Here is a 102,135-nt window from a genome sequence, read left to right on the forward strand (position 1 = left end):
AGGCGTAGTCGCTGTTTGGCCTGTCCCGGGAGGTGCTTCTTGTCCGTGGCTTCATCGGTCTCGTCTCACACGGCTACCTACATGTTGGAAGACGGGGTGGAGGTCTGCTTCGAAGTCGCTCCTGACGGAGGCTTCGCTCCTGCCGGAACCCATCAGATCGCCGGGCGTGTGCGTGACGCGGTGCGTCCCGCAGTGGACGCGGCGCGCGAGGTGCTCGGGCGGGTATCCGAAGTCGGCCCACACGAGGTGCAGTTGAAGTTCGGGATCAAGGTCAACGGTGAAGCGAATTGGCTGATCGCAAAGGCTGCTACCGAGGCCAGTTTCGAGGTCACTCTAACCTGGCGCCCAGATGGGGACGCTGGGGAGAATGATGCTGCCGCTACATGAGTTCTGATGAGTCTGGACCGTTCGATCCTGCCTCCCCCGGTCCTGTGACCGGACCCTGGATGGTGTCCATACACTGCGGCAGCCCCGACAGCCCGCCAGCCGGGTCTGGCTTCGTCGTAGCGCAGGACCGCGTATTGAGCTGCGATCACGTCGTGCGCCGCGCGTGTGCGGACGGGCGCGGGGTGTGGATCGGTTTCCCGAGAGCAGCTGGCGACATGGCTGAACGACGCATCCCCGCCCGCGCACTGAGGCTCGACGCTGCGCCGCCCGAGGCCGCGTATGACGTGGTCATGTTGCGGCTGGTTGAAGAGATAGCCGCAGATCTGGTGGCCCGGCTGCGTTGCCCGGAGCCGGGGGATCTCGTCGGGCACCAGTGGTGGGCCTTCGGCTTCCCGGGTGGGGATGTGTTCGGCAACTCCGCCCACGGAACCATTGGCGAAGCCCTGGGGTATGGGTGGATCAGGCTGGACACCGGCTCCCGCTACCCCGTGCGAACCGGCTTCAGCGGTGCCGGAGTCTGGTCTCCGGAATACGGCGCCGTCGTCGGCATGATCGGGCAGGCCCACGGCGGCAACGGTGACGCCCGTGCCATCACGTTGGCCGGGGTTGACCGGCTGATGCCGGGAGAAGGCTTGCGCTCGCTGGCGGACTGGTCCGTGCGGCACACGGAGACCACCGCGCAGGCAGCGTGGGGCTGGACGCTGCGGCAGGACCCGGAGGCATCGCGGCACTGGCGGCCCCGAGCACGCGGAGTCAGCAACGACGCCGAGCGCGGCCATCGATTCCGGGGCCGTGCGGCCGCACTGAAACGGGTCAGCAGCTGGCTGGGGACCGAGGAGACTCGCGGAGTCCTCGTCGTCACCGGATCCCCCGGAGCGGGAAAGTCGGCGGTATTGGGGCGGGTGGTCACCACGGCGGACGCGCACTGCGCGGCTTCCCTGCCCGATGACGACAAGGCGGTGCGCGCATCGTCCGGCTCGGTCGCCTGCGCCGTTCACGCCAAGGGCAAGACGGCCCTGGACGTCGCGAGTGAGATTGCCCGGGCCGCGTCAGCACCCCTTCCCCAGACGGCCGAGGACCTGGCTCCGGCTTTGCGTACCGCCCTCGAGCGCCGCACGAACCGGGCGTCGCGACCGGGATTCCCTTTGATCATCGACGCTTTGGACGAGGCCGCCGACGCCGGTGAGGCTCGTGCCATCGCCTGGAAGATCGCGGTGCCGCTCGCCCAGACTTGCGCCGATCTCGGCGTACGAGTGGTCGTGGGCAGCCGACGCCGCGACGAGGCAGGAGACCTCCTCGCCTCCTTCGGCCCGACCGCGCACATCGTCGACCTCGACTCACCGGCCTATTTCCACCAGCAGGACCTCGCCGACTACGTTCTGGCCACCCTGCAGCTGACAGGCGACGAACGCCCCGCGAACCCCTATTCCGGCGACAGGGCGGCCCGCCCCGTGGCGGAACACATCGCCGAACTGGCCCATCCCAACTTCCTTATCGCCGGCCTCGTCGCTCGCACTCACGGGCTGTATGACAAGGAACCGGCCGCCCCTGATCAGCTGACGGCCTCACCCACCACGGTCAACGCGGCCCTGCGCGAGTACGTGAGCCGTATCCGTGACACCGGCACCGTACGCGCGCTCGACGCATTGACCGCTCTCGCCTACGCGGACACTCCTGGACTTCCACTGTCTCTCTGGCGGCTGGTGACGAGCGCTCTGACCGGCACTGACGTACAGGAACGCGACCTCCAGGCCTTCGCCCGCACAGCGGCCGCCAACTTCCTCATCGAGAGCGTCGACAGCGAGACCGGGGGCACGTACCAGCTGTTCCACCAGGCGCTGGACGACACACTGCTCGCATCGCGCGACGAGTTGGGGCTGCGCGTGTCGGACGAGCACGTTCTCACCGAAGCGCTGCAACGGCACGGGCAGGCCACAGGTTGGGCCAAGGCGCCGGCCTACCTCCTGCGGTCGCTCCCCGCGCATGCGGCCCGGACCGGATTGCTCGACAACCTGCTCACTGATCCGGCGTACCTGCTCCACGCCGATCTGCAGCGCTTGACCCCGCTCGCCGCACGTGCCACCACTCCGTCGGCACGCGACCGGGAACGGCTGCTACGCCTCACGCCGCAGGCCCACGACGCTTCACCGGCCGTGCGGGCGGCGATGTTCGGCGTCACAGAGATCCAGGAGGGCCTCGGCAGCACATACCGAGATCTCGCCACACCCGGCAAGCCCTACGCCGTCAACTGGTCGGATGTGTCCCCTCGCGCTCAACACGCTGTTCTGGCCGGGCACACCCGCATGATCCTGGCGCTGTGTACCGTGCCCACGCCGGTCGGGCCCCTACTGGCCAGTGGCAGCCGCGACGGCACGGTACGGATCTGGGACCCGCTCACCGGGGTGGCCCGGCATGCCCTGCAGGGTGGAAACCATGCGCTGTGCACGCTGCAGCTCTCCGGGCGGACGTTCCTGGCAGGCATGGACCAGAGCGGTGTGATCCGGATCTGGGACCCGGTTTCGGGAGCACCGCACTCCGTGCTGGAGGAGCGCACTTATCTCGGCGACGACCTGTGCTCGTTCAGCACGGCCGAAGGTGACATGCTGGCGTGTCTCAACAGCGGCACCGTGAACGTCTGGGATCCGGCCCACGGCAAGGTACGGCACAGGCTCCGCGGCCCGGCGAAGGGACGGGCCTACCATGATCTCGGTGTGCAGCGCATGTGCGTCCTGCCACAGCCCGAGGGCGCACTGCTGGCGGGCGCCGACAATCGATTCGGCGAAGCTACGATCACGATCTGGGATCCGCGCAGCGGAGAACCGGTGGCGGAACTCCGGGGCGCCTTCATGACCGCTTTCCCCGTGGGAGACCGGACGCTGCTGGCCTACAAGGACGAGTCCCGCACGGTACGGCTGTGGGATCCTGCCGGTCGGCACCTCTCACTGCCGCCCGAGGACCGCGGTGGCAACGAGGTGAGGCGCAGCGCCATGAGCCTGGCACCCGTCGAATGCACGGACCGCACGCTGCTGGCCGTGAGCAACAGCTGTTACGTGTGGAAACGCACGGGCGACGGCCGCGGCACCAGCACGGAGTTCTACGAACTCCAAGTGTGGGAACCACAGACCGCGCAGACCGCGATAGTCGTTTCCTCGACCGATATCCCCGTTCGCGCCGACACCTTCCTGGCCTTCACCTCACGGGGCCGCACCCTGCTGGCGGGTGGCAGCCGGATGAATCACACCCTCCCTCAGAACCAGACCCTGTATGTCTGGGACCCGTTGACCGGTGAGTCCGTGCTGCGCTTGAGGGGCAACGAGGGAGGGGTAGAACGAATTCATCGCATTCCGCTCGCCGACCGGACGCTCCTTGCGACAGCCGGCAGTGCGAACGTCATTCATGTATGGGATCCCTCCGCCGAGGAGGCCCATGGCAAGGGCCGCGAACAACGAGCCCATCTCGCCGGTGTCGGGGGCATGCGCTCGATCCGATGGCGCGGCAGAGAGCACTTCTCGGTGCTTCGCAGCCGCCTCCCGAACCCCGAGGCGCGGCAGCCCCCGGAAGTTCCTGTTGCCGACATACTGGACGCGGCCTCAGGGCAACGTGTCGCACAACTGCCCGCCCCCGGCCGCAAGAGCTTCCAGGCACTCAGCAGCCTCCGTCTCCCGGAAAACGACTTGGTGGTCACCCTCGCGGAGGAGACCGAACGCCAGCCCCAGACCTCGGTCGTCGAGACGGCCGTCCAGACGTGGTCTCTGGACACGGAGCATGCCCTCAAGTCTCACCGCCCCGAGCGGCTTGAGGCCAAGGTGGCGTCCTATGCCAGTATCCGAGGGCAGGGCGGGGTAGTGGAGACATTCCTGAGGCGTACCGCGCGATCGCGCGTGATCTGTGCGCTCCAGTTGCCGGGCCGTGTGCTGATCGCCTACGACAACGTCAAAGGGCTCGTATCCGTCTGGGACAGCTCCAGCGACCGCCTGACGGAATTCCGGAATTCGGAAGCATGGATCTCCGCTCTCTGCCGGGCCGAGCTCCACGGACAGACGGTGCTCGCCGTAGGAGACGAGTCCGGCCTGGTACGTCTGTGGAATCCGGCAACGGGCCATCAGGTTGCTTCACTGGGCCCTGCGCGCCCACCCCATGTCCACGAATCCAATTGGGGCCGCATCAGTGAGCTCTGTCCCCTCCGACTCGACCGTGGCACGATCCTCGCCGCCACCTCGTCGACCTACGGCACCGTGAAGTTGTGGGATCTCGAATCCGGAAGCCTGCTGGCCCAGAAGCAGTGCCATCCCGACAACCACAACACTTCGGCGATCGGTGCGATAGCCGCCTTTTCACATTCCAGTCGTGCAGTCCTGGCAACAGGTGGGGCCGACCGCATGGTCCGCCTGTGGGAAGTGCCGAGCACACGGCTTCTTCAGGAGATCCCTGTGCACCACCCCGTGACCGCCCTCGCATATAGCAGCCACGACCGAGTGCTCGTCGTCGGCTCTGACGCGGGCCTTCTGGCGCTCCGCCTCGGCCTCCAAATCTGATCCGCCAACCGTACGTGGCTGTTGTCTTTCCGAGGCCTGCGTCTTCGCCGGTGGGGCGTAGTGTCGGAGATCCTGTGGGAGTAGTCGCCTGGACCTGGGCGGACTCGACGAGCTTGCGACGCACCTGCTGCTCGGCGAAGACCGTCGCTACCCTGGCGGGGCCCCTGGCTGGTCAGGATGCCCTCGACAGCACCCCGACCTCGTCTCCGAACCCGACCGCGAAGCGCCCGCCCGGTGCCGCCGCGAGTGAGTGCACGGGGAACGGGAGCAGGTGGTCGGTACCGGCTGGGCACCCTGCGGTGAGATCGCGGAACCGCACGGTGCGGTCATCGCCGAAGGCCGCAACGAGCCGTCCGTCGGCCGTCGCTGAGACCGCCAGCGTGTTGCCGGAGCCTGACTCGGCGATCTGGGCGTCGCGGATCTGCTGCCCCGTGGACAGGTTCCACAGGCGTATCGTCCGGTCCCGGCCCTTGCTGACCGCGAGGGGAGTTCCGCCCAGGGTGGCGGTGGCCACGGCGGTCACCCAGTCGGTGTGGCCGGTCAGGGCTTCGCCGAGCTGTCGGCCGGTGGCGACGTCCCACAGTCGCACCGTCTTGTCCCAGCTGCCCGTCACTGCCACGGGCCGTCCCTCGAGAACCGCGGTGGCGACGGCGGTGATACGGCTGGAGTGGCCGGTGAGAGGTGCGACCAGGGGCTGTCCGGTGGTGAGGTCCCAGACGCCCACGACGCGATCGCTGCCTGCGGTGAGGGCGACGGGCAAGCCGTCCAGGGTCGCCGAGGCCATGGCCAGGACTCTGCCGTGGCCGCTGGGGAACGGACGGTGGACGGTTCGGCCGGTGGCGAGCTCCACAATGTGCAGGGTGGCGTCGGGCGTGGCCGCGACGACGACCGAGTCTCCGCCCACCACCGCCGTCGCCATGGCGGACACCTCTGCGCTCAGGGGGTCGCAGGTCTGCGAGCCGGTGGTCAGGTCCCAGGTACGTACGGTGTGGTCGGCGCCTGCGGTGACGACCACGGGGACACCGTCAAAGACCGCTGTGGCAACCGCCAGGACGGATCCGGTGTGTCCGGCACGCAGCCGGCCGCCGTCCCCTCGGGCAGCGGTGACGTCCCAGGTGCGCACCGTCTGGTCTTCCCCTGCGGTGACAGCGACACACCGTCCGTCCACCACAGTGGTGGCGACGCCCCACACCTGGCCGGCGTGCCCGGTGAGGGGCTCACCCTCCTGTTCGCCGGTGGCCAGATCCCAGACCCGTACGGTGCGGTCGCGGGATGTCGTGACCGCCAGGGTGCGCGTCCCGACCTGGACACTGTCGATGGCCCACACCCGATCGGTGTGACCGGTCAGCACCCTGCCCTCGGCCGGCGGGTCGAGCGTGTGCAAAGCCGTGACGGTGCCGTCCGAACCGGGGACGAGGGAGATGGGCGTGTCCCCCAGCACCAGGCTCCGGGAAGCGTCCCTCACCCGGATTTCCCAGCCGGACTCGGAGACGACCAGGCCGTTCGTCCGGGCGGAGAGCAGGCTCGCCAGGTCGACGAGGTCTCCTGGACCGCCCTTGATCAGCTCCTTGCCTGCGGCTGCTTCCAAAGGGATGCTGCGCATGCTCCGCGTACCGTCAGGGCCCGTGGAGTCCATGGGGCTCGTCGGCAGGTCCCACAAGCGCAGTATGTGGTCCACGCCCACGGCGAGCGCGACACTGCGCCCTTCGAGGGTCAGTGTCGGGGACGGGCCGTAGGGAATGAAGACGGTTACGAGGTCGCCGACGAGCTCCGGTGGGCCCTCGTAGTGGGTGTCGAGGACCACGACCCGGCCGTCGACGACCGTCAGGGTTGACACTGTGTCCATGGACGCCAGGGCTGACACTGCGTGTTCGTACTCGGCATCCGCCAGCAACTCCCGCAGGTCGGCTGCCAGAAGCACGTGGCGGTCCAGATCCCACACACGGCCTGCCCGGCCCTCTTCCTTGGTTACGGCGATGTCCCGCCCGTCGAGTGTCACCGGTCCCTCGGCCGGCAGGCACTCGCCGACCTCGCGTCCGGTGGCCAGGTCCCACACCTGCGCTTGGTGGTCCGGTGGGCACGTCACAACGACCTCGCGTCCATCCAGCACTCCGATGTCCACCATCCAGGGGAACACGCCGAGCCGACTGCCGGTTGCCTGGTCCCACACACCCAGCGTCCGGTCCGCCTGGACGGCCAGCACCACGCGCCGCCCGTCCAGCACCAACTGCGCCAGCCCCAGGGCCAGTTCGCCCGCAGAACTCCCCGTCGCCGGATCCCACAGTCTCCCGGTCCCGTCGACGTGGCAGGTGAGGACCAGGGGCTGCCCGTCAACCACCACCGTGGCCAGGGCCACCAACTCGGGCGACAACGACGACATGAGGTCGGCAGGAGCTGCCGTCAGCGTATGCAGCCGCTCCCCCGTCGCCAGGTCCCAGACACACACCGTCGCATCACGGCTCGCCGAGACGACAACCGCACGCCCGTCGACGACCACCGTCGCCACTGCCACCACGGGGGCGTCGTGACCGTTGAAGGAGCGGAGCAGCCGAGGGTCGGACGCGGAACCGCACGTCCACTCCGCCCGCCAAGAGGCCGCCTCATGCGCCGCCTCATGCGAGGAAGTCACTTCCCGGGACACGTGATCAGAACTTTCCGTCATGGCCCCAAAGCTATGGGGCCGCACTGACAACGACCCTCGGAGTGCGGGCCGCTCGGCATGGTGTCGTGAGCGCGTCCGCGTTGGCGTTCAGATCCTGCGCGGTCGCGCACTTCCGGGCCGTCGGGCCGGACATGCACGCCGGACAGCCGGCCGCGCGGGATCACCGGGAGCGGTGTCCTCCCCATTGCCGTCTTCGTAGCCCCGCAACGGGGTTACCGGCCTTCGAAGTTGGGATGACTGCCTCCCCTTGTCGAGTGCATTTCCGTCACGGTGCCGCCTTCGCCGGCGCGCACCCGTCCGCGGAACCCGCGGCCACGCTGCTGCTCCGTGCTCACCCCGGCCAGGCCGCACGCCATCGCGACGCGGCGAGGTGCTGCGGGACGACGTCCACTGCTCGATGCCGCCCACGCCGGGCCTGTACATCGGCCGACACGCGGTGGTCAACGACTGGATCGAGAGCGGCTTCGAAGACATGAAGGGCCTGCGCGCCATCCAAACCTGCGTCAACCGGCAGCCCGCCATCGCCTTCTACCACCGGCAGCAGCAGGAGAGCGCCTACCTGCGAATTGTTCAGCACTCCGGGAGGCGCCCGCCCGGGGCCGAGGTCGATGTTCACGAGACCGGACAGCACCCGTCGGCTGGCTCCCCGTCCCGGGCAGGGGTTGGCCTTCCTGGGCCTCGGTACCCGTAGTAGCCGTTGTTCGACCGGTCGGTGTTCGGCCTGGTGACCGCTGCAGTTCCCGGCGGACAGGCAAGACCGGCCGGGTCCTCGGTCCCTGGGTGTCGGTGGACCTTTCGCCTCGCCCGCGTCGCCCGTCCGTGGTGCGATGAAACAGGGGGTCGGGAAGGAGAGAGCGATGACCCCACCGGCAGGGGAACGCAAGAGTGGCACGGGCACTGTGTCGGTCCGCCCGCTGGGTGAGGCGGACCTGGATCGGGCCGACAAGATCTTCAGGGTCGCCTTCGGGACGTTCCTCGGGGATCCCGAGCCGGAGACGTTCTTCGGGACCGCCGACTACGTCCGCACCCGCTGGGCGGCCGATCCACAGGCGGCCTTCGCAGCGACGGTCGAGGGCGAAGTCGCCGGATCGAACTTCGCCGCCAGCTGGGGCAGCGTCGGGTACTTCGGCCCGCTGACCGTGCGCCCGGACCTGTGGGACCAGGGCATCGGCAGGCGCCTCATGGAGCCGGTCATGGACTGCTTCGACACCTGGCAGAACCGCCACCTGGGCCTGTTCACCTTCTCGCACAGTCCCAAGCACCTTGAGCTCTACCGCCGGTACGGTTTCTGGCCCCGATTCCTCACAGCCATCATGAAGAAGCAGGTGGCAGACAGTGCCGCAGTCCCCGGCCGAGTGCTGTACGGCCAGCTGCCCGCCGCCGAGCAGCCCGACGCCCTGAGCCTCTGTCGCGCACTGACCGGGGCCGTGTACGAGGGCCTGAGCCTGGATCGCGAGATCGTGGCCACGCACGCGCAGGGGCTCGGTGACACCATCCTGCTCCAGGGCGCCGGGTCCGAGCTCGATGGCCTGGCCGTCTGTCACTGCGGAGCCGGGTCGGAGGCCGGCGAGGACGTGTGCTTCGTCAAGTTCGGAGCCGTACGCCCTGGCCCGGAGGCCGCCGACCGGTTCGAACGACTGCTGGGCGCGTGCGAGCAGCTGGCCGCCGAGCGCGGACTGGGTCAACTGGACGCCGGGATGAACCTGGGCCGCCCTGATGCCTACCGGCGCATGATCGACCGCGGTTTCCGCACCTGGTTGCAGGGCGTGACCATGCACAGACCCAACGAACCCGGCTACAGCCACCCCGACGCCTACGTGATCGACGACTGGCGCTGAGACCCCGCCGCACTCGGCCCGCGAGGAAGGCCCGGTGCTGCCCGAACCCGTAAACATTCGGCCGTCGGCGCCGACGGCCGGACACCTCCCGGACCGGGGTCGGAGTGCTGTCCCTGCTGATGGAGAGCCACGCGTCCTACATCGACCTCGTCGACACCGCCAACGGCATCGCCGTACGGCAGCCCCCACCGCCTGGATGTTCCTCAACGTCGACCTGACCGTCCCTCTCCACCGGCAACCGGAGGGCCGCTGGACCGGCCTGGACACCACTCTCACCTTCGGCCCCACCGGCCAGGGCCTCACCAGCACCGTCCGGTGCGACGTCTACGGCCCGATCGGCCACGCCCAGCAGATCCTCGCAGTTCGGCCCTTGCCGAACCGCTGATAGCCGAAGGCCCACGACAGCAGGGCTCCCTGTGTGACATGGATCACGACGATGGGAAAACCTGTCGCCCGGGCCGGGCGTCTAGCAGGTGTGAGATCAGTCAGAGCAGCGCTGCACGAAGTGGACGAGGAGCGTCTCGTCCGGCTGGTGGCAAAAGGCGACCGTGCCGCGTTCGAGGAGCTGTACCGGCGTACGTCGCCGTGGATGGCGGTGCGGCTGCGCCGCCGGTGTGTGGACGAGCAGATCGTCGCGGAGGTCATGCAGGAGACCTACCTGGCGGTGTGGCGCGCGGCGGGTGCGTTCGCCGGGGCCGCGGTCGGGGGAACGGCCACCGGTTGGCTGTGGACGATCGCGGCGCGCCGTCTCGTCGACGCGTTCCGGCGCAGGGCTCACCACGCGGAGCTGCCGCCGGCCGCCGCTGTGCCCGACGTGGCGCCCGCCGCCGAGGAGTTGGCGCTCGCGGAGACCGTCGGCGGTGATGTCGGGGACGCGCTGCGGTGCCTCGCGCCGGAGCTGAGACAGGTATTGCAGGCGATGGTGCTCGACGGGCTGTCCGTCCGGGAGACCGCGGTCCTGCTCGGGCTGCCCGAGGGCACGGTCAAGACCCGTGCCCGCCGGGCCCGTATCGAGATGCGGAGGGCGCTGGCATGAGTGTGGAACACGCGTCGATGCGGATCATTGAGAGGTACGTGCGCGGCGACGGGAACCTCTCCGCCGACGAGGTGTGGGCCGTAGAGGCGCATCTGGAGCTGTGCCGGGTGTGCCGTGACCGGTTGTCTGCCGCTGTCGGTGCCGGGGTGCCCGCCGTCGCGTCGCTCGTCGACACCGTGTGGTCCGGCCTCGAGCCCCAACTCGCGGTCACTGCCACGATGCCGCGCCGACGGCGCTGGTCGGCGCCGCTGTCGAGGTGGATGACGCCCACGATGGTGCCGTGGCTGGCCATGGTCGTGGGGGTGACGCTGCTGGCCCTGCTGCTCGACCTGACCGACACCGTCTCCGGCGAGGTGTCGTTGGTGCTGCTGCTCTCGCCCATCCTGCCCGTGCTCGGCGTCGCGGTGTCCTGGTCCCGCGGTCTGGACCCGGCGTACGAGCTGACGGCCTCCGTGCCCAGGGCTGGGCTCTATCTGGTGTTGCGGCGCACCGCGTCCGTGCTTGCCGTGCTCGTCCCCGCGCTGCTGGTGGGCGGCTGGGCGACGGGGGTGATGGTGGCTCAGTGGCTGCTGCCCTGTCTGGCCTTCACGGCGACGACCCTGGCGCTCGGCGGTGCCGTCGGCGTGACCCGCGCCGCCATCGTCCTGGCCACCGTGTGGGCCGCCGTGGTCGTGGCGCCGACCATGGCCACCAGCCGTACGACCTTCGCCCTGCAGACGGACGGTCTGCCCGCGTGGGGGCTGATCCTCGCGCTCGGTATCGGTGTCGTGATCGCCCGCAGAGACGCGTACACCGTGCTGGGAGCTCATCGATGACCATCAGGAAGAACATGGGAAAGGAACACCACATGACGTCCGCCGTGAGCGCGGCCGACATCGCACCGACGGCCTACGCCTGGGAGATCCGGGCCACCGGGCTGAAGGTCAGGGTCGGCAGGAAACGGATGGCCGTCGACGGCCTCGATCTGTCGCTGGGCATCGGCGTCCACGGACTCCTCGGCCCGAACGGGGCGGGCAAGACCACCCTCATCCGGACGCTGGCCACCGTGCTGCGCCCCACCGAGGGCAGCCTGGAACTGCTCGGCGAGTCCGTGGGCGGCATGGGCGAGCACCGTGCGGTACGCCGCCGAATCGGCTATCTGCCGCAGGAGTTCGGCTACTACAAGCGCTTCACGGTGCGCGAGTTCGTCGAGTACATGGCGTGGCTGAAGGAGGTGCCCAAAGCAGACATCCCCGCGGCAGTGCAGCGCGCCGTGGAGCGGGTGGGTCTGGCGGACCGCGCCGACGAGAGGATGAAGGCCCTGTCGGGCGGCATGGTGCGCAGGGTCGGCATCGCCCAGGCCATCGTCAACGACCCGACGATCCTGCTCCTCGACGAGCCGACGGTCGGCCTGGACCCGGCGCAGCGGCTGCGCTTCCGCGAGCTGCTGCAGGAGCTGGGTACGGACACCTGTGTGCTCGTCTCGACCCATCTCGTGGAGGACGTCGCCGCCGCCTGCACCGACGTGGTGCTCTTCGCCGAGGGCAGGCTGGTCTTCCAGGGCCCTCCGGACGAACTGGCCTCGGCGGGCGGCCCCGAACACGTGGGTGACAGCCCGCTGGAGCGCGGCTACTCGGCCCTGCTGCTCAACCCCGAGCAGGGAAGGGGCACTTGGTGAACGGCCGCGTCCTGCGTATCGAGTTGAGGCGTTCGGTCGCCCCGTGGGCCGGCATCGTCGTCCTGGCACCGGCGCTGGCGTTCCTGTACCTGCTGAACGGCGCCTGGTGGAGTGGCACCACGGCTTGGACGGCCCAGTGGACACCACTGGCCCTGTGGACCCGCTCCCTGCTGTTCTACCTGTGGCCGCTCGCCGTCGGGCTCGGGGCGCTGCAGGGACTGCGCGACCACCGCTCGAAGATGTCCGAGCTGCTGACGAGCACCCCGCGGCCCGCCCGGCACCGCGCGGCCACCCTGGCGGGCGCGACGGCGATCACGCTGGCCTCGGCCTTCGCGTTCCTCGTCCTCGTGGGTGGGGTCCAGGTGCTCGCCCACACCGAGTACACGCACCTCGGGTGGCTGCCGATCTCGCTGGTGGGGGCACTCTTCCTCGTCGCGGGGGCCGTGCTGGGCATGGGAGCGGGGAGGGCCCTGCCGTCCCCGCTCACCCCGCCCGCGCTGGCCATGGGTGCCTTCGTGTTCACAGCCCTCATGCACATGTCGCTGGGCCGGACGGAGACGGACACGGCGGACGGGTTCACGAGCACGGAACCGAACCGGGTCTCGCTGCTGTCACCGACGGTGGAAGACGCACGCGAGGCGTTCGTCACGCTCTCCGCCTCCGTGCACGTCGGGCAGACGATCTGGCTGCTCGGCATGGCCGCGACCGGCTTCGCGCTGCTCGTCGCCGCGACCCCGCGCGCCCGGCTGACCGCCCTGACGCCCGTCCTGGCGGGTGCGGCGATCGCCCTGCTCATCCTTCCCGCCGACGCGCGCCGAATGTACGTCGTCGACGAGGCCGCCGCGGAGCTGGTGTGCGACGGCCCGGTGTGCGTGACGAGGACGCAGCAGGCACGACTCGCGGACCTCGCGGGTCCCGGCAAGGAGGCGCTGCGCCTGCTGCACGGTGCCCTGGGCGGTCAGGCGCCGGTCTCGATCCGGGAGAACACCGCCGTACTGCCGGAGGGCTCCACGCCGCAGTGGTCCCGCAAGACCGTGCTCCTCGACTTCGACGACGACATCGTCGCCGCCGCCGCCGAGAAGGGTGAGGAGCTTACCCGGGCCCTGATCGCCAAAGGCATGGTGCCAGGGTGCACTCCCGTCGGCTGGAGCAGCTTCGGGGGAGACGAATACGCGCAGACCGTCGCAGTGGGCTGGATCCTCGGGGACCTCAAGCCGCTCGGCGGCACGCCGGCAAATATGCGCCGCGAGGTCGAAGCCGAGACCCGCCCGGTGTGGAAGGAACTCAAGGCGCTGCCGCGAGCCGGGCAGCTCTCGCGGATCAACGCCATGCGCGCCGCCGCGCTCTCCTGCGAGGGCGACCCGTTCGAGGTGCTGTCCGGCGGTGCGTCCCGGTGAGATGGCTGACGCTGTACGCGCGCTCGCGTCAGATACCCGCGTCGCTCGCCGCGGTGGTGATCGGCGTGGTAGCGGTGTGGGCACTCGCCCGGGACGAGGGCGCGGGCCCCGGTGATCCACGGCTGCCCGTGCTCGTCCTCGCCACGGGGGCGATGGCCTTCTCGATCGGGCTCGGCGGGCAGGACCTCGCGCTGGACCGGACGGCCGCGATCCGCTGGGTGCCCCGCAGAACGGCGCACGTGCTGCTCGCCGGCGCGATCGTCGCCGCGGCGCTGCTGACAGTGCAGACCATGGGCGCGCCCATGGCCACCACCGCGTTCGTCGTCCGGGACAGCGCGGGCCTGATGGGACTGGTCGCCCTGGGCGCGGCGCTCTCGGGCGGCCAGTACGCATGGACGCTGCCGTTCGCCTGGCTCTTGTTCTCGTTCTTCGCCCCGCCCCCGACGAGTGCGCCGATGGAGGTGGCGATGTGGATGGTGCTGCCTCCCGGTACGGCAGCGGGCACCTGGACGGCCCTGGTCCTCACGGTCGTCGGCACCGCGGCCTACGCCGTCGCGGGACCGAGGCGGTAGCCGGACCCCGATACCTCGGATCGGGAATCACCGTCGGGCTACGTCGGCAGGTTGATCGCGGCGACGCCGCGGTCGGTGGCCACGTACCCGCGCCGGCTGTCGACCACGGGCGGTCGGACGGGTCAGCAGGATGCGGGGATCTTCGAGGTATACGCGGCCGCTGCGTCGCCACGCCGTGCTGCAACTCCCGTGTACGCGAGGATCGTGCAAGTACGAGCAAGTATCGTTCTAACGTCTGCGCAGGTCAGCTCGGTTGAATGGAATCACCTCACTTCCTCACCGAGAAGAGGCAGACATGATCGCCAACTACGGCTTCAGCGCCACCCTGACCGCCAAGGCCGCAATGGGCGACCAACTGGTCGAACTGCTACTGACCGGCCTGAACGAGGGCAGACCCGGCGCAAACGAACACTGCGTCGTCTACCTCGTCTCCCGGTCCGCGTCCAGCCCCGACATCGTCCACGTCACCGAGGGCTGGACCAGCGAGGAGGTCGCGGAGGGTCACAAGTCTCATGTCTCAAGCGATCTGGTCCCTGTCTCAGTTGATCTGGTCCCGCGGCGGGGCGGGGAAGCTGCGTCCGCTGTATCCCCCCGCTCGGAGCCAGGCAGCCTCGCTTGATGCGTTGTCACTGGTGGATGCAATGATCGCCGTTGCCGGCGTGAGCACGCTGGTTTCACGACTCGGGGATGGCTCATATGGACACGTGGCAGGAGCTTTCAGCGTTGGTGGAGGAGCGGCTGAAGGACATGTCGCCCGGGGAACTCGGCGTGTTTGCCGCTGGTGTCGCAGAACGGCTCCTGAGTCGGCACGAGGGACTGCCCACGAACTCGCAGGCGCCGTTCACCGTGGGCCTTCGTCCCCTGTTGAACTCCGTGTGGGAGGGCGTTCTTGGTGACTCAACGGCCTTCTCGGCGGTGAAGCGCCATGTCGCCGAGTACATGCTCAGCGAGTACTGCCACAACGAGGGCCAGGACGGGCCCGATGATGCAGACGAGTCCGCCGCAGCGGCGACGTTGTACGCCGCGCACGCCTATCTGTTCGGCTGCCACGACTTCGCCAGCTGGACCAGTCGCCGGGCAGTGGAGGCCGTTGACCAACACCTTGAGTTCCTGGCCGAGCAGGAAGAAGACGAGCTCGTGCCTGATTCGGACGAAGCGCTGACCTCTGAGTTGCAGCGGCAGCTGCGGGACCTCGACCTCATCGCGAACTACTCGAAAGATCTTCGCCACTCAAGTATGGGACTGCCCGTCGACACCTCGATCCGACTGCGCGTTCAGCTTCGAGCTCCTCTCTCCAGCCGGGCGTGAGTGTCCGAGAAGCAGGAGTGGCTCGTCGGCCGCCTGGACCACGGCCGCGACCTCGCCTGGCCCCGTGCTGATCCGCCGTCTCGCCCCCGGCAGGTGGATCCATCCGCTCACCCCGCAATTTGATTGTGGTGGGCTGCGCCTAAACACGCCGTCCAGCCGATCACGCACCCGCATCGCGGCCGTTCCCCGTGGATTGCCCGCCCGTGCCATCTACACCGTCTGATCAAGTCGGAGGTCATGGAAGACCTTCCGCAGCTCGCGCGATTCGTGCTGCTGCGGAGCCTGTGGCACGGTGCGATCGACGGCTGGACCGAGCCAGGCTCGCTCGGTCAACTGCCCGCCGCGCAACGCCTTCTTGCCGCAGGAACGGACCGGAAGGACCTTGTTCGCCTGGTCCGAGCCGTTGCCTATGAGGCGGTGTTCGCGACGCTCGACGAGCTGGACGCCGGCGGTGATGTAAACGTGTCGGGTGTGGATGCCGGCTGGGTGGTCATGGAGTCGGGTGAAGATGGCTCTCCGACTGGGCGGGCCCTGTCGGGCCTGCATGAAGACCTCCTGACAATGGATCCCAGCGGGTGCAACGGAACTGACCTCTGGCAATGAGGGCAGTGCTTCGACTGATTGATGCAGGTCACGACTGGGCGAGGATGCGGGTCCGGAGGTTCGAACGAGGCTCAGCACCGTGCGTGTTTGCGGCGGGGGCCACCGGTTCGTGTGTGCGGGTCATGTCGGATGGCCAAGGGGGGCATCAGAGTTCCATGCGGTGGCCGTCTACGCTCTCTCAGCATGCAGCGCAGCGATGTCACGCGGGACGACGGCACGTGGATGGGCCTGTCCTTGGACGTGCAGGACCGGCACCGGCCGGGGCTGTGTGTGTGTTCAGTGCCGGGCCGCGACTGCTGATCTCCCAGCTGTCGCGGCCTGTACTGCTTGCCGTGGTCGAAGAGCAGCTCGGGGGCGTGGATTTCTGGCGCACCGACGCGTACCGCTCCTTTGTCCCGCCGCTGCGTGTCGATGTGGCGCGTGCCCTGGCGGGCAGCGCGGAACGGTGGGCTCACCGCTTCGCGCAGTACATCGACTCGCCGGCCAGCCCGTTGCACGAGGGCCGGTGGCTGCTCTCGTGTGAGAGTCCGCTCCGGCGCTGGCGCCACCCCAACGCTTCCCATGCGGAGTACTGGAGCTCGATGCTCGTCGACGGTCATCCGGACGGATACATCGACTGGTTCGTCCATTCTGGGGCGTGGGAGGTCCTTCCGCTGCGGCCGATGCCCGATGCCGACGACGGCCGGGTCAAGGCGTACCGCAAGCAGGCCCGTGAAGGAACGCTCCCACCCGTCCTGTTGTGGTGGGTCAGTGGCCTGGACTGCCATCTAATCCTGGACGGTCACGCGCGGCTCGCCGCGGCGATCGCCGAGTGCGTCGAGCCTCCGCTGCTGCAGTTGCACCGCACGATGCCGCGCGACGACCTGGCCGCGCGCACCGATGAGGCCGTGGGCTTCTATGAGGACGAGCTGGCACGCTTCACCGAACTCCGTGCTGTCCACGGCCCCACTGTCCCGGACGGCGCCGCCACCGCCGGCCCACAGCTCGTCCGTCTCCTCCACGACCTGAACACCGCGGAACAGCCGACCTGGGCCTGGCCCCTGCCCGGCGGGGAGGACCAGTGGCGTCGCATCGCACGCGAGGTGACAGCCGGCCACGGCTGTCCCTTTATCTGAAGCCTGCCGAATCTCTCGGATCGACGAAGCCTGCGCGCTCAAATCCGAGCGCGTCAAACAGGTCGCCCGGGGTGCCGCTTCCGGCACGTCCACCCCTGTGCCCTCTCGCATCGGCCCCGCACGGCGCCGTCTCCGCCGGACGCCGCACCAGGTGACAGGCGGGGTCACCGTTATGGGTGCCGGAATCCGCGTTCGTCGGCGCGGGCCTGCTCGGGGTCGAAGGGAGTGAACCAGTCGAGCGGCACGAGGTTTGCCAAGCCCAGGGCCTGGTTGACGTCGCTGCCGGCACCCGGTGCCGAACTGCTTCTGGTGCAGGTGCGAAGTCTGCGGTTAGAGGTGACGCCCGGCATGCGCGCGGGCAAGTCGCGGCTGCAGGCCGCTCGCGCGTGGATGGGGGCGGGTACTTCCCGGCGGTTCCGTCGCAAACTCAACTGGACGGTGTGACCGGGGACCACATGCCGAGCCACTGCTCGGCGCCCCAGGCCTCGAACCGCTCTACCTCAGTGAACCCCAGCTTCGCCGCGAGACGCATCGAGCCGACGTTGGCGGTCTGGGTGGTGAGCACCACCGGCTCGCCGGGAAGCGTGTCGGCGAGCCAGCCGAGTGCCGCCGCGCACGCCTCGGCTGCGTACCCGAATCCCCACGCGCGCGGCAGGAACAGGTAGCCGAGATCGGCCTTCCCAGCGGCAGCCGGGCGACGGTGCCCCGGTGCTCTCCTGAGCAGGATCTGGCCGATCATCGACCCGTCGAGATCAACGACGAAACTCCCGGGCCACCGCTCGGGCGCCATGGACATCTCGCGCTCAAGCTCGTCACGCGGCCGGGGGCCGCCGAGGTAGGTGTGCACCTCTGGCGACGCCAGCAGCTCGATGAACGCCGCACGGTCCCGGGCCTCGGGCTCACGGAGCACGAGCCTCTCGGTCCTGATCGGCTCAGGCGGCCAGGCCACAGGTCCCAGATCTTCCATCCACGCACGCTAACAGGTGGTCAAACCAACCGAACGGGAAAGGCTTAACGCCACCTGGATCCGAACCCGAACAGCACCTGGCCGAGTTCCTTGGGCCCGTAGTGGGCAGCTGCCGCTCCTGTCTCCAGGGCCCAATAGCGGTCTCCGTATGACCAATGCCACCACTCTGTGGGGTAGTTGACCAGGCCGACAGCGGTGAGCGCAGTACTCAGGATGTGCCGGTGAGAGCGAGCAGCGTCGTTGATGTTGTCGGCCTGCGTGTAGCAGCCGCCCGCACTCTCCTCAGGAGTCGCGTTCATGCGGGTGCCCATGTCGAGTTCATGGCCGTCGTCATCGGCGAGCGTCAGGTCAACGGCGGCTCCAGCGCTGTGCGGTGCGATCTCAGGCGGGGACACATAACGGCTGGCTGCTGAGCGGACCTGCTCGGTGGTCCATTCCGGCTGCTCAGCCCTCAGTTGGGCTGCGTATTCGTCGAAGTAGTGGCGTTGAAGGGACGGTGGCCGATACCCCTCGACAAACAGCAGCCGCATCCCTTGAGGCAGCTGTGCCTGGGCCTTGAGGAGACGGTCGAGCACTCCTGCCCGCAGGTGGGCGAAGGCACCGACGGAGTCCTGCCACTTCCGCTCGTCTACCAGCAAGGGACTTCGGCGCACATCCACAAGCACCTCACCGCACTCCTGAACAGGCACAGCTGCGACCTTCGGGTCGGACATCAGAACGATCTCAGTCATGACGCGATCATCTCGTGGCCTTGCGCCCCCTTCAGCCTGGATCTCACCGACGCACTTGCTGAGGTCATCAAGGCGAAGCGGGAAGGCACAGCCCCGCCGGAGGCGCCCGAACCGACGGGGTCGGCTGGTGAGGTGGTTGGTCGATCTGATGACGGCACCGAAGGATTCGGTAGCGAAGGCAAAGGCCTCCCGCGGCGAGGACGCGACCGTGCACGAGATGCCGGTGACGAAGACCGGGCCGAAGAAGGCGGCGAAGAAGACGAGCCGGAAACCGCGCAGCGGCTAAGGCATTGGCCTGTCTAACGGGTCATGCGATGCGCCTTGTCGGTGCCATGCCCTGCTGTTTCCTTTGGGCGCCACTGGGCCCGTCCAACGTGATGTCGTCGGCGTAGTACCTGCCCTGTGCGTACCAGCCGTGGACGTAGATTGTCGCGCTGGTCTGGGAGGCGCCTGTAGTGAAGGAGACGGTCAGTGGGCTGTATTCGGAGGGGGAAGTGGTCCAGGTGGAGGCGCCGCCGTTCACGCCCAGGTAGACGTAGGACCCCCGGATCCAGCCGCTGAGTGAGTAGGTGGTGTTCGGCCGTACCGCGACGGTCTGGTTGCACTGCGCGGTGTCGCTCGAACTCACCGCCCCCTGGAGGGCCTTGGAGCCCGCGTGGACGGGAGAGGAGACAGTCGAACCCGGGTTGCCGGTGCAGGTCCACGGCGCGAGGGTGCCCGACTCGAAGCCGGGGTTGGTCAGGACGTCGACGGCCCCGACCGCGCCCGGGGCGGTCGACGTGCTCGCGGAGGGTGCGGCCGGCGTGGCGTCGGTATGGCCGGGGATCAGGAGGGAGCAGCCGAAGCCGACGACGGCCGCCGCGACGACCGCGATCACCACGGCCGCCCGGCGCTGACCGGGCCCGAGGCGCGGGCGGCCCACGGGACGCGGCGGGCGGGCGTCGCCGTCGGGTGCGGGGAGTTCCTTCGTCTTGCCGCCGGGGACAGGCGGGAGTTCCTCTGTCTCGCCGCCGGTCGGGGTGTGTGGGACGGAGGCGGCCACCGTCTCGTGGCTGCGGTAGTCCTTGTCCTGGCGTATCTCGTCGAGCAGCTGGGCCAGCGCGTCGGTGCGGCGCGGTCGCAGCACGCGGATGGGCTCCAGCGCGGGGCGGTCGTCCGGCGAATCGGACGCGGGCGGTATGGGCACGGTGCTCTCCTTCCGTCCCGTGGCAGAGACCTGAACTGTCCCTCTGGGATTGATACGCAACGCCCGCTCCGGAGGTTCAGCCGACGCCGCGCTGGGGGAAGCCACGCGGGAGGCCCGTGAGGTCAGTGACAGCCGTACGTCGGCTGGGCGTTGACGCGGACCAGTCCGAAGTTCTCGACCTTCATGTGCGCGGCATTGGTGCCGCGACGCCCGTAACGTATGACGCCCGCAGTGGCATACGGCTGACAGCTGACCTCACGCTGCATTGGGTCTGACCTGCCTTATACCGGGTCACCGAATCGGCCAGGACATTCCGGATGCTTGGGACTCGGCACGAAGGTCGAGACTGTGTGCGGCTTCGCTGCCGTAGCTGCGCAGCACCGCATCAGCCAAGCCCCCCCCCCAGACCTTCCCCAACACCCGTTTACGGGGCGTTATTCAGCATGTCGGCCCCGCCAGCAATTCGCGGCAGGGCCGACGGCTTCTGCGGGGAACTGTCTTAGCAGCCCGCACTCACATTGCCGCAGTAGATCCAGCCGACATAACCCCAGCTGTCCTCTACGTAATACCACTTGTTGTTGTACGAGTTGTACTCATAGCCGTACACGTAGAGCGACTCCCCGTTGTAAGTCCAGCTTACGGTGGCGGCGCTCCCGTAGAAGTCTTCCCGGATATAGCCACCTCGGGAGGTCGTGTAGGCGTTGGCCGATTCGTCACTCGACACTGCGATGGTGCGGGAGGCAGTCGGGTGCCCGGCTGCCTGAGCTGGTACAACCACAGTGCCGACCGTGAGCGCGGCGCCCAGTACGATCGTCATGAGAGCATGGCGAATACGCATGAATCCCCTTCTGTTCAATGGCTACGCCGCTCTCACAGCGGCGCAATTGTTGAAGCACGTTCTGCTTGCTGCGGGGCCGGCGTCCGCCCGCCCCGCATTCCTCCCGCCAGCGTTTTGAGGTCGAGGCAGAGCTGTCGTTACAGCGACGTCCTCAACGCCTTGCCTCGCTGTGCAGGTGTACAACTCTTCATCTGGACAGCGAAGCAACGGTGCCCCTCCCGGAGCGGTTTTCGCTGCTTGCATCATCGAGTTCAACGGCCGGGGCATTGATTGGCACCACTGTCAGGCAGTCAATCAATGGCCGGACACGATCTCCTCTGCGAGCGTCGGAGTCTCTAGCGTGGCCCGTTGGCAGGGAGACAGTCGGGAGGCGATGTGGCGGGGCGTCGTGAGGTGCCGGTGGACCCGGGTGCGGGTCCGGTACAGCGGTTCGCGTTCGAGTTGCGCAAACTGCGTTCTGAAGCGGGCGGGATCACCTACCGGGTGCTGGCGCAGCGGGCGGGGTATTCGGCTACGACGCTGTCGCAGGCGGCCGCGGGCGAGCAATTGCCGACCCTTCCTGTGATCTTGGCGTATGTGGCGGCGTGCGGGGGTGACGCGGAGGGATGGCGGGCGCGGTGGGAGCAGGCCGCAGAGGAAGCCTCCGCCGACCCGAGCAGTGATGAGGGTAAGAAGTCGCCGTATCAGGGGTTGTCCCGTTTCGAGGCGGGAGACCGTGACCGGTTCTTCGGACGTGACCGGCTCACCATGGACCTGTTGGACCTGTTGCGCCGCCAGAGGTTCGCGGCGATGTTCGGGCCGTCCGGCAGCGGCAAGTCCTCCCTGCTGCGCGCCGGCCTTGTCCCCGCCCTGCAGCAGACCCAGGACGCAGACCTGCGTCCGGCCGCAATCCGTATTCTCACCCCCGGTCCGCAGCCGGCCAGCACTCACGCTCGTGTACTCGATCCCGGCGACACCGCCGCAGGCGCCCCTGGTACGGATGTGTTCGTTGTTGTCGACCAGTTCGAGGAAGCCTTCACCCTCTGTCAGGACCCTGCTGAACGCGCCCGCTTCTTGGCCCTGCTGCTGAGCGCCCGTCATACCGGGCAGCGCTTACGGGTACTGATCGCGGTGCGTGCCGACTTCTACGGCCGCTGCGCCGAACACCCTGGTTTGGCGGAAGCGTTACGCGACGCCAACCTGCTGGTCGGCCCCATGAGTCCCGTGGAACTCCGCCAGGCCATCGTCAAACCAGCCGCAGCCGAAGGTCTGGCTGTGGAACGCGCCCTGACCGCTCGCCTCGTCGACGAGGTCGCGGACGCGCCTGGTGGACTGCCGCTGCTCTCGCACGTGCTCTTGGAGACCTGGCGCCGCCGCCGTGGCAAAACCATGACCTTGACCGGTTACGAGGCAGCCGGAGGCCTGGAGGGCGCGGTCGCCAAGACCGCCGAGGACGTCTACGGTCGGTTCACCACAGCCCAGGCCGCTGCGGCCCGCCGTCTGCTGCTGCGCCTGGTCGCCCCCGGCGAAGGCACCCCCGACACCCGCAGACCCGCCGACCGGGAGGAACTCGAGACCCCCGACACGCAGGGGACCGCCGAGGTAGTGGAGGCGCTAGCCCGGGCGCGGCTGCTAACGCTCGACAACGGCACCGTCGATCTGGCTCATGAGGCTCTACTCACCGCGTGGCCCCGACTGCACGGCTGGATAGAACAGGACCGCGAACGCCTGCGCGCCCACCGCAAACTGACCGAGGCCGCCCGCGCCTGGGAGGAACTGGGCCGCGACCCCGGGGCCCTGTACCGGGGAAGCCGACTCACCACCGCCGAGGAATACTTCAGCGGCCCCGGGTACCCCGACAACCTGACCGGCCTGGAAGCGGATTTCCTCACCGTCAGCACCACCGCACGCGAACAGGAACAACACTCCGCAACCCGTGCCACCCGACGCCTGCGCCGGTTGAGAGCGGGCTTGTCCCTCGTCATCGTGCTCGCCTGCGTCGCGGGTGGGATCGCGTGGCAGCAGAGCGAGTCCGAGAAACAGGAACGGGTGCAGGCCGAAGCCCGCAGGATCGCGACCTTGGCCGAGAGCCTGCGTGCGACTGACCCGGTCACCGCGATGCGCCTGAGCATCGCTTCCTGGACTCTGGCAGACCTCCCCGAGAGCCGCTCGGCGCTGATGAGCGCCGCAGTGCAGAAGGAACAGGACGCCTTCACCGACCCCGATAACGATCCGGCCGTCGTGCGCTACCTCAGCAACGACGGCCGCACCCTGGTCAGCGCCGGAGCGAAGCAGGCGGTGGCGTGGGATGTGCGCAGCCACCGCCGGATCGCTTCGTTGCCCGGGCTGAGCAGCAGACTTGCCCACACCGGCGTAATGAGCCCCGACCTGCGAAAACTCACTCTGGTGGACGACGACGGCAGGGTGAGGATGTGGGACATCCGGGCGGGCCGTGTGGATGGGCAGCATCTGCCGGCCGACGACGGAGCCGAGATCAGTCCGAGCGGCCGCACCATCGTCCTGTACCGCACCCTGGATCCCCAGGCAGTGATCCAGCTCCGGGACATACAGACCCAACGTGTGCTGCTGGAGCGTCGCATGGACAGCGTCCTGCCCAAGGTCGGCCCCGGGGAACCGTTCGACGTTCCGGACTGGACCATGCGGCGGCTCGACCAGCAGCGCCGCGTGAACAACTACCCTTTCCCCGACGCCCAGGTGAGCGCGGACGACCGTCTGATGGCCCTGTGCCTGCCCGGCGCCCGCTTGCAGATCTGGGACATCCCCAGGCGCCGCCAGTTGCCCACCGAGTGGGCCCCCAAGGCGACCGCCGCCAACTGCTCCGGGGAGGACTTCCAGTTCGCCCCCGACAGTCGGCACCTGGTCCTGCGCGGCCCAGCGGGAATCCGCAGCTGGGAAATCGCTTCCGGGCTGGAACTGCCGAAACTTGAACACGAGGGACTGGAAGATCTCGAGTTCAGCCCGGACGGCAGGTTCATGGCCGCCACAGACCCCGACGAGGTCCTGTTGTGGCGGACCAACGCGCCCGCGGCGCCTGTCTTCCGGTACCCGCTCTCGGAGGAGACGGTCAGCGAACTCAGGCTGGACATGGAGGAGCGCCGCATCCGCTACTTCGCGGGACGGTCCCAGACCGTGGTGCGCTCCCTCTCCCTCGACGGCGTCGTCGACTCCCGTTGGCAGAGCCGGCCCGCCGCATCGGCTTCCTTCAGTCCGGACGGCAGCACACTGGCTATCGCCCACCAGGACACCGATACCGGCCGGGCGCAAATCCAGTTGCTCGACGGCCACAACGGCAAACCCACGGCCAGCCCGCCGTCGGCCGCTTGCCCAACTCCCCCCGAAGGCTGGAAAAGTCCTGCGCCCTGCCCAGTGCATATGGCCTTCCGTCCCGACGGACGCATCCTCGCCTACGGCGTCAGTCACCCGACAGACTCCGTCCCACCGGCGAAGGTGTCCCTGTGGGACGTCCCCGCCCGCCACATCACCAAGTCACTGACACTGACGCGGACCAACCCCGACAACCGTGGCCTTCCCGCGTTTGCCGTCAACGGCATTGCCTTCCACCCGGATGGAACGTCGCTGGTGGCCTCCCGCATACCAGCGGACGAACGGCTCGAATTCTGGAACCTGCGCAGCGGAGCCATGACCCGCGAAATTCGCGGCATCGGTGGTGAAACTTTGGCGGTGAGACCCGGCGGACGCATCCTGGCAACTGATCATGGCCAGTTCCTCGATCTGCGGTCCGGACGGACTACACGTCGTGCACTCACCTCCGGTGTGACGACGGAACTGGCATTCAGTCCGGACGGGAAGTACCTCGCAGCGGGTGACGAGTCCGGTCAGGTAACCGTGTGGGATGGTGACGCCGACGAGCCCCTCGGCATCATTCCCGCATCTCCGGTTCGTGACGGCACACCCAGGCGGGTAACGTCACTGGCGTTCTCCCCGGACGGGCGCACCCTGGCCGCCGCGGGCGATGACGGCACACTGCGGCTATGGGACACCGAGTCCAGTCACCCCATGGGCTCCGCCCTCCCTACCCCAGGTACGGCCATCCTGGCCCTTGCCTTCAGCCCCGATAACAAGACCCTCTACGTGGCAGGCGAGCACGTACTGCTGCACGAGTACAACATCACGACGAGCCAGGCAACCACCTTGGCATGCGACCGCGCCGGGGCAGGCCTGACCCCAGACGAATGGCGCACACACATTCGCGCCGTGCCATACCAAAGGACCTGCTGAACAGGCCACAGGCACGGCAACTGCTGCCCCGAACACACCGGCCGATGCTGAGTCCGGAACCGCCGCAAGGCACCCATCGGTCAGCAAGCAGGCGTCACGCCGAGAGGGAGCTGGATGCGGCATCAACCGCCTCAAGCGCCACCACGCGGACGCCACCCGAAATGACAAGCTTGCCGGCCGCCACGAGGCGACCGTGGTGATCGCGGCCCTCAACGAATGGCTCTGACCGGCAGATGGCCTTCCGGTCCCCGCTCACCAGTCGCGGCCGGCGATCAGCTCCTCTCCATCCGCCTCCGTGAACCCGTATACCGACGCGACAAACCAGAACTCCTCGCCGATCCACTCACGGGCAACCGTCTCGATCTCGCTCCCAGCTGCGTCGAACTCCGCCTGCAGAAGGTTGAACTCTTCTGTCGCGGCTTGAGTGAGCGCATACAGGGCGTCAAGATCCGACGGCTGCTCGGCCTCAATGCGCTCACACAGCCGCAACAGGATCGCCCTGCCCTGGTCGACAACGTGATCGGGGAAGTACGAGTCCTCGTACATCTGCCGCAGAAACGCGTGCCCTTCTACCCGCTGGTTTGTGATCGGCATGCGCTTCCTCATCCCGTAGAAGAACTGACGCGCCGATCATCCACGACACCACTGACAACGCCGCCCACGTGTGCCAGATTGCTTGTAGCCAGCATCTTCACGACAGGCTCCAGACGTACCAGGCTCACACAACGTCACTGACAGCCTTCACGCATTCACCTCAACAAGATCTGCCCTACGGTCTAGGCCGTCCCACTGCCAGGACCCGTCCGGCGCTGAATGCCGCGGTCAACGGTGAACACAACGCTGCTGCCTGTCTGCAGCGGGGTCGTGAAGATCGCGTGGGCGGCAACCTGGCCGAATGCTTCGGGATGAGTGCGGCCGTGCTGGGTCAAGCCGCCTGTACCGAGCCGACTCAGCCCGGATACCTGTGTGTTCAGGATCCGAGCGCCGACGGTCTCTCCTACTGTCAGACGGTACTCGGCATCCAGGACAGGCCTGAAGATATGGGCCTGGACTCGGATTTCTCGGTCCGTTCCCAGGTATTTGCGAGCAACGACATAGAACTCCACAGAGTGGAATCCGCGATGGCGACGGGACTCGGACAGCGGGAACCTGTACTCAACTGCCGGGGATCCCCGCAACTCGGTCTGCCGCGGGGATGCCTGCTGCAGTTGCTGACCGTCGACGTGGACATGGTCGACACGGAAGCAGCCGCGGTCCGTCAGCTCCAGGCCCGCATCAACCTGCCATCGAAACACATACCTGTGATCGCTCTCCAGGACACTGAAGGGCTCGTCCGTCAGCGAGGACACGCAGATGAAGCGCAGCTCTCGAGGTATATCCGGCACTTGGTAGGAGACTCGCATCGCCTGGACGGCATATCCGTCTGGTTCAAGGCCGTCCAGGTGACAGTCCCACCTATATCGGGCCAGAGCCCCGGTGAAGAGATTCTCGCGTATTGGTTCAAGGACTTCACGCAGGGCATGGTCGATGGCCTGGTCCACCTGCAGTGTCGTATCACGGATAGTGATCTGGCCAAAGATGAAGCTGACCATCGCGGCTGAGACCAGCGTTGTTCCCACAATCTCAAACGATTTGACGATCACGTCGTCGTGAGCACGGTTCACCGAGAGGACCAAAATCACCGCCCCCACCACGAGCACCAGCAGGTTGTAGATCCGCACTGTGCGCCGGACCTCTGCGAGGATGTTGCGTTGGTCAGCCATCTGGATTCCCGTGCCACGTCCCGCTACACAGGTTCGCCGAGCAGTTGCCATACGTCTGCGATGCAGTCGCCGATTTGGATGCCGACTTCCGCAGTATCCGGCTGGTTCTCGGTGAGGAAGACAGCAACGAGGTCGCTGTGGTGGCCGTAGAGAATCCCCGCATCGTGCGCGAGGTTGTGCAGGCTGCCCGTCTTGTGAGCGACGTGCAGCTCGTCCGGGAGGCGTAGCGGCAAACGGACATTACGCATGCTGTTGCGTAGGGCCTTGATCATGGGCTGCAGCCGCGGTTCCTCAGCGACGTATCGCATGATCAGCGCCATGTCGTTCGCGGTCGTGGTGCTGTCCCTGGCTGTCGGCCCCAGCTCACCGTCGGTGAAACCCACCCGCATGCGAGTGTGGTGGGCCCCCGCCCGTACAGCAGTCGCCGTCACCGCGTCCATCCCAACGAGATCCGTCAGGAATGCGCCAATGGGGTTGTCGCTGGTAGCAAGCATGAGGCCGCACAGCTCCGTCAGCGTGAACTCATGCCGCCCGTCGAACACTTCAAGCACCGAGGGGTAAGCAGTGCGGCCGAGTTCCGACCGCCTGACCGCACGGGCGGCGTCATGCTGCTCCAGCGCCGTGATGACCAGAGGCACCTTCATCAAGCTGGCGGCAGGAAAAACGCGATCGGCATTGCGCTGGACGTACACGTCCCTTCCGCGTAAGGACCGCAGTACGACCGCTCTGGAGGTGTCGCTACGGATGAAGGAGTCAATGCGACTTTCGACATCCATACCGGTCCCCCCGCCAGGCTTGGCCAACTCAGGTTAAACGCAGGCGGTTTGGAACGTCCATACCGCCAGAGGATGCCAGGGGCTGAGGCACTCTGGTGAGTTGAACTTTTCTGATGGTTCACATGAGTTTCACCCTCCCTCCCTGACGAGCCTGTCCAAGAGGGCCTTCTACGCAACCGCACCTCGCCCAAGTCGTACCTCCCCAAGAGCAGGGAAATCGTCGTGGCATGCCATGCCGCCAGGACTGCCTGGCACTGGCCGACTTCGACGAAATGCGGATCAGGTTTGAGACCGCACCCTGTCCTGCAGCCTGAACTGCCTCGCCTGCCCGACAGCGCCACCGGCCGGTCGGAGCGTTCCAGTCGGTCAGGCCGAGGGGCCGGGGCCCGGCGGGCCTTCTGTTCGGTCGGGCCACACCCCCACGTGGTCCGGTTCCCCGGTCAGGCGGACCCGGCCGCTCAGGCCGTAGCGGTCCACGTAGTCGCGGGGCAGTTGGAGGCGGCCCGCGCGGTCCAGGACCGTGTATTCCTCCGCGTTCCTGCCGCCGGGCCCGCGCAGGGTCTCCGTGGAGGTGCGGCCGTCGCGGATGCGGACCGTGCGGCGGACCTGCCCGGAGACCAGCGGGTCGTGGGTGACGACCAGGACGGTGGCACCGAGTTCCTCGTTCGCGCGGCGCAGCGCGGCGAACACCTCCTCGGCGCTGGCGGTGTCCAGCTCGCCGGTGGGTTCGTCGGCGAGCAGGACCCGCGGGGTGTTGGCCGTGGCGACCGCAACGGCCACCCGCTGCTGTTCGCCGCCGGAGAGCTCGGCCGGCCGCCGGTCGCGGCAGTAGGCGACGCCGAGGACGTCGAGGAGTTCGGCGGCGCGCGCGGCGCGCTGGCGGCGCGGCACACGTACGTACTTCATGGGCAGTGCCACGTTCTCCAGGGCGGTCAGGTACGGCAGCAGGTTGCGTCCGGTCTGCTGCCACACGAAGCCCACCGTGCGGCGGCGGTAGCCGAGGCGCTCGCGGCGGCCGAGGGCGAGCAGGTCGTGACCGGCGACCCTTGCGCGGCCCGCGGTGGGCAGGTCGAGTCCGGAGAGGATGGACAGCAGGGTCGACTTGCCGGACCCGGACGCGCCGACGAGCGCCGTGCACTCGCCCTCCCCGACCACCAGGTCCAGGCCCTGCAGTGCCTGGACCTCGACCTCGTCGGTGCGGTAGACGCGGACCAGGTTGTCGCACACGACGAGTCCGTCGTCGGTTTGCGGGCGCTGGGCGGCGCGGGCTTTCTCTTCCAGGTGGCGCAGGTCGTCGGCATGAGGGTCAGTCACCGTTTCTCCCCAGTCGCAGGACCGCGCCGAGTCCGCGGCGCCGTCCGATCCAGGTCTCCACACCCACCGCCGCCACCACCAGCACGCCCAGGCCTGCGCCCAGAGCAGCGGTGAGCAGCAGGTCGGGGTGCGGGGTGGGGGCGGCGGGTCCGCCCGTGAACTCCCGCAGGTCCAGGGCGGGGCCCAGCAGTGCGGGCAGCGTCAGGCCCAGGGCTGTGCCGCCCGCCACCGCCGCCACCACCATCGGCAGCAGCTGCAGCAGGTGAAGCCCGGCAGTGGCCCGGCCGCCCAGGCCAAGGGTGCGCAGGTAGGCGGTGGTGCGGCCGCGTGCCTCGGCGGACAGCAGCAGTTCCAGGACCAGCGCCAGCAGGGCCAGCAGCACGGCGAGCGCGGTGCACGTGGTGTGTGCGGCCCGCAGGACGCCGATCATGCCGTCGGCCGCGGCGTCGGCCTGTTCCTCGGAGCGGATACGCAGTTCGCCCACGCCCGTGTCGTGGGTGGCACGCGGCACCAGGGACCGCAGCGTCTGTACGTCCAGGCGCGGGCCGTACAGCAGCAGTGCGGATCCCTCGAAGTCGCTTGCCCCGATGGCCGTCAAATCCCCGTTGTCGGCCAGCAGCAGCCGTTGCCTTGGGGGTGTCGTGCCGCGGACCGGCCCGAGTGCCGCGTCCTGGAGTACGTCGTCGGGGAGAGGGCCGACGACGTACAGGCGCAGTGTTCTGCCGTGCGAGGTGAGGGTGAGCCGGTCGCCAGCGCGGGCCCCGGTGGCCAGTACCCGGATGTCGGTGCCGGGCCGCGGGCCGGTGAGTCCGGCGGTGTCCAGTGCGCGTGCCGCGGGCGAGTGGGGGGCTGCCGCCCGCAGACGTGCGCCGTCGATGCCGACCAGGCTCGCGATGCCGTACCGGCTGCCGCTGGTCGCGCTCGTCGGGTCCACGCGGAGCTGCCGGACGCGGACACTCTCGCGCACTCCGCGCACCTGGGCCAGCCGCTCGGCGATGGCCGGACTGCGGTGTGCGCCGAGGTAGGAGGCGTCCGCGCCGACCTGCCATGCGGCGGCCTCACGGCGCCCGTCGGCCAGTGTTCCGGCCACCAGGCCGCCGAACACCGCGCCGGCCAAGGTCACCACCAGGACCAGCAGGGCAAGGGCCCGGGCGGGTGCTTCCTTCGCGGCCCGGGACAGCGCGATCAGGGCCACCACGCCGCGCCGCCGGGCCGACAAGCGCGCCAGGATCCGTACCGGCAGCGGGTAGCAGCGCACCAGCACGGCGACGGTGGCCAGTCCCAGCAGTGCGGGTATCGCGGCCAGCAGCGGGTCCGGCCCTCCGGCGTCGGTGGCCGTGCCCCGGCTCCGCAGCGCGATGACACCGGCCGCGGCCAGGAGCAGGATTACCACCTCGACGGTGAGGCGGCGGCCCGCCGCGAACGGGCCCGGTCCGTGACCGGTGCGCGCGCTGCGGTCGCGCAGGGCATACCAGGTGAGGGCAGGGAGCAGCAGCCAGACCAGCGCGGCCACCAGCAGCGCGTGCCGGTACGCGGGCGCGGTGCCCGGGAGTGAGCGGGCGGCGGCGATGCCTGCCGCGAGCCCGAGCAGCACGGCCGGCGCCGTGTGGGCCGCCCTCGTCAGCGCCAGGCCCGTCGCGGAGGCGCCGCGGGCCCGCTGCAGCCGGTGCGCGTCCAGGCTGCGGCGCACCGCGAGCAGCGCGGTCACAGCTGCGGCGAGCAGGCCGACGACGAGCAGGGATGCCAGCGCGAAGGAGATCACAACGCGGCCCTGGCGCCACTGTCGGCCGAAGTCGGTGAGCACGTCTGCAAGGTGCGTACTGTCCTGCAGGGTGGAGGCAGGGTGCGGGCCGATCTCGCAGTACATGCCGCCGTAGTCGGCGATGTCACCGCAGAACACGGACCGCGCATCATCCGGGTAACGCACCAGCAGCCGCTGCAGCTCACCCTGACCCTGCTCCCCCGCGAACCGTGCGGCGGTCCGCGTACCAAGGTCCAGGCGCATCCCCCAGGTGACTGTGAGTACCGCGCCTGCCTGCGCCTGCAGGGCGGTGACTGTACGGGGCGCGACCAGCGCGCGGGCCTCCCAGTCCAGTCCGGCAGCGGTGTCCGGCGGAAGCCTCGACGGGCCTGTCAGCAACGGCAGTTCACGCCACAGCCGGTCCCCGCCCGTCACCGAGCCTGCCTCCTTCGCATCCGCGCCGACGCCCTTCGCGTGGGCGTCCTCCGCGTCAGCGCCCTTGGCACCGGTGCTCTTGGTGCCGGTGCCCTTCGTGCCGGTGCCGTCCGCGTCGCCGCCCTTGTTGCCAGTGTCGTCCGCGTCGGCGTCCTTGGTGCCGGTGTCGTCCGCCGTGAAGAACCCGACGACCACGGCGGTGGCCCGGACCTTGTCCAACGCGCCTGGGCTGAGCGGGAGTTTCTGCCCCAGCCGCAGCTTCAGCGCATCGCGGGTCCGGGTGGACACGGCAATTTCGACGCCCTCACCACCCTCGCTGCCCTCACTGCTCCGGGTTGGCGGCCGCCCCTCGGCGTAGGCCCCGTGGCCTGGCGCGTCGGAGGCGTACACCAGGCCCAGACCCACCTTCCCCGCGGTCGTCGCGGTGTCCAGGGTCGGCAGCTCCACCCGGGTCGAGTCATGTTTGAGGCCGCCGTTCAGGGCGTCGGGGGCAGCGTTGGCGATCACGTCGGTGGCCGGGAGCAGGTCCTCGGCCAGGTCGCTGGCCCAGGCAGCGGAGTCCGCGCTGTCCGCCGGCTCGAACCGGGCGCTGAACAGGATGCCGGGCCCCGCGCGCTGCTCCTGCTCCAGCCGCGAGGCCAACGCCTGCCCGGCGAGCCGGTCCAGAAGCCCGGGTCCTGCGGCGGCGACCGCGGTGAGCAGCGCCACCAGCACGGCCAGGCAGACCAGCAGCGGCACCTCGGCGCGCACCTCACGCGCAGCAGCCCAGCGCAGCGGCCGTATCGGGCGCTTCACCTTCACCGGTCCTCCCCCGCGCGCAGCACCCGCGCCAGATCGACGCGCCCCAGAAAGCGGGCGGCGACCGTCACGACCGCGCAGATCACCAGCGTCGTCGCACCCGCCGTCAGGGCCACGCGGGCCCAGGGCACGTCGGTGAGCAGCCCCGGGTAGAGCGGCCTGCCGGTGTCGTCGACCGTCACCACCGGCATGACCAGCGCGGCCAGCACGGTGCCCAGCAGCGTGCCCAGCACCGCCGCCACTGCGGCCAGCACCAGCTGCTCCGTCCACAGATACGCCGCCAGTTGCCCGCGCCGCACACCCAAGGCCCGCAGCAACGCGAACTCCCGCGTCCTGGCCCGTACGGACAGCGCCGTATGCAGGGTGAAACCGACGACGGCGAACGCGGGCGCCAGGACCAGACACAGAGTGAGTGCCCCGCGCGCCCCCTGCCGCAGCGGATCGGCGGCCAGTTGTGCCCTCATCTGCGGCACGTCGAGGGCCGTGCCCAGGCGGGGATCGGCACGCACCGCGTCCAGCGCGGCCGCCGCGTCCCCGCCGTCGGCGGCCACCCACCAGGCGGACTCGGCGGCGGGCAGGGTTCCGCCGAGCACGAACTGGGCTGCCAGCGCCCGGGAATCGGCCAGCAGCCGCGGCCGGTCACGCTCCGCGCCCGGCACCGCACCGATCCTCCCGACGATCTTGATGCGGGCGGTGCCGCCACCGGCACGCTGCACCGTGACCGTGTCCCCCACCCGGGCCACGCCCGAGGACAGCAGCATGCGATCGGCCAATGCGGGCACCGGCGGACGCCCCTTGGCCCGGTCGGTACCCAACCGCACGCTCCAGGTCGGGTACTTGAGGGTGGTGTCCGGTCCGCGCAGCACCGCGTCCAGCAGTGTGCCGGGCGCCTGCCGGTCCGAACACAGCACCGGCCCCGGAGCAGTGCCCGGCAGGCGGCGCGCCTTGGCATCGGGGCACCCGGCGATCTTCCGGTCCGGGGCGTCGCTGCGCAGGTCGTGCCAGGCAGCGGGCCGGGCCAGGCCGGGTACGCGGTCGACGGCCAGGCGGTAAGTACGCCGTACCCTCTCGCCGGTCATGCTCACACCGAGCTGGACGATGCGTGCACCCTCAGCGGCGACCGGAACCTTCAGACGTACGGTGCGGACCGTGCCGCCGGTGTCCTTGAGGACCGTCTCGCTCGCGCGGGTGAGGCCGTCGGCGTCCACGAAGTGCACGGTGAGTGTGAGCGGCACCGGGGTGCCGGGGCCGTCGGCGGACAGGCGTACACGCAGCGGGAGTTCGTCCGCCGCACCGCTCAGCGGCAGCCCGTGAGCGGGAATGTCTTGGCCGAGCGGGGCGACCAGCTCGGACACCGGCCGCTCGGCGAGGTCGGGACGCAGGGCGGGAGCGGGACCGCGTGCGGTGTTGATGCCGGTGACGGTGACCCAGCTCTGGCCGAGGTATCCGTTCGCGTCGACCACCGGAGTCACCGCCCCCGCGCCGGGCAGTGCGCCGTACGCGGCACGCCGCTCGGCGGTCGCGAGCCGCTCGCCGGGGACGATCCGCAGGTCGGCACCGAGCCTGAACACCGCCTGGTCGTGGTCGCCGCGGTCCAGGATGGCCAGCGCGGTACTGCTCAACGCGGCAACGGCCAGGGCGAGTGTCACCAGCAGCGCCGGACCGGCATGCCGCACAGCACGCCGCGCGATCTGCCAGCCACCCAGCGGCAGCACCAGCCCGGTACCGCGCCGCGCGAGAGGATCCGCGATCCGGGCGGCCAGTGGCAGCGCCCGCAACACCAGCAACGCCGCCGCACACGTCATCGCCACAGGCGCAAACACCAGCACCGGGTCGACGCCCCCACCAGTGACCGGCGACCGGTACTGCCTCAACTGCAGCCAGCCCAGCACCGCGACAGCGGCCAGCGCCACATCCGCGCCGAGCCGCTGCACACCCGCGAACCGCCCCAGACGCAGCCGGAGCCTGCGCACCGCCTGCCGGTCCCGCACCGTCCGCACCGTCGGCCACAGCAGCGCCGTACCGTGCACCACCACAGCCAGCAGCGCAGCCACCCAGCCCGCCGCCAAAGTCGCCGAGTCAGGCACCACGCCGGGAATCAGACCCGCCCCGTCCAGAAGGCGGAGCAGCGGGCCGGCAAGAAATGGCGCGGCCACTCCCGCCGGCACCGCGACGGCCGCCCACTGCACCGCCGTCGCCACAGCGAGCCGCAACGTTCCGGCACCACGCGCGGCCAGCAACGCAAGCTCGGCACGACGGTGCTCGGCGAGCTGACGCGCAGTGAGCACGAGAGCGGCGGCAGCCAGAGCGGCAAGCAGCGTCGCCGGAATGTAGAGGCCGGCACGCGCAACCGCGATAGGGGTCGTCAGGTCATCGAGTGCGTTGTCGAGCGTGGACCTGACCTCGAGCTCCGCGGCCGACCCGGCCGGGAGCGGAGCACCGCGGAACACGGACAGCGAAACGTCACTGCCGCCGAATACGTCGGCACGCCGCTGCAACGGCCCGATTTCCCCGAGCCCAAGCCCGCCGGTGTCCGGCACACCCAGCCACAACGCATCGGCGTCCCCGGCCAGAGCGGGCACCGCCGTCAGAGCCTCACGCGACACCAGCGCCATCGACTCGGGCGCCCTGAAGGTGGGACTCAGGCTCGCCCAGACGGCCGGGCTGCGGCCGCCCACCCGGTACAAACCCGCCACCCGCATCCGGACCTGCGGCCCGCTGTCGGGCTGCACACGCAGTTCGTCGCCGGGCCGCACCGCGAGCTCCGCGGCAAACACCTCACTCACCGCGATCTCGACGGTCCCGCCTCCGGCGTGCGTCTGCGGCCAGCGCCCCGCCACCAACTCAGCATGCCGCTGCGACTCCTGGAGGGCCACGAGCGTGACGACGGCGTCATCCCGCCGGCGGCCGTCCGCCTCGGTCACACTGAGTGCGGCGGACCTGCTGGCCGGGACCCGTAACGCGGACCAGGTGTGATGCGGTACGCCACCGAAGGCACGGTCGACGGCAGCGCGTACCAGACCATCAACCTCCCCCGCACCACGCGACTCGTAGGCACCGGAGACCTCGACCACGGCCGCCGGGTCACGGACCAGCCGTCGCTGAATCCCGCCCTCGACGGCCTTCTCGGTGAGCGCAGCGAGCGCGGCCAGAACAGTGGCGGCAAGCAACACCGCAAGGCCGGCGGCACCCAGCACCAGACCATGGTGCGCGGTACCACGCACTGCGGTAGGCGCACGTCTCCCACTCAACTCGCCGGCCTCCCCCAGCCCCCCGTACGGCCAGCCACAGTATGGGTCCGACCATCCGAGACCCGCAATCACCCGAACAGGCCCGTACCCAGCAGGACTTGAGCCCGCCTCTACGAGGCGAAGTTCCCCAAAGCCGTCAAGAAGATCACCGAGGACGAGACCGAGCTGCTGGCGTTCTTCAACTTCCCGGCCCAGCCCTGGATCCACTTGCGGACCACGAATCCGGTCGAGTCGACGTTCTCCACCGTTCGGCTACGGACCAAGGTCACCCGAGTGGCCGGCTCCCGCGCTGCCGCCCTGGCCAAGGTCTTCGAGCTCGTCGAGTCCGCCCAGCAGCGGTGGCGGGCCGTGAATGCGCCCACCGCCCCACCTCGTCGCCCGCGTCCGAGCCGGGGCCGGTTTCGGGCGAGGCGTCGTCATCGGGCCTGCGGGGGCTTCCGATGACATTGAGTGTCATCACTAGGATGAGTGGCATGGGTCGATGGATGCCGGACGCAGCGGGCCGACTGTCGCGGGCCGCGCTTGAGCTGTACGAGGAGCGCGGCTTCGAGGACACCACGGTCGCCGAGATCGCCGAGCGGGCCGGTCTGACGAAGCGGACGTTCTTCCGTCACTTCCCCGACAAGCGCGAGGTGCTGTTCCCGCTCTCGGCCCGGATTCACCAGGTGATCGTCGACGCGATGGCCGCCGCGCCGGCCGACCTCTCGCCGCTCGCCGTCGTCCTGGAGGGGTATGGCGCCGCTGTGGACATGGTGAACACGGCGCATGCGCACGCCCGGCGTCGCCGAGCCGTCATCGTGGCCAACCCGGAGCTTCGGGAACGGGAGCTGACCAAGTTCGCCGCGACCAGTGCGGCCGTGACCGAGGCGTTGCGCGAGCGCGGTGTCGCGCCGCGGGCCGCCTTCCTGACCGCCGCGGCGGGTGCCGCCGCTTGGAGAGCCGCGCGCGAACGCTGGATCGAGGGTCCGGAGACACAGGACCTGCATGCCCTGCTGCGTGAATCCATGGAGGAGCTCAGGGCCGCGGTCGCGGCCCCGCTAGCGCCGTAAGCCACCGGTACCGGCACAGCCACGCCTCCCCTTGCCGCTCCCGCCATCCATGACACCAGGCGTCATCACATGCCACGTGTTCGACCGGGAGGGTGCATCACGCATGTCTGAAACGTTCGACGAGGCAACCACGCTCAAACGACGAACCTTCGTCGCGGCGTCGACAGCGGTGGCCGGCCTCCCCCTGCTGACCTCGGATCGCCTGCCCACAGCCACAGCCACACCCGCGCCGGCCGACCGGCTCTCCACCGTCCATCTGACGGTCAACGGCGAGCAGCGAACCGCCCAGGTCGACAACCGCACCTCGCTCCTGGACCTCCTCCGCGAGCACCTGGACCTCCCCGGCACGAAGAAGGGCTGCGACCAGGGCGCCTGCGGAGCCTGCACGGTGCTCGTGGACGACCGGAGGGTGAACGCCTGTCTCACCCTCGCCGTGATGCACCAGGGCGCGCGCGTCACCACGATCGAGGTGCTCGCCCGGGGCGAGCAACTGCACGCGCTGCAATAGGCGTTCATCGACCACGACGACCTTCAGTGCTGCTACTGCACGCCGGGGCAGGTCATGTCGGGCGTCGCCTGTATCGCCGAGGGCCACACCGGCTCCCGGGCGGAGATCCGCAACGCCTTCAAGGTGCGGCTGGTCGAACGGACCGTGCGCCGCCAGCTCATGACGATCGGAGGACAGTGATGGCGACGACCGTCGTCGGACAGCCACTCTCCCGCGTAGACGCCCGCCGCAAGGTGACCGGAACGGTCACTTACTCGGCCGAGCACCGCGTCGAAGGCCTGTTGTACGGCGTGATCGTCAACGGCACGGTGGCCCGCGGCACGGTCAGCCGGATCTCGGTGGACGCGGCGCTCGGCCACCCGGGCGTCCTGCACGTCCTGACCGACTTCGGCGGCCTGCGACTTGCCCACCCCGTCGATCGGATCGCCTTCTACGGCCAGCCCATCGCGGTCGTCGTCGCGGAGACCCTGGAGGCGGCGACCCATGGCGCCTCGCTGGTCGAAGCGACGTACGAACGGCAGGACGCGGTAACCGACTTCGACGCCCCCGACATCCCCTCGCAGACACCCGCCGACGAGCCCGACTACAGCCGCGGCGACCCGGCGGGCGCGCTGAGTTCGGCGCAGGTGAAGGTGGACCTGGAACTCACCAGCGCCCGGGAGAACCACAACCCCATCGAACTGCCTTCGACCATCGCCCGGTGACAGGACGGACGGCTGACGCTCTGGGGCAAGTCCCAGTGGTCACAGGGCGCCGCGCGCACGGTGGCCGGCGCGCTCGGCATCGCCGTCGGCGACGTACGCGTGCACAACGAGTTCCTGGGCGGAGGGTTCGGCAGCGGAATCCAGACTTACGACCATGTCGTGCTGGCCGCGTTCGCCGCGCGCGAAGTCGGCAGGCCCGTCAAGGTGGTGCTGACCAGGCGTCAGTTCTACTACGGCACCGGGTTCCGGCCTGCAAGCCGGCACCGGATGGCCCTCGGCAGCAGTGCGGCCGGGCGTGTCAGCGCTCTCGTCTACGAGGTCCGTATCGAGAACGCGCGCTACCGGACCTACACGGACGGCCTGACCGACCTGCCGAAGTTCCTCTACGGCGTCCCCAACACCAGTACCGCCTACCGGGTCACGCCCGTCGACGTCCACTCTCCGGCCTCCATGCGCGGCCCAGGCGTGGCGCTCGGCAACTTCGCCCTGGAAACCGCGATGGATCAGCTCGCGCACGAACTGGCCGTGGATCCCGTCGAGTTGCGGCTGCGCAACGAGCCGACCCAGGACGAGGTCTCCAAACTCCCCTTCTCCACCCGGAAGTTGCGCGAGTGCTACGAGACAGGCGCACGCCGCTTCGCCTGGTCCCGGAGGCACGCCGAGCCGGGCTCGCGCACGGACGGCGACCTGCTCATCGGCATGGGGATGGCCACCGCCAGCTACTACAACAACCGACGCGACTCCAGCGCACGGGCCCGGATCCACGCCGACGGCACCGCCGAAGTCTTCGCGGCCTCCGCGGACATGGGCCCCGGCACCACCACGTCGGTCATGCAGGTCGCCGCGGACGCCCTGGGGCTGCCCGCCTCGGCGGTCACCTTCAGGCTGGGCGACTCCAGCTACCCCACCGCGCCCCTGCACGCGGCGGCCTGCACCATGGCCAGCGTGGGCTCGGCCGCGCACACCACGTGCAACGCGCTGAAGGCGGAGTTCGTCCGCAGGGCGGTGGCGGACCCCGACTCGCCTCTCCATGGCGCGAATCCGGCGAATGTGCACGTCCGCGACGGCTATCTGTCGGCCTCCGACTCGGGAGCCCGGGACAGCTACCGGGACATCCTGCGCCGCGCCGGTCTGCCCAGCCTCGACATCACCGGCAACTGGGGCCCGGGCGACGCCGATTCGAAGATCTCCACCTACGGCTACGGGGCCGTCTTCGCCGAGGTCTCCGTCGACCCCCTCCTTGGCCTCGTCCGCGTACGGCGCATCTTCGCGGCGTACGGCGTAGGGCGAGTGATCAGCCCCAAACTCGCCCACAGCCAAGCCATCGGCGGCATGGTCGGCGGCATCGGAATGGCCCTCCTCGAAGGCACCGTCACCGACCACCGCGACGGCCGCATCATCAACGCGAGCCTCGCCGACTACCTGGTGCCGGTGAACGCGGACGTCCCCGACATCGACGCCGCCTTCATCAACACCGAGGACCCACAGGCCGATCCGATCGGTGTGAAGGGCCTCGGCGAGATCACCATCGTCGGGGTGGCACCCGCCATCGGCAACGCGGTGTTCAACGCGACGGGCAAACGCCTGACGGACCTGCCGATCCGCCCTGAGGCACTGCTTTGACCCACCACTACTTTGACCTACGTGGATGACCTCGCGACGCTGTGGCACATGCGGCACCCGGAAAGTCCGCCCCTCGCGCACAAGTTCTGCAGTACACAGGCGGGGCGTTGGGTGCGTTTCCACAGAGTTCACCCGTCCCCGCGAGAGAACCTCCAGCCCGGAGCAGTGGAACCCGGCGTCCCAGTAGCCGTTGTACGGGACTCGTAAATGATGACTCGCGCCCCGTCGATTTGCATGGTGAGGCCCTTGGTGAAATGTTCCGCCAGAACCCTCTCCTTCATTAGCTCCGTCCCGGTACTTTCGACATGAATTCCTTTGGGTTCCGTTACTACGAGAATTCGTGCACTACTGCGCATGCATGCGCGAATCTGAGGAGAAGGCAATTCGGTGCCGTAAAGGTCGTGCGAGGCTGCCGGAGTGAGATCCTGGGCAAGGTCGAACATCCCTCTGTTTACCGAAGGGTAGGCCAGTGACCATGCGCGTCTCTTCACGGACAAGTAGAGAATTCCGTCGCCAGGAGCGTATTCCCTGGACAGGATTATTGCCAGATCGGTGACATTGTCCGATCGGCTTTCCGGCGTCCGCAGCCTGAGGGACTCCGGTATGAGCAGTACGATTGCCAACGCGACAACAATCACAGCGGTTACTCGCAGGTTGCGACCCAGTTCAGACACACGATCCAGCACTGCCCCCAGAAGGAGCGCCAGGCCGACGAGACCGTAGAGCACGTACCTCTCCACATAGAAAGGCTTGTAAAGAGAAATCAGCATGAGAAGCATAGTGGGCAATATGAACAGAGGCAGGGCGATCGCCCGTAGACTGAAAGGCGCTTCAGGAGAAACTTTGCCGGCGTTCCCTGGCGAAGCGAAGTAAGACAGCACCATCGCGAAAGAAACCAGTATTGCGAAGCGCTGGTATTCACTACCGGTGACACTGTCGATCCATGCAACCTGCCCGGATTGCGCCATTCCCAGAGCCGCAAGGGGTGCGACTCCTGCCGCAACCAAAAGTGCGGTGTATACCCAAGGGCGCCGCGCATAATCCGGAACGACGAAGGCATGCACCACCAGGGCAAGGGCGGCGAACTGATGCAGAATGCACGCTGCCAGCATGAGAGCGCCGTATATGATCCATGACACCATCAAACTTCCACGTCTAACAATTACCGGGGCTCGGCAGCTAAGTACCGCACTCACAAGGAAATACGTGGCCCAGACCACAAGTGCGCAGACCAGTGAGTACGAGCGCCCCTCCTGTGAATATCTTTGAACATCTGGGAGTACGGCGAAGGAAAGGCCTGCCAGTATTCCAGCTCGCATCCCTGACAATCGGACCCCGAGCGCTGTGACTCCTGCCGCTGCCAGCGCACCGGCGAGAACAGAGGGAATGCGCAGCACCAGGAGGTCAGTCCCGAAGAGGCCGAACAGCCCATGCATGAGAAGGTAATATGCTCCATGCACGGCATCTATGTTACCCAGCGTCTGCCACAGGTCCGGCAGGCTGCGGGAAGCCAATTCGAGAGTCACAGCCTCGTCATGCCACAGGGTTCCATCTCTGCGAATTCCCCAGATGCCGAGAAGGGCGGACAGCGAAACCGGCAAGAGCCAGGGAGTGAAGAATCTTCGGCGTGAGAGCAGGGAAACTCTCCGAGAGCGTCCCTGAGGAGTATTTTCCGTATCGTTGACAATGTCGAACTCGGTGAAGGACATCGGCGGCAGGGCCTTTCAGCAGCGGCGAAGAAGCTCCGCCAGCGTGCCCGGACCTCGTTGACCGGAGGCTGACCCAACCTGATCGGCCGATCAGGAAGGCGGGCCGGCGCTGTGCGAAGCTGCACCGCATGCGCATCCTGGTGGTCGAAGACGAGGTGGACCTTGCCCACACCCTGCACACGGGCCTGACCGCCGAGGGTTACAGCGTCGACCTCGCCCATGACGGCCGGCAGGGACTGTGGATGGCCCGGACCGGCGAATACGCCCTCGTCGTACTGGACTTGATGCTGCCCGGACTCAACGGCTACAAGGTCTGCGCCCAGTTGCGCCGGGAGGGCAACGCGACCCCCATCCTGGTACTCACCGCCAAGGACGGGGACTGGGACCAGGCAGAGGCCCTGGACACGGGGGCCGACGACTACCTGGCCAAGCCCTTCTCCTACGTGGTGCTCGTCGCACGGCTGCGGGCCCTGGTCAGACGATCCGCCGCGGTCGCCCCGCCCGTACTTGCCGTGGGAGACCTCTCGTTGGATGTCGCCGGCCGGGTCTGCCACCGGGCCGGGGCGAGAGTGGACCTCACACCCCGGGAGTTCGCCGTGCTGGAGCTGCTGGCCCGCCGGGCGGGCCAGGCGGTCTCCAAATCGGATCTGCTCTATCACGCGTGGCCCGACGAAGCAGAGGATCCCAACCTGGTGGAGGCGCGCGTCAGCGCACTGCGCAAGAAGGTGGACTCCGCGTTCGGCCGACGGTCCCTGCAGACCGTCCGGGGTACCGGCTACCGGCTGGTGGACGACCGTGAACGCGACTGAGCCGCGGCGCCGCTGGTGGCCACGTTCGGTACGAGCCCGCACGGCGCTGGCCGCCGCCTCGGCCGCCGCCGTCATCCTGGCCGGCATCGGCTGGTGGCTGCACCACGACGTCTACCGCCAGGGCACGCGGATCGCAGAAGGACAAGCCGAGCAACAGGTGTGGGCTCTCGTCGATCAGCTGAACGGGGGTGTGGTTCCCGCTCGTAGAAGCACCGTGCTGCCGTACGAGGTCGTCGCGACCGGCCGACGCGCCGCTGTCGCCTACGGCGGAGGCCTGGAAGCCTTCGCTCCCGGCACCCGCCATGTCCTGCCCGCCCCATCGGAGGCCAGGGACCCCGGAAGCCTGACGATCCGTCCCCTCCGAATACCGGAGCGCGACTCCACCATCAGGGACAGATTCGGCATGGCCGGCAAGACCTACACGGTCATGTTCGCCGATGTCAGCGCCGAGGAACTCAGCAGTGACAAAGTCGCCGCTCTGGGCGTCGCCGCCGACGCCCACCTGCGGGTCTATGTGGTGGTGCTCCCGAAAACGGCCGAGGCGATCGCAAAGACCACCGACCTCCTGCTGTTGCGGGCCGGGCTCGTCGGCCTCGTACTGATCGCCGCCGTCACCTACTTCGCCGTCCGCATCGCGCTGCGGCCGGTCGAAGCCATCCGCGTCCTCACCGCCTCGGTCACCGCGAGCCATCCCCGCGAACGCGTCACCGTCCCCGCCACGGGACACGAGATCACCGCCCTGGCCACCACCATCAACACCACCCTCCAACGCCTCGACAACGCCGCCGCCCAGCAACGCCGCTTCGTCGCGGACGCCGCCCACGAACTACGCAGCCCCCTCACCACACTGCTGGCCAGCCTGGAAGTCGCGCTCGCCTACCCGGAACGCACCGACTGGCCCGCCGCGGCCACCACCGCCGCACGACAGACCCGCCGCCTCCAGGCCCTCGCCGAAGACCTGCTGCTCCTCGCCCGCCTCGACACCCGCACCCCGATAGCCGACCCCGAAACCGTCGACCTGACAGCCCTCGCCGCTCAGCTGACCGAGCAATACCCCCTCGCTGAACGACCGTTGACCCTCACCTGCGACAGCACCGCTCCCGCACACGCACACGGAAACCCCGACGAATACGAACGGCTGCTGCGCAACCTCATCGACAACGCCGCCCGCCACGCCGCACATCGCATCCAGATCACCGTCCGAAACGAGGATGCCTGGGTCGTCCTCACGGTGCACGACGACGGACCAGGCGTGCCCACCGAGGACGCCGAGCGCATCTTCGAACGCTTCGTCCGGCTCGACGACGCCCGCTCCCGCGACCACGGCGGCACCGGCCTGGGCCTCGCCATCGCCCGCGACCTGGCCCACCGCCACCAGGGCACCCTCACCCTCACCCCCCGGACCCTCGGAGCATGCTTCCAGCTACGCCTCCCCCAAGCCCCCACCCCAGCCGAGAAATAACACACCTCTCCACGTGAGACCCCGGTCGCGTTCTGCTCCACACCTGCGAGGGAGGCTGCATATCACCGTTCACAGGTAGAAGAACAACAAAGCGTAGATACGGACTGGCCAGTGGAGAGAAGCCCGTGATCCGGACGCGAACCTCATGGCCCTCGTGATGCGGAAGGCGGAAGCGGCGTACGTCTCCGTCCGGGTGGGCCCGGGTCTGGTTGGCGTTCCACAATTCGCGGGCCTCTTCGTTGCCCGTGAGGATGTCGTCCCGGAGCTGCAGCAGCTCGCCGGATTTCGGGTGGGTGGCGATGGCGTAGCGGATCTACGCAAGGAAGGGTGTGGTCCAGTCGGTACGCCATTCAACTAGGGTGCGTCTTCAAACGGATCTTAGGTCTGCCGGTTGGCTTCGTAGGTGACGGTTGACGCCACTTGTAGGTCAGTTCTGACTCCACCCGGTGCCTGGGAGACCCGATTTTGTAGGTGAGAAATGACTCCAGGTGCGGGCCCCGCTGCGACCGATTGAGAACCCGTATTTGAACCCCGGTCACGGGGCTACTGAAGCTGGATGAGGCTAGTGCCCCGTGGACGACGGCTCATGTGCCACGTGCGGTGCCCGAGTGGGGGCGGCCTGCGTGACGAGGCGACATGGAGATCGGCCCGCTTCGGACCGCCCGCTCTCCGGTACCGACCGAGGGCACGCTCGCTACGCAGGCCCGCACGTTGCGAGTTACCTACCTCGTGGGCCTGTTCAGATACAGATCGGCCTGCTCAGATGCAGATCACGATCTTCCCTCGGGTGCGTCCGCGCTCGGCGTGCGCGTGGGCGTCGGCGATCCGCTCCAGGGGGTAGGCCTGTTCGATACGGGGTGTGTAGCGGCCTTGCCCGCCCAGTTCCGCCGCAGCGGACAGGAGAGTGGAATCGTTCTCCGCGTTGACCACATGCGCGCCCAGGCGCTGCCCGCTCGCGTGGTCGGCGACCGTCGCGACGCGCTTCGGGTCGCCCGCGATCGCGACGAGGTCGTCCAGGGAGCCGGAGGCCGCGGTGTCGAGCACGATGTCGACGCCGTGCGGAGCGAGGGTGGTGAGGCGCTGTGCGAGGCCGGGGCCGTAGGTGGTGGGAACGGCGCCGAGAGAGGCAAGGAACTCGTGGTTGCGTTCACTGGCTGTCCCGATCACAGTGGCACCTTGCGCTACCGCGATCTCGACCGCCGCGCTGCCCACGCCTCCGGCGGCGCCCTCGACGAGAAGGGTGCGCCCCGCGAGGGAGCCGAGCGCGTTCAGTCCACCCATCGCGGTCACGGACGCGAGACCGGCACCAGCGGCCTGCTCGTCGTTCCACGTGGCGGGGGTGTGCGCCCAGGCCGAGAGGATGAGCAGTTCCGCGGTCGCGCCGGTGACGCCGCCCAGCCCGAAGACCCGGTCGCCGATGCTCACCCCCTGCACCCCGTCGCCGATCTCGTCGACCACACCGGCGCCGTCGCGCCCGGGAATGTCGGGCAGATCCAGGGGAATCAGCTGGTGTAGGGCGCCGGAGCGCAGCTTCCAGTCGATGGGATTGACGCTGGCCGCCGCGACGCGGACACGGATCTCACCGGGTCCGGGGTGGGGGGCGGGGGCCTGCTCGATCACCAGGCTCTCCGCTCCGCCGTATTCGTGGAACCGGGCTGCGCGCATAATGGTCTGCCTTACTTTGACGGGCCGGAATGACGTGTTCATCCGACGCTCGTCACTCTAGAACCTGACGTTGACGTGAGGTGCAAGTCGCAACTGCCGACCGGAGGAGGGCAGGCGCGGATGGGTGAGACTGCCGAGCGGGCGGGGGTGAGCGTGGGGGCCTGCGCCACTACGAGGGATCACGCCGCCCGTCACGGTCGACACCCATGTGCCCTCGGGCGGGCTCGGCGATCCCGGCACGACGCGAGGGCTGCCGTGCGTACGTGAACCGCGTGAACGCCCCTCGGGTCCGCCACCGGGTCATGATCAATCTCGGCGCGGCGACGGTTCGATCGGCCCCCAGGGCTGCCCTCGGATCCGGTATTGCTAGCCTAAACCTGACGTCAGCGTGAGGTACGAGCGGGAAGGGAGTGACCTGCGTCATGCGCATCGGACAGCTCGCCAGGCGGTCAGGGGTCAGCGTGCGGGCCCTGCGCTACTACGAGGAACAGCGGCTCCTGGAATCGGCGCGGACGCCCGGTGGGCAGCGTGACTATCCCGACGAAGCCCTGGAGCGGGTCCAGCTCATCCAGGACCTCTTCGCGGCCGGCCTCTCCAGCCGTACCGTCGTCGAACTCCTGCCGTGCGTGAGCACCGGCGTTGCGACCCCCGCCATGCTCGACCAGCTCGTCATCGAACGCGACCGCATCGCCGCACGCATCCAGGACCTGACCCGGGCCAAGACCAAACTCGGCCGCGTGATCGAGAATGTGACCGCGGCGAACGTGGCGCAGGACTGATCAACCCGTCGCGAGGGGTGGGGCCCTGACCTATCCGGCATCTACCGGGCGACATCGCGCGTGAACAGGTCTCCCCACCCGGTCGGGTCCGTGAGCGCCACCGCCCCCCCTCCCCTGTACCCGCCATGGACGATCAACGCCTCCACGGTTTCGGCCGAGCGAAGCCCACTCGTACATGCCTGCCTTGCCTTACATCGCTTCAACCCGTTGACCTGTAGAGACACTTGACAGCACTAGATAAAAGGAGAAGCGATTCGACGCCTGACCGCTCGGTACTGCCCGGCAAGTAGAGGACTGGAGAAGGGCGCCGCCGTGCACGGCCCCGTAGGACGGCGCCGTCTTCTTCAGCCCGCGGCGACCGCGGCGGCCTTCTGTTCGGCGCGGGCGCGGGTGGCGGCCAGACGGTAGGAGTCGGTGCCGGTCTCGATGATGTTGCCGCCGAACATCAACCGGTCCACGATCGCCGCGCAGAGCCTTGGATCAGTGAACGTCTTGGTCCACCCTTCGAAGGATTCATTGGAAGCTATCGCCACAGAATTCTTTCCTCACGCTCCGTCAATACCTGGAACAGCAGCTCCGCCCCACGACGATCAAGCTCCATATACCCCAATTCATCAATACAGAGAAGGTCGACGCGGCCGTAGCGGGCGATGGTCTTGGCCAGCAGCTTCTCGTCGGCCGCCTCCACCAGCTCGTTGACGAGCTTGGTGGCCAGCACGTATTTCACCCGGTACTCGTGCATCGCCGCCTCGGTGCCCAGCGCGATGAGCAGGTGCGACTTGCCGGTTCCAGTGTCGCCGATCAGGCACAGCGGCAGGCCCTTCTTGACCCAGTCGCACTTGGCGAGGGTGTGGATGGCGGCCGGGTCGATAACCGGGTTGGCGTCGAAGTCGAACTGCCGGATCGATTTCTCGCGCGGAAAGCCGGCCGCCTTGATCCGGCGTTCCGAGCAGCGCCGGGCCCGGTCGTCGCATTCGGACAGCAGCAGTTCGGCCAGGAACCCGCGATAGGGCATCTGGTCGCGGCCGGCGGCTTCGGCCAGCTCGGGGTACTGGGAGCGGATGGTGGGTAGCCGGAGCATCCGGCACGCCTGGTCCACGGCGGTGTCGGCGGCCTGTTCGGTCAGTCTGCGGTTGCGCTTGGCGGTCACAGTGCCTCTTCCTGCTATGCCTGGCCGTCGGCCGAACGCCGACGGAATTGCAGCAACTGGTCGTAGACGGCAACCGACGGCAGCGGCCTGGGATCGGGTGGCAGCGCGGCCAGGTGCCGCTCGGTCAGCGAGGTCACCGTCGCCCCGCCGTCCACCCGGCGGCGCGGGGCGTCCTGGTCGGCCTGCTGTTCGGCGCCCTGGTCGGCCTCGCCCCACTTGCGGGCCTCCAGGGCAACCGCGTCGGCGGTCAGCGCACCGGCTCGCAGCGCGGTCGCGATCCCGGCCACCACGTGCTCGTGGACCATGTGCCGGTGCAGCAGCAGGACGGAGATGAGAGCCCGGGTGCCCTCCGCGTCGCCGTGGGCGGTGCAGGCCGCCTGCCACCAGGCGTCGTGGACCGGGGTGAACTTGCCCGCCGAGCGTGCCTGGTCCAGCGCGGTCGCCCCTGGCAGCGCGCCGGGCTTGCGGACCAGCGCTTCCAGGTAGTGGTCCAGCTCCAGGCGGGAGCCGCCCTTGGCGATCAGCCGCTCGTGGCGGGCGACTGCCCTGTGCGCGTCGTAGACCACCAGCTCGGAGGCGTGCAGCACGACCCGCACCATCCGGCCGATCAACCGCACCGGCACCGAGTAGTGGTTGGTGCGCACGCTGACCTGGCTGTAGCGGTCCACCCGCAACGAGGACACCAGCCCGGTCTCGAACTCCTCCTCCGGCAGCGCCACCAGCAGCGGGCGCTCGACGGCGAACATCTCACCGATGGTCAGCGCCCGCTGCACGATCCGGCGGGCGTCGTCCGCCTCATCCCAGCGCTCCACCATCGCGTTCAGCTCCGCCAGCGAGGCGACCTTCGGGACGGGGACCAGGTGGTTCCTGCGGAACCAGCCGATCTGCCCCTCGACGCCGCCCTTCTCGTGGGCGCCCTCGATGCCGGGATTGCAGTAGAAACTGTTGATCGAGAAATGGGACCGGAACGCCGTCCAGCGGTCGCTTTCCACCCGGCCCCGGGCACGGCCCAAAACCTGGCTGACCTCGGCCCGCAGATTGTCGTAGCGGACCTTGCCGCGCGGCACGCCGCCCAGCACCTGAAGCGCGTGAACGTGGCCTTCCAGGAAGGCTTCCTGCCCGCACGAAGCGAAGATCTTGTGCGCGGCCTTCCCGCTGTATGAAAGGCGCAGCGAGAACAGGAACACCTTGGTGGACACGCCGTCCAGGTGGATCCACACGTCCCCGAAGTCAACCTCCGCCTCGTCGCCGGGGCGGTGGGTCTGCGGCACGAACGCCTGCGGCGGGCCGCGGCCCGCCTCCACCCGGATCTCCGGACGGCGTCCGGCGATGTAGGCGCGGACCATCGAATACGTCACGCTCTGGGCGTCGTGCTCGTCGATCAGCCGGTCGAAGACCCGCTTGACGGTGTGCCGCTGCTTGCGCGGCGCGTCCAGGTCATCCCGCAGGATCTGGTCGATCGTCGCCTTGAACGGATCCAGGCGCGAGATCCGGGGTGGATTCTGCTTGCGAGGCGCCGGCCACACCGACTCCAGCGCCATCGCGACCGTCCTGCGGCCCACCCCGTACTTGGCCGACAAAGCCCTGCTGGACAGCCCTTCGACCCGAGCGTCATGGCGGATCGCCGCGTACAACTCGACCTTCGAAAGGGGCACTTGAGCCACCCAGGGCTAGCTGATGCACTCCGATACTCCAACCGCAAGGCCCCCAGTGGAGTCAGAACTCACCGACATCAACTGTCCGCCGACACCACTGGAGTCAGAACCCACCCACCACTGGCCTCAAAACTGACCTACAAAGCCAGCCGGTCGAATGCCGGTGGTCGGCCGCCTCGGCGGCCGCGGTTGTGTCGGTGGCGCCGCTGGTCGGTCTTCTCCGGGATGGTGTGCACGATGCCGCGTCGGCGCAGGCAGGCGCGGAAGCAACGGGAGCTGTAGGCCTTGTCCGCGATGACCTGGTCGGGCCTGCAGCGTGGCCGGTCAAGGCCGGTGCGCGGGACCCGGATGCGTTCCAGGAGGGGGCGTGCGCAGATGCTGTCGTGGCGTGGGCCAGGTGTCAGCAGGATCGCTAGGGGCCGGCCCTGGCCGTCGCAGGCGAGGTGGATTTCGGTGGTCAGTCCTCCTCGGGATCGGCCGAGGGCGTGATCGTCGGTTTCTTCCGGCCGGTGAATCCCCCTTTTCGACCCGTCGCTGCGGCGTGCTGGTGGGCGCGCACGATCGTGGAGTCGATCTGCACCAGCCAGTCGATATCGCCGACCGCGTCCGCGCGAGCCTGTATCTGCTGCAGGACACGGGTGAACCCGCCGTCCAGAGCGTAGCGGCGGAAGCGGGTGTAGACGATCTGCCACGGGCCGTAGCGTTCCGGCAGGTCACGCCAGGAGATCCCGGTGCGGATCTTGTAGACCACCCGTTGATGACCTGCCGGTCCGACACACGCGGACGTCCCGTCGCGGCCCGCGGTATGAGCGGAGCAAGTAGCTCCCACTCCAGATCGGTGAGTTCATGACGGCGTATCACCCCACCATGATCCACCAACAGATGATCTCTGAAGAGGGACCCTGGTCACAGGCCTACGCCGATGGCCCATGCCGCGTTGTTGGTGGTCGTCAGCCGTACAGTCACTGCTCCCAGGCTTTGCGGCCGGTCAAGGCGGTGGCGGGGATGCCCAGTTCGGTCAGCGTGCCCGGGTCGATGTGCCCTTAGCAGATATCGAGGCGATTGAAGTCGTATGTCGCGTGGTCCGGGAAGTTGTAGATGTTGCCGTCCGCGGGGGCGTAGTACGAGTACGTGGGACCCCAGAAACGGACCTGGGCTCCGCCAGTCTGGTTGTTGCGAACAGACAGAGCGTCGATGAAGTTCGAGAGCGACCGCGTATCGCACTTGAACAGGTGGAAGATGCTGTGCTTGCCGTCGCCCTGACCAACCGCCACGCAGGCGATTCCAGATGCCAAGGAGCACGTGATCAGCTCATCGTCCCGCTGGGCACTCGACACATCCCGCTTTACCCACTCGCCTGAGAACAGCGGGTAGATCTCCGGTGTCCATGCGGCCGTTCCGGCCGCAACGTTCGGTGCTGCCTGTGCTGGTGCCTGCGCCGCCAGCGGAACAAGGACTGCGGCGATCATCGTCACGACCATTGCAGCCGCCCGTCGTCTGATTCTTCTCAACCTCATTTGGTCTCCTCCGTAGTCGCAACCGATGCAGCCATTCCAACGGCGAGATGTCGTCACCACGGCTGCTGCTGTTCTCGACCGGAGCGCTCACATCTCCTGCTCCAGATGCCGTAGCGGCCAAGAGCTCCCCCGAGTCAGCGCCTCGAACCGTAGACCACGCCAGGGACGCCGCGACCCTGACAGATGTCAGGGTGTGGCATTCGGGGCTGGCCGACGCTGCGGCCCCTCTGTCCCCTGGCAGAGGGGCCGAGATCACTGCCCGGCGAGCAGGCCTGCGACAAGGCCGTACCAGCAAGCACGTGCCCGGCGAGCGGGCGCACCAATACCGGCGGCTCTGCCGGGTAGCTGAGCCGGCCAATGTGCAGGTGAAGGTCGAGTGAGCCCCGGGGCCAGGGACGTGGAAGCCGCGACCCCAGCCGACGCGCAACCGTCCCAGACAACGTTCACGAAGCCGATCAGAGAGCCGTCCTCCCAGGCGCAGACCCAGCCGAGACTGTGGACCTCAACTCGTTCTCGCCAGTCAGTCTGAGTGACCGGGTGGCCGAAGCCGTCAGGGTGTAGTGCGTTGAGGGCGTCGTTGCCGAAGCCACCCAGGACGCCTCACCCGTCAAGGCTTCCTCACTCAACCCGGACGCGGTCACTACCAGAAACGGTCCAACGCCGCTCTTCGCGGGCTGGAATCGGCACGGCCGCCGGCCGCCACTCTCGCCTGATCAACCCGAACACCCACGAGTCGGATACCTCGCCGTTCACGACGCAGTCCTCCCGCAACGTCCCTTCACGCACGAATCCGACCTTCTCCAGAACCCGGGCGGATGCCTCGTTGCGCGTATCGGTCTCGGCCTGGACTCGATTCAGGTCCAGTGTGTCGAATGCCCACTGCAGCACGGCGTGCGCGGCCTCCGTCGCGTAGCCGTGGCCCCACATCGCTTCGTCGAGGACGTAGCCCAACGACGCGCTGCGGTAGTCCGGGTTCCATCCGGTCAGACCGCACCAGCCGACGAAGGCCCCGTCAGAAGCACGGTCGATGGCCACCCGTGCCCCGGTGCCTTCGTCCGCCATCTTCCGGCACATCGCGATGAAGCGTTCGGCGCGGGCCCGTTCGTTCCACGGCGGGGAGTCCCAATAGCGCAGCACGTAGGCGCTGCTGTGCAGCGCGAAGAGGGGGTCCGCGTCGGCTTCGGTGAAGGGTCGCAGTCGCAGGCGAGCGGTGTGCAACATGGGGGCGGCCAAAGTCATGCGCACCATCTTGTGTCCTCATGGGGCGGGCAGAACACCGAATATCCGATCCCGGTCCGGCCCCCACACGACCAAGGCACCGTCTACCTGCAGATCGTGCATGCCTTCAACCAGCACCCCGACCAGGCGTTGAGGGTCCGCGAACGGCACGCCTGCTTGGGCTGCTCACCAACGGCCCAGACATGAACGTCACAATCAGCCGCCTCGGACGCCATACGGTCGCGTCAGCGGGCACGACGACGCATCCGTACTCGCTGGAGTCCTGGGTGTCCTGCTCAGCTGTGCAGCGAGCTGCGAAGTCGCCTTCGAGTCGGGTCAGCAGACCATCGAAGCGGGCTGCGATCTCGCCGCGGTCGTAGTGCTGCGGCTGCTCCAGGCACTCCAGGGCATCAAGCTCGCGCAGCAACGCCAGCAGATCCGCTTCGCTCTCGGTCATACGCCCATGCTGTCGAGCCAGCCACAGGTGGAGCGGCTCTGCATACCACCATGCTCCATACCACCATGCTCCCCCTCCCCCGACATCACCCATTCAAGTTCAGTAGCTGGAGGCAGGGCTGGGCATCCCTATGTCGTTTTCCCGGCGTCGGCGACCATGCGGACGAGCGTGTCGATGAGTTCGTCGGCAGTGGTGCCCAACCCGCCTGTGTCCAAGTGGCCGCTGAGTTCCATGTCAGCGATGCCGTGGGCGCTGGTGAGCAGCAGGGCTCCGTAGTGCCGTGCGTTCCGCTCTCCGACGAGGCCGGCGACGATGGCCAGGAACTCGTCCTGGAAGCGTCCGGCCGCGCGGATGCGGTCTGCGGCGGGGTCGCCGGCGGGTCCGCACAACTGACGTCGTACGCGATCGAGTCCTTCACCAAGTTCTTCAGGACGGTGTCCGTGGCGCCTGAACAGCATCTGGTACAGGTGTGGTTGATCCCGGCCGACGCCGAGGAGGGTGCGGAGAGCGCCGCGCAGTTTGTCGGAGGCCGGCAGGGCCGGATCGGTCCGCAGGGCGTGCACCTGGTCGGCGATCCGTTCCCAGTTCTCGGTCGCGACGGCGGTCAGCAGGCTGTCCTTGCCCGTGAAATGCCGGTACGGCGCCCCGCGGCTCACGCCTGCCCGCGCGCCCACCTCGCGCAGGGTGACGGCTTCGGGGCCGCCGAGGTCGAGGAGCTCTGCGGCCGCGTCGAGCAGAGCGCGGCGAGTGACGGCGGCGGACTCCGCACGAGTGACCATGGACCCCATCATACAGTTGACAGTGTCATCTGTACTGGTAGCGTCACTAAGGTGACAACGTCAACTGAAACTCAGAAGCTGGTCGTCATTACCGGAGCCTCCACGGGCATGGGCGCGTCAGCCGCCCGCGAACTGGCTCGCCAGGGATTCCACGTCCTGGCCGGCGTACGACGTGACCATGACGCCGACGCCATTCGGATGACCGGCATCGAGCCGGTCATCCTCGACATCACCCAGTCCGATCAGGTGGCGGCACTCGCCGCGCGAGTCGCCGAAGACCCGCGCGCGCTGCACGCTCTCGTCAACAACGCGGGCGTTCAGGTCAACGCCCCGGTCGAAGCCCTGCCGATGGATCAGTGGCGGCGGGTGTTCGAGGTCAACCTGTTCGGTCATATCGCTGTCACTCAGGCGCTCCTGCCCGCGCTGCTGCGCAGCAACGGCCGCGTGATCAACATCAGCTCGGTCGGCGGCAAGGTCGCCATGGCCACCTACGGTGCGTACGCCGGTGCGAAGTTCGCCCTGGAGGCGGTCAGCGACTCACTGCGCCGGGAGGTCGCGCCGTTGGGCGTACAGGTGGTCGTGGTCGAGCCCGGCGGCGTCCGTACGGAGATGGCCGCCCGCGGGATCGAGACGGCGAACGACCTGGCCGCCCGAATGACGCCGGAGCACGGCGAGCGCTACGGCCGCCTGGTTCAGGCGAACAACACGTTCATGGCGTTGGGCACCGCGTCGGGACTGACCGCCGACGCCGCTGCCCGGGTCATCGCGAAGACCGTGACCACCCGCAGGCCGCGCACCCGCTACACCATCGGCAGGGATGCCGCCCTGGTCACCCGCCTGGTGTGGATGCTGTCCGACCGCACGCTCGACCGCGTCCTCGCCGCCAACCTGCGCCGCCACTACCCGAAGGGAGCCGCGGCCTGACCCATCGCTCTGTCCACCTCGCGCCCAGGTTCGGCAACGCGGTGGACGGTCGGGAGCGCGTCCGGTGGTGCCGCTCCGACCTGACGGAGGCTGGCAGTGCCCAGCACACTCCGCAGAGCACGGTGTCTCCGTCGGCCGGTGGGGCCCGGCAACTGACCGATGCCGAGCATTTGAGGATCTCGGACGCACAGCAACAGCTGATCGGCTCGTGCATGAGACGACGGGGTTTCGAGTTCTGGGAGGCCGAGCGGCTCAGCCCGGAGGAAAGCCGCACGCTCGGCTATGTGCTGGACGATGCCGACTGGGCCCGCAAGCACGGATAGGGGAGCCGCATCGACGCCAAGGATGCGGCCGCGCGGGCTTCGAACCCCAACCTCGCTTACCGCAAGAGACTTTCCGAGCAGCGGCGCCAGGCCTACGACGAGGCTCTGGACGAGGGGATCCACGCGCCGGTGATCGCCGTCGAGATCCTCGGCGGCGGCACCTTGCGCAAGCGCATGGGCGGCTGCGTGGCCGAGGCCGAGGCCGTGGCCGAGAAGAAGCTGTACGGGGATCCCCAGGCTTGGTTCCGTGCAGAGAAGGCCGTCGGGCATCTCCGGGCGCTCTACGTACCCAAGGTGCTGGCCGACCAGCGGTTCTCGGCGGCGCAGGCCTGGTCACGGTGTATGAAACCGGGCGGAGTACGTCTACAACGACCCAGGTGCGTCCCGCCAGTCAGCGGTCGCGCCAGCTCACAGGACGTCTGAGCCCAAGGCCGTCGAGGCCGAGCGGAAGCTCGCCGTGGCCGACACCGCCTGCGCCCGGGACACCGATCTTCGCCCCACGGTAAGGAGCGCGAGCGCCACTACGTCGCCCAGTTGCGCGACCGCTACGGCGAATCCCTCGACACGCACGCCCGGTTGCAGCACCAGGCGCTCGACCGCGCCAAGAAGATCGTCGGCCACGGGCCTGACTGCCCATCACCTCCACGGCTCATCACTGCCGTGCGCACCTTCGTCGCCGTTGTGGATGCGGGACAGTTCCAAGAGGCCGCCACCGATCTCTCGGTCACTCCGCAAGCGGTGTCCAAGCGCATTGCCGCGCTGGAAAAGGAGCTCGGCGTCCAGCTCTTCACCCGGGACGCACGCGGAGCGCGGCTCGCCATCGACGTGCAGGCGTTCCTGCCCCACGCCCGCAGGCTCCTCCAAGCCGCTGAGCGGGCCGTCGACTCCGTACGGCCAGGACATCGGGCGTTGCGCGTCGACGTGATCGGCCGCCAGCTCTCCCTGGCCGGTCTGTTGCGGGGCTTCCACCGGGCCCACCCCGAGACCGAGCTGGATGTCGTGACGCTGTTCGACTCCGACACGGCCATCGCCGCCGTCCGGGCCGGAACCATCGATGCGACTTTCCGCGCTGTGACCATGCCCGGCCAGCAGCTCCCCCGCGGCGTGGAAGCCACATCCGTCTTCGACGAACCGCTGTACCTGTTCACCGGACCGGGACACGAGTTCGCGAATGCCCCCGCGATCACTCCCGCCCAGCTCGCCGGCCGCCGGATCTGGATGCCCGGGAACATGCCCCGCACCGAGTGGGCCGCCTACTACGACGAGCTCGCCACCACCTTCGGCATCATCATCGACTCAGTCGGCCCGGACTTCGGTAACGAGCCCCTGCTCGACACCATCGCCAGTTCCACGACACTGGGCACCTTCGTCAGCGAACACACCCCGCTGGTCTGGCCCGCCGGCCACCACCTGCGTCGCATCCCCATCAAAGACCCGACCCCCCTCTACCCTCACCCGCTGATCTGGCGCACCGACAACCCTCACCCCTCCCTGGCCGCCCTGCGTCGCCATCTCACATCCGCCTATCCGGGCCGCCCCACCAGCGGCATCTGGACACCCGGATGGAGCCAGCCCGTGCAGCCTGAACGTGCCTGACCATCACCACACCCACAGGCGAGCACAGAGTGCGGACAAGGCTCGGCGCCAGCACCGACTGCTCGTCGCCCAGTCGGCTCCTCATGCCGCCAGAGCACCACGGCCTCAGGTAGCAGGGCCAAGGAGTTGGCCGGGAGCTGGATGGCTTCTCGAGAGGAGGACGAGAGAGAGCACCGAGAACTGCTGCAAATTTGCGAGCACGCCGGATTTCGCATCGATGACGTCCGCCGAACCGGCGTGTACGACAGGAGGCCGACTTCCGTCATGGGCTGAATCTCGCTCGTGATGGACAGGAGGCTGAGGTGGCCGAGACAGCTCTGACCGAGACGACGGTGGCCGAGGTGATGGCCGAGCTGGCCGCGCTCGAGGACCCAAAAGCACGCGAGGTGAACGAAAAACACGGTGACGATCACGGTGTGAACCTCAGCAAGCTGCGCGCGATCGCGAAGCGGCTCAAGACGCAGCAGGAACTCGCGCGCCGCCTCTGGGATTCGGGTGATACCGCGGCGAGGCTGCTGGCGCTCCTGATCTGCCGCCCGAAAGCGTTCGCGCTTGGCGAGTTGGACGTCATGTTGCGCGAGGCGCGCACACCCAAGGTGCACGACTGGCTCGTGAACTATGTGGTCAAGAAGAACCCGCACTCCGAAGAGCTGCGCCTGGCCTGGTTCGCCGATCCGGATCCAGTGGTCGCGAGTGCCGGCTGGGCACTGACCACTGAACGCGTCGCGAAGAAGCCCGAGGTACTGGACCTCTCAGGACTGCTCGACGTCATCGAGGCGGAGATGAAAGACGCCCCGGATCGCCTGCAGTGGGCGATGAACCACTGCCTGGCTCAGATCGGGATCGAGCACCCCGAACTCCGCACCCGTGCGATCGACATCGGTGAGCGCCTGGAGGTGCTCAAGGGCTATCCGACGTCCCCGGGCTGCACCTCTCCGTTCGCGCCCATCTGGATCACCGAGATGGTGCGCCGACAGAACGACAAGTAGGAGGGTTCGCGCTCACGCTCCTGCCTCTACCCCCTTCGAACGCGGCACCCGATGCCAACCGGTCGTGAGGCACCTCATGTCGCCTACGGCTGAAGAGCAGGCAGGGCTGCCCGAGTCGATTGAAGCGACCTGGTCGTTCGCCGTAGGGCAGACCTGTGACCAACGTCGAGCCGGTGGATCCGTAGGTGTCTGCGGACTTTCCTGCCCGGCCGGGGCACTCTCCCGCACATTGGCCTCCGAGGGATCGAATCCGGCTACCAGCTACAGCCGTCGGCCGCGAGGGGAATCTTCGTGGTCGTTCCACCGCGGGACCGGCCAATGGCGTGGTCGTCTGGCGCGTCGGGCCGCGTACTGGTGAACGCCCACGATCGTGGAGTCCACCGGGACAACTCGGCTGAGGTTCTCGTCGACGCTCCGGCCTCTGCCATCAAGGCGGTGGACGCCCGCGCCCACTCCGCCTCGGTCAACGGCACACGCGGACCCACGACCCGCTGATCAAAACAAAACTGCCTGGCGGCAGGCCGTCGGCAATGAAGAACCTGTGAATACTTCGTGATCCGGGCAGAGACCTGGCCCGGCTCCCCTTGAAACGATACCCCCGCTGTACTCCTCGACTACGACACAAGGTGGTTCACTCCGTGAGACTGACCCGCGCGACCCTCGCCGTGGCCGCCGGCGCCCTCGCTCCAGCCCTGCTGCTCTCGACTCCGTCCTTAGCCGCCACCGCCTCAATGCCGTCGACCGCCGCGGCAGCGGTGGCGGACACGGGCTCCCCCTACGACGAGATGGACGCGGACGACCTACGCATCGCGATCCTCCGCATCCTTGCCGACCCCGACAGCGGCAAGCGAGTGACCCGAGAGGCCAACCAGCTCCTCGACGACGGCACCGTGGAGGAGATGCGCGCGTGGCTCGAGACCGGCTACCGCCTCGCTCAGGCCGAGGACGACCGCGTCGCCATCGCACGGATCCTGGCCGATCCCAACATCAGCGACGCCCTGCGCGCATCGGCGTACTCGGCCCTGGACGACAACACCCCAGAAGCGCTGCGCTACTTCCTTGAGGTCGGCCAGTACGAGGTCGACGGCTAGGGCCTGCCCTTCGGACCAGGTCGGATCAGGAGCCGGGCCTGGTGCGTGTAGCTGCAAGGTGGAGGAGGGAGTCAGCGCCGCGTGTTGGCGACTGACTACAACGCCGCAGAAACGCGTGCCAGGCGCCGGAGCCCGGAATGATCCGAACGACAGGTCCTGGCCCTCGCTGGAAGTCATCTCGTGTGGGCTGTTGGGTAGCCTGCCGTCGTGGGAATCGAACTGAACACTGACGGTTGGTTGGAAGAAACCCGAGCGTCCTACGACACGGTCGCCGCCAGCTACGCGGACCGGATGCGCAACCTGCTGGATGAAACGCCCCATGAGCGCGCAGTTCTGGCTCAGTTCGCCGACCTGGTGCGCGTCAGTGGCGGAGGCCCGGTCGCGGACGTCGGATGCGGGCCGGGGAGGATCACGGCCCACCTGAGTGAACTGGGCCTGGACGCCTTCGGGATCGACCTGTCGCCCGGGATGATCGAGGTGGCTCGGCGCGATCACCCCGGCCTACGGTTCGAGCTCGGCTCGATGACTGACCTCGACCTTGCCGATGGCTCGATGGCCGGCCTGGTCGCTTGGTACTCGCTGATCCACATCCCCGACAACGAGATCTGCTCGGTCTTTGCACACTTCAAGCGAGTGGTCCGGCCTGGTGGCCCGCTGCTGATCGGCTTCCACGTCGGTGATGAGTCGCAGCTGAAGACGGAGGGCTACGGCGGCCACTCGATGAAGCTCTATGTCCATCGTCGACAGCACAGCCGCATTGCTGCCTGGCTCGACGAAGCCGGCTTCACCGTCGAGGCGCACAGGACTCTCACGTCAGCCGAGAGCACGCTCGGGGGAATCGTTCTAGCGCGCCGCCAGCCTGTTAGCCGGTAGGCCATGGACCGTTCAACGACCCAGCGGTGTTGCAAGGCGCTACACGCCCCCACCACGAGAGAATCCAGCGCTGGCCGTCGTACTCGCGCCCGGGATGCCAACTGAAAGGTGGCAGAGCCCCTCCCTCGGTGATGCAGGCTGTTGGCGGTGCAGGGCCAAGAGCACGCGGGCGCGCCAACAGCCCGCGTCGGACATGTCTCTGCGGTTTCCCGGATCGGACCGGTTCGCGTGAAAGCGCCGTCAGTCCGTGGTCCAGGCGCGGAGTTGGGCGGCAAGCTCCTGGACGCGCGCGCCCTTGTGCCGGGCGCGCATGACGAGTGCCAGGGCTTCTTCCGGCTCGTAGTGCATGTAGTGGCCGTTGGTGTTCAGAAATACCTCGGCGACCATCCACGCGAAGAACGGGTTCTTGTCGTCCAGCGGCTCATGGAGGGCGACCGACTCGAGCATCGCTGCGGCCTTGAGCCAGTCGCTGGAGTAGACGTCGCGTCCCATGTAGTGGGCCTGGACACGGGCGCAGACGCCATCGAGAACGCCGAGGTCGAGGCAGGCGGGGTCTCCCGGGAGCGTCTGGGCGATCTGGAGAAGTTCTTGCGGGGTGAGGTAGCGCGTCACGCGGCGTGGCCGTGCTGCTCGATCTCGTGCAGATCGCGGCTGCTCATCGGCGCCGGGTCGGGCCAGGCCGTGCTGTCGTCACCGGCAGCTCGCGTGTCCTGCGTGCCGAAGACCTCCGCGAGGTTCCGCACACGGTCGCCGGCATCACCGAGGGCCTTGATGAACGGGTCGTCGGCGGCGGCGAGCGCGGCGTCACGGACGAAGACCTGCGGGGTCTTGCCGACCACCTGAGCGGCGCGTTCAACACGCGCGTACTGCTCCGGGTCGAACCCGGACACCGGGGCACCGTTCTCGTCCATATGAGCGACGGTACCAGCGTGTCCGGGCGAGAACCCGTGATTCCCGGCTGCAACCTCTGGGGCGGTTTCCCGGAGCAGCATGAGCAGGCCGAGGAGCAGCGCCGGCGCCGCGAGCATCGGGCCGCGCCTCCAGGGCTCCGGTCGGGAGCGGGTGCGGATGGCCGGGCGGATGCCCACGCGCCGGGCACCGGAGCCGCTTCCCCGGCGGCCGGCGCCGCCCTGTCCGGCATCCGCAGTGTCCATCTACGCCAGCGTCTGTCCTCGCTCACCACTGGTCACTGCTGCATTCTCGGGTCCTGGGTCGGGTCGGCATACATACGCGGGCATCCACGATCGATCGCATTGGTGCGCAGTTCGTAGTGCCAGGGTTCGTTCCGGTAGATCTGGCACAGCCCGTATTCGGCACCGTGTTTGGCCAGCCACACCGTCGTATCGGAGTGCCCGATGTCGACCGCGTTCCCCGACACGTGAGGAGACGTCGCCGCGGTGGCCACCCATCGGGCGGCCTCGTCTTCGGATCCGTACTTGGAGACCGCCTCGCGAAGAAGGTGATTCTGGTACTCCGGGGAACGCCAACCGCCGTTGACGTAGAACTCGACTCCGTCGTCCGCGGCATCCGTAGCGGCCTGGCGGAGTGCCTTGAGCAGATCTGGGTCGAGGTTGGCCACGGCCGGAGTCTCGTCATCGAAGACCGTCACACCGTCGGGGACGGCGCCATCTGCCTCGCCGAGCGCACCACGGTCTTCAATGCGAAGAGTATTCGAGGGTAATACGGTCGATGAGGAGGACGAGGACTGCGACACCTGGTAGCCGAGGGCTGCGGTGATCGCTGCTATGACGAATACCAGGCCGACGATTGAGAGCCAGCGAATCCGGCGGGTCGTTGATCGTGCTGATGGTGGAGTTTGAATCATGCTGCAAGTCAAGACAGCGTGGCGTTGCCAGCACGTATCTGGTTTTCGAGACGCCGACGATATGCACCAGCTCGTAGCATCAATATCGCCCGTGTGTTGATTTTTGAGGACGAACCCGTTCCGGCAGAAGCCATCCGCGATGCCCTACGCCCGACAAGGGTTGGCCGCCGACACTGCAGACGATGCGTGAAATCACTAACAAGCCAGTCGCTATTTCGAGAATATCGAATTAATTCGGATGCCTCCGGCTTCCTTTTCCAGGCATATCCACGATCGATTCGGTTTCCACTCCGACGCCGTCTCGGCTGCTCCTCTCCACTCCCCAGAGGTAGGTGCTCAGTCCACCGACCCGGCCGCGGTCGACCGGCGAGGCGCCCGTGTGGTTCTCCCCTATAGACGTCGTTGCATTTGGCGTTGGTGGTTAGGCTGTGGTCGAGATGAGCATGGAGAACAAGACCGAGACCGCCTGCCGGATCTGCGGATACGACCAGGGCGAAGCGGTGTTCAACGAGTACGGAGTCCCGCAGTACGTCATCTGTCCTTGCTGCTACAACGAGTCCGGCATCGGCGATGACAACGTGTCACAGGTCCGCGAGCTGCGCGGATACTGGGTTGCCAGCGGCGCCCTGTGGCACGATCCGAAGTTCCGGCCAGCCGACTGGGACCTGGTGAAGCAGCTCGCCAACATTCCGTCCGAGTGGCGCTGACCTGGAACGTCGAGTGCAGCTGCCTGGCGAACCGGCGGTAGCAGATGAGGGTTACGGCGATGCCGGCGAAGGCGAGGAAGTGTTCGGCCTTGCGCTCGTAGCGGCGGTGCAGGCAGCGGAAGCCTCCCAGCCAGTTCACGATGCGCTCGACAGTCCACCGGTGCCGCCCCAGGCGGGTTGAGGATTCGATGCCCGCATGTTCACCGAGGCGATCGCGCACCGGGACCCGTCGAGGTCGCCCCTCGCGCCTAGTTCGTCGAGGGTCACACGGCTCGGGGGTGTGCTTACTGCTTGTAGGGACAGGATCGCTGCTGCTCAGCCGGGGTTTGGGAGTGCATCGAGCCCGACGAGCGCGCTGGTGATCACATCCGTCCACGGCCAGTGTCGAGCGAGCCGGAAGATGTGGCGGCGTCCGGTGGTGACGAGCTGGGCGGCGGTGAAGAACAGCCGCAGGCGCAGACGGTGAGGCTTCCATGGCCGGGCTTTGCCGGTCAGGGCGCGGAGGGGCATCCTGCTGCAGGCGGACGAGGAGGAGTTCGCCGCTGCGGTCGCGGACATCGGCAAACGGCTGCGGGCGGAGATCCGGGAACGGCAGCGGCACCGCGAGCGGATCGTACGGGTCGAGCGCGACGGCTGGATCCCACTGGCCGCACACTCGCCCCAGCGGGTTCCTGAGTGGATGGAACGCAAGCGGGAACAGCTCGCCGACCCGCAGCTCATCGACTTCTATCTCACCCTGGGCCGGGCTCTCGACCGGGCCGACGACGATCCGCGGCTGGTCGAACTGGCCGACCAGTTGGCCGCGTACATCACGCGGATGGCCGAGGAGCAGGGCGAGGGCTACGTCGACGATGCCGACATCGAGCCACCATTCGTCAAGCTGATGGACGCGCTCACGTTCGACACCGCACCGCCCGCCCGTCGACTGATCGGGCTGCTGAAGGAGCGGGGCTGGACCGGCTGGACCAAGCTCAAGCGCGTGGCCCCCACACGGGGTGCTGCCGGAACACGACGTGAAGGCACTGCGGTGCAGCGTCCGCAGCGTGTGCGGTGATGGCAGGTGGGGTTCAGGTTGGCGACAGCCAGGTGGAGGTCACCGAGACTGCTGGGCGTACGGGCCTCTCCCCCACCGGCTGCCGATGGGGAGCACTTGCCAAGTCTTGTGGATCGGTTGGGTCTTTCACGCCCCAAGAGTCTCGGGGCGATCAGTCGTGGATGGCGTTGAGGACGGCGGCAAGTTTTTCGGGCGCACTGATCATGGCCATGTGGCCGGTGTCGAGATCGATGACGTCGGGCCGAAGCAGCGCAATGGATCGCTGCTGGAGTTCCTCGACGTAGCACTGGTCGCGCGTGAGGTGCACGTACGTCCGGGGGATCTCGCGTCTATAGCCGCTCAGGTTCACGGTCTCGCTCAGCAAGGCGGCCGAGTCGTCGGCCAGCCGGTTCAGGGTGGACGCAGCGGTCGCCTCGTCCATGTCGTTGCACAGCATCGCGGCGGCGCCCTCTCGGGTCTGGCGGTATACGCCGTCGACGATGGACTGCTCCACCAGGTCCCGCACTCCCGGATCGATCTGGTCAAGCACCCGGGAACCGTCCGCCGGGACCACGGCCGACACGAGGACGACGTGGCGGATCCGGTCGGGTATGAGGTCCAGGACACGCGGGATCGTGACGCCCGCGAAAGAATGACCGACCAGGACCGCGTCGCGCAGATCCTTCGCTTCGACGTCCTCGCGGACCGCATCGGCGCAGTCCGCGAGAGTGACCGTGCCCAGGTCGGCTTCAGCTCTGGTCCCGCACCCCGGAAGGTCGACCACCAACGCTTCGGCACTCAGATGGGGGATCAGCTCGTCCCAACAGTCCGCGCCGAAGCTTGCCCCATGGATGAGAACGAACGCCATGACGTACCTCCTCGCCTACGATACGGACCGAACCATAATTGAATTCAGTTCTGCTGTGGAGGCTTGCGGCAGAGCAGGGATGTACGTGGCCTTGCCGCATCGCCGACTCTTTGGGGCTTCCGAGGTGATCACCTGGCCGAACGACTCCGTACCTCTTCGCAAGGGAAGTCACCTATGGCCATCGTCGTGGTTCTCGACATGCCGGGGATGACCCAGGCCCAGTACGAGCAGAGCGCGGAGAAGGTCGCCGGTCGACCCGGCCCGGTCAAGAGCCCCGCCGACTGGCCGGTGTCCGGACTCATCTCGCACACTGCCGCGCCCACCAGCAACGGCTGGCTCGTCGTGGACGTCTGGGAGTCCGAGGAGGCATTTCAGCAGTTCGGCGAGACCCTCATCCCCATCCTGCGAGAACTCGGCCTCGCGGACGTGCAACCGCAGACCTACCCGGTGTTCAACGTCGTCACCCGCTGAAGGCCGTCCCGTAGCTGATCCTGAACGTGGGGGCGGTTGGTCGGGGTTGGGTCCTGAGGTGCGGTTCCGGTCCTCAGTCGAGAGGCCTCTAAGCGGTTCCGCCCTCCCGCGACCGCACGACACAGCAGCGGCCGGCCGGGGACCGTCCTCCCGACAACGTGCGCATCCACGCCGGGAAATGAGCAGCAAAGTCCCCCTGCTATGGTGCGCCGATGTCATCGATCAAGAAGTTCCAAGTCACCTTCGACTGTGCGGAACCTGAGCGCGTCGCTCGTTTCTGGTGCGAGGTGTTGGGGTACGTCGCACCGACACCACCGGAGGGGTTTGCCTCTTGGGACGATTTCAACCGCTCCCTGCCTCCGGAGGATCGGGATTCATGGTTCGCCTGCAGCGATCCCTCAGGTGAGGGCCCTCGACTGTTCTTCCAGCGCGTTCCCGAAGGCAAGGTCGTCAAGAATCGGGTCCACCTTGACGTGCGGGCCGGCACGGGACTCGTGGGTGAAGAGCGTCTGGCCACGCTTCAGGCCGAATGCGCACGACTGATCGCGCTCGGTGCGGTACACGTGCTCACGCAGCTTGCCGATGACGACAACGAGTCATGCATCACGATGCAGGACATCGAGGGCAACGAGTTCTGTCTCGACTGAGCATCCTCCGAGACTGCAGGACGGCCGGGCCGATGGCCCGGTAGCCCCTGTCCGTGATGACCGTGGTCCGGCCGATGGCGGCCTTCACACCGGACGGTTCCCACGCCTTGCTGTCGATGCGGTTGCCGCGGGCCGACCGGCCCGCGGCGACGACGAGTCGGGTGTCGGCGCTCTCACGAAGTCGGCTGAGCTCGGCGCGGACGGCCGGATTGGCTTCCCAGCGCCTGTGTCGCGGGGGGCACGATCCGGGTGGCGGGCTCACCTCCGCATGGCCCCGGTGTTCGCATTTTCGTCCAAGCACCCTCGATATTTGTCCATGGATGAGTCCGCCTTCAGGCGCGAGGGTGGGCCATGAGTGAATTCAGCGTCTGGGACACGGACTTCCCGTGGGCGCCCGGGCGACGTCGTGGAAGGGCGCGGTGCCCCGTCGTCGAGGCACAGATGCCGCCCACCTTCGAGGAACTGGACGTTGAACTGCGGCTTGGCGTGAACTCGCCCCGCCCGTACTCGACTTGAAAGCCTCCTCAAAGGAGACGAAAGGCAAATGAGAGACGGTGCGTCCAGCCCCATGGCGTACAGGAGCGTGATCGACCGGCGGCCGATGCCGAGTGGGCTTGTGGCGCTGGCGCTCGGCGGGTTCGGCATCGGGCTGACCGAGTTCCTGATCGCCGGGCTGCTGCCACAGGTGGCGTCGAGTTTCGCGGTGTCCGAGGCAGCGGCGGGGTGGTTGATCTCCGGGTACGCGTTGAGTGTCGCGATCGGTGCGATCGCGCTGACCGCGGCGACGGCGCGGCTGCCCCGCAAGGCGGTTCTGGTCGGCCTGGTGGCGTTGTTCGTCATCGGCAACCTACTGTCCGCGCTCGCGCCGAGCTATCCGGTGATGTTGCTCGGACGGATCGTCGCGGCCTTGTGCCACGGGTCGTTCTTCGGTATCGGCTCGCTGGTCGCTCGCAGTCTGGTCGCGCCGGAGAGGAAGTCCCGCGCGGTGGCGGTCATGTTCGCGGGGCTGACGCTCGCGAACGTGCTGGGTGTGCCGTTCGGCGCGCTGGTCGGTGAACGCTGGGGCTGGAGGGTGGCTTTCTGGGCGGTCACCGCAATCGGCGTGCTCGCGCTGGCGGGAATCGCCGCCCTTGTCCCCGACGGGGCGGGAGAGTCGCGACCGCCGACAGTGACGGGCCACTCGGACCCGACACCCGCCGACGGTTTGCGGGCGCAGTTCCGTGCGTTCCGCTCCTGGCAGGTCTGGCTGACTCTGACCGCCACCGCGCTCAGCTACGGCGGGATGTTCGGTGCGTTCAGCTACATCGCCTACACGTTCACCGAGGTCGGCGGCTTCTCGCCCTCGGATGTCGCCTGGCTGTTGATGGTGTACGGCGTCGGTCTGGTCGTCGGGAACCTGGTCGGCGGGCGAGCGGCCGACCGCGACCGTGACCGCGCCCTGGTCCTTGCCCTGCTCGGGCTTGCCGTCACCCTGGCCATGTTCGGTCTGTTGGCCGGCAGCGCCACCGCGTCGGTGATACTCGTGTTTCTGATGGGGCTGTTCGGGTTCGCCAGCGTGCCCGGCATGATCACTCGCGTCACCGACTTCGCCCACGGAGCCGCACTGGCCGCCAGTGCCAATGTGTCCGCGTCCAACATCGGCAACGCGCTGGGCGCCTGGCTCGGAGGCCTTGCCATCACCGCGGGCCTCGGCTACACCGCGCCGCTCTACGTCGGCGCCGGCATCGTCCTGATCTCCGTCGTCGTCATGGCCGTTGCCGCACGCCAAGCCAGGTCACCCGCGCGGCAGACTGAGCACCGCATGTGAATCGACGTCGGCGGGAACCGTTGCAGCACACCTGGCGACGCTCGCCGCGTTCGACCAAGGTCCGTCTTCAAAGTGATCTCTCATCGCCGGTTCGGCAGAACAGAGAGTCAACTCCGCTCCTGCGCCTGCGGGTCAGGGCGATTGCAATGTCTTGGTGATCTTGTGCGTGTGCAGGTTGAGGACGTGCGGCAGGCAGGTCAGTTCAGGTGAGGAGTTTCGCGAGCTGGGCCATTTCGGTGGGCGGGTCGATCACCGGCTGGACGAGGAGTTCGTCGACGCCGGCCTGTTCCAGGGTGGTGATGCGGGCGAGGAGGTCGTCGCGGGTGCCGACCAGGGCCAGGGTGTTCATCAGCGAGGGCAGGACCAGGTCCCGGTCCTGCGGTGCGATGCGTCCTAGGTAGTTGGGGTAGAGCTTGGTGTGCCGGTCCGGCGCGGTGGCGGTGGTGCCGCGCCGGTCGAGGAGCCGCCGCACCGCCTCGCGTTCCTCGGGGCCGAGTTGCTCGACGAAGGCGGGTGTGTCGGCGGCTGTGTCGGCGGCGAAGGCCAGCAGCGACAGGACGAGGTGGCCCGTCGCGTCCCGGGCCGCGTCGCCGTGGGGGTCCTCGTCCTCGTCGAGCAGGTGGAGCGAGGTGACCACGTAGGAGTCCGCCCGGGGGTCCGTGTGGGAGTCGGGGCGCGGAGTGTGCCCTGGGCGGCGTGGCGGCGGGTGTCGTGCAGCGCGTGCCAGGCGGTGGGGTCCAGCAGGCCGAAGGAGATGAGGCCCGTGCCGCGGCGGCCGGCGACGGCAGCGGCCTTCGGTCCGACCAGCGCGGCCACGACGAACTCGATCGGGTCGGCGGTGTTCACATGCGCCCCGGCGTGCAGGAACCGGATGTCGCGGACCCGGTCACCCTCCCGGTACTCGGTCGAACGTCCTGCGCACAGGTCCTGCAGTACGACGGTGAAGTTCTCCAGCCTGGCCGCCGTGGTCGGCTGCATGCCCAGGGTGCGCCGGGCGGTGTTTCCGGTGCCGACTCCGCAGATGATCCGGCCCGGTGCAAGGGCGTTGAGGCTGGCGAGCCCGCTCGCGGCGGCCGGGGCCGAGCGCAGCGCCCGTGACGTCACGCCGATGCCGAGCCTGATGCGGCTGGTGGCCTTCGCACACAGGCTCAAGGCGACGAAGGGGTCGCCGTGGACCATCGGGGTGTCGTTGACCCAGAAGCTGTGCAGGCCCAACTCCTCGGCCCGCACGGCGAGTTCCTCCACACCGGGCTGCGCGGCGACAACGACGCCTGCACGCATCAAAACCTCCAAGGTGTGAGGATCCAATCGAGCCTGCTCAGCATGGCAGGTCCCGGCGCAGGGCGGTTGCGGAGTCGCGTGAACTCGTAACGTCGCAGGGTGGGGTGGCCATGCCTGACCGCAACGAAGCCCCGTTGATGCAGATGACCTTCCCAAGTCGTCTGCCTACAACGGAGCTTGGATGTGCCGTCGGTCCGCCATGCCGTGTCTCGCCAATACCCTGCCCCGCACCGGGTGGCGGGCATGTCGCTGAGGGGGCGGCTGGTCAGGTTGCCGGGCCCGCGCCGTAGGCGGGGAGTACGTCATCTATTCGTGAGTGTGGTGCTGATCGCGGCGTCCACGGTAGTGGCCAACGCCCGCTCACGCCCGGCGATCGGGCAATGGGCCGCTGCGGCCCCGCAGTCGGACCGCGCGGATGATTTCAGTAGCGCACGATTCATTTCAGGAGTCCTCCTCAGTGCCACAGCGACGATTTCAGTGCTGCGGATCACGTGGCAGGTCGGCAACCATCCGGCCGCGTGGGATCATCCTTCGGTTATGCCGCACCTGAGCCCCTCGACGTCTCCAACTCCGCCTGAATGGCCGCACTGTGGACACGGCAATACCCCGGACGACCCGGTTGGCTGCCGCGGTGTCCACATCCCCGGCCACACGGCATGCCTCGCCCACGTGGCCGATGTCGCCCGCGACGCCTACCTGGCCGGTCTGGCTCCCGGCAGTGACATCGACCACCGCGGCGTCCCCTTCACCGAACCACTCCTCGAAGCCCTTCTCGGAGCCCTCAAGGACTCCTATCATCCGCCCCGCATCGGCACTGCCAGGTTCGACGAGGCGCAGTTCACCGGCTCCGCCCACTTCGGAAGAGCGAAGTTCGCCGACTACGCCTGGTTCTGCGGCGCAGAGTTCGCCGGCCGCGCCTCCTTCAGCGACGCCGAGTTCTCCGGCAGCGCCGGATTCGACGGGGCTCAGTTCTCGGGTCAAGCCTGGTTCGACCGGGTGCAGTTCACCGGCACCGCCTATTTTCACGACGCGCGGTTCACCGACGTCGCCCGTTTCGACACCGCGGTTTTCTCCGGAAACGCCAAGTTCGACAGGACGCAGTTCACCGGCACCACGAGCTTCCACGAGGTGCACTTCGCCGAAGGCGCCTGGTTCGACAACGCGCAGTTCGCCGGTCGCACCTGGTTCGACAAGGCACAGTTCACCGATACCGCTCCCGCCTGGTTCGCCGAGGCACTGTTCTCCGGCGAGACCCGGTTCGACCAGGCGAAGTTCTCCGGCGGCGCCTGGTTCCGCAAGACGACGTTCGCCGGCGAGACCCGGTTCGAAGGGGCATTTTTCTCGGCCGCCGCCAGGTTCGTCGAGGCGCGGTTCATGGTGATGTCGTTGTTCGGGCCATTGGCATGCCCGACGGAGGTCGACCTGGCCGGCGCGGTGTTCGAGGCGCCGGTGACGCTGGAGATCGCGGCTGGTGCGGTGTTGTGCGAGAGGACCCGGTGGGAGTCGACGGCGACCCTGCGCCTGCGGTATGCCGCAGCGGACCTCAGCCAAGCGGTGCTGTCTTCCCCCGTGGCGGTCGCCGCCCACCCCGCCCCGTTCACCTTCACCGCCGTCAGCGGCAGCATGGTTGTGGACGAGAGCCAGCTGGCAGACTCGGACAGCGGGGTACGAGTGGTCTCGGTGCGCGGGGTGGACGCCGCACAACTGGTTCTGACCGATACCGACCTGAGCGACTGCCTGTTCTCCGGGGCCTTCCACCTTGATCAGTTGCGCCTGGAAGGCCGCTCCACCTTCGCCCAGCCCCCTACTGGCCTGCACCGCCGCAACCTCATCTGGCCCTACCGGTGGACCCGTCGGCGCACCTTGGCCGAGGAGCACCACTGGCGCGCGCAGTCTGCCGGCCAACCCGCACCGCATCCGGGCCAGGCGCCCTCGCCACGTGACTGGCGTAGCGGGCCGCATCATCCCGACCCTGTTCTCACCCCCGATCCGGACGATGTGGCCGCGCTCTACCGGCAGCTGCGCAAGGCGTTCGAAGACGGGAAGAACGAGCCCGGCGCGGCGGACTTCTACTACGGCGAGACGGAGATGCGCCGCCACGACCGCGTGGGCACCACCCGCACTGAACGCGGACTGCTGCACGGCTACTGGCTGCTGTCCGGCTACGGCCTGCGCGCCTCCCGGGCCCTCGGCTGGCTCGCGGCCGCTGTGCTCATCACCCTCGTGCTGCTGATGGGCTTCGGACTCCCCCAAAACTCCCCGAAGCAGAAAGCGACCGGCACCGTGCCCCCCGGCGGCGGCAAGGTCACTTTCGAGATCGACCAGGCCGACCCCCAGAACCCCACGGGAAGCAGGTTCACCAGCGGGCGCTTCGAGAAGGCCCTGAACGTCACACTCAACTCGGTGGTGTTTCGCTCCTCCGGCCAGAATCTGACCACCGCGGGCACCTACATCGAGATGGCCTCCCGCGTGACCGAACCCGTCCTTCTGGGCCTGGCCGTCCTGGCCGTCCGCAACCGCGTCAAACGCTGACCCACCGCAGCCGGCGCTCAAGCCGTCGACCTGACCGGGATCGTCGTCACCGGCAACGCGCTGCGCACCCGGCGCAAGCACGTCCGCTCCCCCACCGGGACCAGCAGGCCCACTGCCTGCTGGTGGTAAAGAACGACCAGCCGTCCCTGTTCACAGCGCTGCGCTTGCTGCCCTGGAGGCGGGTCATCGCCTGCCATGCGGCCCGCGGCCGCGGGCATGGTCGGTGTGAACTGCGGGTCGTCTCCTGCCAACCCTTCACCCGCCCGCTGGACCTCCTCGGCATCAGCTGACCAGCACAGCGTCAGATCACACGACCTTGCAACAGCCCTGGCCTGCCGGTTGAGACTTGGAACGCCTCCCCCTCCCACGGCACGAGAGCCTCGTTGTGAGGTGGCGCAACCGCTCACCAGACGAAGGTGACATCGGGGAGACTCCCTGAAGGACCGTCCAGAACATGGTCGTTGCGGTCTCGCAGCCAGCGGTCGAAGAACGAGGTGACACAGGCTCGGATCACCGTGACCGCACGGGCGGGGTCGTTCGTGCCGATGGCCTCTTCGACGATGTCCTGGCCGAGGCCGGTCTGGGGCATGACTGCCGCGAGATCGGTGTACGTCTGGTGTCGGGAGCCGCGCAGGGTCAGGTCGCGGCGCCATCCTGTGCTGTGCGACCAGAACGCCGCCCATGACGGCTCGGTTCGCGCGTGGTCGCTGCCTTCACGGCCCATCAGGAGGAAGGGGCGGTCCAGGCCGTGGGCGGCAACTTGCGATGCGGCGCCAGAGCGTCGAATCGCTGGGCCGCACCGCGCTCCATGTACGGCGCGAGGCGCTGCTCGCGGCGTGGCGCGAGAGCCGCGTACCATACGCTGATCATCAGTTCGCGGTGGGGTGCCGACGGCATCCACGGGTCGGGCCGAGTGCGGTCCGTCAGTCGGAGCGAGACCGTACCGATCGTGAACGGTCCCGTCGGCTCGGGGAGACGGATCCGGCTCGCCGAGCGGCGGGCCGGCGCTGGAGCAGCGGTCGTTGGAATCAACGCCAGGACTGTCGGCAACCCCGGTCACTCGGCTCACCGCGTTCCGTTCCGGCAGACGGAGGCTGCGGCCGTTCAGCAGCGGCGCGGTCAACGACACCGACTTCGTCCACGTGTGGGTCGCTTGGACGGCGGGGACTCTCGTCAGGATCGGCTGCCTGACGGGGCGGGGCGTGTGGATGGTCTCAGACATGCAGGGTGGGCCGGTAGACGAGCTCTTGGATGTGGCCGTCGAGGGTCCGGCTCTCGATCAGTTCCAGGTCGAAGTCGGATGCGCCCTGGAAGATCGGGTCCAGCCCGGTCCGACCGGTGATCACAGGGAAGAGCGTCACCTGGACGCGGTCGACGAGACCCGCGGCCATCAGCGCCCGGTTCATCGACAGGCTGCCGTGCGAGCGCAACGGCACCTCGGACTCCTCCTTGAGCCGGGCGACGACGTCGACGGCGTCACCGCTCACGACGTTCGCATCCGGCCAGTCGAGGGGTCCCTCCAGTGTGGTCGAGACCACCGTTGCCGGCAGGTTCCTCATCCGCGTGACCCATGGGTCACGCACCTCGGACTCCTCGGTGCTCGCGGCCAGCATCTGCGCGAACGCCCGATACGTGTTGGCCCCGAAGACCATCCGCTGATCCTCGCCGTACAGGTCGAGGCGGTGGTCGAGGAGCTCGGGGCCCTGCTTGCCCCAGTAACCGGTCCAGTTGCCGCCGGCGGCGCCGAAGCCGTCGAGGCTGCAAAAGACGTCGAATGTGTAGGTGGCAGTCATGACGCTCTCCTCAAGTGTGGTGATCGCTTGTGTGGATACAGACTGGCGACCACGCCGAAACTCATCGCCCTCGGCTCACGGAGTCCGGCAACCCGGATGCGGCTCCGGGGGGCCTCCAGGGGGCGGACTCCGCCGGTCACTCGTTTCGGCATGGTGGCTTGTAAGAGGGCGTCGAGGCGAAGTGCCGGGGGCAGGGGCGCGCCGTCCGTCGTCCGGCAGGGCTGAAGGAAGTGGCGAGAGCTCACTGGCGCTTGAGCGATCCAGGATCTCCTTCTCGTTCATGGCAGTCATGGCAGCGGGCACGATTCGCGATGCCGGGAACTCGCCAAGTTCCTGTTTCGTCAGTTCGGCTCATATGCGGTCAGGCGGCAGCCGCCATTGCCGAGGGAGTGACCGGTGTCGGCGCCTGGGTGTGCCGACGGCGTCCTTCGACCCGCCCGACTGAATTACTCGGGGTCCGGGTGAGCGGTCCTGAGTTCCGGGGACACCCGGGCCGGATCCACTTCGGTCACGGCCGTCTTCGCGTCCAGTTCCCAGCCCTTCTCGTACGCCGCGGCGAAGGCTTCCTCGCCCAGCGCGGTCCGACCTCGACGGGTGAGGTCGCGAACCTGTGGATCGGTGCGGTCGTGGGCGCCGCGCAGCCGGGAGGCGGCGCCGAGCAGGACGGCGGCCTCGTGATGCCGCCCGTACGCCTCGGCGAGTGCGGCCGTGTTCACCGCCACCAGCGACAGGATGGGCAGGTCCCTGGTCTCCAGGGCCGCCGCGTACGCCGCCGCCAGCGCCTTCGCCGCACCGGCCGGGTCGCCCGTCTCCAGGCAGAGCGAGGCCCGTGCGCTGCCGACCAGCGTCCGCCCGTGGTCGCCGGGGAACGGGGTATCGTCGTGCAGCCCCTGTTCGGCTTTGTCGAGCAGCTCCCGCGCCCGGTCCAGGTCGCCGAGCCGCACCCAGAGGACGGCGTCCCACGCGTCGACCAGGAGCAGCATCTCCGGCGAGTTCGCGCGCAGCGCCCGCTCCCGGGCCGAGTCGATCATCGCGATCACCAGGTCCGTGTCGCCGCGCCGCAGGTGCAGGTCGATCCAGCGCAGGTCGCCGAACACCTCGTCGCCGAGACTGAGCGAGCCGAACTCGCCTGCCAGCGACCGGGCTTCGCGCAGGTCGGCCAGCGCGCCGTCGAGCTCGTCGTCGTACTGCCGCAGCTGGGCCCGCAACGGCAGCACGTTGGCCTGGCCCCAGCGGTCGCCGACCTGCTGGAGACAGGCCAGGGCCGCTTCGACGTCGGTGCGCATCCGGTCCAGCTCGCCCGCGTTCTCGGCGAACTGGGCACGGAACATGCGGGCCAGCCCGGACAGCCACACGTCGTCGCCGTCGGCGAGGCGCTCGACGAGCGCGGGCGTGCTCCGATCCTCCTGCAGGAACGCCAGCGGGAGCGCGGTGAGCGCGCCGTACGGGCCGGGCAGCTCCGGGTACGCGAGCAGCCGGTCGGCCAGCTCGCGCAGCTCGGCCTGGTCGCCCGCGGCCTGCTCGGCGGCCGTCCCCGGCCGGGTGTCGACCCGGTTGAGCAGATGGATCGCGTGGGCGCAGTCGCGGTCGGGCGTCGGCTCGCCGCCGGGCACCGACAAGGCCTCGCCCAGCCAGTGGGCCGCGTCGGACTTCCGGCCGAACATCTGCCAGTACCAGGTCAGGTTCAGGGCAAGAGCGACCGCGCCGGGGGCGTCGCCGGTGTCGCATCGCCGGCGCAGCGCGGCGAGCGTGTTGTCGTACTCGGCGCCGATGACTCGTATGGCCGTCAGCTGGCCGGGCCCGCGGAGCTGCGGGTTGTACCGGGCCATCAGCTCGGCGAAGTGGTCGGCGGCCAGGTCGCGGACGGTGCCGAGGTCGCCCGTCTCGGCCAGGCGGTCGGTGCCGTACTCGCGCAACGTCTCCAGCATGCGGTAGCGGCCGGGGGCGGGCGCGAGTTGCAGCAGTGAACGGTCGACCAGGTCGGCGAGCAGCTCTGGGATGTCGGCGGCCTGTACCGCGGTGTCGGCGCAGAGCGCGGTGGCCGAGGCCGGTGTGGCTCCGGCGGGCAGGATCGAAACGCGTTCGGCGACCGTACGCTCGTCCTCGCTCAGCAGGTCCCAGCTCCAGGCGATGACCGCGCGCAGCGTGCGGTGCCGGGGCAGCGCGGTGCGGCTGCCGGTGGTGAGCAGCCGGAACCGGTCGGAGAGCCCGTCGGCGAGCTCGGGCAGCGACAGCGTCCGCAGTCGGGCCGCGGCCAGTTCGAGAGCCAGCGGCATCCCGTCCAGGCTGCGGACCACCCGCCGGATCTCGGGCAGCGTCGTCTCGTCGACGTCGAAGCCGGGGCGTACGGCCGCGGCCCGCTCGGTGAACAGGCGTACCGATGCCGCCCGTTGAGCCTGTTCGACGCCGTCGTCCGGGGCGGGCAGCGCGAGCGGGCCGAGCGGTACGAGCGCCTCGCCGTCGACCGCGAGGGGTTCGCGGCTGGTGGCGAGCACGCGCAGCCCGACGCAGCGGGACAGCAGGGCCGTGACCAGGTGGGCCACGGCGTCGATCAGGTGCTCGCAGTTGTCGACCAGCAACAGGCTCTCGCGGCCGCCGAGTTGGTCGACGAGTACGTCCAGGTCGTCGCCGTCCACTCGCGTCCGGGCCTCGAACATCGCGCCGCCGCGCAGCCCGATCCCGGCGAGCAGGGCCGCGCCGACCTTGGCCGGCTCGGTCACCGAGGCGAGGTCGATCATCCAGGCGCCGTCGCGGTACTCGTGTCGGTGGCGGCGGGCGGCCTCGACGGCGAGCCGGGTCTTGCCGGCGCCGCCGGGACCGAGCACGGTGACCAGTCGCCCGGCGGCGAGCAGCGTGCCGATCCGGGCCAGGTCGTCGTTGCGCCCGATGAAGCTGGTCAGCGGCGCGGGCAGGTTGCCGGGTCCGGCCTGTGCGGTGTTGGCGGCCTGGGCGGGCCGCTCGGCGCGCAGCAGGCTCAGGTGGCGCTCGCGCAGGGCGGCGCCCGGGTCGGTGCCGAGGTCGTCGGCCAGGTTTTCGCGGACCCGCTCGTACAAAGCAAGGGCCTCGGCCTGGCGGCCCTGGGTGGCGAGCGCGTCCATGAGCAGCGCGGCCGCCCGCTCGTGGACGGGGTGCTCGGTGAGCAGTGCGGTCAGGCGGGCCGCTGCCATGTCGGCCTGGCCCAGGGTGAGCTCGGCGTCGGCCAGGTCGGCGACGGCCTCGACCGAGGCGTGGGCCAGCCGGGTCGCGGAGGCGGGCGCCACCGCGGCAACCGCTGTGGGCTCGGCGCCGGGACGGGTACCGGGATGGTCGCCCCACACCGCCACGGCCTCACCGAGCACGGCCGCCGCGGTATACGGGTCGCCGCCGCGCAGGCAGTCACGGCCGGCGGTTGCGAGCTGCTCGAACCGCAGCGCGTCCACGTCGGCCGCGGCCACGTCCAGCCGGTACCCGCCCGCGACCTGCGCGACAGCGTCGGCGGAGCCGATGGCCCTGCGCAGCCGCGAGGCGAGGGCCTGCAGGGCGTGGGCGGGGCCGGCCGGCGGATGCTCGGCCCAGATCGCGTCCACCAGGACGCCCTGTGCGACCGTACGACCGCCGGCGAGCGCCAGCCGTACGGCCAGACCCTGCAACCGCGCGCCGACAACGGGCAGGACGGTGCCACCGCGAGACGCCTGAAAGGCGCCGAGCAGCGTGATGCGAAGCCGGGCGTCCCCGTCCATCCCCCGATCTTCGCGTGCGCACGCACGATCCCCAAATCAGGGCAGCAGTACCTGACTTCCCTGTCGACGCCCGTACCGGAAGGCGCCGGACGGGAGTGTCAGCGCCGTGTGAGCCCCGTGTGAGCGGCCCGCGTCAGTCTCTGCGTGCCTCAGAAGAGGCTACGGAAGAGGCTTCGGAAGGGGAGTTCTCGTGCATGACGTAGTGATTGTGGGCGCCGGCCCTGTTGGTCTTTTCCTTGCCTGCGAGCTTGGCCTCGCGGGCTGCTCCGTCCTGGTGCTGGAGCGGGAGCCCGAGGGCCGCTCCCCCTGGAAGGCGGACCCGCTCGGGATGCGGGGCCTGTCCGCCGCGTCGGTCGAGGCGTTCTACCGCCGCGGGATGCTGCACCCGCTGCTGACTGCGTCGGGTGTCCACGAAGATCCCGGCTCGAACCCCGACACGGACGAACCGTCACCCCCTCGTGGCGTGAGCCACTTCGCGGGCATGATGCTCGATCCGGCCCAGGTCGACGTCACCGCCCTGCCGTTCCGGCTTCCCGGCCCGGCAACGGAGGGAGTGATGACGAACCTCGAAGCGGTCGAGACGGTGCTGTCCGAGCGAGCGTCCGAACTCGGCGTGGAGGTCAGGCGCGGCGTCACGGTCTCAGCCGTCGCGCAGGACGGTGAGAGCGTGGTCGTGCAGGCCGGCGAGCACGAGTACGCGGCGCGATGGGTCGTCGGCTGCGACGGCGGACGCAGCGCGGTGCGTGGGCTCGCGGGCTTCGAATTCGTCGGCACCGAGCCGCAGTTCACCGGCTACATCGTGCTCGCCACCATCGCCGACCCCGAGAAACTGCACCCCGGGTTCAACCTGACGCCGACAGGCATGTACCTCCGGACGCCCGCGCAGGAGTACATCGGCATGCTGGAGTTCGACGGCGGCGCCTTCGATCGCTCGCAGCGGCCGACTCGCGAGCATCTCCAAATGGTTCTCCGCCGCGTGTCCGGCACCGATGTGACGCTGACCGACGTCCATCTCGCTTCCAGCTTCACCGATCGGGCGATGCAGACGACGACCTACCGGCAGGGGCGCGTTCTGCTCGCCGGCGACTCCGCCCACATCCACTCTCCGTTGGGAGCGCAGGGACTCAACCTCGGCCTCGGCGACGCCATGAACCTGGGATGGAAGCTCGCCGCGACCGTGCACGGACACGCGCCGGACGGGCTTCTCGACACCTACACCCGCGAGCGCCGTCCGATCGGCGCAGCGGTGCTCGACTGGACGCGCGCCCAGGCCGCGGCCATGAAGCCGGACCCGCATGCCCAGGCGATCCAAGGAGTGCTGCGCGACCTGCTCGGGACCCGAGACGGAACGACCTACGTGTTCAAGAGGACATCGGGATCGTCGAACCGCTACGACCTCGGCAGCGAACACCCGCTGGTCGGCCGCAACGTCCCGGACTTCCGCCTTGAGGACGGCACCCGCCTCGGCGACCTGACGCAGGACGGACGAGGTGTCGCGCTCGATTTCAGCATCGACCGATGCCTGCACGGTCCAGCGATGCGCTGGGAGAGCCGGATGCGATATGCAGCCGGACCGGCGAGGAACGACCTCGGACTCGGTGCCGTGCTGATCCGACCCGACGGCACGGTCGCCTGGGCAGGTGATCGTGACCCTGACCGTGCAGCGTTCGAACAGGCCGCCGGCCATTGGTTCGGCGCCCCGCACATCTGAATCAGCCATCCCGACAACCGAGTTCAAGGAGCACACATGACAATCACCATCCGACCGGGCACCACCGTGATGTTCACCGGCGATTCGATCACCGACTGCCGACGGCTGGAGAGCGAAGACCGTCTCGGGTTCGGCTACCCGCTGCGCGTCGCGGGCGAGTGGGGACTCCGGCACCCTGACCGGACCGTGAACTGGCTGAACTCCGGCATCGCGGGCGACAAGGTGATGGACCTCGAAGCCCGATGGCAGGCGGACGTCCTCGACGCGCGCCCGGACGTGGTGTCGATCCTCGTCGGCGGAAACGACGTCGGCTGGCACTCGTACGACCCGGACGGCTACGTGATCCCCGCGGAGGACTTCGCGGCAGGGTACGACCGTCTGCTCGCGCCCCTCGCCGAGGCCGGCACCGACCTGATCCTCATCGAACCGTTCCTCCTGCCGATTCGCGGACTGGTCGAGGTCGGCGACATGCACCTCGACGAAAAGGTCCGGAAGGAGTGGCGGGCCGACCTGGACCCGAAGATCCAGGTCGTGCGCGAACTCGCCCGCAAATACGGTGCGCAACTGCTCGCCGCCGACGGCATGTTCGCCGAACTCGCCGCGACGACCGGGCCGGAGTACTGGGCTGCGGACGGCGTGCACCCGACACCGGCCGGCCACGCCGCACTCGCGGCGGCCTGGATGCGCCTGGTGGAGTGACCGGGCCTCGCGATCGCCCGCGACACCGGCGACTTCGGCGACTTCGGCGACCGCGAGGAACGTCACCGACCGGGACGTCGACGCTGCGCGGACGGAAGTAGTCAGCTCTCGCCGAAGTCCTTGGTCTTGATGAAGCGGTGGTCAGTGTTCGACGGGCCGTTCTTCGTTCCGCGCAGGATCCAGTAACCGTCGTCCTTGCGGGGCTTGTTGAAGCCGAAAGTGCCGATGAGCAGCTCGTCGCGGCCATCGGTGTCGAGGTCGGCGATGTGCAGGTCCCAGCCGAAGAAGTCACGGTCCCCCTCGTGCTGAGGGGAGCCGCCGAGGCCGATCGCGTACCGGTCGATCTTGCCGGTACGGGCCGCGTCGAGCCCGTCCTTGCCGCCGAGGAGCACCACCACCTGGCCGACGCGGCGATCGATGCCATGCGACTGGGTGGCGATGTCGTCGTGGCCGTCGCCGTCTACGTCGCCGACCGCGACGGCGCTGACGACGTCCAGCTTCCCTAGTGCGTCGGCGGCCCTGCCCCGGCCGGGGCCCTCGTCGCTTCCGTAGACGGCAACGGCTTCGGTGAGGCCCACCCGGGCGAGGATGTCGGCGTGGCCGTCACCGTCGAAGTCCCCGGCGGCCACGGGCTTGCCGACGGGGGCCTGGCTGTCGGGCCGAGTCGTGATTCCGGGTACGGCCCCGGCGGGCTTCAGCCCCTGAGGCGTACCCCGGTAGAACACGGCATCGATGACGTCTTCCGGCATGTCGTCCTCGAAGCGGACGTCCTCCTCGTCGTACTCGGACTTGGTCACCAGGTCGTCCCGGGCGTCGCCGTCGAAGTCGCCGACGACCGCGTGGGCCGCGGACACCCAGCCCTGTTGACCCACGTCGATACTGGAGGTGGTGCGGGGCGCCCCGCCGTCGCGGCTGAGCGGGCCGTACAGGACAGTGGCGAGCTGCGGCTTGCGCTCGTACTGGCTGCCGGGCTCCGCGAGGGTCAGCAGGTCGAGGGCTCCGTCGCCGTCGAAGTCCCCGGCGGCGGTGGCCGGGAGGACGTCGGCGGGCAGCTTGGTGACGCCTGCGGGGCCGTCGGGGCCGCCCCAGACGATGCGCTGCTCGGGCGTGTACTTCCCGTTGGGGTGGCTCAGCAGGTTGCGTACGACGACATCGGCGTGGCCGTCGTCATCGAGATCCCCGGTGAACTGGGTCGACCGGTCGTACGCGATCGGCGAGTTGGTGACCCGGGGGTCCGGCTTGGTGTAGCGCTCCGCGAGGCGGAAGGCCTTGTCCGGTTCCGGGCCGCCGGATGCGGCGAGGGCGACGAAGCGGTTGTTGTGCCAATCGCCACCTGCCTTCGGCTCCTTGTACCAGCCGTTGACGACCGCGTCGGCGTGCCCGTCGCCGTTCACGTCGTCCCGGTTGACCTCGCCGTCGTCCCGCTGAGCGGGGGAAGGGGGCGTCGGCGCCGACTTCCCGTCTTCGCCCGAACAGCCCGTGAACAGCAGGGTGGTCGCGCAGAGACAGACCAGGGCGACAGCAGGGCGGTGGGCACGGCGGCGGCGCATGGCGCAAGTGTGCGAGACGCAGCTCACGGGCCCGTAACGACGGGGTCAGGGTCGGATTCCGGTCAGAAACCTAGGCGTCGGCGCGGGACTGGCGTCAGGGCAGGAACTGAATCCCCGGCGCGGGAACCGGTGTCAGGGGGCAGTGAACGCGTCGGCGGTCACATCGGCTTCGAGGCTCGCACCCTGGAAGCCGTACGTACCGATGTCCGAGACCTTGATCAGGAGGCAGTAGCGGTCGACCTCGTCGAGGGCGTCGGCCACTTGGTGGTAGTTCCTTCTGAGGTAGTGGATCGCGGCCTGGTTGGCCAGGGAGCTCTGGCCGCAGACCAGCATGACCGGGCGAGTCGCCTGCGGTGGCCTGAACTTGGCCACCAGGGCGTACTCCACCTCGTTCTTCCGGTACGGGTAGCGTCGGCCGCCGACGTCGAACGCCACCGACTCCGGACCCTGACCGTACGGCAGGATGCTGACGCCGGGCAGGTGGGCCGCGAGATGGCCGCCCGTTCGGAGGTTGGCCTCGCCGAGCGGACCGCCGATACAGAATTCCGTACGGTCGTCGTTGATGCCACGGAAGTCCTCGCTGGACTCGGTCTCGACGTCACAGCCGAGTTGGCCGGCCAGGGTAGCAACCTCGATCATGGCGCGGATTTCCTTGTGTGTGGTGACGCCCCGCGTGTTGTGTTTGTTGCCGATGACGATGAAGCAGGTCTCCCCCGGGACGAGGCCGAAGAAGTCCGCTTTGCGGCGCAGTCGGCCGGTGCGCTTGCCGCGCTCCCAGAGCCAGACGAACCCACCACCGATGAGGCTGGTCACCAGACCGACCAGCACATTGACGACTACGGAAAAGATCGCCGCCCCCTCGCGCCCCCACCACGCACAGCGGTTCCGTGCGCCTCGAACGCTTGATCCTCCATGACGGGCCGTGCCTGTGACAACCGGAGGCCGCCCCAACGACGGATGGTGGAGAGTGTGAGCATGGAGTTCTTCTGCTACCACCGCGATCGGCCCGGCTCTGTGGCGCTGCGCCACGAGTTGCTGGAAGAGCACTGGTCGTACATGGACCGGTTCGAGAAGGAGATGATCGCCCGCGGCCCGACCCTCGCCGGGGACGACGTGCCCACCGGCAGCGTGCACATCGTGGACCTGCCGGATCTTGCCACCGCCCGCGCGTTCGCCTTTGACGAGCCCGGCTACCAGGCCGGTGTGTACCGGGACGTGTTGCTGCGCCGGTGGCGCAACCTGCTGGGGCGCACCATGTGGGACTTCCCCGGGGGCGGGACCGACGGCAACCGGTACTTGGTGCTGGGCCTTGGCTCGGGGCAGGGTGCCGACCTCGCCGTGCCGCCCGACCGGGACGAACTGATCGCGTACGGGCCGCTGTTGTCCGACGACGGCACCACCTGGCTGGGTACGGCGGTGCTGGTCCGGGCACCGGATCCGGACACGGCGCGCGCCGTCCTGACCCCGGGCCTGTATGCCGACATCGAGGTCCACAACTGGCAGTTCGGCGGGCGGTCGTAGTGAACTGAGGACGCGGCGAAGGGCGTCGAGACACCCCGGAACGGCTCACTTCCCAACGGGCCCTCGACACAACGGAGTTGGAGCCTCACCATGGTGCCCCATCGGTCGTGTCGACGGATGGGGTCGACGGATGGGGTCGACGGATGGGGCACGCCTTACCCCGGGGGTGGCTGTGGGGTCCGAACGACTGCCGCGCGAGTACCGGATGAGACGGTCCCGGATACACGTGTTCCTCTGGGTGATCGGCCTGGGCACGCTCAGCGTGTTGGCGGCTCTGTGGGGCGCCGAGGTGCCCGCCTCGCTCCGCTACCCCTTCCTAGCGGCGTGGGTGGCTCTCATGGGGTGGCTCCTCTATGCCACGTTGCGCTGTTCGACCACCGCGGACATCAAGGCGATCCATACACGCGGGATGGTCAAGCGCCGCCGGTTGGCGTGGGAGGACATCCAGGACATCAGGGCAGAGGTCAATCCGGCATCGGCGGTGCAGAGCGGTGCGCCCAACGTGCTCGTGCACGCCTACGGGCGGGACGGCTCCAAGGTGCTGTTGCCGTTCGTCGACGATCTTCATGTGAACGTCGAGCGCGAACTCGGGCTGCTGCTCGGCTCATGGGAGGAAATGCGCGGCGCGGACTGGGCGCCCGACCCGCAGGCCGCGGTCCTGATCGGTCGACGCGATGCACGACAGGCGGCCCTCTTCTTCGCGCTGACCGCGATCACTCGTACCGCAGTCGTCGGCCCAGCGGCTGACGGGTCGCGGCCCGAGGCCCGTGTTCGAGGCGCGGGTGCAGGTCTGGGTGTGGGCTGGGCGCGACTACAGCCTCTCGGCCAGGAAGGGCAGGACTACGTTCTCCGAGCACGGTCACCAGCGCCGACTCGTCGACGAGGCCGCCGCGCGCGGTGTTGACCAGCGTGGCGTCGGAGCGCATGGAGTGCAGCAGCCGTGCGTCGACCATGGCGCGGGTCTCGTCGAGCAGCGGGGCGTGCAGGCTCACGACATCACTCTCGGCGAATACGCCCTCCAGCGAGGTCAGTTCGACGCCGAGAGCATGAGCCGTGGCGACGGGCACATACGGGTCGTGGGCCAGCACACGCACGCCGTGCCTGGCCAGGAGCCGCGCGGTGGCCCGCCCGGTGTCTCCGAGCGAGACAAGGCCGACGGTGGCCCCGCGGTGCCGAGTTCGCTTCGGCGGACAGCCGCCGCCCGGGTACGCCGTGCGGTCAGGACATAGCGCCAGCCGTGCTTGAGTGCGTACAGGATCTGGGCGAGCGCGAAGTCCGCCACCTTGTCCGCGATCACCGTGCCCGCGGAGGTGACCCGCACTCCGCGCGCCCAGGACTCTCGGTCACCAGGGAGCGTACGGAGCCTGCGGCATACAGGTCGAGGGCGAGTCGCGGGGCGCTGTCGAGCAGCTCGGCGGTGAGCCGGGGCGCGCGTACGCAGCGAAGGACTTGGTCGGGCAGGGTTACGCCGTCAGCTCGGTGACCAACTCGTCCAGGGTGTTCGACCGCCAGTTGAACGTGTCGGTGCTCACCGGCGGGTCCCCGACCGGTCGATGAACGTACGCGGTTCGCATTCCCACCGCCTGAGCTCCGCGAAGGTCCCAGGCGTGAGCGGCGACCATCAGAACACGCTCTGGTGGACAACCTGCGGCGTCGAGCGCGAGCCGGTAGACCTCCGGCGCGGGCTTGTAGGCCTGAGCGTCTTCGGCCGACAGAGCCTGGTGCCAGCCCAGTTGGGCGTACGCGTTGAGGCGGAGGAGGGTCGCGCGACTGGCGTTGGAGAGTCCCAGTACGGGAAATCGCCGGGCGAGGCGCGTGAGTCCGGCGCGGGAGTCGTCCCAGGGTTTCAGGCGCCGGCTTGCGGTAGCCAGTCGCGCGATGGCCACCGGGTCGGTGAGCCCGGCGCGGTCGGCTACGCGTAGAGCTGCCTCGCGGTCGATGACCTCCGTGTTGGCGTACGCCCGGCCTTCCTCCGCGGTGCGTTGCTGCTCGCGCTCGACATGATCTCGCCACACCTTGAGCAGTTGCTCGACGGACACGTCGTCGGCTCCGGGCACCGCTTCGCGGATGGCCGCTCTGAGTCCGCCCGGCTCGTCGACCATCGTTCCGAGGATGTCGAAGACGACAACCTCGATGCCGTACGACTCGGCCATGCTGGCTCCTCCTCATGGTGGCCCCAGGCGGGACGCGGCCTGGGTCAAGCCGCAGGTGGCGATTGTTGCCCGGTCTTGCGTCACCAGTCAAGGAGGTGACGCATCGGGTACGTCCCTGAGCGGCAACCCAGTTCTGGAGCTGTTTCTCCTGGGCGTCAGGGCGCGGTCGGTATGGCCCGGCCCCGAGCGCTTGCGGGCGTGTTCGACGGTGGCCTCGTCCAAGCCGCCTCGCCCTCCATCCGGCCAGCTCAGACCGAGGGCAGGAAAGGCTCAGTGCCTACCCCTCCGTTCTACCGTCACGCAGCACGTCAACCACGAGTTCACCGTCGGCGGAGGTCTGCACGGTGATTCGATGCCGCCCGTCTTCCGAGGTCATTCGCCGGTGCGCAACCCGCCCGGTGCAGGCGATGGTCATGATGGTCGTGAACCGGCCGAGGGGAGACGAAGGAAGTCCCTGGACGAGGCGACGGAGCAGCGTCCTGGCACTCCAACCGACTGCGACAGCCCTCAGGAGCGCTAGGTCTGCGGCCATGTCCTGCGCCGCCGAGCTCTTCATCCTGATGAAGTCCAGCGCCATCTCCGACTCGATCCAGGCCTCCGGGCACTCGTCCCGCATTCTTCGGACAGCGGCCGGGTCGGCCGTGAGCAGGAAGAAGGGGTCCTGGAGGAGATCCCTCACACCGCCGACGTCGGCGGCATGGGCCGGCAGATAGTCACCCACATAGGGATCGACGGGCCGATCGTGCTGCTCCCGGTATCGCTCAGAGATCTCCTCCCTGAGTGCCTTCACGATGTCCTCGCGGGCGTGTTCGGGCGCTGAAGCACGCAGTTCTTCGGCGAACGTCTCGTGATACAGCCGGTAGACGGTTCGCCCCGCCGAGTCGACCGCCTCTACCAGGAAGGGGCCAGCCACCTCCAGCAGCCGTCGGATGTCCTCGCTGCGCAGCGGTTTGCCGGCGTTGAACACCTTCGCCATCACTCGTGGCCACAGCCGACCACCCCACGGAAGTCCCATTCCATGAGAGAAGGCCAGTCCGCCGAGGAGAGCCTCCACGGTCTTGATCTCGTCGGCGTCATGACATCGCGCTCGCACCGCCTGGCGGAATACGCTTCCGATCGTCCTGGGTTCCTCGACATCCGGATTCGTGTCAGGGCCGAGTGGATCCACGGAATTCTCGTCCGCTGCCGTCGGCCGCTGGGCCAGCAGTCGAATCAGGAGGCGATTACGACGGGCGCGAGCGACGATTACTCTTGCGCGCCCGGGGGCCTCATCAGAAGAACAAGTCGCCTCACTACCCGGACCGTACGGATTGAGCAGCAGCCGTGTCGCGTAGGCGTGCAGGTCGGCCTCACTGTGCCACTGGGGCTGGTTCAGGTCGAGGCGCTCGCCCGGGCGGAGATCGGTGAGGAGATCGGCGGGGACTGCCGTGACCACCCGCATCATGGGGAGTTCGGCCATGTCCCGCAAAAGCTCCGTGATTTCCTGCGGACGCCGAGAACCCTCCCTTTCGGGTGCCTCGCCCACAGCGTCGACGAGAAGAACGAACGGGCGCCGACGCCCCCGCAACAAACTGATGAGCGTGCTGCGAGACGTCTCACGGTCAACGCCCTCCGCCACAGCGATCTCCGCGATGATGTCGCCCCATGATTTGTCACGAGCGTTGATGAGCGCCACCGTCACGGGCGGCGGTGCGCCCGATTCCCCGGTTTCCGCGTTCGTCAACCGCCAAAACTCCGTGAGCAGCGCTGACTTCCCCATACCCGGTGCTCCGGTCACTGCGAGTGGGCGACTCGTGTCCGGGGTGTCGAAGACCCAGCTCCTGAGGCGGTCGAGAGCCGCGGTGCAACCGATGAAGTAGTCCTCGGCCGCTGCCTGCTTCTCAGCGGGAGTCATGTCACAGAGCGACAGGTGTTCCAGCTCTGCGACACTGGCGGGTTGGGGCGGAGCATCCGGATCGTAGCGCCGATTGGGGAGGAACGGTGGATTGTCACGATCGCTCAGCAGCGTTGCGAGAGTGGCATCCTGCTCGTGGCCCTGCTCTTTCAGTTTCTCGCTGACAACCTCGACAACCGTTTCCAGCGGCAGCTTCCTGGAGAGGATCCCCCCGCACTCCCCGCTCTTGATTGCTTCTTCCAATGCGATACGGAAGGCCGAGTCGTCGGCCAGCTGGTATTTTCGCGCGGCTGAGATGACTGAAAAGGAAATCATCCTTCCGTTGAACTTCTCGTTCTGCCGCCCCATGTTGATGGCGACCTGTTGTGCGACTTCACGTACGGAATCGGCTGCACCCTGGGCCGCATGGCATGTGTCGACGATCAGCAGCAACCGCCGCGCGTTGCGTTCGGTGAAGATCCGCACCAGGTCCTCGGTGGGAAGTGCCGTCGAGGTCGGCTTCGCACGCTCGCTGTCCGAACACATCAAGTAATGGCGATCGCCCCTGTGTTCTCCGTGACCGGCGTAGTAGACCACGACCGTGTCGGATGCCGTGAACGGTTCGTCGTCCTGTGACACCAGAGATCTGCGCACAGATTCCGCCCCGTGGTTCAAAAGCGGGACTGACGGTCGACGCTCGTAAGCGAATACGTTCGCGAAGAGCTCGGCCATCCGGACCAGGTCCTCTTTCACACCTTCCAGCGAACCGAGATTGCTGTCGACGTGGTAGTCCGACGATCCCGCCGCGTAGAAGAGTCGGCGTACGGGTGGTGCCATCGCCTCAACCTCTCGTTCGCGAACCGGAATCGATGTGAGCCAGAACGGCTTGTATGACGCGCTCCTGCTGCTCCGGAGTCGCCCTCGTGAGTTTCATTTCGACGCCGTTCACGGAGATCTCCACCCCGCGCTCCGTGCGTGCCATCCAATTGAACAGGGACGTCAACAGGCCCTGCAGTCCGACTGCTTCCGCCAGGCGCACAACGAGCGCGCCCACCTCCGCGATCGGTCCTCTCGTGACAGGGGCCCCAGGTTCAGCTTCCCTGAACAACAGATCGATGTCACCCTCACAGGAATGATCAAGCTCTGATTTCAGATCGTCGGTGAACTCGGCTAAGTCGACGGCATCTTCATCACCGCGCTGCTCGATAAGCAACATCACCTCCACGGAACCCATCACCCCACAGACGGTAGTTGCGGCAAAATGACGAAGAGATCCGAAGCGATCGTGCCCTCTAAATTAGCGCATCGGCGGAGAGTTGGTGTCCTCTTCCTGGGTCTGAAACAGTTGTGATTCAGACTCCTCAATAGCCGCTTGAGTGAACTGGTGGGGCAGGCGCGGCACTTGTCTTGCACATCTCAGTGCAGACTCCCCCGGCATCACCGGTCGACCGGCGCCGGACTTCCGGAACCGACAAGCGCACGAGGGGCGGGTCGTGAGAGGGTGCGGTTCGATCTGGGACAGGGAGGAAGCGTGGGGCTGATCTACGGCTACGACATCTATCTGCGTCCTCGGAATGTCGCCAGGGCATTGGCCAATCTGGCCGAGCTGGCGCCACCGGCCCGTGCCGTACCACCACTTGAGATCACCCTGCCCGGCGGTGACCGGCTCGTCCTCCCGTTCACGTCCCAGTTCAAGAGCGAGCCGGTCGACTGTTCCACGAGCAGCACGCTCGAGCTCGACACGTCCCTCATGTTCGACGTCGATGATGCACTGCGCGAGTACGCGCAGACGAACGGCCCTGACCCCGAGGCGGACGGGCGCATCCAGATCGGGTACATCTACGCGACGATCCGGTTCGAGTCCCTTCTGCACCCTGGTTACACGTCGGTGGAGTGCTGGGCAGCGACGTCGGGGATGAGCCGCTTGTTTGCACGGTCGGCCAACATCAGGAGGGTGTTCACCGACCTCACCGCCGACAGCGGAGGAGTGTGCTGCCTGTTCGACACCGGCGACGGGGCCCCCGAGCAAGTGTGCTGGCTCAACGGTGAACCCACCAAGGAGATGGTCTCCGGTCCCCGCTTTCCAGATCGACGAGCACTTGTGGCCACTTGGCCCGACGCCGAGAAGTGAGCATCGGCGCTCCCTCTATGAGGCCACGAGATCGTGTTACGAGCTCAGGCGATGGTGGCCCGGATGTTCCGGCAGCGGTCGAATACTCGGGTGCGGATGACACCGGCTCACCCTTAGGCTCCGATTGGGGGGACCGACAGGGCGCCCCGTCGACAGCGGCCAGTCAGTGGATCGGGGATGTGCAGGGGAATGACTTGTCAACTGTTCGCGCTCTGCTTCGGTGCCGGCCAGCCACTGCGTCTCGCGCAGTTCTGGGCGGGGGTCCTGGGTTGGGAGGTGGTCGACGATCCGGACGAGGGCGTCACGCTACTGCCCGGTGATGACACCGGGTTCCGCATCCGTTTCCTGCCGAGCCAGGAGCCGAAGGTCGGCCAGAACCGGATGCACTTCGATCTGACGAGCACCTCTCTGGAGGACCAGCAGGAGACGGTGACCAGGGCCCTGGCACTTGGTGGACGGCACATCGACGTCGGCCAACTCCCGGAGGAGGGTCATGTGGTGCTTGCCGACCCCGAAGGCAACGAGTTCTGTGTCGTCGAGCCGGGCAACAGCTTCCTCGCCGACTGCGGATTCATCGGAGCACTGGCCTGCGACGGCTCGCAGGCGGTTGGGTACTTCTGGAGCGAAGCACTGGGATGGCCACTGGTCTGGGACCAGGACCAGGAGACCGCCATTCGCTCGCCTCACGGCGGTCCGAAGATCACGTGGGGTGGTCCACCGGTGGCGCCGAAGACAGGTAAGGACCGGCTGCGTTTCGACCTCGCTCCATCTGTCCAGGGTGATCGGCAGGCAGAGGTCGATCGTCTGCTCTCCCTCGGCGCGACGCGAATCGACGCCGGTCAGGGCGAGGCCGACTGGGTGGAGTTGGCCGACCCCGACGGCAACGAGTTCTCCGTGTTGACGCCCCGGTAGCTACGCCGGGGTCGGGCTCGGCGGGGCTCGTAGAGCATGTCCTGGAGAGACAACTCCCCCGGTCACAGGGTCAGCGGATCTCCCACAGCCGTACGGTGCCGTCGTTGCTCCCGCTGGCGAGCGTGGTGCCGTCCGGGCTGAACACCACGGATCGCACGGCGCCGGTGTGGCCCGCGAGGGTGGCGACGTTCGTACGCCTCGCAACGTCCCAGAGCCGAACGGTGTGGTCGTCGGGGTAGTCGTTGCTGAACGCGGAGCTGGCGCTGCTGCCCCCGCTGGCCAGCATCCGTCCGTCGGGACTGAACGCCACCGACGTCGCTGCGCTGGTGTGGCCTTTGAGAACGGCGATCGTGCGGGCGGACGAGACGTCCCACAGCCGGATCGTGCGGTCGTAGCTGCTGCTGGCCAGGGTGGTGCCGTCCGGGCTGAACGCCACCGAGTGGACAGTGCTGGTGTGGCCGGTGAGGGTGGCCACACTCGAACGGCCCGCGACGTCCCACAACCGGACGGAGGCGTCGTGGCTCCCGCTGGCCAACAGCCGTCCATCGGGACTGAACGCCACCGCCAACACGAATGCGCTGTGGCCGCGAAGTATGCCGACGTTCGAACGGCTCGCGACGTCCCACAGCCGTAGGTAGTCGAAGCTGTGGCCGCTGGCCAGGAAGGCTCCGTCCGGGCTGAACGCGACGCACCATGCGTAGTCGTCGGTGGCGCTGCGGGTGAGGGCCAGGACGGCTGTCATGCGTCTGGAAGCCACCTTCCACAGGCGTACTGCGTCCCGGGCATCGGCCAGGGTGGTGCCGTCCGGGTGGAAGGCGACCTCGACCGGGCTGAACCGCCGGGCGTCGGTGAGTAGGGCGGTCGGACGTCCGTCCTTCGTGGCCCACAACCGGATGGTGCCGTCCGAGATGCCACCGGCCAGAGTCCGCCCGTCCGGGCTGAAGGCCAGCGTGGTGACCTCTCCGGCATCGATCAGTAGCGATACATAGCGGATGCCTTCGGTGTCAGCGGTTCTCCGGGGAACCGGGGCGAGGGACGCGTCGACGGGGCCGGCCCCTGAGGAACCCGGAGTGAACAGCCCGGCGGTTCGGCCCGGGTCGGTGCGGGAGCCGCGACGCGAGGACAGCCGCGACAGGGTCACGCCTGCGGCGGAAACGGCGGCTGCTCCGAGCCCGGCCAGCAGGAGTGAACGACGGCGCCACCGGCTCCCGGCGGGCACACGTCCCACCTCGACGGCGACGGCATCCGCCTGTTCCCCCGGCTGCCGCGCGTCGAGCGGCTGCGCCGACAGCAGAAGGCTCCGCCCCTCCACCCCCTCCGCCGGTGCCAGCCAGTACAGCCGGTACGTCGCGGGAGGCGGAAGCGGCGCAGCGTCGTCACGTACTTCGATCCGCACCCCGGCCGCACGCACCTCGGGCTCGGCGCCCGGTACGTCGGCGATCCGCCCCACCGCGCTCATGATCCGGGCCGATGCCCCGGTCAGTAACGGCAGTTGCGCCGGGGCCAGCCGCCCGGCGGCGTTGGCCGCCACGGTCTCCTCGTCCGTCCACGAACACGCCGCCGGCTGCGTCGTCACCATCCGCCTCCCTCCGGAGTGCCTCTCTCCCATTTCCTTACCGGCGTACCTCCGTCAAGTTCGCGAAGAGTTCGTCATGGCCCACTGCTCCCAGGATTTGGGGGCATGCCGGGTGATCCTCGTGCGTCGATGCCGAGCGGCCGACCTGCTGACGTTCATGACGGTGGCCAGACGTTCGAGGCTGCCGTCGGCCGCGGTGCAGGCTCGGATCAAACCGTCGCGGATGCCTTGGAGACGGGTCGGGAGCCGGTCGAGGCCGCGCAGGGCCGAAAGCCAGTCGCCGGGAGTTGAGGGCGGTGTGCCGGGGTCGCGGGAGTTGCGGCCAGTGCGGAGCATGCCCATGGCCCACAGATAACTGTCGAAGATCTCGGCCATGAGGGTGGCGTCCTCGCCCAAGGCCTCGGCCTCCAGGGCAGTCAGGGTGATGGTGATCTCCAGACCACCGCTCTGGTTGTCGCCGGATCGGCAGGAAACAGTCATCGGCCCCCCAGGGCGATATGGGCTGTACGTTCGTCCGTCACGTGCCGGTACGAGCAGGGGGTGTCCTCCTGATGTGACGGAGCTCGGCACGGTCGATCTTCGTGTCGGACCCGAAGTGCCGGTCAACTCCTGTTTGCGCGAGCCCCACTTCGAACGGTTCCTGCGCCATCCCCTCATGGTCGCAGCGAAGTCGAGATCGGAACAGGGGAGCATTCGGCCTCGGCGCCGGGACGGTCGTCGAGTTTGGGGCGGCCTTCGGTGACGGCCTCAAACCTGGCTGCGTACGGCACCGGACCTCGGTGAATCCGGCCCCTGAGGCAGGTCTCACCATCTTCGAGCCACAACCGCGTGCTCAGCCGGCGGCAGCGCCGAACCACCTGGGCAACTGGCTGCGCAGATCCTGCTGATCGTCACCGGCCCATGCCACGTGGCCGTCCGGCCGGAGCAGCACCGCGGGCACGTCCAGTTCCTCGCTGACGTCGACGACGTGGTCGATGCGGTCCGCCCACCCCTCCACCGAGAGCCGGCCGGTCTGGTCGAGCAGCAGGCCGCGGCCGCCGTGCATCAGCTCGTAGAGGCGCCCCCGCTTCAGCTCCATGTCCCGCATCCGTCGGCCGAGCAGTTCGTGTCCCTCGCCGAAGTCGTAGTGGACTCCGATCGCGATGACCTTTTCGATCAGATACCGGTTCACCTCCTCGAAGTCCATCAGTTCCGACATCAGGCGGCGCACCGACCGGGGACCCGGCTCGGGGGTCATCAGCACGGTCTGCGCGCGGGTGTTGTCCAGCACGGCGGCGGCGACGGGGTGGCGTTCGGCGTGGTAGCTGTCCAACAGCCCTTCTGGCGCCCAGCCGTTGACCTGGGCGGCCAGTTTCCAGCCGAGGTTGAACGCGTCCTGGATGCCGAGGTTGAGGCCCTGTCCGCCCAGCGGCGGGTGGATGTGCGCCGCGTCGCCGGCCAGCAGCACGCGGCCGGTCCGGTAGCACTCGGCCTGCCGGGTGCCGTCGCCGAAGCGGGAGAGCCAGCGCGGCGAGTGCACGCCGAAGTCGGTGCCGGCGAACACGCGCAGTTGCTGCTTCACCTCCTCAAGGGTCGGCGGGACCGAGCGGTCCTCGGCCACTCCCTCGGCGGGTACGACGACGCGGTACAGCCCGTCCCCGTAGGGCCCGACGCCGAACCGAAGGTGGGTCCTGCGGACTTCGGCCACCACGGCGGCCACCGTTTCCTGCGGCGCCGTCACCTCCATCTCACCCAGCAGCGTCTCGGCCCTGGCGGGCTCGCCGGGGAAGCCGACGCCGAGCAGCTTGCGCACCGTACTGCGGCCGCCGTCGCAGCCGACGAGGTAGCGCGAGCGCAACTGCGTGCCGTCGGCCAGCTCGGCGGTGACTCCCTGGTCGTCCTGGCTCAGCCCGACCAGTTCACAGCCGCGCCGGATATCGACGCCGAGTTCGGTGGCGTGCTCCGTCAGCAGGCGGTCGGTGACGGGCTGCGGGATGCCGAGAACGTACGGATGTGCCGTGTCCAGCCGGTCCGGCGACGGCTTGGTGATGCCGGCGAAGAAGCCACCGACCGGGTACTGCTTCCCGAGCGCGAGGAACCTTTCCAACAGACCGCGCTGGTCCATCACCTCGACGCTGCGCGCGTGCAGTCCGAGTGCGCGGACGACCTTGGTCGGCTCTGTCTCCTTCTCCAGCACGACCGCGTGCACGCCGTGCAGCCGCAGCTCGGCGGCCAGCATCAAGCCGGTAGGTCCGCCGCCGACCACGATCACGTCAACCATAGAATCCCCCTCATCCCAACAAGGCCCCATGAGGCCCATATGCCAACAAAGACATACACAGTTCGTGAGTCACTGATTTCCGCCGGTTCTGGCTTCGACCGGATATTCTGCTGCACGACCCGGGTCTTGCCGCAAGGCCCCCGGTGCGCTATAGGTTGATAGTGGCAAGGAGAGGGCGTTCTCCTTGCCTTTGCCATGTGCCGGCGGAGCCCCGGGAATGGGTTTCAACTCCATGGGGCAAGGCCCCACCATGAATTCCCGAAGAAGCATTCGACTCGTATTGGTCGCCCTGCTCACTCTGGTCGCCGCCACGCTGGCCCCAGGCGCGATCACCGGTGCGGGAGCGGCCGCCACCGCCTACACCGATCCGCTGGAGACGATCGGTGCAAGTGAGCGGGCTGGCTACGGGCTCCGTTGGAACGCGGTCACCCCGGAGACGACCGCGAACCTTGACTCGAAGCTCAACAACGTAGGCGTCACCGAGGTGTTGGAGAGCGCCAACCATCCGGCGCGCTCGTGCAACGCCGCCGAGCGGGGCACCCTGCCGACCGCTCCCACCGCGAGCACCAGCTTCTGCTGGGACACCGGCGACGCGACGACCCCGGACTGGCACCCCCAGTCGATCACCAGCTCGGGCGATGCCGACGACGACGGCGCCTGGGGTACCAACAGGCTGATCCTGGCCGGGTGGAGCTACGTCGGCAGCGGAACCGGCGACGCCCGCTACAACACCGTCCGCGTCGCCTTCATCGACTACAACAACCCCGCCGCCCCGAAGTACCGCTGGGTGCTCCTCGTGACTCCCACCAGCGGCGGCGAGAACTTCGCGAGGGTCGCCGCGCATGCGGGAGGCATGGCCTGGTACGGGGACAAGCTGTTCGTCTCCGGCCAGCAGGGCCACACCAACGCGATCTACGTCTTCAGCATGCAGCACATCCTGCAGGCCTCGGTGAACAGCTACGCGATCGGCAAGGTCGACGGTGGCTACTCCGCCTGGGGCTACCAGTACGTCATGCCGGCCATCGGCTCGTACTCGTACGACGCGGGGGCCTGCACGGGCAACGTGAACACCGCCGTGCCCTGCGTCGGTTCGCTCTCACTCGACCGCAGCAGCGTGCCCAACAGCCTGGTCACCACCGAGTACCTGAACAACGGGACCAAGGGCCGCATGCTGCGCTACAACTTCGGCAGCGACTACCTGCTCAACAGCAGTACCGCCTCCGGCTCGTTCGTCCCGGCCGTCCAGGGCTACCGGAGCGGCGTGGGGAACATGCAGGGGGTCCTCGCCCACAACAACGTCTGGTACGTCGCACATGCCTCGGCCTCGTCCGGCGTACACGGCCATCTCTGGGGACAGACCACGACCCGCAGCGTGGCCACCTGCGGAGGCACCTACCAGTGCTGGGCCGAGCACCCGGAGTCCCTGACCTACTGGCAGAGCACGGGCCAGGTCTGGTCCCTGACCGAATGGGAGAACCTACGGACGGTGTTCGCCGTACCTCTGTCCTCGCTCCCCGACTGAAGCGTGGTGCGGGGCCGTCGTCACACCACGCTCACGGGATGCCGCACCACCGCGTCGAACAGGTACCCCTGTGTGTTCGGCGCGGCGGTGTCCGGCTGAGTGCGGCCGGCCGTGTCGGTGGCGCGGGCCAGCAGGTGGGTGGCGCCGGGTTCGTCGGGCCTCCAGTTGAGGGACCAGCGGGACCAGGCACCGGCGCGGGCGCGCTGCCGCCCTCCGGGTGGGCGGGGCCGAACAGCCGGTAGTAGGTGGTGTTCCACGGCGAGCTGAGACACGGGGTACGCCGGAAGGCAGGAGTCTCCATCGAAAAGCAGGCCGGACGGCCACTGCTGTCTTGCCCTTGACGCGCACGTCAAGGGATACCGTCTGCGCGCCGACGGCCGGGCAGCTCCGGCTGTCGCCCGCGCCCACCCGATCACCCATTCACCCATTCACCCATTCACCTGCCCAGGAGCCCCGACATGGCCACTCCCCTGCCTGCGACTACGCGCGAGATCCTGCTGACCGACACCCCCGAAGGGCTGCCCGGGCCTGAGCATTTCGCGGTCGTGGAGAAGCCGCTTTCCGCCCCCGGTCCCGGTCAAGTCCTTGTCCGGAACCATTACTTCCTCGTGTTTCCAGGGCTGCGCACCCTGATCGGCGGCCAGGCCGACGGCGTACCCCTGCCGCGCATCCACGTCGGCGACACGCTCTTCGGTCCCGCCGTCGGCGAGGTCGTCGCCGCAGCGGCAGGCAGTTCGTTGCGGCCCGGGGACGCGGTCACCCATCTGCTCGGATGGCGCGAACACGCGCTGGTGGCGGAGGCCGACTGCACTCCGCTGGGCGATGCCCTTCCCGACCCGGTGGCCCACCTGTCCTCCGGGTCGGCCGCGTACGGAGCACTGACCAGGCTCGCCGAAGTCCGCCCCGGCGACACGGTGTTCGTCACTGGGGCGGCCGGAGGCGTGGGGTCGCTGGCGGGCCCTGTGGCGCGTCTGCTGGGGGCCACGAGGGTCGTCGGCAGCACCCGTTCGCCGGACAAGGCCGAGCGGCTGCGGGCCGAACTGGGCTACGACGCGGTGCTGGTTCCGGGATCCCAGTCGCTCGACGCGCAGTTGGCCGCCGCCGCGCCTGAGGGCATCGACGTCCTGCTGGACACCGTCGGCGGTGAGCAACTGACCGCGGCGGTGCGAGCCGCGCGCCGCGGTGCCCACTTCGCACTGGTCGGTGCTCTGGCCGGACAGCTGTCGCCGCACCTGGACGGTGGCGGTGCGCCCGCGGAGATCGACACGTTCCGGCTCGTCAACCAGAGCGTCTCGCTGCGCGGCTACAGCGGCATGGATCACCCCGAGGTGACGGAGGAATGGACCAAGCGGTTCGGGGACTGGCTGCGCTCCGGCGAGATCACCTTCCCGTGCGTACGGGTCCCGGGCATGGAACGGGCGCCACATGCGTTGCAGGAACTGTTCGAGGGGCGGCACTTCGGGACCGTCGTCGTGGAGTTGCCGCCACGGTGAAGCCACGAGGCGCGGCCGCGGGTGCGGCAGGTGCGTGAAGAAGTCCAGGACGGGGGCGGGATGCGGATCGGGGATGCGGCGGCAGCGGCGGGGACCACGGCCCGGGCTCTGAGGTTCTACGAGGAGCGCGGCGTGCTGCCACCGCCGCCGCGTACGGCCTCCGGACAGCGTGAGTACGGGCCGGAGGATGTGGCCAGGGTCCGCGCTGTGCGTGAGCTGCTGGCGCTCGGGCTCACCGTCGAGGATCTGCGCGGTGTCGGCGACCGGATCGACGTGCTGGTCGAGAATCCACAACGGCGGTGCGGGTGCCCCGACTCCGGTGTCCCCGGCTCCGGGGTCGCCGACCGCAGGCTGGCGGCCCTCGACGCCGAGATCGACCGCCTGACCCGGCTGCGCGACCGTCTGGCACAGCGCGTGGGCGATCGGTCCGGCTCTTCTCCTTCTTCACCTGAGGCGGCCTTCTCGGCCGAGGCCCAGTAGGCCGTGATCGACAACTTGGTATGGTGCGCAGGCTGGTTGCACCGTTTGGAGAGTTGTGGCAGCGCTCATGGGAGAGGGGCCGGGCGACGATGCAGGCGTCAGAATTCTCGCGTGCGGTGGCCGCAGCAAAGTCGATCGCCTCATCACTTGACCTGGCGGTGGACGACGCGATCGTTCTTCATGACTCCAACAAGCTCACTCTGCGTCTGCTGCCTTGTGACGTCCTGGCCCGGGTGGCACCTGTAGATCAACAGGTCGCGCAGTTCGAGGTCGAGCTCGCTCAGCGGCTCGCCGAAGCCGGTTGCCCGGTGGCTGCCCTTGAGCCTCGCGTGGAGCCCCGCGTCCATGAGCGTGATGGCTTCGTGGTCACCCTATGGACCTACTACGAACCCGTGACGCCTCAAGAAGTCTCACCGGCCGACTTCGCCAAGGCGCTGGAGCAGCTGCATGCCGGCATGCGCAAGCTCGATGTCCCGACGCCGCACTTCACGGATCGAGTCGAGCACGCCCAACAACTCCTGGCGAACCGCGAACACACTCCGGCGCTCGCCGACGCGGACCGGGAGCTCCTCAGCGACACGCTACGAAGCATGAGCCGAGCAATCGGCGAGCGCGGCGGCGCCGAGCAGCTGCTGCACGGCGAGCCGCACCCGGGCAACCTGCTCACCACGGAGAACGGGCTGCTGTTCATCGACCTCGAGACGTGCTGCAGCGGGCCCGTCGAATTCGACCTCGCCCATGCGCCCGAAGAAGTCAGTGAGCACTATCCGGGAGTCGATCAGGACCTGCTGCGCGAGTGCCGGATCCTCGTGCTGGCAATCATCACAACGTGGCGCTGGGACCGGGGCGACCAACTCCCGAACGGGCGCCGGCTGGGCGCAGAGTGGCTCAGCCAGATCCGAGCAGCACTGGGTCGCAACGGCCCGGACACCCATGGCTGATTACGGATCTTCGAGGTCGGGCGCGGACGAGTTCTGATCCCGTCAAGGGTTCAGAGGTGCCATCGAAGCCCAGAAGTCCCGTCCAAGGTCAGAAGTCCCGTCCAAGGTCAGAGGTACCGTCCAAGGTCAGAGGTACCGTCCAAGGTCAGAGGTACCGTCCAAGGTCAGAGGTACCGTCCAAGGTCAGGGGTACCGTCCAAGGTCAGGGGCCGATGGCCTTTCAAGTGCGCGCTTCGTCCGGCAGGTGCTTCTCGAAGGGCAGCGGGCCGATGGTTTCCGGGTCGGCGGACGTGTCGAAGAGCGGGGCGTATCCGGTGGCCAGGTACAGCCCGCGGGCCTCGGGCTGGCGCGGCCCCGTGGTCAGGTAGATCCGCCGGTAGCCGCGTACGCGCGCCTCGTGCTCCAGTTCGGCGACGACGAGTCGGGCGAGACCGCGTCGGCGGTGGGCGGAGTGCGTCCAGATCCGTTTGAGTTCCGCCGTGGTCGCGTCGTACCGGCGGAAGGCACCGCCCGCGACCGGCTCACCGCGCTCCAGGAGCAGGAGCAGCACCCCGCCGTGCGGCCGGGTGAACTCCTCGTCGGGATAGCGGGCGAGTTCGGCGTGCGCGTCCTTGCCGTAGCGCGTCGAGTACTCGTCGCCGAGTTCGCGCAGCAGCGGTCTCACCCGTGGGTCCGACACAGTCACTTGACTGACCGTCAGCTCGGTTGCGAACGAGGGGGGTTGGGCGAATGACGTCATCCATTCACCGCCGCGAGGTTCTGCGTGGGGCGGGCCGCCCACTCGGCGTCGCGCTTGGCGACCTCCTCGCGGACGATCGGGATCACGTACCGTCCGAAGTCGATCGCGTCGTCCAGCAGGTCGTAGCCGCGGGCGGAGAGGATGTCGACACCGAGGTCGTAGTAGTCCAGGAGGGCCTGGGCGACCGTGTCCGGGGTGCCGACCAGGGCGTTGGAGTTGCCCGCGCCCCCGGTGGCGGCAGCTGTAGGAGTCCACAGGGCACGGTCGTAGCGCTCGCCCGCCTCGGCGATCGCGATCAGCCGCTGGGATCCGGCGTTCTGCGGCTGAACCTGCCCGTTGTGGCGCTTGGTGATCGCCTCGCCCTTCTCCTTACGGGCCTTGATCGCACCGACCGTGCGATGCGCCTTCTCCCAGGCAAGTTCCTCGGTCGGGGCGATGATCGGGCGGAACGCCACCTGGATGCGGGGTACTTCGGTGCGGCCCACGGCCTTCGCGGCGGCCTTCACGTTCTCGATCTGCTCGGCGGTCTTCGCGAGGGGCTCGCCCCAGAGGCAGTAGATGTCGGCCTCGGCGCCCCCTGCGGCGTACGCGGCGGGCGACGAACCTCCGAACGACACGTTCGGGCGGGGCTGTTGGACCGGGAAGACATCGCTGACGAAGTCGTGGAACCGGTAGTGCTCGCCCTCATGGTCGAAGGGCTCGCGGGTGGTCCAGATCTTCTTGACGATCCCGATGTACTCGCGGGTGCGGGCATAGCGCTCGTCCTTGGTGAGGGTGTCGCCCTCGCGGCCCTGCTCCTGGTCATTGCCGCCGGTGATGAAATGCACGGTCAGCCGGCCCTCGCTGATCTGGTCGAGGGTGGCGAAGGTCTTGGCGGCGAAGGTCGGGTACGAGACGTTGGGCCGGTGGGCGAGCAGGATCTGGAGGCGGTCCAGCCTGCTCGCGATGTAGGCGGCGGCCGGCGCGGGATCCGGCGATCCGGAGCCGTAGGCGAACAGCACCCGGTCCCAGCCGTGCTCCTCGTGCGCCCGGGCCAACCGGAGCGTGTACTCCTTGTCGAAGGCGGCGCCGGACCTCGCGGTGGTCTCGGATCCGTTGTTGGTCGCGGCGATGCCGAGGAACTCCACGGGCATGGGAATGGCCTTTCGTACGGGCTGGGGGAACGGTCCTTTGTACGGCGGTATGTGACTGCTCGTCAGGGACGACTCGTCGGACAACCGGCGCGGCTTGGAGCGAGCGTGGCGACCCTGCGCGTCGGGCGAACCGGACGGCGGCAGCACGCGTCAGGGCCAGTAGGACCACGTCGTTGCGCGGGGCAGTGCCTGCGCGCGTCAGTGCCTGCGAGGGTCGGTGACCCGGAGGGGGAGCTCGGTCCGCAACAGGGTCACCGAGGAGGGAAGGGCCAACGGACGGCCCACCGCCGGAGTCAGGCGCAACACGCCGCGGACCACACCCGACCGAAGTCGATGTGGTCACGCGAGACCAAGCGCGGCTGGGCGTTCATGCGGCCAATTGAGCAATACATCTCGCTCATCGTCAACCAACGCCCGCATGCCGGACCGGCTCCGACAGCCGTCTCGCCAGCCAGCCAGCCAGCCAGCCAGCCAGCCAGCCAGCCAGCCAGCCAGCCAGCCACGACAGTGAATACCAGACACCGCGTCGATCATTCCCTATATTTCCTATCGATTTACTAGGGAAGTGTTGACGGCGCCCTGCTGGGATGCGCAGGATGATGCACATGTGCCCCACGCAGCAACGACTCGTTCGTCGTCGGCATGTCGACTTTGGTCACGTCGTCAGCGCCGCATGCTGTCGCGTGTAGGGCACGCGCCTGCACATCGCGCGTGCCGCTCCGCTCCTTCAGGTGAACTCACCCACCGCTCCCGACAGCCCGACATCCTTCTGAAGGACGACCGCCATGACCACGGCACTTCCGGCTCAGCCCGCTCCCCCGCATTCGCCACTCCCCGACGTGCGCCATCTTCGCCTGGTGGGCGACACCCCACAGAGCGGCACCGGGGAACACGATGCGCCGCCGCTCGTCGGCTATCTCCTGTTCGTCCCCGAGGGCACCGACCCCGCCGAGCTCTTCGCCAAGGGCGGGGTACGGCCGGACCTCCGACCGGTGACCTACGACGACTCGCCTCCCGCGCCACGGACGGGCGATGACAGCATCCACGTCGACACCGCGCGGCATGTCGCGGAGGCGGACGGGCGTGAACTCGACCTCACCTACCTCGAGTTCGAGTTGCTGGCCCATCTCGTTCTGCGCCCCCACCAGGTCCACTCGCGCGAGCAGTTGGTCGCCAACGTATGGGGCTACGACCATGTCGGCGACGGCCGCACCGTGGACGTCCACATCGCGCGCCTGCGCCGCAAGCTGGGCAAGGCTCACCAGCACCGGATCGTCACCGTACGACGCGTGGGCTACAAGTACGTGCCCGACCAGCAAACGAGCCCCGACGCCGCTCTCTGCGGCCGGCCTTGAGGAGACCTGTCCCATGGGCTTTGCCCCCGCGCTGTCCGGCCCCGCCCCGGAGTCCGACCGGACCGCGACGGGCCGTGCGCACTGGCTGCGCGTGGCCCGCGAGACGGCGGACGACCTGGCCACGGACGCGGTGGTCCGGGAGCAGGCGGGCAAGGTCCCGTTCGACGAGGCGTCCCGGCTGCGCGAGGCGGGCCTGCTGACGCTACTCATACCGGCCGAACTCGGGGGCGCGGGCGAGGACTGGCCGACGGCCTACGCCGTCGTCCGGGAGATCGCCGAGGCCGACGGCGCCATCGGCCAGCTCCTCGGCTGTCACTACTTCATGTCATGGAGCGCCCGGTTCCTCACCGAGCCCGCTCTCGCCGCGCAGGTCGGGCGGCAGTCCGCGGCGGAGCAGTGGTGCTGGGGCGGTGGCTTCGCCCGTCAGGAACCACCTCTCGCACTGAACAGGACCGCCGGTGGTTACCTGCTGGACGGCCGGCAGAGTTACGTCACCGGGGTCCTGGTCGCCGACCGGCTCGTCGTACGGGCCGTGCGGACCGATACCGGCGAACCGCTCGCCGTGGTCGTCGATCCCGCCCGGCACGGCGTGGCGATCGACGGCGACGCCGACCCCTTCGGCCAACGGCTCGCGGCCGGCGGCAGCGTTGAGTTCGACGGCGTGCCGGTCAGCGCCGACGATGTACTCGGCTCCCTGTCCACGGACGAGGATGCCCTCTCCCCCGTGGCCTCCCTGGCGTCACCGGTCGGGCGACTCGTGTCCGTCCAGCTCCGTCTCGGCATGGCGGAGGGAGTGCTCGCCGAAGCCCGTGAGTACAGCCGGGCGGGCCACTCCCCCTGGGACCCGGCCTGGCCGGCCGGCTCTCCGCAGGACCCGCAAGTGCTGACCACCTATGGGGAACTCACCGTCCTCACCCGCTCCGCGTCCGCGCTCACCGATCAGGCTCTGGACGCCTTGCAGGACGGGCTGGCGCGCGGCGAAGACCTCACGTACGACGAGTACGCGGAGATATCAGTCCTCGTGGCGATGGCCGAAGCCGCCGCTTCCAGGGCCGTGCAGGATTGCACCGCCCGCGCACTGGACGTCATCGGCGCCCGCTCCACGTCCTCGCGGCTGGGCTTCGACCGCTTCTGGCGCAATGCCAGGACCCACACCTTGTACGAGCCCGTGGCCGACCGGCTTCGCGATGTCGGGGACTACTTCCTGAACGGTGCCCATCCCCCGTTCGTCCTGCCCGCCTGAGCTCTCAGGGCCCTGGCCTGATCTCCGGCGGCCTGAACCTTTGACCGCCGGGCGGAAACGGGCGCCCGGCATCCCACCCGCGGCGGACGCCGACCGAATTCGTACGGGATAATGAACGCATGCGGATCTCAGCCAGGGCGGACTACGCGGTACGTGCCGCACTGCAGCTCGCCGCGTCACGAGACGACGGGCCGCTGAAGGCCGAGGCCATCGCCGATGCCCAGGACATCCCGCACAAGTTCCTCGAAGGCATCCTGAACGACATGCGCAGGGGTGGACTCGTCCTCAGCCAGCGCGGCGGCAACGGCGGCTACCGGCTGGCCAAGCCCCCCGAGTCCATCAGCATCGCCGACGTCATTCGCGTCGTGGACGGACCGCTGGTCTCGGTCCGCGGGGTCCGCCCTCCCGACCTGTCCTACACCGGACCCGCCCAGTCGCTGCTTCCCCTGTGGATCGCGCTGCGCTCCAACGTGCGCGAGATCCTTGAGGGCGTGTCTCTCGCCGACGTCGCGTCGGCCGAGTTGCCCGCCGGGGTATCCGCGCTGACCGACGCCCCCGGCGCCTGGACAAACCCCTGACCGCAGGGCCATTCGACAGCCTGATCTCACATGGTGAGATCAGGCTGTCCACTATGTGAATGCCCTCTTGGGGTGGACGCCACCTTCTGCCACGATCCCCATCAACCAGGTGGGAAAACTAGGGAACTGCGGGGTGGCCATGAGAACGCTCAACCGCACAGACCGGTTGCTGCCCCTTCTGACCTCGCGTCGCCACATCGACCTCGGCCGTACGTCCAGCGCCATCTGTCGACCCGTCTGACGCCGTCCGCCGAACCTGGTGGCTCGCGCAGAACACCGCTGCGCTCCCTGCCACCCCGTCCCTCTCGGCGGACCGGACACTCCTCGACACTCCTGGCTGACTGCGCCACCCGCACATCCCCATGACCGCATGCCTTCGGGCGCGGCTGTGGCGGCGACGCACCATCCACTCCGGCAACACCAGCCACAATCCGCTCCTCAGTCCGCGACGGCATTCCTGCCCCGAGGGCACGCGGCGGAGTGCTGGTGCGCGCCAATGGGCTTTGCGCCTCGCATTTCCGAACCTCCTGACAACCCATCCCTGAGAGGACACCTCCGTGTCTGCCGCACGACCGCTCACCACCCTGCGCACCATCGCCGCCATAGCCGCGCTCCCCCTGCTCGCTCTCACTGCCTGCGGTTACGGGTCCGAGTCGAAGGACAACGACACGTCGAAGGTGGCGGCCGAGGGCAAGAAGCTCTCCGCGGACACCGTGCGGATCGGCTACTTCCCGAACCTGACACACGCCACCGCCCTGGTCGGCGACCAGGAAGGCCTGCTGCAGAAGGAACTCGGCGGCACGAAGGCCACCTACTCCCAGTTCAACGCGGGGCCGGCGGAGATCGAGGCGTTGAACTCGGGTTCGATCGACATCGGCTGGATCGGTCCCTCGCCCGCGATCAACGGCTACAGCACCACCGACGGCAAGGGCCTGCGGATCATCGGCGGCTCCGCGTCCGGCGGCGTGAAGCTCGTCGTCAACCCGGACAAGGTCACCTCCCTCAAGGACATCAAGGGCAAGAAGATCGCCACCCCGCAGCTGGGCAACACCCAGGACGTGGCCTTCCTCAACTGGATCGCCGAGCAGGGCTGGACGGTCGACGCCCAGAGCGGCAAGGGCGACGTCTCGGTGGTCCGCACCGACAACAAGATCACCCCGGACGCCTACAAGTCCGGCTCCATCGACGGCGCCTGGGTGCCCGAGCCGACCGCGTCCAAGCTGGTCGCCGAGGGCGGCAAGGTCCTCCTGGACGAGGCCGACCTGTGGCCCGACAAGAAGTTCGTCATCACCAACATCATCGTCTCCCAGAAGTTCCTCGCCGATCATCCGGACGTGGTGCAGGCGGTGCTGCGCGGCTCGGTGAAGACCAACACCTGGATCAACGCCCACCCCGACCAGGCGAAGGCGGCCGCCAACACCAAGCTGCAGGAGCTGTCCGGCAAGCCGCTGCCGGACAATGTGCTGGACCCGGCGTGGAAGTCGATCCAGTTCACCGACGACCCGCTGGCCTCCACCCTGAACACCGAGGCCGACCACGCGGTCAAGGCGGGC

At 68.4% G+C, this 102,135-nt stretch carries 89 protein-coding genes and 11 pseudogenes; 52 read left to right on the plus strand and 48 right to left on the minus strand.

Going from position 1 to position 102,135, the window contains the following annotated elements:
• The first annotated feature begins 81 nt into the window (after positions 1 to 81).
• Together ACZ5VQ_RS42230 and ACZ5VQ_RS42235 are read left to right on the plus strand one after the other, a co-directional pair.
• On the plus strand, positions 82 to 387 hold the full coding sequence (locus tag ACZ5VQ_RS42230; RefSeq protein WP_469109654.1) for a CU044_2847 family protein: 306 nt from the start codon (positions 82 to 84) through the stop codon (positions 385 to 387).
• Between the two features lie 215 nt (positions 388 to 602).
• Positions 603 to 4,922, plus strand: a complete 4,320-nt coding sequence (locus tag ACZ5VQ_RS42235; protein WP_469109655.1) for an AAA family ATPase — start codon at positions 603 to 605, stop codon at positions 4,920 to 4,922.
• A gap of 172 nt (positions 4,923 to 5,094) precedes the next feature.
• Here ACZ5VQ_RS42235 and ACZ5VQ_RS42240 read toward each other — a convergent pair whose 3' ends face one another.
• Together ACZ5VQ_RS42240 and ACZ5VQ_RS42245 are read right to left on the minus strand one after the other, a co-directional pair.
• Positions 5,095 to 7,584, minus strand: coding sequence for a WD40 repeat domain-containing protein (locus tag ACZ5VQ_RS42240; RefSeq protein ID WP_469109656.1), 2,490 nt, complete (start codon positions 7,582 to 7,584; stop codon positions 5,095 to 5,097).
• A gap of 331 nt (positions 7,585 to 7,915) precedes the next feature.
• Positions 7,916 to 8,200, minus strand: coding sequence for a hypothetical protein (locus ACZ5VQ_RS42245; protein WP_469109657.1), 285 nt, complete (start codon positions 8,198 to 8,200; stop codon positions 7,916 to 7,918).
• Positions 8,201 to 8,441: 241 nt separating this feature from the next.
• On the opposite strand from ACZ5VQ_RS42245, the gene ACZ5VQ_RS42250 reads away from it, so the two are divergent.
• The 11 genes and pseudogenes from ACZ5VQ_RS42250 (at position 8,442) to ACZ5VQ_RS42300 (ending at position 17,110) form a co-directional block, all read left to right on the plus strand.
• Positions 8,442 to 9,422, plus strand: a complete 981-nt coding sequence (locus tag ACZ5VQ_RS42250) for a GNAT family N-acetyltransferase (protein ID WP_469109658.1) — start codon at positions 8,442 to 8,444, stop codon at positions 9,420 to 9,422.
• Between the two features lie 131 nt (positions 9,423 to 9,553).
• Positions 9,554 to 9,807 (plus strand): annotated as a pseudogene (locus ACZ5VQ_RS42255) (thioesterase family protein); the annotation flags it as partial.
• 147 nt (positions 9,808 to 9,954) lie between these two features.
• Complete coding sequence (locus ACZ5VQ_RS42260; protein ID WP_469109732.1) at positions 9,955 to 10,458, plus strand: RNA polymerase sigma factor; 504 nt, start codon at positions 9,955 to 9,957, stop codon at positions 10,456 to 10,458.
• Positions 10,455 to 11,273 carry a zf-HC2 domain-containing protein gene (locus ACZ5VQ_RS42265; RefSeq protein ID WP_469109659.1) on the plus strand — a complete coding sequence of 273 codons (819 nt, stop codon included), beginning with the start codon at positions 10,455 to 10,457 and terminating at the stop codon, positions 11,271 to 11,273. Before ACZ5VQ_RS42260 ends, ACZ5VQ_RS42265 begins: the two co-directional genes overlap by 4 nt.
• Before the next feature lie 32 nt (positions 11,274 to 11,305).
• A complete protein-coding gene (locus ACZ5VQ_RS42270) occupies positions 11,306 to 12,115 on the plus strand; it encodes an ABC transporter ATP-binding protein (protein ID WP_469109660.1) in 810 nt (269 codons plus the stop codon).
• On the plus strand, positions 12,112 to 13,512 hold the full coding sequence (locus tag ACZ5VQ_RS42275; RefSeq protein ID WP_469109661.1) for a hypothetical protein: 1,401 nt from the start codon (positions 12,112 to 12,114) through the stop codon (positions 13,510 to 13,512). Before ACZ5VQ_RS42270 ends, ACZ5VQ_RS42275 begins: the two co-directional genes overlap by 4 nt.
• Complete coding sequence (locus ACZ5VQ_RS42280; RefSeq protein ID WP_469109662.1) at positions 13,509 to 14,084, plus strand: hypothetical protein; 576 nt, start codon at positions 13,509 to 13,511, stop codon at positions 14,082 to 14,084. The genes ACZ5VQ_RS42275 and ACZ5VQ_RS42280 overlap by 4 nt, the downstream gene beginning before the upstream one ends.
• Before the next feature lie 295 nt (positions 14,085 to 14,379).
• Positions 14,380 to 14,703, plus strand: a complete 324-nt coding sequence (locus tag ACZ5VQ_RS42285; protein ID WP_469109663.1) for a putative quinol monooxygenase — start codon at positions 14,380 to 14,382, stop codon at positions 14,701 to 14,703.
• 77 nt (positions 14,704 to 14,780) lie between these two features.
• A complete protein-coding gene (locus ACZ5VQ_RS42290) occupies positions 14,781 to 15,392 on the plus strand; it encodes a hypothetical protein (protein ID WP_469109664.1) in 612 nt (203 codons plus the stop codon).
• 237 nt (positions 15,393 to 15,629) lie between these two features.
• Positions 15,630 to 15,995: a hypothetical protein gene (locus ACZ5VQ_RS42295; RefSeq protein ID WP_469109665.1), complete on the plus strand. Its 366-nt coding sequence runs from the start codon at positions 15,630 to 15,632 to the stop codon at positions 15,993 to 15,995.
• A gap of 332 nt (positions 15,996 to 16,327) precedes the next feature.
• On the plus strand, positions 16,328 to 17,110 hold the full coding sequence (locus ACZ5VQ_RS42300) for a hypothetical protein (RefSeq protein ID WP_469109666.1): 783 nt from the start codon (positions 16,328 to 16,330) through the stop codon (positions 17,108 to 17,110).
• A 427-nt stretch (positions 17,111 to 17,537) separates the two neighbouring features.
• On the opposite strand, the gene ACZ5VQ_RS42305 is transcribed toward ACZ5VQ_RS42300, so the two are convergent.
• Positions 17,538 to 18,077, minus strand: coding sequence for a GNAT family N-acetyltransferase (locus ACZ5VQ_RS42305; protein ID WP_469109667.1), 540 nt, complete (start codon positions 18,075 to 18,077; stop codon positions 17,538 to 17,540).
• Between the two features lie 44 nt (positions 18,078 to 18,121).
• Positions 18,122 to 18,808 (minus strand): M15 family metallopeptidase, encoded by a 687-nt coding sequence (locus tag ACZ5VQ_RS42310; RefSeq protein ID WP_469109668.1) that lies wholly within the window; start codon positions 18,806 to 18,808, stop codon positions 18,122 to 18,124.
• Between the two features lie 148 nt (positions 18,809 to 18,956).
• On the opposite strand from ACZ5VQ_RS42310, the gene ACZ5VQ_RS42315 reads away from it, so the two are divergent.
• A complete protein-coding gene (locus ACZ5VQ_RS42315; RefSeq protein WP_469109669.1) occupies positions 18,957 to 19,094 on the plus strand; it encodes a hypothetical protein in 138 nt (45 codons plus the stop codon).
• A 69-nt stretch (positions 19,095 to 19,163) separates the two neighbouring features.
• Here the strand turns inward: ACZ5VQ_RS42315 and ACZ5VQ_RS42320 are convergent.
• The 3 genes and pseudogenes from ACZ5VQ_RS42320 to ACZ5VQ_RS42330 all read right to left on the minus strand — a co-directional run.
• Positions 19,164 to 19,637, minus strand: a pseudogene (locus ACZ5VQ_RS42320) (carbohydrate binding domain-containing protein); the annotation flags it as partial.
• A gap of 479 nt (positions 19,638 to 20,116) precedes the next feature.
• Entirely contained in the window at positions 20,117 to 20,260 is a 144-nt protein-coding gene (locus ACZ5VQ_RS42325; RefSeq protein WP_469109670.1) for a hypothetical protein, read from the minus strand.
• A 233-nt stretch (positions 20,261 to 20,493) separates the two neighbouring features.
• Entirely contained in the window at positions 20,494 to 20,811 is a 318-nt protein-coding gene (locus ACZ5VQ_RS42330) for a hypothetical protein (protein ID WP_469109671.1), read from the minus strand.
• A 396-nt stretch (positions 20,812 to 21,207) separates the two neighbouring features.
• On the opposite strand from ACZ5VQ_RS42330, the gene ACZ5VQ_RS42335 reads away from it, so the two are divergent.
• Positions 21,208 to 25,071 carry an nSTAND1 domain-containing NTPase gene (locus tag ACZ5VQ_RS42335; RefSeq protein ID WP_469109672.1) on the plus strand — a complete coding sequence of 1,288 codons (3,864 nt, stop codon included), beginning with the start codon at positions 21,208 to 21,210 and terminating at the stop codon, positions 25,069 to 25,071.
• Between the two features lie 252 nt (positions 25,072 to 25,323).
• Here the strand turns inward: ACZ5VQ_RS42335 and ACZ5VQ_RS42340 are convergent, their stop codons facing one another.
• From ACZ5VQ_RS42340 to ACZ5VQ_RS42365, 6 genes are all read right to left on the minus strand, one after another.
• Positions 25,324 to 25,665, minus strand: coding sequence for a DUF5713 family protein (locus ACZ5VQ_RS42340; RefSeq protein ID WP_469109673.1), 342 nt, complete (start codon positions 25,663 to 25,665; stop codon positions 25,324 to 25,326).
• Positions 25,666 to 25,847: 182 nt separating this feature from the next.
• A complete protein-coding gene (locus ACZ5VQ_RS42345) occupies positions 25,848 to 26,834 on the minus strand; it encodes a hypothetical protein (RefSeq protein ID WP_469109674.1) in 987 nt (328 codons plus the stop codon).
• 23 nt (positions 26,835 to 26,857) lie between these two features.
• A complete protein-coding gene (locus tag ACZ5VQ_RS42350) occupies positions 26,858 to 27,610 on the minus strand; it encodes a serine hydrolase (RefSeq protein WP_469109675.1) in 753 nt (250 codons plus the stop codon).
• A 366-nt stretch (positions 27,611 to 27,976) separates the two neighbouring features.
• The gene (locus tag ACZ5VQ_RS42355; protein WP_469109676.1) at positions 27,977 to 28,924 is read right to left on the minus strand and encodes an ABC transporter ATP-binding protein; all 948 of its coding nucleotides are present in this window, start codon (positions 28,922 to 28,924) and stop codon (positions 27,977 to 27,979) included.
• Positions 28,917 to 31,895 carry a hypothetical protein gene (locus ACZ5VQ_RS42360; RefSeq protein ID WP_469109677.1) on the minus strand — a complete coding sequence of 993 codons (2,979 nt, stop codon included), beginning with the start codon at positions 31,893 to 31,895 and terminating at the stop codon, positions 28,917 to 28,919. The genes ACZ5VQ_RS42355 and ACZ5VQ_RS42360 overlap by 8 nt, the downstream gene beginning before the upstream one ends.
• A gap of 2 nt (positions 31,896 to 31,897) precedes the next feature.
• Positions 31,898 to 35,095 carry an FtsX-like permease family protein gene (locus tag ACZ5VQ_RS42365; protein ID WP_469109678.1) on the minus strand — a complete coding sequence of 1,066 codons (3,198 nt, stop codon included), beginning with the start codon at positions 35,093 to 35,095 and terminating at the stop codon, positions 31,898 to 31,900.
• A gap of 165 nt (positions 35,096 to 35,260) precedes the next feature.
• Here ACZ5VQ_RS42365 and ACZ5VQ_RS42370 point away from each other — a divergent pair.
• The 5 genes and pseudogenes from ACZ5VQ_RS42370 to ACZ5VQ_RS42390 form a co-directional block, all read left to right on the plus strand.
• Positions 35,261 to 35,612: pseudogene (locus tag ACZ5VQ_RS42370) on the plus strand (transposase); the annotation flags it as partial.
• A gap of 10 nt (positions 35,613 to 35,622) precedes the next feature.
• Entirely contained in the window at positions 35,623 to 36,198 is a 576-nt protein-coding gene (locus ACZ5VQ_RS42375) for a TetR/AcrR family transcriptional regulator (protein WP_469109679.1), read from the plus strand.
• 103 nt (positions 36,199 to 36,301) lie between these two features.
• Positions 36,302 to 36,886: pseudogene (locus tag ACZ5VQ_RS42380) on the plus strand ((2Fe-2S)-binding protein).
• Positions 36,886 to 37,410, plus strand: a complete 525-nt coding sequence (locus tag ACZ5VQ_RS42385) for a hypothetical protein (RefSeq protein WP_469109680.1) — start codon at positions 36,886 to 36,888, stop codon at positions 37,408 to 37,410. Before ACZ5VQ_RS42380 ends, ACZ5VQ_RS42385 begins: the two are co-directional and overlap by 1 nt.
• A gap of 12 nt (positions 37,411 to 37,422) precedes the next feature.
• On the plus strand, positions 37,423 to 39,033 hold the full coding sequence (locus ACZ5VQ_RS42390) for a xanthine dehydrogenase family protein molybdopterin-binding subunit (RefSeq protein ID WP_469109733.1): 1,611 nt from the start codon (positions 37,423 to 37,425) through the stop codon (positions 39,031 to 39,033).
• Positions 39,034 to 39,161: 128 nt separating this feature from the next.
• Here the strand turns inward: ACZ5VQ_RS42390 and ACZ5VQ_RS42395 are convergent, their stop codons facing one another.
• A complete protein-coding gene (locus ACZ5VQ_RS42395) occupies positions 39,162 to 40,742 on the minus strand; it encodes a glycosyltransferase family 39 protein (RefSeq protein ID WP_469109681.1) in 1,581 nt (526 codons plus the stop codon).
• Positions 40,743 to 40,870: 128 nt separating this feature from the next.
• On the opposite strand from ACZ5VQ_RS42395, the gene ACZ5VQ_RS42400 reads away from it, so the two are divergent.
• A complete protein-coding gene (locus ACZ5VQ_RS42400) occupies positions 40,871 to 41,551 on the plus strand; it encodes a response regulator transcription factor (RefSeq protein WP_469109682.1) in 681 nt (226 codons plus the stop codon).
• Complete coding sequence (locus ACZ5VQ_RS42405) at positions 41,538 to 43,013, plus strand: sensor histidine kinase (RefSeq protein WP_469109683.1); 1,476 nt, start codon at positions 41,538 to 41,540, stop codon at positions 43,011 to 43,013. Before ACZ5VQ_RS42400 ends, ACZ5VQ_RS42405 begins: the two co-directional genes overlap by 14 nt.
• Before the next feature lie 759 nt (positions 43,014 to 43,772).
• Here ACZ5VQ_RS42405 and ACZ5VQ_RS42410 read toward each other — a convergent pair.
• Positions 43,773 to 44,678, minus strand: a complete 906-nt coding sequence (locus tag ACZ5VQ_RS42410) for an NADP-dependent oxidoreductase (protein ID WP_469109684.1) — start codon at positions 44,676 to 44,678, stop codon at positions 43,773 to 43,775.
• 422 nt (positions 44,679 to 45,100) lie between these two features.
• On the opposite strand from ACZ5VQ_RS42410, the gene ACZ5VQ_RS42415 reads away from it, so the two are divergent.
• A complete protein-coding gene (locus ACZ5VQ_RS42415) occupies positions 45,101 to 45,457 on the plus strand; it encodes a MerR family transcriptional regulator (protein WP_384347434.1) in 357 nt (118 codons plus the stop codon).
• A 344-nt stretch (positions 45,458 to 45,801) separates the two neighbouring features.
• Here ACZ5VQ_RS42415 and istB read toward each other — a convergent pair.
• The 9 genes and pseudogenes from istB to ACZ5VQ_RS42460 all read right to left on the minus strand — a co-directional run bounded on the left by istB (position 45,802) and on the right by ACZ5VQ_RS42460 (position 52,233).
• Positions 45,802 to 46,607: pseudogene (gene istB / locus ACZ5VQ_RS42420) on the minus strand (IS21-like element helper ATPase IstB).
• Between the two features lie 14 nt (positions 46,608 to 46,621).
• Positions 46,622 to 48,262 (minus strand): IS21 family transposase, encoded by a 1,641-nt coding sequence (gene istA, locus ACZ5VQ_RS42425; RefSeq protein WP_469109685.1) that lies wholly within the window; start codon positions 48,260 to 48,262, stop codon positions 46,622 to 46,624.
• 137 nt (positions 48,263 to 48,399) lie between these two features.
• Positions 48,400 to 48,777, minus strand: coding sequence for a transposase (locus ACZ5VQ_RS42430; RefSeq protein WP_469109734.1), 378 nt, complete (start codon positions 48,775 to 48,777; stop codon positions 48,400 to 48,402).
• Entirely contained in the window at positions 48,720 to 49,013 is a 294-nt protein-coding gene (locus tag ACZ5VQ_RS42435) for a transposase (protein ID WP_469109686.1), read from the minus strand. The genes ACZ5VQ_RS42430 and ACZ5VQ_RS42435 overlap by 58 nt, the downstream gene beginning before the upstream one ends.
• Before the next feature lie 292 nt (positions 49,014 to 49,305).
• On the minus strand, positions 49,306 to 49,731 hold the full coding sequence (locus ACZ5VQ_RS42440) for a hypothetical protein (protein ID WP_469109687.1): 426 nt from the start codon (positions 49,729 to 49,731) through the stop codon (positions 49,306 to 49,308).
• 462 nt (positions 49,732 to 50,193) lie between these two features.
• Positions 50,194 to 50,373, minus strand: a pseudogene (locus ACZ5VQ_RS42445) (GNAT family N-acetyltransferase); the annotation flags it as partial.
• 24 nt (positions 50,374 to 50,397) lie between these two features.
• Positions 50,398 to 51,018, minus strand: a complete 621-nt coding sequence (locus tag ACZ5VQ_RS42450; RefSeq protein ID WP_469109688.1) for a GNAT family N-acetyltransferase — start codon at positions 51,016 to 51,018, stop codon at positions 50,398 to 50,400.
• A gap of 106 nt (positions 51,019 to 51,124) precedes the next feature.
• Complete coding sequence (locus tag ACZ5VQ_RS42455; RefSeq protein WP_469109689.1) at positions 51,125 to 51,454, minus strand: hypothetical protein; 330 nt, start codon at positions 51,452 to 51,454, stop codon at positions 51,125 to 51,127.
• A 128-nt stretch (positions 51,455 to 51,582) separates the two neighbouring features.
• The gene (locus ACZ5VQ_RS42460; RefSeq protein ID WP_469109690.1) at positions 51,583 to 52,233 is read right to left on the minus strand and encodes a TetR/AcrR family transcriptional regulator; all 651 of its coding nucleotides are present in this window, start codon (positions 52,231 to 52,233) and stop codon (positions 51,583 to 51,585) included.
• Positions 52,234 to 52,284: 51 nt separating this feature from the next.
• Between ACZ5VQ_RS42460 and ACZ5VQ_RS42465 the strand changes: the two genes are divergently transcribed.
• From ACZ5VQ_RS42465 to ACZ5VQ_RS42495, 7 genes are all read left to right on the plus strand, one after another.
• On the plus strand, positions 52,285 to 53,157 hold the full coding sequence (locus ACZ5VQ_RS42465) for an SDR family NAD(P)-dependent oxidoreductase (RefSeq protein ID WP_469109691.1): 873 nt from the start codon (positions 52,285 to 52,287) through the stop codon (positions 53,155 to 53,157).
• A gap of 452 nt (positions 53,158 to 53,609) precedes the next feature.
• Positions 53,610 to 53,903, plus strand: a complete 294-nt coding sequence (locus tag ACZ5VQ_RS42470) for a hypothetical protein (protein WP_469109692.1) — start codon at positions 53,610 to 53,612, stop codon at positions 53,901 to 53,903.
• Between the two features lie 228 nt (positions 53,904 to 54,131).
• Positions 54,132 to 55,076 (plus strand): LysR family transcriptional regulator, encoded by a 945-nt coding sequence (locus tag ACZ5VQ_RS42475; protein WP_469109735.1) that lies wholly within the window; start codon positions 54,132 to 54,134, stop codon positions 55,074 to 55,076.
• 344 nt (positions 55,077 to 55,420) lie between these two features.
• A complete protein-coding gene (locus tag ACZ5VQ_RS42480; protein ID WP_469109736.1) occupies positions 55,421 to 56,065 on the plus strand; it encodes a DNA alkylation repair protein in 645 nt (214 codons plus the stop codon).
• A 318-nt stretch (positions 56,066 to 56,383) separates the two neighbouring features.
• On the plus strand, positions 56,384 to 56,560 hold the full coding sequence (locus ACZ5VQ_RS42485) for a hypothetical protein (RefSeq protein ID WP_469109693.1): 177 nt from the start codon (positions 56,384 to 56,386) through the stop codon (positions 56,558 to 56,560).
• Between the two features lie 143 nt (positions 56,561 to 56,703).
• Positions 56,704 to 57,156: an ALF repeat-containing protein gene (locus tag ACZ5VQ_RS42490; protein ID WP_469109694.1), complete on the plus strand. Its 453-nt coding sequence runs from the start codon at positions 56,704 to 56,706 to the stop codon at positions 57,154 to 57,156.
• A gap of 219 nt (positions 57,157 to 57,375) precedes the next feature.
• Positions 57,376 to 58,029: a class I SAM-dependent DNA methyltransferase gene (locus ACZ5VQ_RS42495; protein WP_469109737.1), complete on the plus strand. Its 654-nt coding sequence runs from the start codon at positions 57,376 to 57,378 to the stop codon at positions 58,027 to 58,029.
• 240 nt (positions 58,030 to 58,269) lie between these two features.
• Here ACZ5VQ_RS42495 and ACZ5VQ_RS42500 read toward each other — a convergent pair whose 3' ends face one another.
• The 3 genes from ACZ5VQ_RS42500 to ACZ5VQ_RS42510 form a co-directional block, all read right to left on the minus strand.
• Positions 58,270 to 58,641, minus strand: a complete 372-nt coding sequence (locus ACZ5VQ_RS42500; RefSeq protein WP_200401074.1) for a type II toxin-antitoxin system death-on-curing family toxin — start codon at positions 58,639 to 58,641, stop codon at positions 58,270 to 58,272.
• Positions 58,638 to 58,940, minus strand: coding sequence for a hypothetical protein (locus ACZ5VQ_RS42505; RefSeq protein WP_469109695.1), 303 nt, complete (start codon positions 58,938 to 58,940; stop codon positions 58,638 to 58,640). The genes ACZ5VQ_RS42500 and ACZ5VQ_RS42505 overlap by 4 nt, the downstream gene beginning before the upstream one ends.
• A gap of 275 nt (positions 58,941 to 59,215) precedes the next feature.
• Positions 59,216 to 59,854: a M15 family metallopeptidase gene (locus tag ACZ5VQ_RS42510; protein WP_469109696.1), complete on the minus strand. Its 639-nt coding sequence runs from the start codon at positions 59,852 to 59,854 to the stop codon at positions 59,216 to 59,218.
• 437 nt (positions 59,855 to 60,291) lie between these two features.
• On the opposite strand from ACZ5VQ_RS42510, the gene ACZ5VQ_RS42515 reads away from it, so the two are divergent.
• Complete coding sequence (locus ACZ5VQ_RS42515) at positions 60,292 to 60,561, plus strand: hypothetical protein (RefSeq protein ID WP_469109697.1); 270 nt, start codon at positions 60,292 to 60,294, stop codon at positions 60,559 to 60,561.
• Between the two features lie 31 nt (positions 60,562 to 60,592).
• On the opposite strand, the pseudogene ACZ5VQ_RS42520 reads toward ACZ5VQ_RS42515, so the two are convergent.
• Positions 60,593 to 60,754 (minus strand): annotated as a pseudogene (locus ACZ5VQ_RS42520) (transposase); the annotation flags it as partial.
• A 122-nt stretch (positions 60,755 to 60,876) separates the two neighbouring features.
• A pseudogene (locus ACZ5VQ_RS42525) lies at positions 60,877 to 61,071 on the minus strand (transposase); the annotation flags it as partial.
• Between ACZ5VQ_RS42525 and ACZ5VQ_RS42530 the strand changes: the two are divergent.
• Positions 61,046 to 61,615, plus strand: a complete 570-nt coding sequence (locus ACZ5VQ_RS42530) for a hypothetical protein (protein ID WP_469109698.1) — start codon at positions 61,046 to 61,048, stop codon at positions 61,613 to 61,615. The pseudogene ACZ5VQ_RS42525 and the gene ACZ5VQ_RS42530 sit on opposite strands and share 26 nt — an antisense overlap.
• A 151-nt stretch (positions 61,616 to 61,766) precedes the next feature.
• On the opposite strand, the gene ACZ5VQ_RS42535 is transcribed toward ACZ5VQ_RS42530, so the two are convergent.
• Positions 61,767 to 62,462, minus strand: coding sequence for an alpha/beta fold hydrolase (locus ACZ5VQ_RS42535; protein WP_469109699.1), 696 nt, complete (start codon positions 62,460 to 62,462; stop codon positions 61,767 to 61,769).
• A 174-nt stretch (positions 62,463 to 62,636) separates the two neighbouring features.
• Between ACZ5VQ_RS42535 and ACZ5VQ_RS42540 the strand changes: the two genes are divergently transcribed.
• From ACZ5VQ_RS42540 to ACZ5VQ_RS42555, 4 genes are all read left to right on the plus strand, one after another.
• Positions 62,637 to 62,933, plus strand: coding sequence for a hypothetical protein (locus ACZ5VQ_RS42540; protein ID WP_469109700.1), 297 nt, complete (start codon positions 62,637 to 62,639; stop codon positions 62,931 to 62,933).
• A gap of 212 nt (positions 62,934 to 63,145) precedes the next feature.
• Positions 63,146 to 63,580 carry a VOC family protein gene (locus ACZ5VQ_RS42545; protein WP_469109701.1) on the plus strand — a complete coding sequence of 145 codons (435 nt, stop codon included), beginning with the start codon at positions 63,146 to 63,148 and terminating at the stop codon, positions 63,578 to 63,580.
• Between the two features lie 351 nt (positions 63,581 to 63,931).
• Positions 63,932 to 64,096, plus strand: coding sequence for a hypothetical protein (locus ACZ5VQ_RS42550; RefSeq protein ID WP_469109702.1), 165 nt, complete (start codon positions 63,932 to 63,934; stop codon positions 64,094 to 64,096).
• An 85-nt stretch (positions 64,097 to 64,181) separates the two neighbouring features.
• Entirely contained in the window at positions 64,182 to 65,387 is a 1,206-nt protein-coding gene (locus ACZ5VQ_RS42555; protein WP_469109738.1) for an MFS transporter, read from the plus strand.
• 202 nt (positions 65,388 to 65,589) lie between these two features.
• On the opposite strand, the gene ACZ5VQ_RS42560 is transcribed toward ACZ5VQ_RS42555, so the two are convergent.
• Both ACZ5VQ_RS42560 and ACZ5VQ_RS42565 read right to left on the minus strand, forming a co-directional pair.
• On the minus strand, positions 65,590 to 66,024 hold the full coding sequence (locus ACZ5VQ_RS42560; protein ID WP_469109744.1) for a hypothetical protein: 435 nt from the start codon (positions 66,022 to 66,024) through the stop codon (positions 65,590 to 65,592).
• 101 nt (positions 66,025 to 66,125) lie between these two features.
• Positions 66,126 to 66,668: pseudogene (locus tag ACZ5VQ_RS42565) on the minus strand (LLM class flavin-dependent oxidoreductase); the annotation flags it as partial.
• Between the two features lie 312 nt (positions 66,669 to 66,980).
• On the opposite strand from ACZ5VQ_RS42565, the gene ACZ5VQ_RS42570 reads away from it, so the two are divergent.
• Complete coding sequence (locus tag ACZ5VQ_RS42570) at positions 66,981 to 69,200, plus strand: pentapeptide repeat-containing protein (RefSeq protein ID WP_469109703.1); 2,220 nt, start codon at positions 66,981 to 66,983, stop codon at positions 69,198 to 69,200.
• Positions 69,201 to 69,603: 403 nt separating this feature from the next.
• Here ACZ5VQ_RS42570 and ACZ5VQ_RS42575 read toward each other — a convergent pair whose 3' ends face one another.
• From ACZ5VQ_RS42575 to ACZ5VQ_RS42590, 4 genes are all read right to left on the minus strand, one after another.
• The gene (locus ACZ5VQ_RS42575; RefSeq protein ID WP_469109704.1) at positions 69,604 to 69,924 is read right to left on the minus strand and encodes a hypothetical protein; all 321 of its coding nucleotides are present in this window, start codon (positions 69,922 to 69,924) and stop codon (positions 69,604 to 69,606) included.
• On the minus strand, positions 69,924 to 70,070 hold the full coding sequence (locus tag ACZ5VQ_RS42580; protein ID WP_469109705.1) for a hypothetical protein: 147 nt from the start codon (positions 70,068 to 70,070) through the stop codon (positions 69,924 to 69,926). Before ACZ5VQ_RS42580 ends, ACZ5VQ_RS42575 begins: the two co-directional genes overlap by 1 nt.
• 344 nt (positions 70,071 to 70,414) lie before the next feature.
• Complete coding sequence (locus tag ACZ5VQ_RS42585; protein WP_469109706.1) at positions 70,415 to 70,993, minus strand: dihydrofolate reductase family protein; 579 nt, start codon at positions 70,991 to 70,993, stop codon at positions 70,415 to 70,417.
• 446 nt (positions 70,994 to 71,439) lie between these two features.
• Entirely contained in the window at positions 71,440 to 74,712 is a 3,273-nt protein-coding gene (locus tag ACZ5VQ_RS42590; RefSeq protein ID WP_469109707.1) for an ATP-binding protein, read from the minus strand.
• Positions 74,713 to 74,902: 190 nt separating this feature from the next.
• Here ACZ5VQ_RS42590 and ACZ5VQ_RS42595 point away from each other — a divergent pair, with 190 nt between their 5' ends.
• Both ACZ5VQ_RS42595 and ACZ5VQ_RS42600 read left to right on the plus strand, forming a co-directional pair.
• The gene (locus ACZ5VQ_RS42595; RefSeq protein ID WP_469109708.1) at positions 74,903 to 76,423 is read left to right on the plus strand and encodes an FAD-dependent monooxygenase; all 1,521 of its coding nucleotides are present in this window, start codon (positions 74,903 to 74,905) and stop codon (positions 76,421 to 76,423) included.
• A gap of 36 nt (positions 76,424 to 76,459) precedes the next feature.
• Positions 76,460 to 77,122 carry a GDSL-type esterase/lipase family protein gene (locus ACZ5VQ_RS42600; protein ID WP_469109709.1) on the plus strand — a complete coding sequence of 221 codons (663 nt, stop codon included), beginning with the start codon at positions 76,460 to 76,462 and terminating at the stop codon, positions 77,120 to 77,122.
• Positions 77,123 to 77,223: 101 nt separating this feature from the next.
• Here ACZ5VQ_RS42600 and ACZ5VQ_RS42605 read toward each other — a convergent pair whose 3' ends face one another.
• On the minus strand, positions 77,224 to 78,672 hold the full coding sequence (locus ACZ5VQ_RS42605; RefSeq protein ID WP_469109710.1) for an FG-GAP repeat domain-containing protein: 1,449 nt from the start codon (positions 78,670 to 78,672) through the stop codon (positions 77,224 to 77,226).
• A 132-nt stretch (positions 78,673 to 78,804) separates the two neighbouring features.
• Entirely contained in the window at positions 78,805 to 79,485 is a 681-nt protein-coding gene (locus ACZ5VQ_RS42610; protein WP_469109711.1) for a hypothetical protein, read from the minus strand.
• Positions 79,486 to 79,647: 162 nt separating this feature from the next.
• Between ACZ5VQ_RS42610 and ACZ5VQ_RS42615 the strand changes: the two genes are divergently transcribed.
• Both ACZ5VQ_RS42615 and ACZ5VQ_RS42620 read left to right on the plus strand, forming a co-directional pair.
• Positions 79,648 to 80,193, plus strand: coding sequence for a YciI family protein (locus ACZ5VQ_RS42615; protein WP_469109739.1), 546 nt, complete (start codon positions 79,648 to 79,650; stop codon positions 80,191 to 80,193).
• Between the two features lie 337 nt (positions 80,194 to 80,530).
• Entirely contained in the window at positions 80,531 to 81,097 is a 567-nt protein-coding gene (locus ACZ5VQ_RS42620) for a PH domain-containing protein (RefSeq protein ID WP_469109740.1), read from the plus strand.
• On the opposite strand, the pseudogene ACZ5VQ_RS42625 reads toward ACZ5VQ_RS42620, so the two are convergent.
• From ACZ5VQ_RS42625 to ACZ5VQ_RS42640, 4 genes and pseudogenes are all read right to left on the minus strand, one after another.
• Positions 81,048 to 81,527, minus strand: a pseudogene (locus ACZ5VQ_RS42625) (NAD(P)-dependent oxidoreductase); the annotation flags it as partial. The gene ACZ5VQ_RS42620 and the pseudogene ACZ5VQ_RS42625 overlap by 50 nt on opposite strands.
• A 129-nt stretch (positions 81,528 to 81,656) precedes the next feature.
• Complete coding sequence (locus tag ACZ5VQ_RS42630) at positions 81,657 to 82,346, minus strand: haloacid dehalogenase type II (RefSeq protein WP_469109712.1); 690 nt, start codon at positions 82,344 to 82,346, stop codon at positions 81,657 to 81,659.
• A gap of 277 nt (positions 82,347 to 82,623) precedes the next feature.
• Entirely contained in the window at positions 82,624 to 85,056 is a 2,433-nt protein-coding gene (locus tag ACZ5VQ_RS42635; RefSeq protein ID WP_469109713.1) for a caspase family protein, read from the minus strand.
• Positions 85,057 to 85,060: 4 nt separating this feature from the next.
• Positions 85,061 to 85,453: an effector-associated constant component EACC1 gene (locus ACZ5VQ_RS42640; RefSeq protein ID WP_469109741.1), complete on the minus strand. Its 393-nt coding sequence runs from the start codon at positions 85,451 to 85,453 to the stop codon at positions 85,061 to 85,063.
• Between the two features lie 297 nt (positions 85,454 to 85,750).
• Between ACZ5VQ_RS42640 and ACZ5VQ_RS42645 the strand changes: the two genes are divergently transcribed.
• Both ACZ5VQ_RS42645 and ACZ5VQ_RS42650 read left to right on the plus strand, forming a co-directional pair.
• Positions 85,751 to 86,350: a hypothetical protein gene (locus ACZ5VQ_RS42645; RefSeq protein ID WP_469109714.1), complete on the plus strand. Its 600-nt coding sequence runs from the start codon at positions 85,751 to 85,753 to the stop codon at positions 86,348 to 86,350.
• 189 nt (positions 86,351 to 86,539) lie between these two features.
• Complete coding sequence (locus tag ACZ5VQ_RS42650) at positions 86,540 to 87,262, plus strand: VOC family protein (RefSeq protein WP_469109715.1); 723 nt, start codon at positions 86,540 to 86,542, stop codon at positions 87,260 to 87,262.
• A 70-nt stretch (positions 87,263 to 87,332) separates the two neighbouring features.
• Here the strand turns inward: ACZ5VQ_RS42650 and ACZ5VQ_RS42655 are convergent, their stop codons facing one another.
• The 3 genes from ACZ5VQ_RS42655 to rox all read right to left on the minus strand — a co-directional run bounded on the left by ACZ5VQ_RS42655 (position 87,333) and on the right by rox (position 91,098).
• A complete protein-coding gene (locus ACZ5VQ_RS42655; RefSeq protein ID WP_469109716.1) occupies positions 87,333 to 88,841 on the minus strand; it encodes a WD40 repeat domain-containing protein in 1,509 nt (502 codons plus the stop codon).
• A gap of 51 nt (positions 88,842 to 88,892) precedes the next feature.
• Complete coding sequence (locus ACZ5VQ_RS42660) at positions 88,893 to 89,318, minus strand: hypothetical protein (protein ID WP_469109717.1); 426 nt, start codon at positions 89,316 to 89,318, stop codon at positions 88,893 to 88,895.
• Between the two features lie 352 nt (positions 89,319 to 89,670).
• Positions 89,671 to 91,098, minus strand: a complete 1,428-nt coding sequence (rox, locus tag ACZ5VQ_RS42665; RefSeq protein ID WP_469109718.1) for a rifampin monooxygenase — start codon at positions 91,096 to 91,098, stop codon at positions 89,671 to 89,673.
• Positions 91,099 to 91,348: 250 nt separating this feature from the next.
• On the opposite strand from rox, the gene ACZ5VQ_RS42670 reads away from it, so the two are divergent.
• Positions 91,349 to 92,620 (plus strand): hypothetical protein, encoded by a 1,272-nt coding sequence (locus ACZ5VQ_RS42670; RefSeq protein ID WP_469109719.1) that lies wholly within the window; start codon positions 91,349 to 91,351, stop codon positions 92,618 to 92,620.
• A 20-nt stretch (positions 92,621 to 92,640) separates the two neighbouring features.
• Here the strand turns inward: ACZ5VQ_RS42670 and ACZ5VQ_RS42675 are convergent.
• A pseudogene (locus ACZ5VQ_RS42675) lies at positions 92,641 to 92,888 on the minus strand (sulfite oxidase); the annotation flags it as partial.
• A gap of 190 nt (positions 92,889 to 93,078) precedes the next feature.
• Here ACZ5VQ_RS42675 and ACZ5VQ_RS42680 point away from each other — a divergent pair.
• The 3 genes from ACZ5VQ_RS42680 (at position 93,079) to ACZ5VQ_RS42690 (ending at position 95,534) form a co-directional block, all read left to right on the plus strand.
• Entirely contained in the window at positions 93,079 to 94,113 is a 1,035-nt protein-coding gene (locus ACZ5VQ_RS42680; RefSeq protein WP_469109720.1) for an MDR family NADP-dependent oxidoreductase, read from the plus strand.
• A 60-nt stretch (positions 94,114 to 94,173) separates the two neighbouring features.
• On the plus strand, positions 94,174 to 94,593 hold the full coding sequence (locus tag ACZ5VQ_RS42685) for a MerR family transcriptional regulator (protein WP_469109742.1): 420 nt from the start codon (positions 94,174 to 94,176) through the stop codon (positions 94,591 to 94,593).
• Between the two features lie 89 nt (positions 94,594 to 94,682).
• Positions 94,683 to 95,534 carry a phosphotransferase enzyme family protein gene (locus ACZ5VQ_RS42690; RefSeq protein WP_469109721.1) on the plus strand — a complete coding sequence of 284 codons (852 nt, stop codon included), beginning with the start codon at positions 94,683 to 94,685 and terminating at the stop codon, positions 95,532 to 95,534.
• A 220-nt stretch (positions 95,535 to 95,754) separates the two neighbouring features.
• On the opposite strand, the gene ACZ5VQ_RS42695 is transcribed toward ACZ5VQ_RS42690, so the two are convergent.
• Both ACZ5VQ_RS42695 and ACZ5VQ_RS42700 read right to left on the minus strand, forming a co-directional pair.
• Positions 95,755 to 96,273, minus strand: coding sequence for a GNAT family N-acetyltransferase (locus tag ACZ5VQ_RS42695; protein ID WP_469109722.1), 519 nt, complete (start codon positions 96,271 to 96,273; stop codon positions 95,755 to 95,757).
• On the minus strand, positions 96,270 to 97,406 hold the full coding sequence (locus ACZ5VQ_RS42700) for an LLM class flavin-dependent oxidoreductase (protein ID WP_469109723.1): 1,137 nt from the start codon (positions 97,404 to 97,406) through the stop codon (positions 96,270 to 96,272). The genes ACZ5VQ_RS42695 and ACZ5VQ_RS42700 overlap by 4 nt, the downstream gene beginning before the upstream one ends.
• Positions 97,407 to 98,191: 785 nt before the next feature.
• Here ACZ5VQ_RS42700 and ACZ5VQ_RS42705 point away from each other — a divergent pair.
• From ACZ5VQ_RS42705 to ACZ5VQ_RS42725, 5 genes are all read left to right on the plus strand, one after another.
• Entirely contained in the window at positions 98,192 to 98,761 is a 570-nt protein-coding gene (locus ACZ5VQ_RS42705; protein WP_469109724.1) for a winged helix-turn-helix domain-containing protein, read from the plus strand.
• A 13-nt stretch (positions 98,762 to 98,774) separates the two neighbouring features.
• Complete coding sequence (locus ACZ5VQ_RS42710) at positions 98,775 to 100,004, plus strand: acyl-CoA dehydrogenase family protein (RefSeq protein WP_469109725.1); 1,230 nt, start codon at positions 98,775 to 98,777, stop codon at positions 100,002 to 100,004.
• A gap of 119 nt (positions 100,005 to 100,123) precedes the next feature.
• Positions 100,124 to 100,582 (plus strand): RrF2 family transcriptional regulator, encoded by a 459-nt coding sequence (locus tag ACZ5VQ_RS42715; RefSeq protein WP_143643055.1) that lies wholly within the window; start codon positions 100,124 to 100,126, stop codon positions 100,580 to 100,582.
• Between the two features lie 139 nt (positions 100,583 to 100,721).
• Complete coding sequence (locus ACZ5VQ_RS42720) at positions 100,722 to 100,823, plus strand: putative leader peptide (protein WP_327394225.1); 102 nt, start codon at positions 100,722 to 100,724, stop codon at positions 100,821 to 100,823.
• 316 nt (positions 100,824 to 101,139) lie between these two features.
• The coding region (locus tag ACZ5VQ_RS42725; protein ID WP_469109726.1) for an ABC transporter substrate-binding protein at positions 101,140 to 102,135 on the plus strand (996 nt) is incomplete at its 3' end.

Source organism: Streptomyces sp. NPDC033178, from assembly GCF_055577685.1.

Coding starts and splice junctions, on each gene's coding strand:
- ACZ5VQ_RS42480 (WP_469109736.1), top strand. CDS start 55,421: ATGGCCGAGCTGGCCGCGCTCGAGGACCCAAAAGCACGCGAGGTGAAC.
- ACZ5VQ_RS42705 (WP_469109724.1), top strand. CDS start 98,192: ATGACCACGGCACTTCCGGCTCAGCCCGCTCCCCCGCATTCGCCACTC.
- ACZ5VQ_RS42410 (WP_469109684.1), bottom strand. CDS start 44,678: ATGCGCGCAGCCCGGTTCCACGAATACGGCGGAGCGGAGAGCCTGGTG.
- ACZ5VQ_RS42715 (WP_143643055.1), top strand. CDS start 100,124: ATGCGGATCTCAGCCAGGGCGGACTACGCGGTACGTGCCGCACTGCAG.
- ACZ5VQ_RS42580 (WP_469109705.1), bottom strand. CDS start 70,070: ATGATCAGCGTATGGTACGCGGCTCTCGCGCCACGCCGCGAGCAGCGC.
- ACZ5VQ_RS42605 (WP_469109710.1), bottom strand. CDS start 78,672: ATGCGCCGCCGCCGTGCCCACCGCCCTGCTGTCGCCCTGGTCTGTCTC.
- ACZ5VQ_RS42325 (WP_469109670.1), bottom strand. CDS start 20,260: ATGCAGCGTGAGGTCAGCTGTCAGCCGTATGCCACTGCGGGCGTCATA.
- ACZ5VQ_RS42655 (WP_469109716.1), bottom strand. CDS start 88,841: ATGGTGACGACGCAGCCGGCGGCGTGTTCGTGGACGGACGAGGAGACC.
- ACZ5VQ_RS42455 (WP_469109689.1), bottom strand. CDS start 51,454: ATGACCGAGAGCGAAGCGGATCTGCTGGCGTTGCTGCGCGAGCTTGAT.
- ACZ5VQ_RS42340 (WP_469109673.1), bottom strand. CDS start 25,665: ATGCCGATCACAAACCAGCGGGTAGAAGGGCACGCGTTTCTGCGGCAG.
- ACZ5VQ_RS42585 (WP_469109706.1), bottom strand. CDS start 70,993: ATGACTGCCACCTACACATTCGACGTCTTTTGCAGCCTCGACGGCTTC.
- ACZ5VQ_RS42620 (WP_469109740.1), top strand. CDS start 80,531: ATGGGGTGGCTCCTCTATGCCACGTTGCGCTGTTCGACCACCGCGGAC.
- ACZ5VQ_RS42700 (WP_469109723.1), bottom strand. CDS start 97,406: ATGCCCGTGGAGTTCCTCGGCATCGCCGCGACCAACAACGGATCCGAG.
- ACZ5VQ_RS42670 (WP_469109719.1), top strand. CDS start 91,349: ATGAATTCCCGAAGAAGCATTCGACTCGTATTGGTCGCCCTGCTCACT.
- ACZ5VQ_RS42710 (WP_469109725.1), top strand. CDS start 98,775: ATGGGCTTTGCCCCCGCGCTGTCCGGCCCCGCCCCGGAGTCCGACCGG.
- ACZ5VQ_RS42315 (WP_469109669.1), top strand. CDS start 18,957: ATGACGGCACCGAAGGATTCGGTAGCGAAGGCAAAGGCCTCCCGCGGC.
- ACZ5VQ_RS42310 (WP_469109668.1), bottom strand. CDS start 18,808: ATGACTGAGATCGTTCTGATGTCCGACCCGAAGGTCGCAGCTGTGCCT.
- ACZ5VQ_RS42540 (WP_469109700.1), top strand. CDS start 62,637: ATGGCCATCGTCGTGGTTCTCGACATGCCGGGGATGACCCAGGCCCAG.
- ACZ5VQ_RS42235 (WP_469109655.1), top strand. CDS start 603: ATGGCTGAACGACGCATCCCCGCCCGCGCACTGAGGCTCGACGCTGCG.
- ACZ5VQ_RS42345 (WP_469109674.1), bottom strand. CDS start 26,834: ATGGCTGACCAACGCAACATCCTCGCAGAGGTCCGGCGCACAGTGCGG.
- ACZ5VQ_RS42600 (WP_469109709.1), top strand. CDS start 76,460: ATGACAATCACCATCCGACCGGGCACCACCGTGATGTTCACCGGCGAT.
- ACZ5VQ_RS42680 (WP_469109720.1), top strand. CDS start 93,079: ATGGCCACTCCCCTGCCTGCGACTACGCGCGAGATCCTGCTGACCGAC.
- ACZ5VQ_RS42375 (WP_469109679.1), top strand. CDS start 35,623: ATGGGTCGATGGATGCCGGACGCAGCGGGCCGACTGTCGCGGGCCGCG.
- ACZ5VQ_RS42330 (WP_469109671.1), bottom strand. CDS start 20,811: ATGACGATCGTACTGGGCGCCGCGCTCACGGTCGGCACTGTGGTTGTA.
- ACZ5VQ_RS42485 (WP_469109693.1), top strand. CDS start 56,384: ATGGCGTGGTCGTCTGGCGCGTCGGGCCGCGTACTGGTGAACGCCCAC.
- ACZ5VQ_RS42290 (WP_469109664.1), top strand. CDS start 14,781: ATGGACACGTGGCAGGAGCTTTCAGCGTTGGTGGAGGAGCGGCTGAAG.
- ACZ5VQ_RS42460 (WP_469109690.1), bottom strand. CDS start 52,233: ATGGTCACTCGTGCGGAGTCCGCCGCCGTCACTCGCCGCGCTCTGCTC.
- rox (WP_469109718.1), bottom strand. CDS start 91,098: ATGGTTGACGTGATCGTGGTCGGCGGCGGACCTACCGGCTTGATGCTG.
- ACZ5VQ_RS42720 (WP_327394225.1), top strand. CDS start 100,722: ATGAGAACGCTCAACCGCACAGACCGGTTGCTGCCCCTTCTGACCTCG.
- ACZ5VQ_RS42660 (WP_469109717.1), bottom strand. CDS start 89,318: ATGACTGTTTCCTGCCGATCCGGCGACAACCAGAGCGGTGGTCTGGAG.
- ACZ5VQ_RS42515 (WP_469109697.1), top strand. CDS start 60,292: ATGAGCATGGAGAACAAGACCGAGACCGCCTGCCGGATCTGCGGATAC.
- ACZ5VQ_RS42685 (WP_469109742.1), top strand. CDS start 94,174: ATGCGGATCGGGGATGCGGCGGCAGCGGCGGGGACCACGGCCCGGGCT.
- ACZ5VQ_RS42545 (WP_469109701.1), top strand. CDS start 63,146: ATGTCATCGATCAAGAAGTTCCAAGTCACCTTCGACTGTGCGGAACCT.
- ACZ5VQ_RS42415 (WP_384347434.1), top strand. CDS start 45,101: ATGCGCATCGGACAGCTCGCCAGGCGGTCAGGGGTCAGCGTGCGGGCC.
- ACZ5VQ_RS42240 (WP_469109656.1), bottom strand. CDS start 7,584: ATGACGGAAAGTTCTGATCACGTGTCCCGGGAAGTGACTTCCTCGCAT.
- ACZ5VQ_RS42630 (WP_469109712.1), bottom strand. CDS start 82,346: ATGGCCGAGTCGTACGGCATCGAGGTTGTCGTCTTCGACATCCTCGGA.
- ACZ5VQ_RS42440 (WP_469109687.1), bottom strand. CDS start 49,731: ATGATCGCCGCAGTCCTTGTTCCGCTGGCGGCGCAGGCACCAGCACAG.
- ACZ5VQ_RS42615 (WP_469109739.1), top strand. CDS start 79,648: ATGGAGTTCTTCTGCTACCACCGCGATCGGCCCGGCTCTGTGGCGCTG.
- ACZ5VQ_RS42250 (WP_469109658.1), top strand. CDS start 8,442: ATGACCCCACCGGCAGGGGAACGCAAGAGTGGCACGGGCACTGTGTCG.
- ACZ5VQ_RS42305 (WP_469109667.1), bottom strand. CDS start 18,077: ATGGAAGATCTGGGACCTGTGGCCTGGCCGCCTGAGCCGATCAGGACC.
- ACZ5VQ_RS42285 (WP_469109663.1), top strand. CDS start 14,380: ATGATCGCCAACTACGGCTTCAGCGCCACCCTGACCGCCAAGGCCGCA.
- ACZ5VQ_RS42265 (WP_469109659.1), top strand. CDS start 10,455: ATGAGTGTGGAACACGCGTCGATGCGGATCATTGAGAGGTACGTGCGC.
- ACZ5VQ_RS42640 (WP_469109741.1), bottom strand. CDS start 85,453: ATGGGTTCCGTGGAGGTGATGTTGCTTATCGAGCAGCGCGGTGATGAA.
- ACZ5VQ_RS42555 (WP_469109738.1), top strand. CDS start 64,182: ATGCCGAGTGGGCTTGTGGCGCTGGCGCTCGGCGGGTTCGGCATCGGG.
- ACZ5VQ_RS42505 (WP_469109695.1), bottom strand. CDS start 58,940: ATGGACGAGAACGGTGCCCCGGTGTCCGGGTTCGACCCGGAGCAGTAC.
- ACZ5VQ_RS42270 (WP_469109660.1), top strand. CDS start 11,306: ATGACGTCCGCCGTGAGCGCGGCCGACATCGCACCGACGGCCTACGCC.
- ACZ5VQ_RS42350 (WP_469109675.1), bottom strand. CDS start 27,610: ATGGATGTCGAAAGTCGCATTGACTCCTTCATCCGTAGCGACACCTCC.
- ACZ5VQ_RS42295 (WP_469109665.1), top strand. CDS start 15,630: ATGGAAGACCTTCCGCAGCTCGCGCGATTCGTGCTGCTGCGGAGCCTG.
- ACZ5VQ_RS42510 (WP_469109696.1), bottom strand. CDS start 59,854: ATGATTCAAACTCCACCATCAGCACGATCAACGACCCGCCGGATTCGC.
- ACZ5VQ_RS42400 (WP_469109682.1), top strand. CDS start 40,871: ATGCGCATCCTGGTGGTCGAAGACGAGGTGGACCTTGCCCACACCCTG.
- ACZ5VQ_RS42695 (WP_469109722.1), bottom strand. CDS start 96,273: ATGACGTCATTCGCCCAACCCCCCTCGTTCGCAACCGAGCTGACGGTC.
- ACZ5VQ_RS42650 (WP_469109715.1), top strand. CDS start 86,540: ATGACTTGTCAACTGTTCGCGCTCTGCTTCGGTGCCGGCCAGCCACTG.
- ACZ5VQ_RS42690 (WP_469109721.1), top strand. CDS start 94,683: ATGCAGGCGTCAGAATTCTCGCGTGCGGTGGCCGCAGCAAAGTCGATC.
- ACZ5VQ_RS42535 (WP_469109699.1), bottom strand. CDS start 62,462: ATGGCGTTCGTTCTCATCCATGGGGCAAGCTTCGGCGCGGACTGTTGG.
- ACZ5VQ_RS42635 (WP_469109713.1), bottom strand. CDS start 85,056: ATGGCACCACCCGTACGCCGACTCTTCTACGCGGCGGGATCGTCGGAC.
- ACZ5VQ_RS42395 (WP_469109681.1), bottom strand. CDS start 40,742: ATGTCCTTCACCGAGTTCGACATTGTCAACGATACGGAAAATACTCCT.
- ACZ5VQ_RS42590 (WP_469109707.1), bottom strand. CDS start 74,712: ATGGACGGGGACGCCCGGCTTCGCATCACGCTGCTCGGCGCCTTTCAG.
- ACZ5VQ_RS42575 (WP_469109704.1), bottom strand. CDS start 69,924: ATGGGCCGTGAAGGCAGCGACCACGCGCGAACCGAGCCGTCATGGGCG.
- ACZ5VQ_RS42385 (WP_469109680.1), top strand. CDS start 36,886: ATGGCGACGACCGTCGTCGGACAGCCACTCTCCCGCGTAGACGCCCGC.
- ACZ5VQ_RS42230 (WP_469109654.1), top strand. CDS start 82: ATGTTGGAAGACGGGGTGGAGGTCTGCTTCGAAGTCGCTCCTGACGGA.
- ACZ5VQ_RS42550 (WP_469109702.1), top strand. CDS start 63,932: ATGAGTGAATTCAGCGTCTGGGACACGGACTTCCCGTGGGCGCCCGGG.
- ACZ5VQ_RS42450 (WP_469109688.1), bottom strand. CDS start 51,018: ATGACTTTGGCCGCCCCCATGTTGCACACCGCTCGCCTGCGACTGCGA.